Consider the following 99,625-nt stretch of genomic DNA (forward strand, 5'->3'; position numbering starts at 1 on the left):
GCGGATACTTCTGGATATAATCAAAAACCATAACTAATACAGAAAAATGGTAGACACTTACTTAAACGTTTTACCATTTTTCTTTTCCTAAGTTAATATTTCGGACAAGTCTAATAGATTCGTCAAAAGCTTGTGTGATATTTAATTTGGTATTTGGTTACAAAATGCTTTTTTTGGGTAAAAGGTAGGAAATCCTACCTTTTTTATTTTTTAAATTAATGTGAGTTCAATAAACCTCTCCCTGCCTTGAACTAAAGTTCAAGTCTTTCCCTCTCTGAATCGGAGAGGGACGGTTTTACGTAGTAAAACCAGGGAGAGGTTTCTTTGACATCGCCGCAGATGATTAGAAAGTTATTAAAACTTCCAGTTTAAAGCGAGTAAAATGTAAGTACGTGATATACTACGTCTCTCACTTACCCTGGTTTTATGGCACTGCCAATTGTTGCAATTATCGGACGCCCAAATGTGGGCAAATCCACCCTGGTTAATCGACTCGCCGGGGAACAAACGGCGATTGTCCATGATGAACCGGGAGTGACACGCGATCGCACTTATCTACCAGCTTTCTGGAATGGTCGTGAATTTTTGGTGGTAGACACTGGTGGTTTAGTTTTTAATGATGATACCGAATTTTTACCACTGATTCGCCAACAGGCAATGACAGCTCTTGCAGAAGCGTGTGGCGCTATCTTTGTCGTAGATGGTCAAACAGGCCCCACATCGGCAGATTTAGAAATCGCCGAATGGATGCGCCAACAACCCGTACCTGTGCTACTAGCTGTAAATAAATGTGAATCCCCAGACCAAGGCTTAATGCAAGCTGCCGAATTTTGGGAATTGGGATTGGGCGAACCTTACCCTATCTCCGCGATTCATGGAAGTGGCACAGGAGAGTTACTTGACGAGTTAGTTAACCACATCCCTGCAATTGAAGACATTCCAGAAACGAATGAAATCAAAGTAGCAATTGTGGGCCGCCCGAATGTCGGTAAATCGAGCTTACTAAATTCTTTTGTCGGGGAAGAAAGAGCAATTGTCAGCCCCATTTCTGGTACTACCCGCGATGCTATTGATACCGTCATTGAACGGGAAGGACAAACCTACCGTTTGATTGATACCGCCGGTATTCGCAAAAAGAAACACATCGAATACGGCACCGAATTCTTTAGTATTAACCGTGCTTTTAAAGCGATTCGCCGCGCTGATGTGGTTTTATTAGTAATAGATGCTGTTGATGGAGTCACTGAGCAAGACCAAAAATTAGCTGGGCGGATTATCGAAGAAGGTCGAGCTTGCATCATCGTCGTTAATAAGTGGGATGCCGTCGAAAAAGACTCTTACACAATCTACGACTACGAAAAAACTCTGCAATCACGGTTACATTTTACCGAATGGGCAGAAACAATTTTTGTGAGTGCCTTGTCAGGACAACGGGTAGAAAAGATTCTCGAATTGGTGAAAACTGCGGCTGAATCACACAAACGCCGTGTTAGTACATCAGTAATTAACGAAGTCTTAACAGATGCTGTTAGTTGGCATTCACCCCCAGCATCTCGTGGTGGGCGTCAGGGCAAGATTTATTATGGTACACAAGTAAGTAGCCAACCACCAACGATCGCACTATTTGTCAATGATTCCAAACGCTTCAACGACAACTACCGCCGCTACATTGAACGGCAATTTCGGCAACAGCTAGGATTTAAAGGCACGCCAATTATTTTACTGTGGCGGAGCAAAAAAGTCCGTGATGCCGAAAGTGGTAATGTTAATAGAGCAACTCGCGTCAAAATAAGTTAGGAGACGCGATGAATTGTACAAGAGAGATGTGATTAATGGTCTCTCTACAGGAGTTATGAGTTAAAGTCAAGACTTCAGACTCCAAACTCCTCATTCCTAACTCCTAATTTTAAAATGGATTTATTGCGATCGCTGCCACTTGGACTTTATTTAGAACAACCTCAAACTTGGCTGCATAAAATCGATCCGCGAGTTAAGTTCGCCTGGTTAATGAGCTTTTTAACCAGCTATGTTTTAGCTAACAACTTTTGGCGGGTGCTGCTGGTGGTAGTATTGATTCTTGCAACCTTAATTGCAAGAATTCCCCGACGAGTATGGCAGCAGCAAATGGGTTGGCTCTTAATGTTATCGTTTTTTATCTTAGCGATCGCAGCCATAAGTCCTGATGCAATGGGTATAAGTTATCAACCACGCCTGCCAGCTAATGAACAAATATTAACCCAGCCACCAAACTCAAATAATGTTGTTCAAGAGCAAGTAAGTAATAAGAAATACAGCTATGTGGTATTTCACAAAGGCCCAGTCAAAGTAACTCGCCGCTCCTTGGATTTGGCAGTACGCCTGAGTACGATTATATTTACCGTAATTTACAGCACCAACCTATATCTGCTAACAACTGCACCAGAAGAAATTACATCTGGTATAGAAAGTTTAATGCAACCGCTGCGACGCTTTAAGTTACCTGTCACAGAAATTGCTTTAACTTTAACCTTGTCCTTGCGCTTTATTCCCCTAGTTTTAGAAGAAGTGCAAAATTTATTTCGCTCCGTCATGACAAGGGCAATTAATTGGAAAAAGCTGGGATTGAAAGGAGGATTTAAGGTTTGGATGACAGTCGCAGAGAGACTTTTAGAAAATCTGCTTTTACGAGCCGATCAAATGGCAAATGCAATGATGGTGCGGGGTTTTACCAGTCCTAATGAGCATCGAGTGCAGTGGCACGACTTACGATTAAAAGGGCGTGACTGGCTTGCGATCGCAACTTTAATTTTATTCTGGGGAATACGGCTAGCTATAGGAACTCAGGTATAGCTGTTAGCTTATAAATAAGCCTACTCACTTGGGTTCAGTATAACGATAATTTCTGCTAACCTAATTCCCAAAGGTTTCCAGTGGGGATTGCTGGAGGAAAAAGTAGCATCTCCAGACACTGATTGGTAGTCATTAGGGAACTTTTCAGAAGCATTGGGAGCCGTGTCTACTCGTAAAATGAGTTTGCCTTGATAGTGGGATAATTTGCTACTATCTAACAAAATCGTGCCGCCGTAATCCCATGCCAATCCATAGAGTTTAAAATCTCCTAATTTCTTACGTAATTCGCTCAAAGGAGTTCCAACACCGATACCTTCGCGGGTTTTCCAAGCTGAACCCAGGTTACGCACCTCTAAAGGTTTAGTACGAGTATTATCACTCCAAACTACCAAGAGCGTAGATGCGGAGCAGCTTGTCGTTAGACATCGCCCCTGATTTAGATTTACCTGAGTAGCTGCAAAACTACCCATTCCTTCAGCACCAGAGATAGTTTTATCAACGAGATGAGATGCACCAAACAGTTTAATTAAATCTTGCTTGGTAGTTGTGCGTGTTATCGGGCCAACTCTTTGCCCAGGAACAATTAAAGGATCTTCTAAGGATTGCAATTTAGCAACAGTAATTGGATGATTGATTTTCTGGGGTAGTGCAAAAGCTGGGTTGGCTGAATAGTTTAGCAGTAAAGCTAAAGTAGCTGTAGCAATACCTTTCATTGATAAATTCATAGGCTCTATTTTAGGTAGCAGCTTATGAGTGAAAAGTGTAAAATAAACCACGCCTTACTCTTCAATAATTACTACAATTTCCCAATTACAGAATCCCGATTTTCCAAAAATTTTATTTCATCGCTCTAGTTGCGTTTAAAATTGCCAGCATTGCGACTCCGACATCAGCAAATACAGCTTCCCACATTGTCGCTATACCAAAAATACCCAATCCAATAAAGACACCTTTAATTGCTAAAGCAAATCCAATATTTTGCCAAACAATTTTGCGGTTTTTTTTGGCGATTTGTATTGCTTCTGCAACTTTTGATGGTGCACCTGTCATGATTACGATATCGGCAGTTTCTATTGCTGCATCTGAGCCTAAGCCGCCCATTGCTATGCCAACATCCGCTCTAGCAATCACTGGCGCATCATTAATGCCATCCCCTATGAAGGCAACTTTGCCATACTTACCTGCGGTGCTGAGTAACTTCTCAATGGCATTAACTTTTTCTTCTGGTAATAACTCTGCCTCGTAAACATCTATGCCTAGCTGTTGAGCAATACGCGATGCGATCGCTTGATTATCTCCTGTCAACATGACTGTTCTTTCTACACCCATTCTCTTGAGTGCTGGAATAGCCTCTCTAGCATCTTCTTTCAGTTCATCAGCAATGACAATATATCCGGCATAAATCTCATCTACTGCTAGATGAATAACTGTTCCTTCTAACTGGCAATTATCATGAGCAATTTTCTCTTTATGTAATAAGCGATCGCTTCCCGCTATCACTACCCTATTTTCAACCTTGGCTCTAATTCCATAACCTGCTATTTCTTCATAATCTTTTATCTCAAACTCATCGATTTTTCCACTATAAGCTTTGCAGATAGATTGCGCGATGGGATGATTTGAGTGTGATTCTTGTTCATTCCAACCATTTAATGGTACTATTTTTACTACTTTAAATACACCTTTAGTTAAGGTTCCCGTTTTATCAAAAACAACAGTATTAACTGCATTCAAAGTATCTAAAAAAGTAGAACCTTTAACCAAAATCCCTCGTCTAGCTGCACCTCCTACGCCTCCAAAGTAACCTAACGGGATACTATAACGAGTCCGCATGGACAGGATATAACTAGTAAAATTAGGGCACGATAAAGCCATTCTGAAGAAGTTGCACCCGAAATAAATAAAGGAGGTAATATGGCAACGGCTAAAGATGTAAAAACTACTATTGGCGTATAATATCGCGCAAATTTAGTAATAAACTTTTCTGTTTCTGCTTTTTTACTTTTGGCATTTTGCACCAAATCTAAAATCTTGGCAATGGAAGATTCATCAAAGAGTTTTGTCACTCTAATACTGATCACACCCCTTTTATTGATCATCCCAGCCAAAACTGTTTCTCCCAGCCTCACCGTTCGCGGTACAGATTCTCCAGTTAATGCAGATGTATCAACTTGCGAATTACCATCTATAATTTCACCATCTAAGGGAATTTTTTCTCCAGGTTTGACAATAATAATATCCCCAATATTTACTGTTTCTGGCGATACTTTTTTTAGTTCTCCTGCTGTTTGAAGGTTGGCATAATCTGGGCGGACTTCCAATAATGCTTTGATGGAATTACGAGAACGACTGACGGCAATATCCTGAAACAATTCACCAATTTTATAAAATAGCATTACTCCGACAGCTTCGGGTAATTTATGAATTGCGATCACGCCTAGTGCCCCTACCTATTTGTCGTGTTGGGGCAATTGATAAACATTGGTGTCAAATTAACGGACTTCTAACAAAGAAATTACCCAATCTTGTGAGGTGGGCATCTTGCCCGCCTTTAGTTAAGCTAATCGTCATTTAAATTGCACCATTTTTATGGTGATAAAAGCTGCAAACCCTCTCCCCTGCTCCCTGCTCCCTGCCCCCCTGCGATCGATCTCAATGTGCAAATTAAATGCTTAACAGCTTACTGGGCAGGTGAGACACCCACCTCACAAGAAGTAGTTAAGTGTTTTTTATCTGGAAGTCCTTTATTCAACTACCTCATTCACAGGGAATCTATCAATCAACTGCATCGCGCGATAGGCATTACGCTGGAAAGAGTCTGGTAAATGGGGAACATGAGGGATTTGCGATAATAAATCCAACGTCCGGCGTAAAATTCTCACCACATCGCCTTCATCCAAGGTGGTGTTCTCGCAGAGTTCTACCCATTCCATTCCCAGCGCCCATTGTTCCACTATGGCAATTAACTCAAATTCCAACCATATCGGCAGGGCTACGTTATACCGCCGTTGTACTTGGAACATTTGGCGGCGAATTCCCTGCAATTTTTTCAAGGCTTCTGCCACTTCACTACTAAGCTCAAAGTTAACCTTGCTATCTGGACGAGGCGTTTCCATTACCAAAGCGGCTGCTGCAGCTGCTAAATGATGCGGATCTAAGTTGCCTAATTCGCCACTAGCGAATACTAAACCTAGCCACAATTCATTCTCACCTCGAATGGCGGCAGCAATTCGCCCTAATACTGTAGGCACTAAGTTATCTAAACCGTCAAAGTGTTGCAGAATTGCAATTAAATTCAGAAACTCTTCCCAATGGCGTTGTGACTGTTGCTCCACTTGCCCTTGCAACTGTTCGAGTTCGGCTTCTAGTTCGACATAACGGGCGCGACGCTTAAAAAGCGTTGCTGCATTGCCTGATTGATGTAGGGGATGAGCTTCTAATTGTTCTTGGACGGCAGTAGTGCGACTGAGTTGTTCTGCGACTTCTGGTGCTAGATGCAATGATTCTATCGGATCAGGAATACGCACTGCGATCGCAAAGCTTTCTTCGTTACCACGGCGCGACTGTCCTGGCTTCAAGGGCATATCTGGTGGTGGGAGTAAATCAGGTGGTACTTCAATTCGCGGTAGTTCGGCATACAAATCGACTACATCCCCTGTGGTTGCGACATACCAGCGGTTATCGTGCCCTAAGCATACCAAGTAAGGAGCTTGACCAGAACCAGGCGATTTTCCTACTAACACTGCGGTTACGGGTGAAGACACTGTGATATTTTTGCCCTTGAGACTCAATAGAGTTCCTGACACTGCAAAGCCCAACATCATCACCAATTCTTCTTGGCGATCTTCCTGTGCTTGCTCTTGCAAGGTTTTTAATATCTGGCGTTCAACTTTCAGGCGTTGCCGCAATTTTTCATAAAGAGCCAGTTCATTTTCATCAACTGCGGCAATTTGCTCATGAAGTTGAGCTAACTGTGTTTGCAGTTCCGCTATCTCATCGTATTCTGGTCGTAAATGCAAGGTAGCCATGTACTGCCCAAAACTGCGCTCTATTAGCTCCCTAGTTTGCTCTAGGGTGTGGGTTTGCAGTAAGTTGAGTACCATGCCGTAACTGGGCGTAAATTGGCTTACAAGGGGGTCTGGCTTGGATGTTCCCAAATACGCCGCTTCTTTGGCTCCTTCAAAAGGAGTTTGGACTGTCACTACATGACCTTGTTTATCCATCCCCCGCCGGCCTGCTCGTCCCGCCATTTGCAAGAATTCGGAAGCGTTCAATAGGCGGTGTCCGGTATCGGTACGCTTTGAAAGGGTAGAGATTACCGTTGTCCGGGCGGGCATATTAATTCCCGCAGCTAATGTTTCGGTGGCAAATACTACTTTAATTAGACCCTGCTGAAATAGTTCTTCTACCAGTGCTTTCCAAGCAGGCAAAATCCCAGCATGGTGAGCAGCAATTCCTCGGTACAAGGGTGCAATTTGTCCAGAACGCCCTGCTTCGGGATTACGGGCTAAAAAGTCATCAATCTGTTCGCGTAAAATTTGGGACTCTTCACTATTTACCAGCCATAAATCACCCACTTCCGCCACTGCTTTATCACATCCCCGGCGGCTGAAGATAAAGTAAATTGCTGGGAGCATATCCCGTTGCTCTAACTGGCTGAGGGTAAAAATTATGCCAGGAGCTTCCGGCCTACCATTTCTGCCTCTGTCCCTTTCTCCCCCTTTCCCCTTTTTCTTCTGAAGGCGGGGGTTGATTTTGGTTTTACTATCATTTAGTAGGGGAAATAACCCTTTGGGATTACAAAAGTGAAATTCCAAGGGGACTGGGCGAAAATCGGAGTAAATCAGGTCTGTTGGCCCATGAACGCGATTTAGCCAATCGGTTAGTTGATCGCTATTGGCAACCGTTGCTGAGAGGGCTGCCAGTTGCACTTCACGGGGACAATAGATGATTGATTCTTCCCAAACAGTACCGCGCTGGCGATCGTTCATGTAGTGGCACTCATCAAGTATCACTGCTTCAACGTTTACCAATGAGATACCAATTTGCCCAATGGGTGTGCCATAGAGCATATTTCGGAAAATTTCTGTAGTCATCACCAAAATCGGTGCATCCCTGTTAATGGAAGCATCTCCAGTTAACAGTCCGACTTGATCAAACCCGAATTTTTCTCGAAAGTCACGTAATTTTTGATTCGACAGCGCCTTTAAGGGAGTCGTGTAGAATACACGTTTTCCTCGCGCCAAGGCACGATAAATGGCGTATTCCCCGACTAATGTTTTGCCCGAACCTGTGGGCGCACATACGACTACGGAGCGCCCGGCGTTTAGGGACGCGATCGCTTCTTTTTGAAATTGATCCAGATCAAAGGGAAATATAGTCCCTAAGTCAAGTTCTGGAGACGGTGCAGGATAATTCACTCAATCACATTTGCAACCAGATTGTTTACTATACTAACGAGTCTTTTGTCAACTTCGTTAATAGTCATTAGTCATTAGTTTTTCACAGAGGATAAAGGACAAATGACAAAGGACTCTTAATTATTTTCCCAGCTCTTGCGATCGCTCTGTGGCAGCTTTGACTGCTTCAATTAAAGCGGAACGAAATCCTGCTTTTTCTAGCTTGGCAATCCCCGCAATGGTTGTACCGCCGGGGCTGGTAACACGATCTTTGAGTTCTGCTGGGTGCATTTTGGTTTCATGTAACAGTTTCGCTGTTCCTAGTACGGTTTGCAAAGCTAGTTGATTAGCAATTGCTCTAGGTAAACCTGCGGATACTCCACCATCTGCTAGTGCTTCTACCAAGAGTGCCACGTAAGCCGGGCCGCTACCAGATAGCCCTGTGACTGCATCCATCAGCCCTTCTGAGACTTCCACGACTTCACCCACAGCAGAAAAAATCTGCTGTGCTATTTGGTGATGCTTGGGACTAGTATATGCACCTGAACAAATCGCGGTAACTCCTGCTCCCACTGTTGCTGGGGTATTGGGCATTGCTCTAATCACTGGCAATTGCCCAAATGCAGCTTCTAGCTGACTTAAAGGCACACCCGCCAATATGGAAATTATCAGGGGTGAATGTTCTCTATTAAGAATATCAATATTTGCTAATTCTTGAGCGATCGCACTAAATACCTGCGGTTTCACTGCCAAAAATAGAACTTCTTTTGCTTCCGTGAAAACCTGGCTATTATCTGTTGTCACAGCAACACCATATTGCTGTTTTAAAAAATCTAGGCGTGAAGATAGCGGTTCGCTAACTATGACTTCTGATGATTGATAAATTCCACGCGCGATAAGGCGGGATAAGAGTGCTTCTCCCATTACCCCACCACCAATTAAGCCAAATTTTATAGTCATTAGTCATTAGTCATTAGTCATTGGTCATTAATCATTAGTCGTTTGTCATTTGTCACCATGAACAAAACCCAGGACAAATGACAAAGGACAAAGGACAAAGGACTAAATACTAATTTAACTTTATTGTGCCATCCGGTTAGTTTCGTTACCCCAGGTTTGATTTGGAGTACCTGTAGGACGAGAGGGGCGTGCTGGCGGTTGTGGTACTTCATGAAGAACACCACCTTGGGTGCTAACTTGGACACAGCTTGGTGTAAACAAAAAGATGCTCTCACCGATGCGTTCTTGATGTCCATCTAGTGCGTAAGTACCACCTGCAACAAAATCTACTGCTCGTTGAGCTTGGTCGGGATCCATGATTGTCAGATTTAATACCACTGACTTCCGTTCTCGTAGTGCTTGAATTGCCTGGGGCATTTCTTCAAAGGTGCGTGGTTCGAGTACTAAAACTTCTGAAATTCCGTTAATTGCTCCTGGCATACCAATCACATTCCCCATTGGCTTTTGACCTGCTGTCATATCATCTCCCATTGTAGGCACTGGTTCCCGCCAACGTCGATTTTGAGCGGCTGTACTTTCTTGTGGCGCTGGTTGGGGATTTTCTTGCTGATACAGATTCTGGTAATTATTATCTGTTTCTGGTTCTTCTTCGTAATACTCGTATTCCACTTGCTCATTTAGACCCACAAAGTCTCTGAGTTTGGAAAATATATTGTTCATTGTGTGTGTACTCTCCTGCTGCGAATAGCCTGTATTGACTTGGCTTAGGATTGATTGAACTAGGAGCGATGCCTACGGCGGTAAACTACGCTACATCCGTGGATACTTCAGCAACTGTATTGCTATTTGTAGCCTATACTACGGGTTTTGGCGATGAACCGACACTTATTGGAAAGGTCTGTGCATCGCCTAAACATAATAATGAGTCAAGATTATATCCTAAGGTTTATCCGAAGGAAACTTCTTTATACCCCATTTTGCCTTAGCGATTGCTCTTGTCAATACTATATCCTTTGTTTCGGATTGCACCAGTCTGTTACAAATTTCTTGTCATCAATCCTTCGCTTCTATTAATACTGACCTGCAAGGCTGATATTATTCGGCTAAGAGCGATCGCCAAACAATATTGTTCCTAATCGTACCATCGTCGCACCTGCTTGCACTGCTAGTTCGTAGTCGCCTGACATACCCATAGATAGGTGTTGCATTTTAATGTGCGACCAGTTTTGCTCCTGGATTTCTTTGGCCAGCTCACGATTGAGATTAAACACACTGAGAATTTCGGAATCATTTAATCCTGAAGGCGGAATTGTCATCAAACCTTGAATTTGTAAACTTTTGTATTGATTGAGTGTGGGTAAATCAGCCAAAAGCTCTGGCACACTCCAACCAGACTTGTTGGCATCGGGGAGAATTTTCACTTGCAGGCAAACGTGAGGACTCACTCCTAGCTGTTGCGCTAATTGGTCTAAGCGCTGTGCCAGCTTTAAATTATCCACGGAGTGAATCCAAGGGAATTGTTCGATGGCTTTTTTGGCTTTATTGCCTTGCAAATGTCCAATAAAGTGCCAGGTAATATCTGGTAAGTCTTGCAACTCGGCTTGTTTGCTGGCGGCTTCTTGGATACGGCTTTCCCCAAAATCACGAATTCCTGCGGAGTATGCAGACCGAATGACCTGGGCAGAAACTTGCTTGCTAACAGCAATCAATCTGACTGATGTCGGTAGTGAGGAGCGAATGGAAATAATACGTTCGGAAATCGAACTGCTCATTGGAAGGTGCGTTGGAAAACACTCTGAAGCTGATCGTACTCTTGAGGCTGTCCACTACGCCGCAGGGTACGTAAGCGATTTTCTAACATCATTCTAGCCTCAGTACGTCCTAGAGACTGGAATTTAACACCTTTAACGTCATTTGCCACCAAAAAAAATAAGCGCTGGGCATAAAGTGTGGTGAACAAATCCTGGTTCTCATCAACCATACAGATTTTGTAGAGTAAACCCCAAGTTGGATGGTTTATGTAAGTTTCTGCGTTTTCTGGATTCATTTAAGAGTCAAGGTGTAGTCAAGGTGGGAGTATATATATCTATCTTTTCGCAGTAAATTCTAAACATTCAGACGATAATACCAACATTCGTCAGAATATTTTCTTAAAATGCGAAACTGCGGTTACGAAGACCTTGATCTAATTCCTAATTGGCACATGAAGCTAGTGGTAGTGAAGCGAAATGGTGCAACAGAAGCCGCCAAGCATAGTTTTAGAAAGTAGAGGCTGGTCGATAAAGATCACCATCTGCTTTGGTGACTTAAATTTACCAATCTGTAGAGACAGGGCATAAAGTAGTCCTGATCCTCTTGTTGGAGGTTCGATGTGCCAAGGAAAAACACCCTTTGAAATTCCCAACAGCAACAGCGAATTTTTCAACTTCTTTCCATACTGCCACAACTGTCGCTGAATGGCACAAAATTGTAGCTGGCAAGTGAGTATTGAGGAATAATACTATCCTTCTATTGATTGGGTAGCTCTAACTGGGTACTGGAGACTAGGAAAGAGTTTTTTTCCCATGATTGGGTAGCTCCAAGACTGAGAAAGAGTCTTTTTGCCATGATTGGGGTTTGAATCCACATCAAAATTGTCCCAGTTCCCATTACCCATTATCCAGTTCAAGTTTCAACTAGAACAGCAGGTTCTTGATGAAGGGGCAAAACTGGCATCATTTTAGCGTTGAACTGCATAAAATTGAGGATGCACTGCAATCATCAAACTTATATAAATATACAGTTATTTGGCGGATGTAACTCAGGATTTCCCCACTAGAAAAGAAGGAAAATAGAGATATTCATTTAATTGGTGTTTGTTTATACTATTTCAAATTTTTGTAGTCGTTATACTCATGACTTAGGTTCTACCTGGGAATTAGGAAGTGGCTTTGCCACTTCTTTTTATTGATATGCTAGCCCAGTAGTTTTGTTGAACTTTTAACCTTTGTTAATTGTTATACCATTCCCCAAAATACTTGCTATATACACGTTGCTAGGGGCGTACAGCTGTACGCCCATATAGCCGATTTATTTGCTGCAAAGATTGTTGACAATGGGATGACTTCGTGTGTCTTTAATTGACGAAGTAATTTGACGGAATTATGGTCATATAGACATCAAATTAGTCATTACTCATTTTATCTTGCCATCTTTCACGCTTGGGCTTGTTCTCTACATCGCGCGATCGCCCTTCTTGCCAAGTCCCCCACATTAGGGATTGCTGTTTTTCAACATGATTAATAAACTGCATGATTGAGTGATCTGCTTTGATAGGAGTTTTCAAATCAAACTGAATTGTTTGGACAACCTTGATGTCACCCATGAGAAAGAACTTACCTGCAATTTTAGTCAGCCATAGCACAATTCGATTGCATAACCAACCAAAAAATCCTTTACGTTTCTTAGTAATTAACAGAATTTGACCTTCAGCTTTTCCGCCTTCGTGGAGGCGAACTGCAAACATCATGTGAACATGGAAGAAATCGGGGCCAAATGTCACAATGTTAATGCTACCGTACCAATAGCAAACACTGTAAGTTATGGCATTTTTATAAAAAAGACGGATGAGCTTAATGAAAAAGGAATCGTTTTTGATTGGTGTAGTGTTAGTGAAAATAATAGCATTCTCATTAAGTTCTTGTCTTTCAAAAATAATTTCTACTGGCAGTTTGTGGACTGTATTAAGGTGTTGAGCATCAATGGCATTAATCATCACCACGTTGGGGTGACAGTTCATCAAAAAATGAGAATGGATAGCAACATCACACTCTTTATCTTCCAACTCTGGAACAAAAGGTAAGGGTTGTTGTGGTATTTCTCCAGTCCAAACCCAAATCATTCCGTATTTTTCAGCAGTAGGCCAAGTTTGTAACTTTAGGGAAGGTGGTGTATCTAAACATGGGATATTAACACACATTCCTTCAGCATCAAACTTCCAGTGGTGGAAAAAACAACGTAGTGCATTACCTTCAACCTTGCCTTCAGCAAGGTGAGCGCCCATGTGTGGACAGTAGGCATCAAAGGTAACTAATCTTTTGTCTTTACCTCGGTAAATTACTAATTCTCTACCCAAAATCGTGACAGGTTTTACTTCACCCACCCGCAAATTTTGAGAGGGTATTACCCAATACCATCCCTCAGTAAAACGCTCTGGGTTATTGAAAATTTTAGTTTTACGGTTTGAGCTAAAAGTCTGCGAGTTGAGATTCATTTTTATGGTTTCACTTGAAGTGAAGCAGTTGATCTAGAAGTAACATGGGAACTCAAAAAAAACAGTTACTTTCAGTACTATAAGAAACAACTACCTAATAAATGGATAAAATTTAGAAGGTTGGATTTAAAAAAAGTGTTATTAAATATGTTAAAAAATATGCAAATTTATTATCAGCTAAATTTTCAAAAATTCATTTTAAATAGATATTTGAAAATTTAAAATTTAGTAAAGTTTCTAATTAGGTAAAAATCTCAAGTACCGATGCCAATACTTTGCTAAGTAGGTAAGCATTATTAGAGGCTGTTTGAAAAGTAATTGGCTGTGATTTTAAGTACTTCTAGATCCCCCCTAACCCCCCTTTTTTAAGGGGGGAACCGGAATCAAAGTCCCCCTTTTTAAGGGGGATTTAGGGGGATCTATAACGTTTGGCTACCGATAAGAGGACTTTTCAAACATCCTCTTAAATACAAGATGTCATTGCAAGTGAAGCGAAGCAATCGCAAAGTCTCTGGGATTGCTTCGCTTCACTCGCAATGAGAGAACATATTATATTTATTTACGTCCATTAACTTACATTCTCAAATAACTTAAAAATAGAAAAATATGTAATAATAATTACAAGAATTGGGAAAATCTCCTATGTTAACTCAAGATAAAAAACTACTTTTAATTGGTCAGGTAAAAGATTTAAGCGGAATCTCCATTAGGACAATTCGTTATTACGAGAGTTTAGGCTTAATCAATTCATTAAGTCGAACAGAGGGAGGCTTTCGTCAGTTTTCGTTTAATGTGCTAACTCGTCTAGCATTCATTAAAAGGGCACAAAATCTTGGTCTGAGCCTAGAAGAAATTGTCAATATTCTTCAGGTTTATGATCAAGGGCAAATTCCCTGTGGTGACATTAAAGAGAAACTTGAAGAGAAGGTTTTGCAAATTGATCATCAAATTGATCAGTTGTTAACTTTACGCTCTGAAATAAAGGGATTACTTTCAGGCTGGAAGAATGTTAGCGATCAACATGAGAATACAATTTGTCCGATCATTCAAAACACTAGTACTTTGTCAAACTAGTTTTTAGTGTTTGTAATAAGCGCTTTACTACCGCAAGGCAGAATGCAAAATTAAAAAATAAAGCAATTTCTTCGTTCCTTATCTAGGATTCAGGACTTTTATAGAGAAGAAACCACCATAACTCTAGTCCAATTAAGGCGAAACCTGCGATCGCAACTCCAACTTTCAAGCCCAAAGGTTGCTCGATCCGGTGAAATTGACTGTTTTGCTCTGGCGAGTGGGCTGGCATTTCTGCTAAAGCTACGCCTGATGTTCCAGTGAGAAGCACTAAAGCTGTAAGGCTTCCCCAAAGCGTTTTTTTACTGAACATTTCTTAAATTATCCTGAAATTATGAGATAGTTTTTGGTTGAAAGTTACGCAATCTGAGGGCATTGCTAACAACAGAGAGCGAAGAAAGAGCCATTGCACCTCCGGCGATAATTGGATTGAGTAACCAACCGAAGATAGGAAACAAAATTCCTGCCGCAATGGGAATACCAATAACGTTGTAAACAAAGGCAAAGAAGAGATTTTGCCTAATATTGTTGATGGTAGCGCGGCTAAGTTGAATTGCTGTGACGATTCCTTGCAAATCTCCAGAAATTAGGGTAATATCGCTAGCTGCGATCGCTACATCTGTTCCCGTACCAATAGCAATTCCCACATCAGCCTGTGCTAAGGCTGGCGCATCATTTATACCATCGCCTACCATTGCAACAATCTTGGATTTTGAATTTTTGATTTTTGATTTTGGATTGGGAAGTCTCTCTATCTCCCCTTGCAAAGATTGGATAATCGCTGCCTTTTGATCTGGACGCACTTCGGCAAAGATTCGCTGGATGCCAACTTGCTTTGCGATCGCTTCGGCAGTTTTACGATTGTCTCCGGTGAGCATTACTACTTCTAAACCTAGCTTCTGTAAAGCTTTTACTACTGCTGTTGAGGAAGGTTTGAGGGCATCGGCAATTCCCATTATCCCTTGTAGTTCGCCGTCTACAGCAATCAAAATAACTGTCTTACCAGCAGTTTCCCATGTATCTTTATACTGCTGGAGACTGATGGTATTGATTCCAAGTTCTGTTAACCAGCGTTGTGTACCAATTTGCACAAGCTGATTTGCAACAACTGCTTGCACACCACTACCTGCGTTAGCCACAAAGTTGTTTACATCCATTAAACTCACTTCTTGAGACTGGGCGTATTTTACAACCGCTTCTGCTAAAGGATGCTCAGAATTGCGTTCTACTGTTGCTGCTAACTGTAAAAGCTGGATTTCATTACCATTCGCTGTACCGTTTACAGTTACAAAGTCTGTAACCGTAGGTTTTCCCTGAGTCAAAGTGCCAGTTTTATCTAGAACAATGGTTTTAATTTTGTGTGCTAGTTCTAAGCTGTCCGCACTTTTAATTAAAATGCCATTTTCTGCACCTTTGCCTGTCCCCACCATTACAGATGTGGGAGTAGCTAAACCCAAAGCACAGGGACAAGCGATAATTAGTACACCCACCGTTGTCATTGTTGCGAGGGTGAGGTTGCCAGTGAAATTAAACCAAATAACGAAAGTGGCGATCGCAACAGCAATCACAGCTGGTACAAACCATCCTGTGACTTGATCTGCCAAGCGCTGAATTGGTGCTTTAGAACCTTGGGCTTGTTGCACTAGTTTGACAATTTGAGCCAAAAATGTATCATTTCCGACTCGTGTCACCCGAAACTGAAATGCACCCGCACCGTTAATCGTCGCCCCAATCACCTCATCTCCTGGCTGCTTTTTGACTGGCAAACTTTCACCCGTCACCATCGCTTCATCTACCGTCGAAGCGCCTGCAATTACTTCGCCATCTACCGGAATCTTTTCACCGGGACGCACCAAAATCACATCGTTGATTCTGACTTCGGCGATGGGAACATCAATTTCTTTACCATCACGCATAACTCTGGCATCTCTGGCTTGCAATCCAATGAGTTTGCGGATTGCTTCAGAAGTTTGTCCCCTAGCGCGATTTTCTAACAACCGCCCCAGCAAAATTAAGGTAATGACAATAGCGGCAACTTCGTAATAAATATGAGGTATCAAGCCTTGAGCAATAAAAAATTTCGGGAAAACAGTGACAAATAAAGAATATAGATATGCTGCACTTGTGCCCAAAGCAATCAGCGTGTCCATCGTTGCCGTATGGCGCTTGAGGGATTTCCAGCCATTTCGGTAAAAAGATCCACCACACCAGAACACGACAGGGGTTGTCAGCACTAACTGTACCCAAGAATTCTGAAGGAAACTTGGAATTAAGGGTAAGTTCAACCCAGTCATCATAGGCAACGATCCCACAACCAGGAAAATGCTGATTACACCTCCTACTAACACCTTGAAAGAGAGTTTACGTTGTAATGCTTGCTTATCGGCTTTTTCGGCATCATCTTCTTCAAAAAGCAATTCTTCAGAGACTGAGTAAGAAGAGTATCCCGCAGTAGCGATCGCACTTTGGATTTTCTCTAAATTGGCTAAAGAGCGATCATACTTGATGGCGGCTTGTTCTGCTCCAAAGTTAACGTTGCAGCCGCTTACCCCAGGAACAGAGCGAATTGCCTTTTCGATGTTGTTGGCGCAAGCGGCGCAACTCATGCCTCGAAGTTTGAGTGTGAGAGTATCCATAACTAGATGAACCCCTGTGATTGATGTGGGAGGATCTGAAAGTAATTCGTAATTAAATTATTTGGGGATTTAGACCCCAACAGGTAAATACCGCCAAGAAAGACAATTACCCGCGAGTGCTTCGCCAACAATTACGAATTACGAATTACGAATTACGAATTAGTTAGCAACTGGCTGGATAGCCAGCAGCAGCCAATGCTTCCTTAATTGCTGTTTCTGATGCTTGAGTTTCTACACTGACAAGCTTGGTTGTTGGATCAGCCTGAACGCTAGCATTGGCATCGACTGCTTGAAGTGCTTTGGTAATGGTGTTTGCACAAACTGAACAAGCCATGTTGGGAACTGTAAGTTGGAGAGTCATAGATTTACGAGATAGAGTGGAAAAGCTAGCCAAACTAAAGTGGATGACTAAGCGACATCCGTCAACAGTCAGAAATCTCTGGTTGAAAGTCGCCTTAAATTCATCCTAGACTCTCTAGCCGGCTAGAGAGTCTAGAGATTTTTAAAAGTTTTTAGCCAAACTTCAAATTTCTTTATAATCTTGGTTTAGCTGAGTAACCGTTGCCCATCAAAATACAACGTATTAACTTTAAGATTGATACAAATACCTTGGTAGTGGCGCACAGATGTCACTTAACGTGAAAGTCAGTCTAAAACAAGCCTGTAGAGATTATTTCTTACCTTGTTTATCTCGTTGCCGTCCTTGGGGCTGCCGCCTCCCCTGTTGGCAGAGCCGCCAAGAGCAGCATTTCCAGCCTCTGGGCTGGAAACGAGGAAAGGGATTTGGGCTTAAATTGACATCAATGCACAGCTTTGCTCCCTGTCGCCTTGCCTCTTCATTGACGTTTAAGGGATAGCTGCTAAAGAAAAAGCCCCTGGTGTTGACCAGGGGTATCCATCTTTATTCCCTTATTAAGAATCGCATCTGTGAAGCTATGGTCAATTCACAGTTATGCAATTAACGGATAAGATTGATGATTATTTTGCAATTAGCTAATTTAGATAAAAATTTACCCAGTTTAAAGAGGCAGGAGGCAAGAGGCAGAAGGGAATCCCCATAAATAAATTGAGGGGATTTAATAAGGATGCAATATTTCTTGTGCTTCGCATCTCGAAATATATATTTCCATATTTTTCATAAATAAATTTAAAGGCTTGTGACCCTTTTGGCACAGGGGAAATAGATTCATTCCTCCTGCCTGCCCTCTGCCTTTTTTGGTCATGGATAAGAGCAATGTCTATGATGGGCTACGCTAACGCTTTTTTGTCTTCGACTGATCAAAAAAAGGTTTAGCACTTAGCTAAACCTTTATATATTTAGTGTTTAAGCAGACATTCCAGATTAATTTAAACTTACTTTCATAAGAGTTCATCTTCCTATAGACTGTATCTAAATATCCTGAAGATTGATGTGGGATTACTTAATATCACTTGGTAAAAATATTAATTGCTTTATTTAAAAAAACATAAAGTTATACTTGCAAGTTATAGTATAAATTTCTATAAAAAAAGACCCTGGGTATTATTCCAGGGTGCATACACATTTTTCAGGCATTAACAGGCTAAATAATAACTTTAAAAAATAGTTATTTCTACTATCGCTAGAATGATACCAACAGTAATCTGTAAACTTTTTTAAACATAATAAAAAGAGAGTTAAACGTGAGAGAGTGGCGCTGTCTATGCTGCCAGCCAGTGAACGGATGTAATAAAAATACTGTCACGCCAGGGAGTATGTCAATTATGGCCATCTTCCACGAGGATGTGTACAAAATATATAAAACATTATTCTGGTTGATTCAACAAATTTACATTTGTCAAGATTAGCAGTCTAGGAGCAAAATATGAATGTGAAGGAAAATAACTTAAATATTTTTAGGTAGTTGCACCGTGAACAAACTACCTTTACCTAGTTCAGAGGTAACGTGAATAGTTCCTGCGTGCGCTTCTACAATCCGATGGGATAGATGCAGTCCTAAGCCACTACCTGAGCGTTTATTTCTACCTTGGCGAAATCGCTCGAAAATTGTTGCCTGATCTTCTGGCGCAATCCCATACCCTGTATCTTCTACCTCAATTGTTACTGTATCTGGATTTCCTGGATGAGGTGAGGTTTCAAAAATGCGGATTGTTATGCCTCCTGTATCTGTAAATTTAATAGCATTTGCAATCAGGTTGTTTAACACTCGCCGTAGTTCTAAGCGATCGCCCATAATAATCCCAGCGTTTTTACTCTGTGAGTCCAATTTACGGGTGTCTATTTCCAAAATCAACCCTTTTTCACCAGTTAGAGGACTGAGTTCGCTGACTACTTCTTGAGATATCTCACGTAAATCGCATTCCTCCCAATTCAAGGTTTTTTTACCTGCCTCGAAGCGATAGACTTCTAGGAGAGTGTTAACCATTTCCATCAAATTTTGGTTACTGCGAATCATGACTGCGATCGCCTGTTTCATTTCTGGCGAAATTTTGCAGAATGTTTCCATTTCAAACAAATTTAACATCCGATCTGAGGCTACCAAGGGAGTTCGCAAATCATGAGTGAGACGGGAAACAAAGTCTTCCCGTTGGCGGGCCATTTTTTGTTGTTCGTCTAGACTGTGCTTGAGACGTAGCAGCGATCGCACTCTTGCTAGTAGTTCATCAGTATCAAACGGTTTACGAATAAAATCGTCAGCACCAGCATCCAAACCTTCGACAACACTAGATTCATGAAAGGCAGTAATCAGCAGAATTGGAATATAAGAGATTGCAGGGTTATTCCGAATCCTACGTGTGACTTCATAACCATCGATCCCCGGCATCATCACATCTAACAGAATTAGATCGGGTGGAAATTCTTCAACTTGCTGCAAAGCCTTGAATCCATCTGGAACCAAATTAATTTCATACCCTTCACTTTCTAAAATTGCTTGAACCAAAATAAGATTATCTGGAACATCGTCAACTGCGAGAATACGATAGATTTTATTATTTTCATCTAAAGACATAATTTTTCAACGTTTCTCATTTTTTTAAAAGTAATTTATAGGAATCTAGGAGATCCTATTTGTTGTTGCCTAGCTTCAGAAGATGAATGATGGGGATTTTTAGCAGAGTAAAAAACCCCCTCGTCATCTAATCGCAAAGGCGGAGAATTATGTGCTTCGTCAGATAATGTAATTTGACGTGGCAACTCAATTTTAAATATTGAACCGATCCCCAATTTGCTCTCAAGAAAAATTTTGCCGCTCATCATTCGTACTAGCGAATCTATAATTGCTAAACCCAGACCAGTACCTGGATATTTGCGAGTGATAGTTTGATCGACTTGCCGAAATGCTTCAAAAATATTTTTAAAATCTCTAGGGGCTATGCCAATACCTGTATCCCGAACGATAATTACTATTTTATTCGCAGGTAGTTCCTTAACCTCCACCCAAATTTCACCAGACTCAGTGAACTTAATGGCGTTAGAGAGAAGATTAATTAAAATCTGTTTAATACGAACTGGATCATTAAATACCAAAGGATTTTGCAAATCAGTTTGCACTAACAATGAAAGATTTTTAGCCTTAGCAAGAGACCGCATTTCACCTACGGCAAGACTTATTACCTTTGATACATCAAATATTTCCGCCTTTAAGTCTAATCGCCCTGCCTCTAGCTTAGAAAAGTCAAGAACTTCATTGAGTAACATCAGCAAATGCTTGCCATTATTCAAGATGCGCTCAACCATATCTGTTTGCTGATGCGTTAGTTGACCAAACTTAGGACGCAATAATATTTGTGAAAAACCAATAATTGCATTCATTGGCGTTCTCAGTTCGTGGGACATAGTTGCTAAAAAAAGTGATTTTAGCCTTGATGCCTCCAATAACTTAAAGTTTTGCATTTGAATATGTTGCTGTTGTTTCTCCAATTCTTGGTTTTTCTGAATTAGTTGTTCATTACTTTCTCTAAGTTGCTGAGTTGCCAAAGCTGCCTGCATTTCAGCCTGATAAATCCGAATTGCACTCCGCAAAACCTGCACTAAGGTTTCTGGTGATATCCTAGACTTAGAGAGATAGTCTGTAGCGCCAGCTTTCAATAATTGGAGAGTATTTTCTTCATCTCCTCGATCAGTTAATACTACTAAAGGGACTTTAATTTCCGAAGAACGGAGCTGTTGAATCAAGGTTAGTCCCTCATTACCTGGTAAGGGATAGGCTAGGAAAACACAATGATATGCAGTAGTACTTAAGGCAGAAAACGCATCATTTCCATCGCCTACTTCAGACAGTTCTATCTGCACACCAGCTTTAGTTAGGGCAGAACGAATTGCTATCCTGTCTACTTCGTCATTGTCTACAACCAAAACTTTCAGCGTCTCTTCCATCGGTTTTTATTTTTGCCGCTAAACATAGGTTGATGTATAAAATTTCTGTTTTCAGATTATCTATCTAATTAAAGAATATAAGATTTTCGGACATCTAAAATCTGTAACTTTATTAACTAAGACATTTTGTATAATATCTAATATTTGTTGAGCGTTGTTATTATCTCAACAAACTTAAGGAAGGTCAAAGGCTTTAGAATATATTCAGTTAAATTTAAGTTATCAGCTTTCACTCGGTGCTGATCTTGATTTGATGTCGTCATTACGACGGTAGGAGTTGATCTCCAATGTGGGTCGGAATGTAATTTTTGGGGAAATTTGATACCGCCCAGTTTTGGTATATTCAAGTCCAGCAAAATCAAGTCTTGCTCGGCATTAACTTTCGGGATCTGTCGGTAATTTGGGTCTAGCATTGTTAGTGCTTCTAACCCATTACTTGCAAAAGGAGCCGGGTTACTAATATTAATTTTTTTGAATGCCTGCTTGACATTCATTACATAAACTTATTTGTCCTCCATTACCTCCATTAGTAGTATGTTAATCACTCTTTCGGACATTGCTTTGGGTTGAATTGAGTCTGTTGTATCCTCAATTTCGTTAATTTACCAGAGTTTGGGAATAGAACTCTTAGTAAATCACCAATAGCTTTCAAAAAATTAGCAATTAACAAACCGAAAACTATAATAATCTGAAAACAGCAGACAGAACTGAGTGTAAAATAAAATACTTTACCAACCTTAAACCAATTGTAAATGAGTCAATAACCGGCCGTCGTCAGCCATTGGTGAGAGTTACATACCATTCTCGTGTACCGTAAGCTTGAACAATTGTACCCATCAGATTGATGAGGCTAGTACAGCAAGGCGGAAGTCAGAAGTTAAAAGTCAAAAGTCAAAAAGCTTAAAAGACAGGCTTTTTAACGATTTGAAATAGTTGCTTTATTTACGCCGTGCTGTACTAGTTAAATAAAAAATTATTGTCTATACTCATTTTGTGAATCTGAAGTAATCCTACCTCTGAGGATTTCAACAACTTTCTTAGCGATCGCAGATTTCTACGTGTTTAAAAAACTACCAAAACCTAACCTTTGAGCAAGCTTACCTAAAAAGGTTGAATGAAAATTTAGACCAACAAACTCGCCGCAAAAAACGACTAATTGCTTTCCCGTTGGTGATTGCACCAAATTTTAACTTTCAATCCCCTGCCTTCAGGCATGAGGTACTAATTGCAAATTGCTCTGACTCTATGTAATTTTCCCATTTTTATAAGCTTTTTTAAATATTTTATACAAGATTACATTAATTAACTAATAGAACATAGCAACTCAAGGCTGAATTTTAAGCAAGTAAGAGAGCAATTTTGCATTTGTCTCAATATTTCATACTCTTTGTACAAGTATCCATATATCTCCAGCTAGATTTGTTCTCTATCAAAATATGAAAAAATAAAATACTTATTATTTCTATCGGTGGATGCAGAGTGGTTGAAATATCATCTATCTTTGGTTTGGGAAAATAAAATATAGCACGTACAAAAAGTAATACTTTGAAAGATGCAAACAGCATAATAGCGAGTGTAGCGATGAGTGAAATTAGCATTATTTTAATTGAAGATCATGATTTAACGCGAATGGGGCTAAGAGCAGCACTACAGGCTCACAGCGCATTAAAAGTAATTGGCGAAGCAGCAAATGCTACCCAAGGATTAAAACTTTTAGAAACGGCAAAGCCAGATGTAGCTGTTGTGGATATCGGTTTGCCTGACATGGATGGTATTGAACTCACCCGGAAATTTAAACGCCACCAAGCGGAAACTGGGCAGACAGGAACAAAGATTCTCATCCTCACAATGGATCATACAGAGGATGCTGTACTCGCAGCTTTCGCAGCGGGTGCTGATTCTTATTACATGAAAGAAACAAGTATCAGTAAATTAACTGACGCGATCCAAGCGACTCACGGCGGTAACTCTTGGATTGATCCGGCGATCGCCAATGTGGTATTGCGAAAGATGCGCCAAGGTATTCCTGGAGAAAGCCAAGGTTCTGATAAAACGCCGAAGACTGTAAAAATTGAGGCGCTGGCATCAGAATACGAGCAAGTTCTAGAAACATACCCCCTGACTCAACGGGAATTGGAAATCCTAGAGTTGATTGTAGCTGGGTGTAGCAATGGGCAAATTGCCGAGAAACTCTACATTACAGTTGGTACTGTGAAAACCCACGTTCGCAATATTCTAAATAAACTGTGTGCCGATGATCGTACCCAAGCTGCTGTGAGGGCCTTACGTTCTGGGTTGGTAGCATAAGGGAGTAAGGACTAGGGACTAATACCCAATACTTTAAGCCAATCGTTCTAGTAAACATTCTGCAATACGTAGTGCGGCTCCCGGTTTACCCATACGTCGTAGACCATTCTCGGCAATAATTTGCAAAATATCAGGATCTTTGAATAGAGATTGTACAACTTTCGCTACTTCTGCTGGTTGGTCAACTAAAATCAACGATGAGCCTAAATGACGACTTTGAGCTTCGGCAAAGGCAGGATTATATTGCGGCCCATTACCGGGAATTGCGATCGCAGGTTTTCCCAAACCGATAAACTGTTCTGTGGCTGTACCTGCCATTGCGATCGCTAAATCTCCCAAATGCAAGCAATCATTATATGCTTGTTGTGTCAGTAAGAGGTATGCGTTTCTTTGTTTAAATGTCAATATATTTGGGTCAGAAATTTTGATAGGAGATGCTGACTCAGTGCGCCAGCCTTGAGATTGGACACTTTGGGATAGAATATTAGAGTCTAAACCAGGAGCGATCGCACCTAAAAGTACTACTGTTTTAGAAGTATAAAAGATCGAATTTCGCTCTTGGAAACTTGCCATCAATGCAGATACGGCAATCATAATTGTTTCCCAGTTATTATATGCCTCTGGCGGACGAGAACCAGGAAGAAGAGTAAGCACAAAAGGCCGCACAGTCTCTTGCTGTTGAGCATCCTGACTATAAAATTGTTGCCGTGAAAAGGTCGGTTCTAGACCATCCATCATCGGATTACCCAAATTAAAAGCTGGAATTGGCCATTGTTTTAATATTTCAGCCGTTAGCGCATCTCTAGGAAACACCGCTTTACAACGGCGACGGCTCATTAACCAACGTTCCCAAGGATGATAAACTGAACCAGAGAAGTTTTCCCAACGCGCATCTTTGGATTTCCGTGGTAATAATCCAGCTTCATCGCGCACATAATATTCAGATTTTGCCGTACCGACAAAAGCATAGTTAGCGCCACTAAAAGTTGCAAACAACAGTGGCACAATATCTCCCACAGCTAAAATTGCTCTTTTATTACCTAATTTTTTTTGAGAATTCACCCAACGACGGACAGCTTTAATCTGGCTGAGTGTAAGTTGCAATAAACCACCGCGTACATCGCGCACTAATTGGCGGTTATCCATATAAATAAAGCCACCAGAAGGCATTGTGCGGACTGAACCGATAACGGGGATATCCAACTGTTGGTAAGCGCGTCCTTCACCCACCAGAGGTAAAGCAAATATCTCTGGTGGGTTTGATTGTCGTTGGAGTTCTTGCAAAATCCGAACAGCAATCATATCTTCTCCATGACCATTACTTAATACAAGTAACCGCAAAGGAGAAGTTGCACCTTGAAAGTTAGAAGCTTGGGATAACCGCGATACATTACTCATAAGAAACAAAATCTCAAAATTAACTGTCTGTTTGGGTAAGAGGTATAAATAGGGAAATCGGCGAAGAAGCTGGAAGTTAGTATTATCGCTATTCACTAGCCTCTCTACAACTAATTCCCAGTTAATTAGGTTAAATATTATGCGAGTTTCTGCTACTGCAATTTTGACTTTAGCTACTTTAGCTGCTGGCAATGTCACTCAGCAAGCTACGGCTGCATCTGCTAAAACCGTTACTCCAACTGCAAAAGTTGGTAATTTGGTAGTGCCGATAATTGAAGACACTCCCGCACGAGTAGAAACAATTGCTTCTCCAGAAACTATAGTTGCACAACAATTTTCTCAAAATCCCGTCGCCGTGCAAACAGGTACAACAAAAAATTCCCCAGTAGTCTTAAAGTCAGCAAAAGAGTTAATTTCCCAAGTTATCCTCCCTGTTTCCCCTGCTCCCCTTTCGCCATCCCCCAAAACCCCTGCTACTGAAAACGATTTAGTACTCACAGCTACAGATGTACAGATAGTGGGAGCCAATCAAGAATTGCAGCAAATTATTCGCCAGGTAATTAAAACTCAGGCTGGTGGAGAAACCAGCCAAAGCCAGCTACAAAAAGATGTAACTGCAATTTTGGATACAGGTTTATTTAGCAATGTCAGTGTGAATAGCCGCAGCACACCTGCTGGATTGAATGTAGTATACCAAGTGCAACCGACGATTGTGCAATCGCTGCAATTATCTGGTGCTAAAGTACTTACTTACCAGATAGCTCAACAACGTTTACAATCTCAGATTGGAACCACCATCAGTCCGGCTGGACTCCAGCAAGCAGTAGCACAGATTAACAAGTGGTACGCCGACAATGGTTATAACTTGGCGCGGGTGTTATCAATTAAACCCAGTCGTGAAGGCATCCTGACTGTAAATGTCGCTGAAGGTTTGGTGGGTAATATCAAATTTCGCTTTTTCAACGATGAGGGAAAAACTGTTGATAGTCAAGGTAATCCCGTCGGAGGACGCACCAAACCAGATTTCCTACAACAGCAACTTAAACTAAAACCCGGTCAAATCTTCCAAGAAAATGTAGTTAAACAAGATATACAACAGCTATATCGTACTGGTTTATTTGAAAGTGTGAATGTCGCTTTAGAAGGGGATGCGACAAAACTAGATTTAGTCTACCAACTCAAAGAAACTGGGGCGCGTGGTGTTAACGTGGGTGGTAGTTACAATGCCGATCAGGGATTAACAGGCACAATCAGCTATCAAGATCAGAATGTCGGCGGTGTTAATGATACTTTAGGTGTGAATGTCGGTGTAAGTAGCCGAGACTTGCAATTTAATAGCAAATTTATCAGTCCTTATCGGACAACTAACCCCGATCGCTTGGGCTACACTGTAAATGGTTTTCGTAGTCAGGAACTTTCGGAAACCTTTGATGACAAGATTAAGCTAACTAACGGCGACAAAGTGCGAGAAGGTCAAATTGGCGGTGGTGTCAGCTTACAGCGACCAATTGATGACTGGAATACCTCATTAGGATTAAACTATACCCGAATTAGTATTCGCGATCGCCAAGGTAATATTACCTCAACCGATGCTCAGGGCAATCCCCTATCTGCGAGTGGAACTGGCATTGATGACCTAACTACCGTATCCTTCACCGCCACCAAAGACCAACGAGATAATCCCCTCAATCCAACTCAAGGTTCCGTTTTGAGTCTGAGTACAGAACAATCTGTGCCTATCGGTGAAGGTAATATTTCTCTTAATCGCCTGAAAGCCAATTACAGCCAATATTTGCCAGTCCAATTATTTAACACTAAACAGCCACAAGTATTTGCGGTGAATCTGCAAGCTGGTACCGTCCTTGGTAATTTACCGCCCTACGAAACCTTTAACTTGGGTGGTTCCAATTCAGTACGCGGTTACGATTCTGGAGACGTTGGGAGTGGGCGCAGTTATGTGTTGGCTTCGGCAGAATATCGTTTTCCTGTCTTACCAATCGTTGGCGGTGTTTTGTTTGCCGACTTTGCTTCCGACTTAGGTTCTGGTGATACTGTATTAGGAGATCCGGCGGGTGTGCGAGATAAACCAGGTTATGGTTTTGGTTATGGGGCTGGAGTGCGATTAAATTCCCCACTAGGCTTAATTCGGGCTGACTATGGCATTAATGATCAGGGAGAAAGCAAAGTACATCTAGGTAGTGGTCAGCGATTTTAATTTATCCAGAAATTAAATATGCGTTATCCAGAACCCTTGTAGAGACGTAGCAGTGCTACGTCTCTACATTAGCGATCGCCTCTGAAAATGACTTTTATAAGTTGACCGATTTGTTACACCACATTTAATGATATATAGATTTTGACAATCAAAGCAAAAGAATTATGGTCACGTTTTCGTAGACATTAATTTTTTAATAGTGCTAGTCGTGCAAAATATAAAAAATATTATAAGTAATAGTATGGAAAAAAGTGTTATAAATGCCAGTCTTTCTACCCAGAATCTAACCTTTCGTCCAGGTGATACCCCTGTATCATTTGAGGTAACTGTCAATAATGACAGCGATCGCTTTGTCAATTTTCAGATAGAAATTACCGCCGCCGGAGAAACCAGAAACACAGGCTACCACTGGTATAGACTTGAACCAGAGGTTGCAGCAGCCAAGCCTCCAGGCAGTAGTACCATATTCCAAGTTTTTGTATTTAATACACCCATTCCGGGATTTGTCGGTACTGTCAACCTGATAGTAAATATTTTTTCACCGCAATTAGCACAACAGTGCAGACTTGTGCTACGCCTGAAAATCGAGCGAGACAATAGACCAACACATTTAAGTGTAGAATTGCCTGTGCGAGAGTTCCAAGTTTATCCCCGTAATTCTGTGGATATACCAGTACGGGTGCGGAACTTGGGGCAACAACCGACTGATGTGGTGCTACGTTTTACAGGTGTTAATCCTTCTTGGATAACTAGCAGTGCAGAACGCCGATTATCTTTAGATCCGGGTGGTTTAGCAGAAGCCACATTTCAATGCCAACCTCCTTCTGTAGTGCAAGCGCCGAGTCAAAACTACCCTTTTATTATTGAAGCTGTTAGCAATAACGGTTATCCAACTAATGCTGAAGGTAACATTGAAGTTTTACCTGTGGGTTTTATAGACTTTAACACCACCCAAAAACACCTTAAAATTCCCAGTAAATCGGCATGGTTGCCTGACTGGAAATCTGATACAGCTTCCTTTGAATTACTATTTAAAAATGCTAGCAACCTCAATCAGCAAATTAATGTGCAGGTGCAGGGTAGAGACTGGCGAAAATGCAGTTTTAAAAAGCTGCCCGAAACTGCTAATCTCCATTTAGGAGAGACAAGTAAGGTCATCCTTGATGTTAAAACAAAACGCCCTTGGATAGGAATCGGCAAAACTCTATTGCTGGAGGCTAAATCTGAATTATCCGACCAACGTTTAGGGAGTACAGACCCAGCCACGCAGACATTAGAAGTGGAAACTCTGCCAATTATACCTCTATGGCTACAATTGGCTGCGATCGCACTGTTAGCCGCACTCCTAGCATTATTACTGAGGCCAAGCAATGTAATGCATACACGTTCTGTTAAATCAGTACGTTTTAGTGGCATTGGTTTATCTGTGGTTAGTGGCTCAGATGATTGCACCTTAAGGCTTTGGCGAATCGGTACTGATAGCTTAGATCCAGATGACACAGTAAAATATTCTGGGCAGCCTATTGCTTGTGAACAACAGCAACAGCCCAAAGGCTTGATGGCGATTAACGATGACGCTGTAGAAGTCTTACGCTTCATGCCATTACAAAATAATCGTGTTGCTGTTGGTCTAGATAATGGTGTAATTGAACTCAGAGATGTGCCATCAGGTGTAAAAATTAGCGAACTTCAAGACCTTAAAGATCCTAAAGCAAAAGGCGATCGCGTTTTTGATTTAGCTTTCACCTCAAACTCACTTAACTTATTCAGTGGCTATGGCAGTGGTAAAGTGAGATTATGGTCAAGATCGGCGCCTAACAGCGATTTTCTGCCAGAACCGCAAGTTATCGACGTACAAAGTACATTAAAATTATCAGGTTTCCAAGTCCGGGCATTAAATCTCAGCCCAGATGCGAAAACTCTAGTAATTGCTGGAAACTTTAAGCGTTTCATCTTGTGGCAGTGGAATCCAAATCAATCTGATAAACAATTGCCAGGTTTATCAGTGCAAAATCTAGAAAAACTAGACCCATTAGTTGGACGTGAAGACTATATTTGGGGATTAGCTTTTGTTCCTAACTCAACAGGAAAAATCCTCGCAACTTCCGATTCTGCGGGCTTCATTACGATTTGGGATTTAAATCAGTGTCAAACTATCAAAAATTCCAATCCACTCGAAAAAGTAAATGAACTTAATTGTTCACCAATAGACCGTTGGTCAGCATCAAAAACATCTGTGCGAACTCTAGCATTTAGTGACGATGGTAGTCTCTTAGTAAGTGGTGGCGATGATGGACGAGTGGTGGTTTGGTACTTAACTCCCGAACATCAACTCGACAAAACAAAGGCAGCAGAAGGTAAAACAATTTACCAAAGTTCTAAAAAAATCAATAGTATCGACTTGAAAACCAATCAGGGAACCATGATTGTGAGTGGTGGTGAAGATTTTCAGGTCAAACTACACCGCATCAAATAAGGAAGTCGATGATATGCAAGCTAAATTTAATCCACTACAAGTTATTATTAACCCACCTGGAATTCAATTTGGGATGCCAGGAGATACCATTGAACTTTACGTTGTCGTGATCAATCAGGGAGATCAGAGTGCAGTTATTGATTTATATTTTGTTTTTGACGAAGTATTTCAAAACTTAACTGGTTGGTCTAGTTCTCCTAGAGAAAGTTTAGCATTAGCTCCAGGGCAAAATAGTGACGAAGTAAGATTTGAATTTCAAATTGCCGCAAATGCTCTACCCGGAACTTATGACTATACACTAATCGTAGATTCTCCTCTACATTATCCCCAAGACACTCCCATAACCTTTCCCAACCAAATTAAGGTTCTTCTAAAAGAACAGACAGCAATTCGGCTGAACGACCCGACATTTTCCATTAGACCTAACACCAACCCCAACAAACCGCTAATTTTCAATTCTGGTGAACCTCTGCAAGTGGAGGTAATAGTTGATAATCGCTCTTATCTGGTAGATAGGTTCCGCTTGAGTTGCCCAGATTTAGACGATGACTGGTTCACAATTAATTATCCTACAACTGGATTTGAGGGGCTAGGATTGGTGTCTGAAGTGACTGCGCTAGAACTAAATCCTGGTACTCAGGGTCAAATATTGTTGAAATTTCACCCACCTGGAGATACCCTCGCGGGAAGCTATTCTCCGACAATCCGCTTGTATTCGGAAAACTCTCCAGACTTCGTATTATTGGATTTGGTATACATTCAAATTCCGGCAAATTATCACCTAGATATAGAACTTAATACCATTTTGGGACAAGTTAGCCGTAGTCTGGGCAAGTACGAATTATCACTACTTAATCGGGGCAATATTGTCCGCCAACTAATATTAAACTTAAAAAGTCGAGACGAAGAAGAACTATATACTTATAAGTTTGATCCAACTGAAGTCAGATTATTACCTAATAGAGGTGCTGTTAGCAGTTTGACAGTCAAACCTAGACCTTGGTGGCGACGACCGTGGTTTGGTGCAGGGCTAGTGGTAAACTTTCAAACCGATATCAAAGACCAACAAAATTTGCCTTTACCTAACACATTGCCTCAAGGAACTTTGGTATGGAAACCCCGCCCTTGGTGGCAATTTGTTCTGTTAATTTTAGCAATTTTAGGGTTATTGGGAGGAATAGGATTTATCATTTGGCGAATTTTAAACCCCGAACCTTTAAGATTAGAAAATTTTAGCGCAAATAACTCTCAAATAACTGAAGGTGATGAGGTTGCTTTGAAGTGGGACATTCACCACTATAAACAGTTACAAAAGTTGGTTCTAACGGCCAAAGGTTCGCAACCTGTTCAGCCGATTACCTACGAGTTTAACAATGGCATTCCTGAACCACTGGGCAAAGGAAGTGCTAATGAAATACCTCCTTGTCAGGTGCAAGAGAAAGAAGAGTTAATTTGTAGCAATGTTAAAACGGGAGTGAAAACAAAAGGGAATTATACTTTTGAGTTACAAGCCTTTTATAAAAATGGGATACAGTTATTTTCTCGAACTAATCAAGTAGCAAAGCAAATAACCCAAGTAGAAATAGTTGAGAAACAAATTGCCGAAGTTATTAATTTCCAAGCTGATAAACCACAGTATATAAAAGGTCAAAATATTCTTTTAAGTTGGTCAATTGTACGCCCATTATTGCTAGCACAAGTTCAAATTGCTGGTAGTGCAGATGATGGTACATCATACAGTGAACCAATTACTTATAAATTTAACCAAGGTAATATTACTGACCCGAAACTTCAAAAGCTGTGTACACAACAAAATCAACAACTGCAATGTAGAAATATTGCTCTGCTAGCAACTAAAGCCGGAAACTTCGCGTTTGAAATAAAAGCTTTTCCTAACAATGGAAGTAGCAAAATTAGTTCTAAAAAAACTGAATCAAAGATTGGAATATTACCGAAACCATTTAAGATAGTCTCTTTTACAATCAACGGTAGTGAGCAACCAAATCTTGTTCTTAACGAAGGAGAATCTGCTACTTTGAGTTGGAGAGTAGAGGGAGAAAATATTCAGGTGAAACTTCTGCCATACGGCAATGATGTTAAGCCAGTTGACTCAATCAAGCTTCCAGTTAATCAAGCCTTCCCACCTCAAATTGGACTGCAAGTAAATGATATATCTGGTAAACAACAACCCCAGCAAAGAGGATTTGCAATTACAGTCATCAAAAAAGTAGTGCCTACTCCTATACCTAGCGCTAACCCACTTGCACCTACTCTTCCACCTAGCAATAACCCATTTAAAACTCCTTTACCTCAGAGGTAAATTTTTGGGCGAAGTGAAACCCAACAAATGCCCGAAAATGTTGGGTTTCTGTGATTCAAATAAATGAAAACTGCTGTAATAAAATATCAGAATGAAAAAGCTGGAGAACATAGCCTGATATAAATATCTCTTTGATCATCAGCAAAAGACCTTCTACCATGAAGTATCCTTGTATTATCAATCATTAAAATATCGCTTTTTTGCCATGAAATTTCCGTGGTGATTTTTTCAGCAATTTCATTAAGTTCAGAGACAACCTCTTCAGGAATTTCGGAATCATCCTCAAAATTAAGAATCTTTGGACTTAACTGCTTTGTGGGCAATAGGCTATTAATAAATACCTGATATTTTCCACATCTGCTAGGTATAATAGCTGGACAAATATATTCAAGTAGAATCGATTGATCATCATTTACTGTTAAATGTGTGTTATTTTTGCGACACATTTCTTCTAACTGATTCAAATCATCCGTTTGGTATTTTTTCTGCCAGTCTTCTTGAGATATCCGAACAGTAAACTTTAACTTTTTTTTGCTGAATAAATCTTTGGTTGAACTACTAATTTCATTAAAAAATTGTCTGCCATCACATACCGTAGTTTCACCATCTTGTAATGGTGGATTAGCACAGAAAAACCACAGCATAAGGGGGAGATTCTGCTGATAATACATTTCTCCGTGCAACTTAATCTCAGACTTAAAATCATTGACGCTTAAAAGAGTATCATCTCCATTAATTACCCTTCTACTGAATGCACCACCAGCATAATTTATAAAATCGCTACTCAAGAGATTGGTAAATTCTTTAAAAATATCAACATCAACATCAAATCCTCTAAAAAGTAAGATTCCATTAGCCTTAAACAGGCTAATAATTTATTCTTTATTTAATTCTAAAATACTCGTATTATCAAGATTATTAATTTCTTGAACTATGCCATTTGATATAGAGTGTATATTTGTTTTCATATAAATTAATTAATCTTTGCGGAAATTTGAACTGACTGTTGGCGTTAACTATAGCATGTGTTACATCCATCAGCGTAGGCGTAGCCCGTCGTAGACATCGCAAGACTAAATTTTGTAAAATTATAAAATTAAAAGTGTTATTACAGGAATAAAATCTCTTTGAGAAAACTATGTGACAAAGTTAACCCTCATTCATCCTATAACTAACAACTGTAATTTTCTAGCTTATGCCGATAACGGGAACTGAATCACAAATTCAGTTCCTTTGCCAAGTTGAGAATTCACTGCGATCGCTCCGCCATGTTTTTCTACAATAATTGGGAACAAAAGGAAAAACTTATTGAAAGTTCTCACTCGAATCACCTTGCCCCCCTGCCCCTAAAGAGGTCTGTATCGGCAGCAAAGCTGATAAATCCAGAGAGGCGAGGTGTTGATAAGCTTGATCGATAAATCGCTTGCCTCTGAGAAAGCCTGTATTCGCCCCAGGACAAATATACTGAAGAGTTTCTGGTGTAAAACGTTCTAATAATAATCGCAGACTTTGAATTTGCCTTGGCCAGTGAAAAGTTTTAGCTGTCCGTAATGGTACTAGTTTTCCCTGCTGGTTAGGGAGTAAATGGCGACCAGAAAATAATATCCCTCCAAGTTCACTGTAGTAGAGGCAAGATGAGCCGGGAGAATGGCCTGGTGTCCAAATCACTTGCGTTACAGCATCGATACTAAATTCTTGCCTAAAGGTAGTTACGGTTAAGCCTGGTAATAAATAAGCTTCTTGCTCTTGAATCAGCACTTCGCTGTCAAAGGTTTGCTGAAATTCAACAGTCTTGCCAATCGCGCCTCGATGGGTGATAAATAACCAACGCACGCCTCCATGCGTCCCTAAAAAATCTTGATTTGTTTGGTCTAGGGCTGGGCAATCTATGAGGATATTGCCTTCATTTCTTACAATAAGATAAGAGGTTCCCCCTAATGTGTCCCGATTGGGTGGAAAGGCAAAAATTCTCTCTTGTGCGAAGTCCGATTGCAGAGAACCTCCGCGAGAAACTTCGTCAGGAAAGACAGCCCGTGGTGGCTTAGTTGTATGACTTGGCTGTTGAGGTAAACGGTGCATAATCAAAGAACCGAAACTGAGGAGTTGTGGACAATCTGGTTACAGTGGAGAAATTCTCAAGAGTTGAAACTTGAACGTTAACCAGCACTGTTAACCGTTGTGATTCAGGAGGCAGGAGTTACCCACATTTAAAAGTGTGGGGCTTAGACTGTGAAAGGTTGTATCTGGCAGCGCTTGACGCTCAATACAATTTTCCTTTCTTTTTAAACTGGGTTTTATACCGTGAACTAAAGTTTTCATTCATAATTCTTCCCTCCTGTCTCCTGCCTTTTGCCTTTTGCCTTCTCTTATAAAATTGGGATTTGAGGTCTGCCTTGTAGTTAATGCTATGGTGCTGAAGCTACTGGTGCAGCGTTCTGTCAAAATTACTGAAGATAACATGGCATTTTGGTTTCTGTTTATCCTCCTGCTGGGGCTAGCTACTTATCTAATGGTGCAGCGCAGCGTCGCTCACATCACCCGAACACCAGTATGGTTGTTGTGGCTGGTTTTAATGACACCAGCATTTCTGTTGAGTGGATGGACGCTAATCTACGGGGCAAAACAACCTCCGCCACCAGGATTGATTCTCTGGTCGATATTTCTCTGTACACTTTTCTACTGGACATTGTTTCACTGGGGGCGTCAAGTACCAAGAAATATACAGACCGACGAAGCTCAAGCCCAAGCCTCAGAATCACAACCGACTATCCAGCCTACCCCAGAACCAATAGTGCGTCCCATTGAGCCAACAGAAGAAACCCTACTACGAAATTGTTTTCCTTGGTCTGTTTACTACGTTCAAAATATTGAGTATCGACCCCAATCTGTAATTTGCCGTGGTCAGTTGCGAACTCAAGCCAGCAACGCTTACCAGCAGATTAAAACTAATATTGAAGCACAATTTGGCGATCGCTTCCTGCTGATCTTTCAAGAAGGTTTCAATGGCAAACCTTTCTTTGTCCTGGTTCCCAACACTCAAGCTGCTAAACAGACAGATACACCACGACGCAATCAGGAACGCTTGACTCGTCCAGGATTAGCACTTCTGCTGCTAGCAGCTACTTTGCTAACTACTACCTTGGTGGGAGTGGAAATTGCTGGTGTTTCTCTGCCACCTATCTGGAAAATTGGCTCTTTGTTCAAAGTTCTATCTGATCCAGATGTCCTATTCAAGGGATTGCCTTATGCCTTAGGACTGATGACTATTTTGGGAATTCATGAACTTGGGCATTACTTGACAGCAAAGTTTTACCATATTCGCTCGACGTTGCCTTACTTTATTCCTGTGCCTTTCTTTTTGGGAACTTTTGGTGCATTTATTCAGATGCGTAGTCCTATTCCTAACCGCAAAGCTTTATTTGATATTAGTATCGCTGGGCCAATTGCAGGCTTTGTTGTTACCTTGCCATTACTAATATGGGGCTTGGCTCATTCTGATGTGGTTTCCATCACTGAAAAAACCCGAATTTTGAATCCTGATGCCCTCGATCCCAAGTATTCAATTTTATTGGCGTTACTTTCGAAGTTAGCTTTGGGAAGTCAATTAACGGCAAAATCAGCCCTTGATCTGCACCCGTTGGCTGTAGCAGGTTTTCTCGGATTAATTGTTACAGCATTAAATTTAATGCCTGTGGGACAACTAGATGGAGGTCACATTATCCATGCGATGTTTGGACAACGAACTGCGCTTCTAATTGGTCAAATTGCTCGTTTGTTATTGCTATTACTAGCTTTAATTCGGGAAGAATTTTTAGTGTGGGCAATTATTTTATTATTTATGCCGTTGATTGATGAGCCTGCACTGAATGATGTTAGTGAATTAGATAACAAACGTGACGTTTGGGGATTACTGGCAATGGCCTTGTTGATTGTAATTATTTTGCCATTACCGCAAGCGATCGCTAACTTTTTGCAAATTTAAAAAGTATGGTTGAAGAAGAATTCAAAAGTCAGAATTCAAGAGTCAGAATCAAGATGCTCTCTACGAGGCAAGGATATCCGCCAGTCATAAAGAATTCATGGCTTTATTCGCACTCTTGACTCCTGAATTCTGTTTCGGATAAATTTTAATTTCTGCTTATATTTTGCTCGCGATCGCTCTTTGTCTACAGACGAAAACTGAGGTAGCAAACGCAGCCAGTATTGCAGTAAACTGATTGGCAAACCGTAGTATTCGCATTATAGTACTGTACGGATAAGCAACAATCAAGTTTTCGCCAATTCAAGGTAGAGATGATGAAAGAAATAACACGCCGCAAATTTATTGCAACTGCCACCTTGGCAACGGGTTTTGCCCTAGCGGTGCAACCCATTTCTGCCCAAGTCATCGCCACCGATGCTAAGGGGTTAGTAGCTGGTGCGGTGAAAATTCCCGTTAAAGATGGCGAAATTCCTGCCTACAGAGCAGCACCTGCTACTGGTAAAAATTTCCCTATAGTTCTGGTAATTCAGGAAATATTTGGTGTACATGAGCATATTCAGGATGTCGCTCGTCGTTTTGCTCAACTAGGGTATTTAGCGATCGCACCGGAATTATTTGTGCGTCAAGGCGATGTCTCGAAGTTAACCAGTGTAGACGACATTCGTCCAATTGTCGCCAAAGTCCCAGATGCTCAAGTCTTATCTGATCTTGATGCTACGGTAGCCTGGGCGGTGAAATCAGCTAAGGGCAATGCCGACAAATTGGCAATTACAGGCTTCTGCTGGGGCGGGCGCATTACCTGGTTATACGCAGCACACAATCCCCAAGTGAAGGCAGGTGTAGCGTGGTATGGGCGACTCGTAGGCGAGGCTAACGAACTTCAGCCCAAGTATCCCGTCGATATTGCATCATCCTTAAAAGCCCCCGTCCTCGGACTTTATGGCGGGAAGGATACGGGTATTCCCCTTGATACAGTAGAACAGATGCGCGCTCGCCTCAAGGAAAGCAGGAGCAAATCTGAAATCATCGTCTACCCCGATGCTCCCCATGCATTTTTTGCTGATTATCGCCCCTCCTACCGCGAGGAAGATGCTAAGGACGGTTGGAAACGTCTTTTGGCGTGGTTTAAGGAGAATGGCGTGTAAGTCTGCCGAATATAGAAAAGCCTCCTGTACCGGGAGGCTTAAAGGTTAGTGGCGATCGCTATATCTCCCAGGAGTTTTAGTAATCGTGAGTGAATTTTATGAGTTAGGGGATGATGTAGAGTTAGGTCTTAACCAAGATAGAAAGTCATTAACTAGCCAAGTTAAAAGTGAAACAATCACTCCAAGTAGCCCAAGCTTGGGTTTGAAAAAGATAAGGATTTTGTTGAAATGAGCGTCTAACACATCACCAGATAGCACCATGCATTAGGTTAAAGCCGTAATAAACTCTACTTCATCTGTCAAAATTTAAACGCTAGCAACAAATGTTCTTCCATATATAAGAAAGGCTTAAGTATTTCTTGCAAATGTATAATCAGTTGCAGCAATTGCTTAATACTTTGCAACAAATGCTCTTCCATGTATAAGAAAGGCTTAAGTATTTCTTGCAAATGTATAATCAGTTGCAGCAATTGCTTAATGCTTTGCAACTATTACTCTTCCATGTATAAGAAACGTTTAAATCATTGCAACAATTGTTGTAATGAACTTATGAGGGCACAGCATTGCTGTGCCCCTACGAGTGGACTGTATTCCATACAATTACGAATTCAAGTCTCTACAAAAAAGCCTCCCATCGCGGGAGGCTTAAATGTTAGCGGAGAAAACTTGTTAAACTACTGCGTAGCTACAGCAATCACTCCTCCTAATGCAGAGAAAATCGCGGAGACCGTTGCTGTGGCAAACAACCACCAAGCGGCTGTAGCTGCGGCTTTGCGGGTTTCTTCCGCTTGCCGTTGTGCTTGATGCTTCACTTCTTCTAGACGGCGTTGGGCTTCGCGCTGTATGCGTTCTGCACGTTGCAATACTGTGTTGCGGGCCCGTTCAATTTGGTCAATGATCCGGTTGGCATCTTCCTCAGAGATGTCCTCACGGGAACTCATTATTGCCACTAGGGTATCACGGTCAAAAGAGGACAGGCGATCGCGCAGGGCATCAAACCCTGCCTGCGGATCGTCAAAAAATGTGCGAACATCGTGCTTGATATTATCATAGTTAAGTTCCGGGCGATCCAGGGAGTTGAGATAGTTACGAATGCGGGCAAAAACCCCGTCAATCGCATCTTGAATGCCCCTTTGGATGTTCCGGACTTGTTCGACAAATTGATCCCTTACGGATACAATGTTATCGGCAATCCGCGCTGCTTCTTCATCGGACATATCTTCCCGAATTTTCAGCAGGGCGATGATCGTAGAACGGTCAAAATGGGAAAGGCGATCGCTAAAACTTTCTACCCCAACTCGCGGATCGTGCAGAAGTAGTTGTAAGTCGCGCTTGATACCTTCAGGATTAAGTTCTTCTTTGCCAGTTTGCCGCAGATACTCTTCCAGATAAGCTTTGAATGTTTCCACTCTTTGCTGTGTACGGCTAGCTAAACGACGAGGCGCACGCACAAAGTTGCGAATCGAAGTTTGCGTGGAATCAATGATTTCATTGATTTGTTGTTCACTCAAATCTTGGCGTTGACTCAGCAACTTCACTAGTGTATCTCGGTCTATCTGCGACAAACGGTGACGTAGTGCTACGGCTCCCTCTTTAGGATTTTCAAACAATCTGGTCAAATCTCGCCCAATACCTTCTGGGTTCAGTTCTTGTTTACCAGTATTCCGCAAATAATCTGCGATCGTCGAAGTAACAGAGTCGTATTGCTCTTTAGCTTTATCCGCTACAGCTTGGGGTGCATGGCGAATACTATGCCACGACTCCTCAGCAGAATTGATAATTTGATTAACTTGATCTTCACTCAAATCTTGCCGTTGACTTAACAACTGCACCAAGGTATCGCGGTCAAAGCGAGATAACCGCGCCCGAATTGAGCTAATTCCAGCTTGGGGGTCTTCTAGTAATCTTTTGAATTCTGCGCGGATGGCATCAGGATTCAGTTCAGATTTTCCGGTGTTACGCAGATATGATTCTACATTCAGCCACAGGGTTTCTGCTTGATATTGCGCCTGTTCTGCTAATCCTTTGGATTCTACCAAAACGCGATCGCGTTGTTTTTCCAACTCTTCGAGAATGCTGTCTACTTCATATAGCTGCACATCATTACGTTGCAGCAATATCGACCGAATTTCCTGACGATCAAGGTGGGCTAGTCGCAATGTCAGGGTTTCATAGTCTGCATCTGGGTCTTGCAACAGTGGTCTGAAATTCTGCTCAATGCCTTCTGCTGTCAAATCGGCTTTCGGAGTAACTAGCAGATAACTTTCTACTGCTCGTTGCAAGTCTTGGACTATCTCTCTTTCTTCAATACCTGTAACTATCACTAGCACATCTTTGCGGACAAATTCTAACTGATCTGCAATGCGCTGAATTTGGGCTTGCGTAAGCAGTCCCCGTTGTTGCAAGATATTGACGAAATCGTTGCGGGATAGTCGTTCTAGTTCCCTGCGGACTATTCCAGGGTCAGCTGCTGGGTCATAGAGGACATCACGAAATTCCTGGGCAATTCTTTCTGGGCTTAGTTGCCAAGCATAAGTGTTGTGCAGGTAGTTTTCGACATCAGCCCGAATTGGGCTATAGGGTTGTGATGGTGTTGGCAACCCTAGCTTATCTGCTTGTTGAGTGACTTTATCTTTGGCGGTGGTGAGACTACGCAAGATTTTTTCCACATCCAAATCAGGCAAATCTGTGCGCCCCAACACAGTGGCAGTTAAGGCGGATAGTGCTTGCTGGATTGTACTTTGCGTTGCGCTAGGGGCTGCTTTTTGGTCAGCTTCTTTGGAACTACCCTGTTCTGCTAATAACCGATCCAGTTTGGCGTTGAGTTCATCTGTTTTGTTTTGTCCTGCTGGAAGTGATTTCAGATAATCCATCAACTCACCCAGACGGTCTTGGGTGGGTAGTTGTTGACCTACTACTTGCTGCCAAACTTTATATAATGTATCAGCAATCCGGGTAACGTCCTTTTTGGAAAGGTCGGTGCGGCTGCTAACTAACTCGATAAACTTCTGGCGGTCGATGTTGCGAATATCTGGAGTCCCTGCGATCGCTTTTAATTGTGGATCGTTGAGTAAATTTTCAAAGTCACTCCGAATCTTTGACAAATCTAGCTCTGGAGGACGCAGCTTGTCTAAGTAATCTTCTATATTCTCGCGGATACTTCCAGGGTCGATGGCGCTTCCTAATTCTCGGCGGACGGCGGCGGCGGCGGCTTCAGCTGTCGCTACAACTTGGTTATTGACAGCCTTTGCGCCCAGTGCAGCGGTGGCTGTGCCCATAATCGCCTGAAAACCGGAAGTTGCCGTATTGACGACTGAGCCAATTAAGGAACCCACGGTGGTGGAACTTACCCAGACGAGGAGCAAAAAGTAAGCGCCCCAGATCACCAAGCCGAGAATCGCCCCCAATACTGGGTCTAAGATTACCAGGCTCAATTTAACCGCGAGAAAAGAAGCGATTAATAAGGCGATCGTCACAGTGACTAATGTCCAAAGCCCCACTGCGGTGCCAATTTTGCGAATGTTACCGCCCAAACTTTCCGCTTCCCCACTATCTGAATCTGAGTCAGATGAGTGCCCCAGGTAGGAAATACCGGCTGCAAGAGAAAGATTAGTTAGAACTAATTGGAAAGCAAAGGCTAAGATCACGCCGGAGATTAAAGCCACAAAAAAGCGCGGCCCAGAAACTAGACCCGATGCCTGTGGTGGCGTTAGGTTTGAGGGATCTGCTGGAATCTGTGCCACCCACAATAGTGGTTTGTACAGTCCCAGCATGATTTCCGTACTTTGGAACATTGTATTTCCTTCTTCTAAGGTTTAAATTTGGGGAATTAAGATTTTCTTGAGAAGCAACTCTTAGTATTTATGTATGTTTGTACCTATGGCAATACCTAACTCATTAGCTCAGAATCCTGGAATTTGGCTATTTAAAGCATCTCTCTAAAGATTGAAAAGTGTATCCAGCGAAAGATATAACTTTTATTATCCTTCGGTGGGAATCTTAATCAAATTACCACCTGCTCTTAATTATGTATAGCTAATTTTTACTTTTTAATTGCTTATTTGTAGCGATTTATTCTGTTTAAGTTATAGTTCTTTTATAAGTTCTTTACATCTATTTACATATTTGTTTTTAGTCACCCTCTCAAGGTGGATTTGTCTAAAAAAATACGTTTCTAATAATCGTCCAGAAGAAGTGCCTGTGGTTTGTACCCAGAGACATAAATAAGTCTAGTGATAAACAGCTACATTAAAGTTAACAAATGAATCGTTGAGGATAAAAAAATGGTAACTCGCTTTTCCTTATAGAGATTTGCCACCATTTCCAACAGAATGGAATCGCAAATATCGCAATTAAATTTTGTTTGGCTAGACTCCTCAAGCCGAAATTCGGAACGGTCATTTTGCAATAATTGGCTTTTTTGCCTATTTATTTTGGTATTTAGCAGGCTATAGCGTTGTTCGTGACGTTTTGCGCTTAGTTAGCTACTGAAACATCACTTGAAACATTACTAGATATCGGAGAAAAAAATGGCAACTCAAGAGACTCGTCCTTCTACAGATTTACCACCTGTTGCAGCAGAATACAACGGCGTAGATCGCAACGCATTTTTGTTTGGCTGGACTCCTCAAGCGGAAATTTGGAATGGTCGCTTTGCAGCAATTGGTTTTCTAGCTTATTTATTGTGGGATTTAGCAGGCTATAGCGTTGTTCGTGACGTTTTACGCATAGTTGGCTACTAGAACATTAAACACCTGAAAGACTACTAGATAATTGGAGAAAAAAATGGCAACTCAAGAGACTCGTCCTTCTACAGATTTACCACCTGTTGCAGCAGAATACAACGGCGTAGATCGCAACGCATTTTTGTTTGGCTGGACTCCTCAAGCGGAAATTTGGAATGGTCGCTTTGCAGCAATTGGTTTTCTAGCTTATTTATTGTGGGATTTAGCAGGCTATAGCGTTGTTCGTGACGTTTTACGCATAGTTGGCTATTAGAACATTAAACACCTGAAAAATTACTAGATATTGGAGAAAAAAATGGCAACTCAAGAGACTCGTCCTTCTACAGATTTACCACCTGTTGCAGCAGAATACAACGGCGTAGATCGCAACGCATTTTTGTTTGGCTGGACTCCTCAAGCGGAAATTTGGAATGGTCGCTTGGCAGCAATTGGCTTTCTAGCTTATTTATTGTGGGATTTAGCAGGCTATAGCGTTGTTCGTGACGTTTTACGCATAGTTGGCTATTAGAACATTAAACACCTGAAAAATTACTAGATATTGGAGAAAAAAAATGGCTACTCAAGGAACTCGTCCTTCTACAGATTTACCACCTGTTGCAGCAGAATACAACGGCGTAGATCGCAACGCATTTTTGTTTGGCTGGACTCCTCAAGCGGAAATTTGGAATGGTCGCTTGGCAGCAATTGGCTTTCTAGCTTATTTATTGTGGGATTTAGCAGGCTATAGCGTTGTTCGTGACGTTTTACGCATAGTTGGCTACTAGAACATTAAACACCTGAGAAACTACTAGATATTGGAGAAAAAAAATGGCTACTCAAGGAACTCGTCCTTCTACAGATTTACCACCTGTTGCAGCAGAATACAACGGCGTAGATCGCAACGCATTTTTGTTTGGCTGGACTCCTCAAGCGGAAATTTGGAATGGTCGCTTGGCAGCAATTGGATTCCTTGCCTATTTACTTTGGGATTTAGCTGGTTATAGCGTCTTACGGGATGTGCTACACCTAATTGGATATTAAGGGATAGCTCAGGATGGATAAGTATCTGAGTGTAAATAAAGAAATTACTCAGAAACCCGACTTCTCACCAAAAGTCGGGGATTTACCTCCTGAGCATTTTATATTTAATTAGGTTGGGGTTTCCCTACCTAGAGCAAAAAGCGAATTAACACGTACAAAGCCGAAGCTACTAGTTGCAATACCATCACTGGGATACCGTAGTGTAGAAAAGTTTTAAACGAGATGCGGCGTCCATGCTGCTCAGAAATCCCGGCGGCTACAATGTTAGATGATGCTCCTACGAGTGTGCCATTACCTCCCAAAGTTGCACCAAACATCATCGCATAAAACAGTGGTAATACTTCTGGCGGAAACTGCCCTTGAAAGTCTTGTGCTAAAATTTCTGCGGGTGCTAATCCGACAGTAACAATGTATTGTTTGAGTAAGGGCACCATCCCCACCACTAAAGGAATATTAGGCACTACGCTAGATAATATCCCCACAGAAAATAATAAAACTAGGGAACCCAAGGTAATATTTTTCCCTAAAATTGCTGCCAATACTCCTGATAAACCATTAATTACGCCTGTTTTTTCTAACCCTCCAATTAGCACAAAAATACTCATAAAAAATATTAATGTACTCCAGTCTACATCCCGCAAAATGTTGTTAACTGAATCTATTTTGCTATGGTGAGATAAAAGCAAAGCTAAAGCTGCTCCTAACAAAGCTGCGGCAGCAGGCGAGATGGGAACTGGTAGAGATTCTCCGATCACAAAAAATAGCAGGACGAAAAATACAATAACTGCACCGATGCTTAAAACTCGTGGATGATTGATTTGTGGATGTGGCAGTTCTTCAAGATTATCTAGCTGTGTATTCCAAATTTTGCGGAACAAAAATGGTAGTGTTGCAATTACTATGACAATGGCAATTACTCCCCCTAAACTCAACTTGAATAAATAATCTGTAAAGCTGATATTCACAGCGTCACCAACAATAAATGTAGCTGGATCTCCAACTAAAGTTAGCAGTCCAGCACTATTGGCGATTAACACCATTAAAATTAGTAAAGGTACAAAGTTTATTCCTATTTCCTGAGCCATTGGGGGAATTAAAGGTGCTAATAACATTACTGTTGTGGCATTCGGCAATACTGCACAGATAGGCGTAACAATAGCCACAATACCAAGTAATAAACGTTTGCCTTGCCCTTTAGCTATGAGTACTATTTGAGTAGCTAAATAATCAAATATCTTGGTAGGCTCAAAAGCCCGCACTAACACCATAACTCCAAAGAATAAACCGAGTGTTCCATGACTTCTGCCGATGTAACCAACAGCTTCTTGTAAAGACATGACGTTGGTAAAAACTAATAACAATGCTCCCAATAATGCCGCAATGGTGAGATGTACCCATTCCGTCATTACTAAAACAATGACGCTTATAAATGTAACAACGCTGAGGATTGCTTGCCAGTTTTCCACATCATAACTCCCGAAGTGTAGTTGGTTGCATAGTAGCGAAAAAAGCCACCTAGTTATAGGTGACTTATCTATGATTACAATTAGATAAAAATTACTGAAAGTTTTAACAGTGATTATTCATCAATACAACTGGGAATACCCAAAACGGCACAGGGAAAATTAGAATTTAGTGCCTCAATCATCGGATGATTAACAGAGTTGCAACCCAGAAACAGAATATCAGCAGCTTCTGATTCAACAACTTTGGTAATTTCTGTAGAAATACTGCCAAACCGTAAATGAGATTTGAAAGAACCCTGCCATTCTTCAGCTAGACTTCGGGCTTGCCAGAGAATTATATCTGCTTGTTGCAGGGGAGTTACCACTGCCTGTAATTGGGGTTGAATTAATACCTGTGTGCCAGACTTTGATAGTTCACTGATTTGACATTCCAATGGAGGCTGTTGTATTGGTAAGCTCAAGATATTTGGATACTGGCTTTTTGAATTGTCTTCTAACACATAAACAGCTTGAACTGTAACTTCTGCATTGGTGGCTAAACGCGTTTGGTGGGCAATCCAGAAAGCAATATCTAGCGCCGTATGACTATTAGGAGATCCGTCATAAGCAACAATTAAATTAACTGCTTTTGCTTTTTGAGTTTTTTTAGAAAAAGGTTTTTTTGGTTCTGGCAACAGTACCATTTGTTCAATTAAGTCATCTCGACCTGTGGCACTTTGCAGACGTGCTAACATTGGCTTTATTTGCACAGCTTTACTTCTCCCAATGAAATAAATTAACAATGAGAAGCAGGGTGACAAATTTTAGATTTTTGGACTTCGGTTTACCTCGGCTCCGTTCGCACAAGTCGCTCAGTCGAACGATTCTGGATTTTTAGATGGAGTGACGATAACCAAAAGTTCAAATCTTAAATCAGTCAAGGAAACCCCAATAATAACTGTATTACAGCCAAACTGTTGGGGGTTCCTTCCATTGCCTACGGAGTTAGCTGACGGGCTAAGACTGGAAGGTGTCTCTCATAAGATTAGCCCCAAACATTGGTTCCTCCGTTCCAAATTCAGCTTTCATAAATTTGAATTAGGCTACCCACTAAAAAAAATGATAATCTAAATTTACTCGTCTTGGGCAAAATATCGATCAAGGAAATTTAGGGCGTGGTTGCGGAGTTCAAAATATTCTTTTGAGTTTCGCATGGCAGCGCGATCGCGTGGATGCTCAAAAGGAACTTCTAATATCTCTCCTATATTAGCAGCTGGGCCATTGGTCATCAAGACGATGCGATCGGACATATAGATTGCTTCATCTACGTCGTGGGTAATCATCATCACTGCTTGACGATTATTTTCCCAAATATCCAATACCTGCCGCTGCAATTTACCCCGAGTTAGCGCATCTAGTGCCCCAAAAGGTTCATCCATCAGTAACATTTTAGGACGAATTGCTAAAGCTCTGGCAATCCCTACTCGTTGTTTCATACCTCCAGAAATCTCATCAGGATATTTGTCAGCCGCCGCCGTCAAGTTTACCATTGCCAAGTGTTCATTTACAATGCTAATTTTTTCAGCTCGATTAGCATTTTTTAGCACTTCATCCACAGCTAAACGGATATTTTCTCGCACAGTTAACCAAGGTAACAGCGAATAATTCTGAAATACCATCATCCGTTCGGCTCCTGGCTTATAAATTTCTTTTCCATCTAGCCTTACTGAGCCGGAAGTTGCTTTTTCTAAACCAGCTACTATCTTTAGTAGGGTTGATTTTCCACAACCAGAGTGACCAATTACAGAAATATATTCATCTTCACCAATCGTCAGATTAACTCCATCTAAAACGACAAAATTACTTTTATCTGGTGTCGGATAAGACTTGACTAAATTTTCAATTTCTAAAAATCCAGGGTGGGGCAGAACTCCAGTCTGGGTATTAATAGGTAATGAAGTATATTCCATCATCAAATGCTCCCGAAATAATTGAGTCATCAGTCAATACTTGAACTTGGGATTTAAGACATGAAAAAGTTAGTGGGAGCATTAGCCCTGATAGCAAAACTGTTTAGATAGCCCACAGGATCGCTGGGGTCGAAGCCTTTCTTATCTATAAATACTTCTGGTGGTTCGACCTTGTAATCATCCTTGGGACACTCGATGCCCATTTCAGAGGCTATCTCCCGATATAAATCTGTTCTCCAGCCAAGTTCTGCTAGTTTCTCGGCATTTTTGGGGAATTCCTTAATTTGTCCCCACCGTGCTGCTTGCGTCATCATCCAGATACTTCTTGATCTCCATAAGAATGTGGAGTGTTCTGCTGGCTGTTTGGGAAGGTTGTCAGGAATATCGAAGAAAATCGTGGTGTCAGCGGCTTTGATGGTGCGGTCTTTACCGTCAAAGCCGCCATAGTTGTAGTTGCCGAGAATTCCCGGACTTGTAAATTTCGCAATTGGGGCATCTTTCTTTTTAGGTCTAGCACCTGTAAAGGAACGGTCTGTTATCAGTTCGGCGACTTCTTGGCGGTTTTCTACTTTGCTGCAATACTGACAGGCTTCAATCATTGCCTTGACTAAGGAACGATAGGTTTTGGGATATTTGTCGATGAAAGATTCCATCACTCCCAAAAGTCGATCTGGGTGTCCCAACCAGACTTCTTTGCCTTGTGCAAAGCTAAAGCCAATGTTTTCATTACCAGTTATTGCTCGTGTATTCCACGGTTCCGCAACCATGTAAGCTTGCATTGCACCAATCCGCACATTTGTCACCATTTGGGGTGGTGGAACGATGATGACGCGAAACTCTTTAAGCGGATCAACCCCTGCGGCTGCGGATAAATAACGGATAAAGTATTCGTAAATGGCGGAACTTAATACTACTGCCCAGACTTTGCCTTCTGCCGGTTGCTTCTCAAAGTAGTTTCGGAAATCGCGCCCAAAGGCTTCTAAAGCACCATCGCCATGTTGTTCTTGATATTCATACCACGGACGCAGCCCAAAATCCCACATGGCTTTGTTCATCGTCATGGCGTTACCGTGGCGGTGGATGGTCATGGCTGCACACAATGGGGCGTGGCGTGCGCCTTCAGCACCAATTCTGGCGTTGGTGACAGCACCAGATACCACGGGTGAAGCATCCAAGCGACCAAAAATTAAACCGTCGCGGGAGGTGGCCCAACTGGCTTCGCGGTTAAGTGTAACGTTCAAACCATATTTGCGGAAGAAGCCTTTTTTCCAGGCGATCGCAAATGGCGCACAATCATTAACAGGAACGTAACCAACTGTAATATCAGCTTTTTCTAGGTCGCCGCTTTTAACTACTGGCTGCACAGCTAAAGCTTCTTCGGTCAATCCTTTAGCCGATCTATCTGCGGAAACGCCACAGGAAGACAGCGCCATTCCCGCTGTTGTTGCTCCTATTCCCTTGATAATATCTCGTCGAGTCCAGATAATATCACCCATTTTTGTCGCTCCATTGGTGATTAATTGCTCACGCCTCAGGCGCAGAGTCTCGTTATATCTTGCTGTTTTGATAGCAGCCTAATTATTGTTAGTTAGAAGTTTTAGGGCGATGGGTGACTAATTCTTCGATTTTGCCCACGGCATAATCTAAAATTAACCCAGTTACACCAATTATCAACACAGCTAAAAAGACTGAACTCAGGTTTAAGCGACTCCATTCATCCCAGACAAAAAAGCCGATACCAACACCACCTGTAAGCATTTCCACGGCGACGATTACCAGCCAAGCTATGCCTAAACTAATTCGTAGACCTGTAAAAATATACGGCAAACTTGCAGGCCAAATTATCTTTGTAATCCGTCTCCAACGGGGCATTTCTAGCACTCGTGCCACATCTAAATAATCTTTGGGAACGCTAGAAACCCCTAAAGCGGTATTAATAATTGTCGGCCACAAGGAGGTAATAAAGATGACAAAAATTGCTGAAGGATCTGCCAAATTGAAAATTGCTAAGGCGATGGGCAGCCAAGCTAGGGGCGATACGGGTTTAAAAATTTGAATGATGGGATTAAGCGCTAGCATTGCCGGTCTGGACATACCAATTAGAAACCCCAGGGGAATCGCTACTACCGCACCTAACAAAAAGCCTATTAATACCCGACGCAGACTTGCTATTAACAACCAACCAATTCCTAAGTTGCCTGGGCCTCGCTGGTAGAAGGGATTTAAGATGTAGTCTAAATTAGCAATTAAGGCTTCTGGTGGAGTGGGCATCAATTCATGGTTGGCAAGTGCAACAATCCACCACAGCACAATTATTCCCAAGAACCCCAACACAGGTAGAAAAAAGACATCTCTAACGATGACAGGTTTTGTCTTTTTCCAAGCGGCTTGCCCAGCGATCGCTGCGATCGCTGCTAAATTTAATTGAAATATCATTTACGACCTCAACAGATTTAAGTGCAGGTACAAAAATCCGAGCAGTACCAGCCTTGGACACCGATGAGATCGGAACATTATAAAAATAATGCCGTCTCTTCAGTCTCCTCTCAATGCCTACGAAGTTAGCTGACGGGCTAGGGCTGAGAGATGCCCTTCTGAAGAAAGTTATCAGTTATGAGTTGAGTATTTAGTAAACTAACTTCTTACTCCCAACTCTTCACTTTCTATGAGATACGCCCCACAATTTGGTTCCTCCGCTCCAGCGTTATGCACTATGACACGCTGAATTAAGCTGACTTACTCTAATGGATACTAAACTATGCACAATATAACATCAATGCTCAGTAAAAGCTATCTATCTTATGATAAATCTTGTTAATTTTAATACCAATCTTAAGTATTGGTATTAGTTTTAGGTAGCTAATTAAACTTCTGCTTTTACTTGTGTTGTGAGTGAATTCCTTGCATAGACAGCTAAATAATATAGTCTAGCCAAGCATTAAGAATGTTATGTGCTTGATTAATCTTTTTTAATAGAAAACGGAATATACGGATAAAATTTTATATAAGGCTACTTAATTAGCAAACACAATAATATGTATAATATATTCCTTTTGGTAGGTGAACTAAGTTGTTAAGTTTGGTAAAAACCACTGCACTCGCTAAACTAATTGGATATGAAAGTTTCTCATCTATCTCCTAGCTGAATTTAACATAATGGATTTTAGTCAAGTACTGGCTGAAAAAACGCACACTATCCTCGATAAATGGATTTTAGCAGTTCGCAAGGATAGACGGATTGAAAGTGCTGATGACCTATCTTATACAGCGGTAAAGGATCACATCCCTGATGTTTTGAAAGCAATGGTAACGGTGCTTTCAAAAACTCAGGATAATGATATTGAGTCGATAGTTACTGCCAGTTTCCAGCATGGAGCTATTCGAGCCGAACAAGGCTTTGATCCAGCAGAAATAGCCAGAGAATATCATTTGCTGCGAACAGTAATATTTGATGCTCTACAAGTAGATTTATTGGGGGGAACACCTGTAGAGATAATTCGTTCCATACGTTTGATTGACGCTATCATAGACGAAGCGATCGCTCGATGCTTCAAGAGTTATGTTGAGGAACGCTTGCGGGAATTACAGCAGTTACAAGCATCACTAACGCTCCATAATGAGGAACTCACGCGGTTAATTAGTGCTAATCAAGAGTATCTTTCCCAACTAGCTCACGAATTAAAACATCCTCTAACTTCTATTATTGGTTATTCGGATCTGTTTTTACGCCAACAAGGACGAAAGGCTGATATAAAAGAAAAATATACTAATTTAGAACATATTGAGCGGGTACTACGCAATGGTAGACAGTTACTCCATTTAATCAATGATGTATTAGAACTTTCCCGCTATGAGGCAGGACAGATAAAAATCCAATTAGTGCCTACCGATGTGCGGGAACTAATCGATAATGTCTGTCAAATGTTGGAACCTTTAGCTGTGGGAAAAAATTTACAAATCGTAGTCGATTGCGATCGCGCACCCGGAAAGTTAATTACAGATTCTTTTCAATTACAACAAATTATTACAAATCTTATTAGTAATGCAATTCGTTATACAGAGTCGGGGACTATTATTACAATATGTCAAGTGTTAGATAACCAGAGATGGGCGATTGCAGTTTCTGACACTGGAGTTGGCATTGCACTCGAAAACCAAGCCCAGATATTTGAACCTTACTTTCGCGTGAGTTCTAGCGATCGTCCCTATCTTCCTGATAGTACAGGATTGGGGTTAGCGATCGTCTCGCGTTTAGTAAAACTATTACAAGGCCAAATTAACCTAGTATCAGAGGTAGGCGTTGGTTCCACCTTCACCGTTATTTTTCCTTTAGAAGTGAAGTTTTAAAAGTATTGGGCGATTGGAAGTCTCAGCTACACGAGCAAAGTCTACCTTGATGGACTAATACAAAATCAAAGATTTTAAACCCACGGATGTGGGTTTTGTATTTCGACTACGCTCAACACAAGTCTGTATAGCCGCGATTTCCAATCGCCGGGGCTTTACAAATATGCTCTTAGGGATGGTAGATACCATCCCCATTTTTGTCAAGAAAAGCAGTCTTCAACTTTCTATTTCATCTACTGCTTTGGGAACTCCCGCAGTTAACACCTCATGTCCATCAGATGTAACTAAGACATCATCCTCAATACGAATACCAATGCCAACCCATCGAGGATCGGTCTCTGGTTGGTCTTCTGCTAGTTTGGTATCAGGTACTATATATAGTCCTGGTTCTACTGTCAAAATTTGACCTGGTTGCAAAATTTGCGGTTTGTCTTCACCATGCTGGTAAACGCCCACATCATGGACATCTAAACCCAACCAATGACTGGTGCGGTGCATATAATATGGCTTATATTTTTCTTCTTCAATTAACTTATCAATTTCACCTTTGAGAATGCCAAGTTCGACTAAACCTTCTGTGAGAACACGTACTGCTGTATCGTGAACTAATTTGAAGGGATTACCTGGTTGAATTTGAGCGATCGCTTGTTTTTGTGCTTCTAAAACAATCTCATACAGTGTCTTTTGTTCTGGCGTAAATTTACCCCCAACAGGAAATGTCCGGGTAATATCAGAATTGTAATAACCGTAAGCACAACCAGCATCAATTAGCAGTAATTCTCCATCCTGCATTTGACGATTATTTTCAATGTAGTGGAGTACGCAAGCATTCACACCGGAAGCCACAATCGAAGGATAAGCTGGCCCCATTCCACCCCGCACTCGAAAGATGCGTTCCATCTCCGCCTGTATTTCGTACTCATAACGTCCAGGTGCGGCGATTTCTTGGGCATAATTGTGTGCTTCAGTTGCGATCGCAACTGCTTGACGCATCAATTCCAACTCAGCTTCACTTTTGATTAATCTCATGCTGCTGAGGACAGGGCCAGTATCTTCAATAGCGATTGGCCCTGTACCGCGCTTAGGGTAAGTCCGCAGTAAACTTTGGTAATGTCCTAAAATTTGGTTATTAAAAGTGCGATCGCGTCCTAAGTGATAGTAAATCCGGCTGGCTTTTTCCAAATACTGCGGCAATTTTTCATCTAACTCGCTAATGGGGTACGCTTCATCAGCACCATAAATTTCCTTTGCTGCATCTACCCCATTAAGATAACCAGTCCATACTTCCTTTTCACGATCCTTCGGTTGGACAAATAGCACAAACCGATGTTCTGCATGATGCGGTGCTAAAACTGCTACTGCCTGTGGTTCATTAAAACCAGTCAAGTAGAAAAAATCACTGTCTTGCCGATAAACATACTCGACATCGTTGTGCATCACTGCCATTGGCGCACTGCGAAAAATGGCTGTACCATCACCAATTTTTGCCATTAAATGCTCGCGGCGCTGCCGATATTCTGTTTGCATAGTTGATGTATTTATGAAAGTATTGTGTTATTTTACACTTTTGATAACCAGAGGATGCACAGATGGTGCTTCTCGCTAGTTGCTAATCTAAATTATTTTAGCCAATATTTATTTCTACTCAAGTCATCAGAGCTTGAAAAAAGAGAAAAACATAACCTAGTTTATTTTTAAATCATCACGCACATAAAACATTTTCTAATTGTTTAAATGGCACTTGAAATATTTTCATAAATCATTTAAAAGAAATAAAAGTTTGTGTTTAGAAACTGACATTAAGCAAAAAGAAATAGTTATAAAGAAATATTGAAAACCTACTAAATGTTATTTGGTTACAGAAAGAGGGTGCAAAATAAAGTTAAAAAAGGATAACAAACACAGTCATAAAAAATCACCATGTTTGAAAGTAAAAATCCCCAAAAGTCGGCTTTTAATACAAATACATCTGGACAGCCATTAGAACCTTTACAACAACCAAGCAGCTTAGAATTTACTTCTTATAATTCATCTCTTGGGGGTAGAAGTTCCTTACAATTGGAACCATCTGCGGTGGCATCAGCAAATCCCAATCCTAATCCTTACTTAACCAGTGCCGCAATTGTTCCTGACTTCAACGCTGATGGCAAAACAGACAAACTTTGGGTAAATACCCAAACCGGTGAGATTATCGTTCGCCTGATGGATGGGACAAGAGTTGTCGAACAGGGTTCTTTAGGTCAATTTGACTTAGCCGCCTATGATTACAAAATTGGCGAATTCAACAATGATGGCAAAACCGACTTCTTATTACGCAATAAGACAACCGGTGAGAATAGCATTGTCCTCATGGATGGTACAAGAGTTGCTAATGCGGCTTCTCTAACTAGCGTTGACCCAGCCTGGACTTCTCAGATTGGCGATTTCAACGGCGATCGCAAAACCGATATCTTCTGGCATAATGCTACAATCGGTGAAAATGCTATTTGGGAGATGGATGGCACTACAGTTGTAACTGCAACTGTTCTAGACACTACAGACACAGCACTAAATCCTACCATTGTTGATTTCGACGGCAATGGCAAGAGTGACATCTTCTGGCGCAATCAGACAACAGGCGATAACCTTGCTTGGTTTATGGATGGTACGCAAAAGACTGAATTTGCGCTGCAATCACAAGACGCAGCCTGGACTTATACCGTTGGCGATTTCAACGGCGATTTAAGCACTGACTTGCTGTGGAGAAACGCTGCAACAGGTGAGAACAAGATTTGGACAATGAGAGGTATCTTAGTCACAGAAGGTGCTTTGGGAACACTTGACTCATCGTGGACTTCCAAAATTGGTGATTTCAACGGTGATGGCAAGACCGATATATTCTGGCGCAATGGAACCACAGGTGCCAACACCGCTTGGTTGATGGATGGTACAACAGTTGCTACTGAAGCTTTCTTACCAACTAATAACGCGGCCTTGACACCATCTCTTGGCGATTTCAACGGTGATGGTAAGACCGATGTCTACTGGCGCGATCAGACAGCAGGTGCAGACAATATTTGGACTATAAATGAGACGACAGCCGTTGAGACTCCCATTAGCGAAGCAGATAAGCTTGGCCCAGAGTGGTATACGTTCTAAAACCCAATAAGTTCGGTTAAGACAATAGACATCAGGTGAAAAAGAATGTAGAGACGCGTTAGCGCAACAGGACGAAGTGCAATTTCGCGTCTCTACTCTTGTTAAAATTTGTAGCTCAAAACCTGAATTTCTCCATTTTCCGGCAATTTACCAGGATTAATGGAAATGCTGTCTCCGTTGCTACGCTTGACTGTCATACCTTGCATCAAGTTCAAAAAATCATCCACTGGCGCAATATCGCACTTAGCAGCATCAGCCGCCTGTGTGCGGTAATGGGTTGGAATCACCAACTTAGGATTTAACACTTGAATAGCCTGCTTTGCTTCCTCAGCATTGTAGGCTTTTGCACTGCCTCCCACTGGAATAAATGCCACATCAGGCCGTCCCATCAGGATTTTTTGCTCAATGGAAATGGGTGCGGCAGCTCCTCCTAAGTGTAAAATATTAATTCCGCCTTGCTTCCAACTCCAAGCGGTATTTGAGCCAAACTGCTTACCACCTTTGCGATCGTGGTCTATAGCAATTCCTTGGAACTTAATGCCTTTGAACTCGTAAACTCCTGGTTCGTAGATGAGTTTTGCATTTCCTGGTAATACATCTACAGCACCTTCATCCAGCAGTTGACTGCTAATCAGTACTAAATCTGCTGCAACTTTTGGTGGGCGATACCCAGCAGTACAGCCGACCGTCCGAAATGGATTTACAAGAATTTTTGCACCGCCACCAGTAAAAAGAAAGCAAGTATGACCCAACCACTGAACTGATAAACCGCTAGATTGTGCGTCAGCTTGAGATTCGGAACCCAAGGTAGTAAGCAAAGCTGTTACCAACCCCGCCCCAGCATAGCCCATCAACTGTCGTCGTTTCATTAATTACGCTCTCGACTTTAACTGTTCCAGAAAATTTTGCAATAACTGTTTTCCTGAAGATGTCAGGACACTCTCTGGGTGAAACTGGACGCCCTGAATGTGAGGATAGTTCCGGTGTCGCACTCCCATAATAGTGTTATCTTCAACCCAAGCGGTGATTTCTAACACATCTGGGCAAGTCTCACGTTCGATTACCAAACTATGATACCTGGTGGCGGTTAAAGGATTTTCTAATCCCCGAAAAACCCCCACCCCAGTGTGAGACACTTGAGAGGTTTTGCCATGCATCAACTCTGGAGCAGGAATTATTTTACCACCGAACACTTGACCAATGCTTTGATGTCCCAAACAAACACCCAAAATTGGTAACTCTTGTCCTAGCTGTTCAATCAATTCTAAAGAAATGCCAGCATCTTCTGGGCGACCAGGCCCAGGAGAAATAACTACGGCTTCCGGCTTTAATGCCCGAATCTCATCTATGGATATCTTATCGTTACGAAAAACTTTAATATCATCTGCCACTGGGAATTCTGCTGCTAATTCTCCCAGATACTGCACTAAATTATATGTAAAACTGTCGTAATTGTCGATAACTATAATCAAAGCTCATCACTCCTAGTTTTTACCACTCATCAGTTGCAAAAAGCATAGACAAGTATCTCATGCTATTTGTTTGCTAGGTGTAAAAATAACGCTGACGTGAACGCGTAGATATAAAGTAGCTACTTTACGACCAGCCACTTCCTAAAGATTACTAAGTAACTCTTTATCTAAAATGCTTGGCAGGATCGCACTACTTAAATTTTGAATGTGTTTTCCAAAGGGAATCGGACAGACGGTGATCCTCTTGGCGGCTCACTTTGCGATGCCTGCGGTAGACAACGCCTACGCCAATCACCTCTACAAAGCCGATATAATTAACCTTACCAGAGGAGGCAGTAATAGGATACTAGCTACCAGCACTGCTACCAAAGCAGATACAAGCACTGCACCAGCTGCACAATCTTTAGCAATTTTTGCCAAATCGTGGTATGTCTGCTTAACGGTTAAGTCTACAAGAGACTCGATCGCTGTATTGAGTAACTCTAATGCCAAAACTAAACCACTAGTTATCCCAATTACCGCTATTTCCACGGCTTGTAGATGCAAAAAAACGCTTAATGCGATCGCCATTGCACAAACACTTACGTGGATGCGAAAATTACGTTGAGTTTGAAAACTATAGCTGATTCCAGCCCAGGCATATTTAAAACTAACAAATAAATTAGAGGCTACTTTCCAGGAGAATTCCCGTTCGTTAGACACCAGTGTTTGTAACGAGGTAGGCGTTGGTGATGGAGAAATTTTTTGGGACATAGACTTAAAAACACAAGAATAGAGTTGCTACAGTGGGAATATTCGCCGATCTTAATGGCGAAATTAACTTTGAGGCAATCTTTAAGCAATTTTCCACAGAAGTATTATAAAAGTATTACCAAAAATTAACACTATAGGTATACACAAATTCCTGTTATTCTATGTCAATAGAAATACCTATTATGTTCAGCAATCTCACTTGCTGTTCTAACATTCGCCCCAAACTTTCTTCATCAGGATGATCCCAGCCCAACAGGTGCAACAAACCATGACTAGCTAACCAGGCTAGCTCAGTTGGTAAACTATGTTCCTGCTGTTGAGCTTGACGTTGTGCTGTGTCTACAGACACGATGATATCACCTAAGTATAATGGTATAGAAGCAAGCATTTCTTTACTTTGAGGAAAATCCACCTCCAAAGCAGCAAAGGCTAAAACGTCTGTAGGCTTATTCTGTTGACGATACTGGGCATTCAGTTCTTGAATTTGCGCGTCATCTGTCAAACGCAGCCCTATTTCATAACTTGGCGCTGGCGGAATCTGAGGGTGAAGTATTTCCAACCAGCGATTAAACCAATTTTCCCAAGTTTCAGCAGGAATTCGGGGATCAGTGTCCCCAATTTTTACAGACGTTGTCGGGGACAACTCGTAAAAATCATCCTCTACATATAGTTCAACGCTCAGGGGCACACAGTCTCCTAATCTGAGGTTTACGGTTTTTCGCTAAGACTGTCCTTTGTCATTGGTCATCTGTACTTTTAAATATAATTAATGACTAATGACTAATGACTAATGACTAATTTAGTGAGTTAGGTAAGCAAGACCAACAAGGAGAGCTAAAAGCCCTACGGCAGTCAATCCAAAATGCTTCAGCGAAGTTGCACCCTTACGCACCATGTTTCGCATGGCGAGTTTTACGTAGCTAGGTTGAGGTTCTGTTGAAGGGGAGTTGCTCATAGTTATTTATCCACAGACTCTTTTATAACTGTAACAGTTGGTCTGGGATAGAATGGCGATCGCCTGTATATTACTCAGGAATTTATCTAAAAACGCCCCAATAAGAAGGAATGCTATGCAATCGCGCCAATTTGAGATAAATAAATAACAAGTGCTAAGTAATATTAAAAATAATTACTTAGCACTTGTAAATAATTCAAAATTATGCACTAGCGTTTTCTACTAGTTTATTCTCTTGGCGCAGATAAGCTTGGATGAATGTATCAAGTTCGCCATTCATCACATCGCCAATCGCCGTAGTCTCTGTATTTGTACGCAAATCCTTCACCATCTGGTAAGGGTGAAACACATAATTACGGATTTGGTTTCCCCAGGAGGCTTCCACCATATCGCCACGAATTTCGGCAATTTCTTGGGCGCGTTGCTCTTTGGCGATGACCAACAGCTTGGCTTTGAGGCGATTTAGGGCTTTTTCTTTATTTTGCAGCTGCGATCGCTCTTCTGTACAGCGCACGGCAAGACCCGTGGGAAGGTGAACAATCCGCACAGCAGTTTCTACTTTGTTGACGTTTTGCCCGCCTTTACCACCAGAACGAGTTGTGGTGATTTCCAAATCCTTATCTGGAATATCCAATTGCACAGAGTTATCAATCTGTGGCATCACTTCCACCCCTGCAAAACTGGTTTGTCGCTTGCCGTTGGCATTAAAAGGTGAAATCCGCACTAAGCGATGTGTACCCATTTCCGATCGCAAGTAACCATAAGCATAGCGACCAGTAATTTCTAAGGTTGCCGATTTAATTCCGGCTTCATCACCCTCCGACTCTTCAGCTAAAGTTACCTTATAGCCATGAGCTTCGCCCCAACGGGTGTACATCCGCATCAGCATAAATGCCCAGTCTTGAGCATCTGTGCCACCAGCACCAGCACTAATCGTCAGTACAGCACCTTCTGCATCATAGGGGCCGGAAAGTAACTGTTGTAACTCCCACTGATCCAGGTCACGATTCAGTTTAGTGATCGTAGATTCTGCTTCTTGGAGTAGTGCCTCATCAGTTTCTAACTCCAACAATTCAACAACAGCCTTAGTATCTTCTAGATTGGCGTGCCAGCGATCGTATTGCTGGAGGTGGGCTTTCAGGTCGTTGAGTTCTTGTAGGGTTTGTTGGGCCTGGGTTTGGTCATTCCAGAATTCTGGCTGTGCTGATATTTTTTCGAGGTCTTGAATTTTGGCTGTCAGTGCAGGTACGTCAAAGATAGTCCTGGGTTTTACCCAGGCGGCCAGACAACGTTTCGATTTCGCGTTTGAGTTCTAAAACTTCCATAGTGCTTGCTGAATGATAGATAGAGCGCTAGTAGTGGAAAATTGCTCTTTATTCTACTTATGTTTCTTGATTTTAGCTGTAGTTGGGCAAATTTTCTCCGCACTACTTATTATAAGTTACAAAAGTTACTTGAAATTATCAAGCGCTTCTTGGGTCACTGAAGTAGTGTGATTTAGCTGTTGCAGATAGGCTTTGATAAAAAAATCAATTTTACCGTCTAATACCTCTCTGGCAGCAAGTGTTTCTACATTGGTACGTAAATCTTTCACCTTGGTGTAAGGATGCAAGATATATTCACGAATGAGCTTGTTGGATAGAGATTTTATCTGTCGGGGTTGAATTTTGTCAATCTGGACACCTTGGGCTAGTGCGTAGGCGTAGCCAGCCGTAGGCATCGCAAACAACAGTTTACTCTTGAGAATAGCTAAGGCTTTCTCTTTGTTTTGCATCAGACTACGCTGTTGGTTACAAAATACACTAATCCCGGTAGGAATGTGAAACACCCGTACCCATGTTTCTGGGCGGTTGACACTCCCCCGATGGCGATGCCAAGTAATTTCTAAATGCTTCTCTGGAATCTCCCACTCAACGGACTCACCCAATATTGGAATAACTTCTACACTAGCCAAACTCGTCCGCAAGCTGTTAGTAACATCGAAGGGCGATATCTGTTGTAATTGATGTGTGCCTGTTTCTGATTTAAGGTAGCCGTATGCATAACGTGTTGTAATTTCTAAGGTTGCATACTTAATTCCGGCTTCATTTACCTCAGAAATCTCTACTACATCCAACGGATAATTGTGGCTTTTTCCCCAACGACAGTACATTTGCAGCAACATATATGCCCAGTATTGAGCATCTGCATTATCAACCTCAGCAGTAATAGTCAGAAATGCACCTTTTTTGTCTTCGGGGTCAGACAATAATTGTCGTATTTCTGCTGTTTCGAATTCTTGTTGGAGTTGGGTAAGGTTGCTTTGCACCTCTTGCCACAATTGCTCATCGGCTGATGATTCCAACAATTCCAACGCAGCTTTGATATCTTCTAGAATCGAACACCAGCGCTGATATTTCTGATGCTTGTAGAATATCGAGTATTCAATTTCTTGAAGTACTTCATAAGCAGGGGTTGGATTATTCCAAAAGTCCGGTTGAGCAATTACTTGATCTAAATATTGAATTCTTGCAGTCAAATATTGGAGGTCAAAGACAGTCCTCAGCCTTACCCAAGATATTAGACAACTTTTCTACTTCAATTTTTATATTTAAGAGTTCAAGCATAGTTTTGCTCATTTGAGGCTTAACTTAATATTCTACTATTAAAACGATGAAAAAACCGTGGTTGCCAAAAATTTAACCACGGTTTTTACTTTATAAAACTCTACTTGTGTTAGTGCCTACAGACAATTAATCGCGGCCATTGATGGCAATTAACAACCGCAAGATAAAGACAAACAAGTTGATGTAAGTAAGGTACATCGACAAAGCAGCAGGTAAATATTGGTCATCGCTGTAAGTGCGGGGCAAGATGTAGAAATCGACAACAGAAACCCCAACAAACAGGAATACTCCTAAACCGGAGATGGCAATTTCTAACCAATTTGGCGTGTAAACACCAAACATGGCAAAGCCGAATTGGGCAAGGCACACAACCACCAAGGCCATAACGCCGAGATTGATGGTTTTCGTCAAAGCCATGCCATCTTGTTCAGAAAGATTTGAACCAATTTGACGGGCAGCAATAAAGGTGACACCACAACCAAGGGCAGCCAACCCAATGCCTTGAATGCCAACACCTTGGGATCTTAAAGCGACAAATACCAAGCCACTGAGAGTATATCCAGACAAGAGGCTATAGGTTGCCAACAGGGGTAGTGCAAGACCCTTGTTACCCTTTTGGGCAACATTTTGGGCAACAAAGAACAAAATTAACTCTACAATCACCGCACCAATGAAGGTGGGAAAGAATATTTCGGGGTTACTACGGATAACTCCCAAACCGCCGTAGGTTCCTAATGCCGTTAGCACCAAACCACCACCGACGTAGGGGAGGGCGTTGGCAATCACGTTAGGGCCAACGAGGGCGTGAGATTTAGCCTCACGGATAGCTTCACGAAAATTACTGGTATTGCTCATATTGAAAAACTGTTTTTTAGGAAAACGTTGTGCTTATTCCTATTCTTACCAATCTTTGCGATTAACAGCCAACGATTTAAGGCATAGTTTGCAACCAGTGCTGAAGTATTGCTTTCTGACGTGGTTGCATTCCGAGTTATTGACACAACTTTTCTAGGCTTGACCCTTGTTTATGGATGCTAAACCATTGCTGAAGTGCATCGAGAATTTTTTGTCGGTGTTTGGTGATTTTCATTGTTTATCCTCCTGCTTAGCAGAAGTGTGACACCTACCAAACTTGCGTGTCAACAAACTGTTTCTATGTTTCCACTAAGTTTCCGAAGTTTCAATTTTACTATAAATAGAAATTTCCCTCAACACCCAACTAAGTACAAATTCCCGTAAAAATGAGTCGAAATTCTGTTTTTTGTAGCTTGGATTTTGTTTTTCAACCCAACCGCCAATTTGGATTTCCGAGCTTTATTAATAACAGTGCGTACTCAGAGATAAAATTGCCCAGTCTCTTTTGCAATTAATTCAGTGCCGATCCACGTTGTTCTCAGTATGTTAGCTGACTATTAATCCCTTATGTATTGTTCAGCATAAATAGCTAGTTTTTGTTGCAAAAGCTAAAGATTATGTGTCATTGAAGAGTTATGTCAAAAAGAGAAACAACCCGCAACAGAGATGTTAGCAAAATCATGCGTACAAATACTGAATTGTAGAGTTAGACTCCTCACAAGTTCAGTGAAACGACGATGGCTCATTCTGGCTTGACTAAGGAAAATAATGACAGCTTAAAAGAAAATATACGCAACTCCATTTTCTCAGGAATAGGAGTTACAACAAAGGAATGTATATGGCAGCAAGTGAGTCCTCTTTACGAACTGATGGTATAGAATTATTACACTTGTACCACCAGAATCCATCTATTAAACTTCGTAATAAACTTGTACAGTTACATACTGGCTTAGTGCGGAAGATGGCTCATAAGTTCAGCCATCAATGTAATGAACCTTATGAAGATTTAGAACAAATCGGTTATTTTGGTTTGATTAGGGCAATTGAACGCTTCGATCCTAGCCAAGGATATGCTTTCAGTTCCTTTGCAGTGCCATACATTCGCGGTGAGATGCTGCACTTTTTACGCGATCGCAGTACTCTATTAAAAATTCCCCGTCGTTGGCAAGAATTATACAATGAAGGGCAAAAGATTCGCAAGGACTTGGCAATGTCTTTAGGTCGTCAGCCCAAGGATGCTGAAATTGCTAAGGAACTTCGGGTATCAGTGCATGAATGGCAAGAAACCAAGTTAGCTGCTCAAAACCGGATGCCTTTGAGTTTAGATGCAACCGCAGTTAACTATGTTGATTGCCAAATAACCTTGGGTGAAGCACTTCCTTGTCCCCGTTCTCATGTACTCCTGCAACAAGAAGAAGAACGCCAACAACTCCAAGGCGCAATCAATATGCTGGAAGAAAAGCCCCGCATGGCAGTTGAAATGGTATTTTTGAAAGAACTTTCTCGCAAAGATGCTGCTAAAAACATTGGTACTAGTCCAATGACAGTAACGCGGTATCTGCAAAAGGGAATCCAAGATTTGATTTGCTATTTGCAACCACAGGTAATGCCCACTGGATCGTAGTCATTAGTCAATGGTCAGTGGTTAGTAGAAAAGCAACTGACAAATGACAAATGACTAATGACCAATGACAAATGACTAATTATCGAGATTTTAAATCAGCGATCGCACCTTTGGTCATGGCAGCAATAGCTTGATCTGTCGCTTTTGGCAAATGATAATATTTACCGCCTGCTGTTTGCGATAATTCTTTAGCAAAGCCAGTAGACACGAATTTACTTTCCGTATCAATTACTAATAGTTGCATCCCCAAAGCACGGATTCTGGCAGCAATTTCTAATAATTCTCCTTTAATATCTGGCTTTTCTCCTGGTTCTAGCTGTTCACCCAAAGAACGCGCTAAGGGAATATTACCCCGCCCATCGGTGATTGCTACAAGGACAACTTGCCCAATATCTCCACTCATCTGAGCATTTAAGCCGACGCGCACAGCTTGAGTTAAACCATGCGCTAAGGGCGATCCCCCACCACAGGGCAACCTTTCCAAACGGTTACGCGCTAAAGCAATAGAACGTGTTGGAGGCAATAATACCTCTGCCTGTTCTCTCCGGAAGGGAATTAATGCTATTTGGTCACGGTTTTGATAAGCTTCTGTCAACAGTTGCATCACTGCACCTTTAGCCGATTGCATTCGATTCAAGGCCATTGAGCCAGAAGCATCTACTACAAATACTACCAACGCCCCGGCTTTACGTACCAGGCGTTTCGAGCGAATATCAGGCTGTTCGACAATAACTTTTCTATCTGGTTGTCTTTCTCTTCGTGCTTTTTGATAAGGAGCAGCTGCTCTCAATGTTGCATCTACTGCAATGCGTCGCGCTTTACCTTTGGGCAACATCGGCTTAATGTAGCGTCCCCTGTCATCGGAGAATATGACGCTGCGACTACCAGATTTACCTTGCCGCTTCGCCATTTGAGTAAAATACAGCACGTTGTCATCAAGGATTACCCCTTCTGGATCAAAGATAAATTCTTCCGGGATGTCGGGAGGTTCTTGCTCTTGATTTTCTTCCTGTTCTTCTTGTTCTTGTTCCTCTTCTGATTCGTCCTGGGGCTCTTCTTGATTCTGTTGGGGTGGGGGTGGAGGCGGTGGCGGTGCTTGTTCGGGTGGTGGTGTCTGCACAACTGTGGCGCGTGGTACAATCACCAATTCCACAGCACGGCGCAAATCTTCGGCATTAACTGTTGTTCTTCCCTCCAAAGCCGCCGCAGCTTTGGCAACCCGCGTGGCGAATAACTCAGCGCGATGTCCCTGAACTCCTCCACGAATGGCCTCATCGACTAAGTAGGCAATTTGTTCATGGGTGATGATGACTTCTTTCAACCATTCCCGCGCCAAAATGATTTGGGTTTTGAGGGAGTCTAAGTCTTCGTTATACTGCTGAAGAAAGTCTTGGGGAGATTTAGAATAAGCGATCGCTTGTTCAACTGCTTCTACTCTTTGATCTAAGCCGAGTACACCGTCAGCAGAGAGTGCGATCGCAATTCTATCTAATAAATGCTCCCGTAATCCGCCTTCTTCTGGGTTGTAGGTGGCAATAAATAGGGATTTACACGGATGCTGAAAACTAATCCCTTCCCGTTCTATCTGGTTGCGTCCTTCAGATAATACTGTTAGAAGTTGATTTGATATTTGGTCATCTAATAAATTAATTTCATCTACGTATAGTACACCCCGGTTTGCTGTAGCGAGTAATCCAGGTTGAAAAATGGTATCACCTTGCTTTACGGACTTTTCAACATCTACTGAACCTAATAGTCGGTCTTCAGTAATACCTAGAGGAATTTGCAAAAAAGGCGCGGGGATAATTTCGACGGGGACATCTTGAATATCTTTGTCTGCATACTCCGCCAAGAGTTGATCGTCCCATTCTTCTGGGTGGTTGGGGTTGCAATTACTGATTGAGCCTTTGACAACTTCAATGGGCGGTAGTAGAGCGTGGATAGCACGAGCCATTACAGATTTTGCCGTACCGCGACGACCTGCGATCGCTACTCCTCCCAAACCAGGATCAACTGCGGCTAACAGCAAGGCTAATTTAATTGCTTCTTGACCGACTACGGCTGTCAAGGGAAAGGCAGTGATGGTGGGGTTAATAGTAGGCGCAGGCATTGTTTGCTTTTATAACGAGTCTCGGCCTTTAGCATACCAATTTCTGACACATTTAGAATAGGGATTATGGCAATGAGAGAAAGGTAAGGTTATGAGTATTGCTCAGGGTAAACGCTTCACACTGGATGAATACCACAGGCTTGGAGAATTGGGCTTTTTCCATGAAGATGACCATATTGAGTTAATTAATGGGGAAATTATTGAAATGGCATCTAAAGGTACAGCTTATGAAACTTGTTTAAGAAAACTGTGGAAGGAACTCCCCAAAATACTGGGAGACAAGGCTACTTTGCAATCACAAGCGCCGATTGCTTTGCCACCTAATAGTGAACCTGAGCCTGATTTTGCGATTGTTCAAAACCGTGCTGATGATTATCTGTCGGGTCATCCTAAAGCGGCTGATGTGTTTTTAGTAATGGAGGTTTCAGATTCTTCTTTGGGCTATGACCAAGACGTTAAAATACCTCTCTATGCTAAAGGAGGTATTACTGATTATTGGATATTCAATTTATTCGATAATTATTTGGAAGCTTACAGTGAACCATATCAGGATAATCAAGGCAGATATGGTTATTCAAATAAGCGAATTTTCCTGTCAGATGAGATAATAACTTTTCCCTGCTTCCCTGATTTATCTCTTGATTTAGCTAGGGTGTTTCCGCCAAAGCTGAATTTTTAAACTTTGTTATAGAATTCAGTCATAAGACAAAGGATTAAGTTTTATGGCTTATAGTGATTTTAAACTTATTGAAGTTATTGATTCTTTTGGGTTAGTGATCCACGAATCATCTGGACTATTCGCAAATGTGCAGGAGCAAGAATGTAGTGATTTATTATCTACTATTCTTAGGGAAAATGTTGATTTAGCAGTAGCGATAAGTTCAGAAAAAGCTCGAAGTGAAATGATAATAAGTCCAATTTTATTAGAAATTAGACGCAAATTTAATTATGAAATAAGCTTTTTTTCTGGCGTGGATTTTACTGTTGATAGTCAGCGAGGATTAAACGGCTTTTGTGATTTTATTTTGAGTCTTTCTTCGGAGCAGTTGCTTGTCCGCAGTCCGATAATTGTCTTAGTAGAAAGTAAAAATGAGAATTTGAGGTCTGGTTTAGCCCAATGTATTGCCGAAATGGTAGCGGCTCAGTTATTTAACGACAGAGGTGGAAATCAAATCAAAGCTATATATGGTGCTGTTACTATTGGTACTATATGGCAATTTATGAAACTTGAAGGCAATGTAGTTTCGATTGATTTGAGTGAATATTATATTAAGGATATTAAGAAAATTTTAGGTATTTTGTATGGCGCGATCGCGCAAAGTAAACCGTAAATTATTTATTAAATAAAAAAATGCTATTTTCGAGAGAATACCATAAATGATTATTAAATGTCATAGATAATAGACGATGTTTTACAACAAGCTGCTACACGTTTATACTTTTACTAAATCTTCATAAATAACTATATTGACATCCAGCATCAGCTATGACAATGTGTACTTAGGGCAGCAAAATAACCGTACTCTAAAGCGCAAGTTTTTGGTGTTGTCTCAGCAGCAGAATTCCTAGTTTCCTGCCGAGCTTCGTGTCATCCCTTCGGCTGATTATTTAGCCAAATGTCAAGTCAACTGATTGACTTAACTTTCAACGGGAAGACAAGATGTTTGAATGAATATTCAGGGGAAAGGATGACGCGAAACTTGGTAGTAAGCCAGGAATTCTACGGCTGAGACTTAAACCAAACGAAAGCGACGGTAGAGAGCTTTATTGCAGGGTAGTACTTTTTGAGTACAAATTCCTCGTATAAAGCCTTCCTACTGCTAGATGTGTAATTTGTTGAAGCTGTCCAGTTCACCAAAAAATACTGGATACATTACAATGCCACACGCTAATCAATCTTCCAATAGACAAACAAATCAGCAGCAATTAAAAGTTGGCATCTATTGCGATTTTCAAAATGTTTATTTAAGTCAAAATATAGCAAGTTCATTGCTGGCTTTTGCCAAAGCAAGGGGGAGTTTAATTATTAGAAGGGTCTACTATAATTCACTATTTCAAAACCAGGCTTCTGCAAAAGAGAATCTCCAACGTATTGGTTTTCAATGTGAAGATGTTACCTGCTCTTTAAAGAACAGTGCAGACAATCAACTTAAATCTGATTTAATTGATGATGTATATAACAATCAGTCCCCAGATACTTTTATCCTTGTGTCAGGAGATGGCGACTTTGCAAATCCAGTCAAATTCCTGCAAGATAAGGATAAAAATGTCATAATTTTTGCACGACGAGGTAATGTAAAACAAAGTTTGAAAAACCTTGCTGATGAACTTTACTTTGTAGATGAATTGCCTCAATTGGTTGTCAAGAATACTCAGCTTGAAACCACTGAGATTGAGTTTCAAATTAATTACAATGACGCTGTTAAGTACCTAATTGAATCGACTAAAACTTCTTTAAGTCAAGGCAAATCTACCGTATTTGGATACATTGACAATTTGATGCGTCAGCGTTGCCATAAATATCAGGGCTTTTCCTCTATTTCTATGTCTGACGGCAAGAAGTTTAAAAACTTTAGTCAGTTTGTTGATGCTGCTGTAAGAGATGGTAAAGTGCAAAGGCAAGGTCAGGAATTGTTTTTAGTTGAGTTAGACAAACTAGCTGCTTAAAAGAGCTTTTAAAAACCCAGTTAAGTAAAGGCTGGGTTTTAGCAATACCGCTATTTGCGGTTTTTTATGTCTGAAGACAATCACACTTGTACAGTTTCCCAACAGTCAATTTACGCAACAAAACACAAGAGAAAAATGCACAAAATTTTAATATTCCATAATGAAAAACTTCTACGGCGTGCGCTTACTCACCGTTCTTATGTCCATGAAAACCCCGGAGAAGGCGAACATAATGAACGCCTAGAATTCCTTGGTGATGCCTTGCTGAATTTCTTAAGTGGTGAGTATCTATATAGTTGTCACCCAGAAATGGGAGAAGATGAATTAACACGGCGGCGTTCGGCGTTGGTAGATGAGAAACAATTGGCAAAGTTCGCCGAGGAGGTAGGTTTAGACTTTAGGATGCGGTTAGGAAAAGGCGCAATTCGAGACGGAGGCTTCCAAAATCCTAATTTGCTCAGTAGCACCTTTGAAGCTGTACTTGGTGCTTACTATTTAGATAACGATTCCAATATTGAAGCAATTCGCGCAATTATAGAACCGCTATTTGATTCTGTAGATCCTAAGCATATAGTTGTGTCTCGTTCTAATGTAGACTCAAAAAATCGCTTTCAAGAATGGGTGCAACGCAACATTACTCCAAATCCCCCCAAATATTTCACAGAACAAATAGGAGGGTCTTCTCATGCGCCAGAATTCATAGCAAAAGTATTAGTAGATGGAAAAATTTATGGAGAAGGTAAAGGACGCAATAAAAAAGAGGCTGAAAAAGCTGCTGCTGAAGATGCGTTAGCTAAGTTGAAAAAACAAGGTTTGTTGTAGAGTTTATGGGTTCATCAATTTTGAAAACTTTAAATTTATTACGGTTTACTTAGACCTAAGTATTTTTACTCAATGACGACGCAATTTGAAATTTTATTATTTCATAAACTACAAAGTTTCACAAAAAAATGAGGATGGTACATACCATCCTCATTTAATTTTTTAATTTTTTTCTCATTTCCAGGCATTAGCCCAGAAAAGAATTAATGATTACAGCTGCGGTACGTACTGTTGCTTCTCAGGTACTTCAGCGTACTCAGCCACAATCTGGCGGAATTCTTCGCCGTCAATGGTTTCCTTTTCGATGAGCAGATCGACTAAGCGATCAGTGACAGTGCGATGATCACGGATGATCTTCTTAGCATGGTCGTAGCATTGCTCAACAATTTCCCTTACTTGAGCATCAATGCGGGAAGCGATGGATTCAGAATACTCAGATCGGGTTGTCCAGTCACGTCCCAAGAATACTTCTCCCTGTTGGCTTTCTAAGGAAAGTGGGCCTAAGTTTGACATTCCGAACCGCGTCACCATTTGCCGTGCCATTCCCGATAACTGCTGCAAGTCTCCACCCGCGCCAGTTGTGACTTCCGCAGCCCCAAAAATAACCTCTTCAGCGGCGCGACCACCCAAAGCACCAGTAATTCTGGCTTTCAACTGAGAACGAGAAATTAACCCTTGTTCTTCGTTGGGCGTAAACCAAGTTAAACCCTGTGCTTGTCCCCGTGGGATTAAGGTAACTTTCTGCACTGGGTCATGATCTTTTAACAAAGTCCCTACTAAGGCGTGTCCAATTTCATGGTATGCAATTAAGCGCTTGCTCTTGCTATCCACCAAGGGAGTACCTTCCATCCCAGCAACTACCCGATCCACCGCATCATCAATTTCGCGGAGAGTGATAGCTTCTTTGCGTCTTCTAGCAGTCAAAATCGCTGCTTCGTTGAGTAAGTTGGCTAAGTCAGCACCAGTGAATCCAGGAGTGCGGCGAGCGATCGCATCTAAAGATACGCTAGTATCTAATTTCTTATTCCGCGCATGCACTTGCAAGATTTCCAAACGCCCTTTGATATCGGGTGCATCGACTGTTACTTGGCGGTCGAAGCGACCGGGACGCAACAAGGCTGAGTCTAGTACGTCGGGGCGGTTGGTAGCAGCAATAATAATGATGCCTGTGTTACCTTCAAACCCGTCCATTTCGGTGAGCAACTGGTTGAGGGTTTGCTCTCTCTCGTCGTTACCGCCGCCGATACCAGCGCCGCGTTGCCGTCCAACTGCGTCGATTTCATCAATGAAGATGATACAAGGGGCGTTGTCTTTGGCTTTCTTGAACAAATCGCGGACGCGGGATGCGCCGACACCAACGAACATTTCCACGAATTCCGAACCGGAAATACTGAAGAAAGGTACGCCTGCTTCCCCAGCGATCGCTTTTGCTAGTAAAGTTTTACCAGTTCCAGGAGGCCCAACTAACAGCACTCCCTTGGGAATCCGTGCGCCTACTGCGGTAAATCTTTCTGGCTGCTTCAGGAAGGTGACAACTTCTTGCAATTCTTCCTTAGCTTCTTCAATACCAGCTACGTCATCAAATTTGACCCCGGTTTTCGCCTCCATTTGGAAACGCGCCTTAGATTTGCCGAAGTTCATCGCTTGACCTGGCCCGCCGGGGAGGTTGCTAGAACGCCGGAACAAAAAGAACAACCCAGTAATCAATAAAACTGGAAATATGAGATTGCCCAACAATCCCCAAATTGCGCCATCATTCCGCATGGGGTGAGCATCAAAACTAATATCTTTTTCTTTGAGTTTGCTAATTAACTCAGGAGCGTTAACAGGCAAATCCACACGCCACCTTTGGACACGATTTTCAATGTCTGGATCGCGGGCTTCTATAATTGCTGTCCTACCGCCTTCGTACAGATCCACGCTGGTGACGCGATCGCCGTCTAAGTATTCTAGAAAGCGACCATAAGTCATGCGCGTATTGGCTGCATTCTTACTCATATCAGCAGGAGCGCCTGCAAAGGCCCCTTGCCAAAAGAAAAAGCCAATTACCAAAGCCGGCAATGTCCAGAGTACTAAGACTTTCCAAGAGAATTTCATGTTAATTTGCCTCTAGATGCCTATACAATTCATCAACCTTAGTAACCGAATGTTCATCACTCTGCCACTTTTAGCTGTTAAACGGATGTTTATAAATCCATTTTGTGTAATTTGATCTCTTATATGCACTGCCATAAAGCAATTAGGGCATTATGGCGATGCCAACAAGAATCTTAATCAAAGTTAACTTAATTTTAATACAAAATCGCACGAGAAAAGGGAGCGGAACAGGATGCAAAGACACGGAGAATTTTTCCACAATGCTCCTCGTGTCGTTCCAGCCTCTCTCAATCATAATTGTGGGGGAGATCAGGGAGCAAGGAAGAAAGAGTTTTTCCCTAAGTAAGAACAACACCCTACTGTGCCTCTTTTCAATGCCCTACTTAACTTCTGTAATTTTTATAGTGTAAGGAAGATACTTGTCTTTTTCGTAGGAACCAACCCAAATTCGGTAAGTTCCAGCCAACCATTCACCAGTAATGCCAGCATTTTTGCCTTCAAAATCGTCATTACACCAAGTACCACCGGGCCCCTTGATAATCAAGATGGTGTCTTCGGGACTTTGCACTTGCAGCTTCAGGTATTCAAATTTACTTGTTAGCGCTAATGTATGGTCTGGTGTTTCATCAACAAATCCGGTGCAAGGGCCAGTGGCTGTTTCACTTCTCCCACCTACTTGATTCCCAGATATTGAACCACCACTCATCCCGCGAACTGTCAGGGGGTCTGGGGAAAACTGCGGGCCAATGGTGACATCTCCAAATATCGTTGGTGCTTCCTCAGCATTAACTGTCGATGTGATGAACAGCGTAACTATCATGAACGATAATCTCATCCCTCTATTGAGCGCTTTTGTTGGCATTGTAATTACGTTCGCTTCTAAGTGTTTTTGAAGACATGAATTTTACACACCAAGTTCCCAAAGTGAGGAGAATTGACTACCTATTTTAGATTTGAAAGTGGGGATAATTCATTAGTAATTAGTCAATGATTTTTTGTTCTTATAGTTGCTTTATTACTCGATCAACCCAATATTTCTGGGTGAAAGCAGGGAATAGGGAATGGGGAAAATTCTTATAATCCCTCACTCACTACTCCCCATTCCCAGACCTATCTAAAAATTGTTGTAATCCCTAATTAGCTTCTGTTATTGCCCTACTCAAGCGTGGCTTATCTAAACCAATCTGATTTAGTAGTAACCAAGATTGTATGAGATCGGGGCCATGAACATCTCCAGTTAAGGCTGCTCTGAGCGATCGCATTACTAAGCCTTTTTTGACTTTTTGCTCTTTCACCACTTGCTTAATAATGTCCTGGGCAAAGGCTTCTGAGAGTTGAGGCTGATTTTCTAAGGCTGTGACAATCGCCTCAAGGACAGCAGTAGAACCTTCTTGCTTTAATTGTGTACTACCTTCCTCGCTAAATTCAACTGTGTCACTAAAAAACAGTTGGCTTTGAGGTACTGCATCTACTAAACGAGTCAAACTCTGGCTAATTAAAGTTACTACCTGTTCTAACCAAGGGCGTTCTCTTCCACCATCAAATTTATACCCAGCTGCTTGCCAATAGGGTATGAGTAAATCTGTGAGTTTATCTACTGGGGTCTTATGGATATACTGACTGTTCAACCAATCCAGCTTGTCCCAGTCAAACTTTGCACCTGCTTTATTTACACGCTCAAAACCAAATTCTTTTGCTGCTTCTTCTAAGGTAAATATTTCTTGCGTCGAATCTGGTGGCGACCAACCCAACAATGTCATGTAATTTACTAAGCCTTCAGAAGTAAAGCCCATTTGCTGAAAGTCAGAAATGGAAGTAACGCCATCCCGCTTAGAAAGCTTGCGCCCTTCCATGTTCAAAATCAGTGGCGTGTGGGAGAACTCTGGAATTTTTGCACCCATTGCTTCATAGAGTAAAATTTGCTTGGCGGTGTTGGCGATATGATCTTCTCCCCGGATGACATGGGTGATTTGCATATCGATGTCATCCACTACAACTACAAAGTTGTATAAAGGTTGACCGCTACCTTCTTCTGAGGCGCGGGCGATGACCATATCACCACCTAAATCGCTACCTCGCCAAGACATCTTTCCCCTTACTAGGTCGTTCCAGACAATTTCCCGCCCATCTTCGATTTTGAAGCGAATCACAGAGGAGCGACCTTCTGCTTCATAAGCGGCGCGTTGTTCTGGCGTGAGATTGCGGTGACGGTTGTCATAGCGAGGAGCTTCGCCTCTAGCTTTTTGGGTTTCTCTGAGAGTTTCTAGTTCTTCAGAAGTGGTGTAACAGCGATAGGCTAATCCTTGATCTAGCAGTTTTTGGACTGCTTCTTTATAAAGATCCAGACGTTGGGATTGGAAAAATGGCCCTTCATCCCAGTTCAGTCCTAGCCAGCGCAATCCTTCAAGAATATTGTCGGTGTATTGGGGACGCGATCGCTCTAAATCTGTGTCTTCTATTCGCAGTATAAATTTCCCACCGTGGTGGCGGGCAAATAACCAGTTAAATACAGCCGTTCTAGCTGTACCAATATGCAAATTTCCGGTCGGACTCGGCGCAATACGGACTCTAACAGTCACAGTTAATTCTCTCTTTCGCAAAGCATGATAAATGTAGCTTATATTCAAATCTTGAATTCTGAGTCAATCCTTTTGGGGAATTCAAAATCCAAAATCACCGAAGTTCAGGTCGGTGATTCACTACTCATAAATTTAGAACGGGACTGACGGGGCTCGAACCCGCAACTTCCGCCGTGACAGGGCGGTGCTCTAACCAATTGAACTACAGTCCCTTGTTTGGCAACTTTGCTATTATCACTATTTTTTTTCTACTTGTCAAGCGTTTTGGAGTTGGGAATTAGAAATTATTTTTAACCCGTCTCTCCAAGGTGCAAATTTTTCGTTAAAACCTTGATAATACAACCTGTGGCTCTGATTCCAGATGCTGCAATATCCGGGATTGCATTTGTTTATACTGTTGCTTTAATAGCTGTTTGCTCAACTGGGGTTGAGAAGCGGGTGGTAGACTGTGGCTCTGCTGTACCCAGCTTTTCAACATTTGCTGCTGAGTTGGCTCAATGCGACTGCTAAGAACGTTGGTGCAGGAATGTGGTGCTTCTAGAGTAAAGAAAATCAAAGGATAGTGTTCATTTTCAACCAGAAAACTTACCAGCTTAAGATTTTGGGGATTTTGCATATCTAAGTAGCACGGTAGCCACTTAGGAGGTAATTGCCGATTGTAGAGTACAGTCACCCACAACAACATTGGGTGAGGAGATGTTATGAAGATAAATCGGTTGTAACGGGTAGAAACCGCATAATTTTTGATTTCTTGTTTAGACAACATCAACCATAATGCCGTTATAGCTCCTTGTGCGGTGTCTAGAAGCTGAGGAAAAACAATTTCTTGAATTGGTTTGTTTTCAGGCCACGAAAGTTTAAGGCAGCTTTGTTTTAATGTGATTGGTAAACCTGAATCAAAAGGGCGGCTAAGGTTTGAACTAGAGGCTAGAGTTGTAGGTATACTGGAACAATTAGACTCTTCTAAACTGTTTAAGACTTGCAAAATTTGAGCGAGATTTTGGGGGCGATCGCAAGATTTTTTCGCAAGACAAGCCATGATTAAATTATTTAGCTTTTGAGGAATTTTAAGAGTGGGTTTAACATCTGCGATCGCTTTCGGTTGTTCAAATTGATGTGCTTTATACCAAGCACCAAAGTAATCAGTTTCTGGTTGCCAAGGTTTTTTACCTGTAAGCATCTCAAACATCATCACACCCAGACTATAAATATCAGAGCGACTATCTAATTTTTCTCCGTCTAATTGTTCTGGGGAACAGTAGGGTAAAGTACCATTAAATCCACTACTTGTACTAGCTGTTGATGCATAATTTAAAAATCTAGCAATCCCGAAATCGAGAATTTTGACTAACTGACCCAATATCGGATCAGGAATAACTAATATATTAGCGGGCTTGATATCTCTATGAACTAACGGACAAATTTGCCCATCAATATTAATACCTTGATGGACGCACTGTAAGCCCAAACAAATTTGGCGAGAGAGAATCAAAAATATATCCAGGGGTAGCGGAATTAAATCCTTTAAACTTTTGCCGTATAGATATTCCATGACGTAATATGGTTTTCCTTTCTCATTCACGCCATAATCATACGCCCGTACTATATGTATGCTCTTTTGACTCAAAGCCGCACTCATTAAAGCTTCACGAGCAAAGTCTTGTTGCATCTTGTTATTGATAACAGTTTTAGTCAAAAACTTGACAGCAACTGGTATGCCTCCTAACAAAATATCATTTGCTAAAAAAACTTCACCCATACCACCGCTACCAATTAATTGCTTGAGTTGATAACGATTGGCAAGCAACCCTGTAGTATTTGAAGATGTAAATAAGCTCTGATTCACTTTGTTTATCTCTGCTGTTAAGCCTATTTAAAGTTAGCGATATACACATAAAAATATCATTAGGAAATTGGCACAAGCATTTTGATAGAATACTTCTAAGGACATGATAAAAGTTTCAAAAACATCTCAAAAATTTTATCCATCCAATTTTTTAAATTTTCTGTCTCAGCTTTTTTATCTACGACTAACGTTTGTAAGATGTCTAACTTTAGCTTTTCATAATCAGTTTTCAGAAGGTTTTTTGTTTGGCTAGATAGCATTAATTCATTTGAATATTGACTCATATCTAGGCAATCTATGAGTTTTTGGCGTTGGTTAGCCGTAAGGCTTAAAGTTTTTACATGAGAGCAACGAGTTGGATCTTCTATGGCAAAAAATAGTAGATGGTAGTAACCTACTTCCACTAAACTACGTGCTATATTTTGCCCTTTATTATCTTTCAAATCTAAAAAATAAGGTAGCCATTTACTCATAGAAGGTTGGGTACCGTATAATACTGTTACCCACAATAGCATCGGGTACATATTCATTTTGCTAATAAATTCAGTACCATGTATGTTATCTAAAAACTTTATAATATCTTGTTTTGGCAACATTGCCCAAAAAGTCGGTATAGGTCTTTGAGTAGTATGTAGTAAATGGGGAAATCCAATTGGCGCAATTGGTTTATTTTTAGGCCATTTTTTTTGCAAACACTCTTTTTCTGATAATAAAGTTGCTGGTACTAACTGAACTGGAAACGAATCTTTACTAATGTAATCATTATTGCTAGGGATAGAACTATTAAATTGAATATTAACCTTTTGTAAATCTTCTAATATTTGGTTTATATTTTGAGGGCGATCGCTTACTTCCTTCGCTAAACAACTCATTAATATTTTTTCTAATATCTGCGGTATTTTGACTTGCGGATTGACTTCTTCAACTGTTGGCGGTATTTGAAAGCGATGTGCTTGATACCAAGTACCAAAGGAGTTACTTTTTGTGTGAAATGGATGTTTACCTGCCAGCATCTCAAACATTAGTACTCCCAAACTGTAAATATCGGAGCGGACATCTAGCAGTTTGCGTCCTTCCATGTGTTCTGGAGAACAATAAGGTAAACTGCCAATAAAAGAATCTGTGAGGGTCATCCCACTTCGTTCTGTGAGAAATTTGGCAATCCCAAAATCTAGGATTTTAACAATTTCTCCTTCTTTACTATCTTCAGTAATAAATATATTTTCTGGTTTAATATCCCTATGAACAATAGGATAAATTTCTCCTTTAAGACTGATACCTTGGTGGGCACATTGTAAGCCTAAACAAATCTGATTACAAGTTTCCAAAAACTTTGATAATGTTAAAGGCTTAATTTTAAGAATTTGCTTGAGATTTTTCCCTTTGAGGTATTCCATTACATAAAATGGAGTTTTATCCTCAGTAACGCCATAACTTAAGATCCGAACAATATGTTTACTTTTGCGGCCTAATTGAGCGCCAATAAAAATCTCTCTAGCAAAGCGTTGAGACATTTGTTGGTTTGCCAAACTAAGTGATAAGATTTTGATTGCGATCGGCATACCATCTTTAGCAGTATCTTCAGCTAGATAAACTCTACCCATCCCCCCTTTACCAATCAAATGTTTGATTAAATAGCGATTGTTTAAAAATTGCCCTATGTAATCGTCTAATTCTGCTTTTTGCCCTACCATATTCTCAATTTTATTTTCTAGCATAAAAATTATTTATGAAAAATATTGTTGGCAAAACATTTTAATAAGTCTCGCTAATTATTAAACTTAAATCTAAAAAATATCAGGATTTTGAGAAAATTAATCATCTTCTGTAATTATGCTTAATCTCTCTGCAAGAACTTCTAAATATTGTGTAACATCTTTATTAAGGATTACGGCTGAGAAATTCCACGGAAACTACAAACAGACTAGATAAATTTGCCTAGTAGATTCCGTGAATACACAGGAATAATCAGAAAAAAGTAAATAGCAGCGAAGGTATAATCACACCTTTACCTGTTCACTGTTAAAAGTTAAGATTCGGGAGTAAACGACGTAATAATCTAATTAGCGGAGTTTCAATTTTAATTTTAAAGGCTAGTATCTGGGTGCGTTGTAGAGAGTTAAAGTTGTTATCACTGATGATAATTAATGATTGCTGCCCATCGGATAGTTTAGGGCCAAGAGTTAAGCCTTCGATGTTATCTAACAGTACATCTAGTTTTCTCAAATCTAACAGCAGTGTTTTCTGGACTGGTTTAATATTTTTGGAATCAACTGCTAAAAGGCTGTCAATCTTATGAATATCATCGGCTCCTTCTAAAGAAACCTGAAATAGCGAAATAGCAAATCCTAAACCAGTAAAAGAGCGTTCTAAACTTAGAAAATGTCCTTGATTATCAAGAGCAACCAAATCGGGTAATCCACTAGCGAATTTGCCAGTCAGATTCAAAAAGGGGGATACTGGTTCCGTTTGGTAAAGAAATTCTTTTTCTGGCTGGTTATTGAACAAGTTATATTGCAAAATGCGGCAAGGGCTGCCGACATTAGGTTTAGCTGCGACACCATCTTGAATTAGAGCATTTTCGGTAGCTGTAAATAGATGCTTATTATCGGGTGTGATGGTGAGGCTTTCAAAAGCCAAATTGTTGCGGATACCTTGTTGACCAGTTTTATCTGGCAAAAATTTATTTGGTATGGGGAGTGTTACAATTTCTTTGCCAGAAGATAGCGAGAACTCTTTAATAAAAGGATTAATTAATCTTGCGGCATCACCTTCAGATGAAATAAACACAGTTCCTTTATTAGTTAATGCAATACCTTCTGTATCACTTTCACCAGGGCGAAATGTTTGACCATTTTCATTTAATAACGTGGTAACGCTGACAGGAACAACTTTACCTTTTTCTAGAGAACCTTTGCTTAAGTCAATTTTTAAAGTGTATAAACGAGCGGCAGCTTTTTGTCCACGTTCATCGGAAATAGTGTAATAAAGGTTGTTTTTTGCATTATATGTAACTCCAGATAAACCTCCAATTTCAGTTTTTCGCAATATTAAACCTTTTGGTAAGGTTGCTTCCCCGATAAATTCTATGCTACTGACTTCAACGGCATTTGAGGGTAAATTTGTGAATACAAAGCTGATAATTAGAATTGGGAGCAAAAAGTAAATAATCCGTGGAAATACGAATATTTTTTTAATTATGTGCATAGATTTTCTTTGGTAAATCAACACGCGTTAGGAACGCACAGTTAGTTGTACGCCCCTACAAATAATACCAATGAAAAAAATAATGTGACAGCTACAAGTCTGGAAGTTCTTATTAAATTACGCTTTCTCAATTTTTAATTTGAAAACCTGGAAAAAATACTAAATTATTTAAGCTCGTCGCAAACCATATTCATCTTGGAAAAAGTTAACAAGCCAATCTTTGACTCTGTGGGTGGCGCGGCAGTCATCTTCGTTGTAGCGTTGGATAATTTCTAGTAAGGTGCGATCGCCTGTTTCTAGCCATTGCTCATACCAATAAATACACTTAGCACCACTAGCTTCTTTGTCACGCCACTCAAATCCTACCCAACGAGCGATCGCTTTCAAGGCATAGCTTTCTACAGGCAATGCTACACTTCGGGTTAATTGTTCATACACATCCACAAATCGATTCAGTACAGGACGCACTAAGGAGTGTGGAGTTCCGTAAAGTTTTGCTAACCGTTTGACTGTATCAAACTCGTAGACACAAAAATGATAAATTGGTGCTTCAGGATATTGCCAAACCAAATCCAAAAATTGCTGCCAAATTAATTCTTCGTCTTCTGGTTTGTCTGCTAAAAACGAATAAAACTGTTCTGTATTAGCTTGTCTATCAACGACCAAAACCCCTAAGAGATAATCTAAATCTAAGTCTGGCTGCGCCTCAATATCAAAATAAAGCTCTATGGGCGCTGTGAATGTAATATCTTCTTTTGGTAGCGGGTAAGGTAAGATTAAGGGTCGTTCTTCTAATGCAGATTGAGCTTGCAATACCAACTTGGGCGCTATTGCACTATCAAAACCAATCAGATTTTCTAAGTTGCTGGGACTGGTGTTAGCGAGAGATTCCAGGGTAGTAATGGCTAAGGCTTGGAGTTGAGTGTAGCGAATCGGTGTTACACCTGGTACTAGTGAGAGATGTTTTTCAGATTGAGCGATCGCATAACATTCACTATACCAATGGCAAAGATTGCACTTTTGTCGAGAAATAAATACCTCTGGCGGATTTGGTAATTCTAAAACTTGAATAAACTCCTCCAGAATCTGCTGCATTCGTGGCATCCATTTAAACAGATCCACCCCATAATTTGTATTTTTGGTTCGCAATATCAGCGAAGCCGTTTCCGGTGCAACTCCCTGCACTGCTGCCAGCGCTTGGACATGAAATGCAGCGACAACCTGATATTCTTGCTTAGGGCGCTTACCCAGTTCAATATTAGCCGGGACGTAGATCCAATCTCCAAAATCGGATTGTCCTGGTTGTTTTACGAGTAAATCTGGACGACTTAGCAGGGTGTATGCTTCAGAATAATTTGCTAACAGTACTCCTTTATAGATGTACTCAACCCCACGCTGCATCAATTCTAAAGTTTCCTTCTCTGCCCTTTCCCAGTTTCCATAAGAATATTCTGGTTGATGATAAGTCACATTTGCCAAAACACTCAACTGATGAGCGATTTTGTCCTGTTGCAGTTTCCGTAGCAACTCATTGGGAGCATCACGCTGACTTTTGTCACCGTGGATATCTAGAAAAGGCCGACGTTTACAACGTTGGTATTGCAGTAGGAGTTCAGCATTAATTAGCATCCTTTTAAGTTAACAAGAATTAGCACACTCTGGGAGTAACTCAGACAATTAATAATGGAGTGGGGGAGACGAGAGAGACGAATGACTTTTGACTAATCCAAAACCCAAAATCTAAAATCTAAAATTGGTATGACCAGTATTTCTGTCGCACAAACCAGGTTGCATAGCCATCGAGAGCAATTTCCGGCTTTAGCAAATAAGACTTATTTCAATTATGGGGGACAAGGGCCAATGCCCCAAAGAGCAATGGATGCGATCGCCCAAACTCAAGCTTATGTTCAGCAAATAGGCCCCTTTGGTAATGAGGCGTATCGCTGGATAGCACCCCAGACTCAAGCAGCAAGAGAAGCGATCGCTTCGGAGTTATATGCACCAAGTCAAACAATTACTCTCACACAGAATGTTACAGTTGGCTGTAATATCGCCATGTGGGGTATTGAGTGGCGTGCTGGCGACCATCTGCTGCTTTCAGACTGCGAACATCCAGGCGTAATTGCCACAACGCAGGAAATTTCGCGGAGATTCGCTGTGGAAGTTACGATTTGTCCTCTCAAGGCAACTTTAAATGAGGGCGACCCTGTAACTATAATTGCCCAGCATTTACGCCCCAATACCCGTCTCGTGATATTGAGTCATGTTTTCTGGAATACTGGTCAAGTTTTACCTCTTGATAAAATTGCCGAAGTATGCAGGAATAATCGTTCTTTTTTACTGATAGATGCTGCCCAATCTGCCGGTTTGTTGCCTTTAAACTTGACTGAATTGGGAGTAGATTTTTATGCTTTTACTGGTCACAAATGGTTATGTGGCCCTGCGGGTGCGGGTGGTTTGTATGTTCGGCCAGAAGCACGAGAAAGCCTGAAACCTACGTTTATTGGCTTGAATGGCATTACTGTGGATAATCAATCTCAGCCTGTGGATTGGCTTCCAGATGGGCGACGATACGAAGTGTCTACATTGGCTTATCCGTTGTATCTTGGGTTAAAGGAAGCGATCGCTATTCATCAGCAATGGGGAACGCCACAGGAACGTTACGAGCAAATTTGCCATAACAGTGAGTACCTCTGGCGACAATTGACGGCGTTACCCAATATTAAATGTTTGCGAACTTCTCCACCCGAAAGTGGTATTGTCTCCTTTCAACTTGAAAATAATCCACCTCAAGCTCATTTGAAGTTGGTGCAATTTTTAGACTCACAAAGGATATTAACTCGGACAATTGCCGATCCTAGCTGTATACGCGCCACTGTTCATTACTTTACTTTAGAATCCGAAATTGACTTATTGGTTGAGACGATTCAAAGTTTTTGCAAAATTAATTAAAAGTACAGACGCGATTTATCGCGTCTCTTGATCAAATGGAACGCCCAATCTTATATTTAGCCATAACTAACCACGGCTTTGGTCATGCTACTCGCACGGCTTCTGTTGCTGCAACAATTCAAAAGTTATGTCCAGAAGTTCTGCTAATTCTGGTGAGTACTGCCCCACGCTGGTTGCTTGAATGCTATATAGAGGGCGATTTTATCTATCGTCCCCGTGCATTTGATTTGGGTGTGGTGCAAACGGATAGTTTGACAATGGATAAAGTAGCGACTTTAGAAAAGTTGCTGGATATTAAGAAGCATCAAAATTCGCTGATTGCCTCAGAAGTGAATTTTATTCGTCAAAATCGCGTTAATCTTATTTTGGCAGATATACCCTTCCTCGCTCCTGGGTTTGCCAAAGCTGCAAATATTCCCTGCTGGATGATGAGTAACTTTGGCTGGGACTTTATCTACCGCGATTGGGGAGGTGAATTTACCGCAGTGGCAGATTGGATTAGTGATTGTTACTCAAAGTGCGATCGCCTGTTTCGTCTCCCTTTCCACGAACCAATGCAAGCTTTTAACAATATCACAGATGTCGGCTTAACAGGCGGTTCCCCCCGTTACTCTGCTGATGATTTACGTACTCTTTGGGGAATAACTGCACCAGTGGAAAAAACTATTTTGTTAACCTTTGGCGGTTTGGGTATACAGCAAATCCCTTATGATAACCTAGCGCGATTTCCAGATTGGCAATTTATCATCTTTGATCAATCTGCCCCTGATTTACCTAATTTAGTGAAAATTAATGACCGCAAATACCGCCCTGTAGATTTTATGCCTATTTGTGGGCGAGTGGTTTCTAAACCTGGCTACAGTACTTTTTCGGAAGCCACAATACTAGGATTACCAATTGTGACTATTCCGCGTGAAGATTTTGCTGAAGCAACTTTTATACTAGAAGGCATAACTAATTACAACCAGCATCAAATTATCACTCCATCTGAGTTTTTTCAAGGGACTTGGGATTTTCTACATGAGTTACCCCAATTACCAAAGATATCTCAACCAATTGCCAAGGATGGTAATGAAGCGATCGCTAATGCTGTTCTCAATTATTTACAGACAAAATAAACTTATTCAAATAACATCAATTAATAATGAAATCTCTCACAATCATAGATAAAGATACTTTAGAATAAAACATACTCAGTCTAACGAGCAATCAACAGCAGAATAAAAACAAAATCACGCAGATTGAACTGTCATCAATAATTACTGTTTCAAATGACTCACTACCAAAAGTTACTAAAAATTTTTACCACTGGCAAATCTTTTTATAACATTACTGCAAAAATTACAGCCGCAGTTGCAGAATCTGGGGTTGAAACTGGTCTTTGCACTTTATTTTTGCGCCATACTTCAGCCAGTTTAGTAATCCAAGAAAATGCTGATCCTGATGTTCTTGTGGATCTAGCTAATTTTATGGCAAAACTCGTCCCCGAATCAGGTAAATACATCCACGATGCAGAAGGTGCCGATGATATGCCGGCACATATCCGTACCGCACTCACCCATACTTCTGAACATATCCCCATTAATCGCGGCCACTTGGTACTGGGGACTTGGCAAGGAATTTATATTTGGGAACACCGCCAGCGTAGTCATTCCAGAGAATTAGTTGTTCACATTTCTGGATAGCCGATTCTCAAGTTATATTGAAGGTGCAGTTTTGTAGAGTTTAAATACTTTGGTTCTACTATCTACTTCTGGATAGAATATTCTAAAAATCATAGTGATATGCATTAAGTAAATTTTGCTTTGATAAATTCTTAATCACAATTATTGATGCAAAACTAATCAGACTATACATAAAATAATTTGTATATATTTGTGAATTGAAAAGTTAAGTTTATTTGTGATTATTAAGAAATCACTTTACTCTGCTATATACTAATGTTTAGTATAAGCTGTTGGGCTGTTTCAAATCCTATGAATAAAAAACTAACACAAAGCCATACTTTTCAATTTATTGATGAAATCCTTGCCCAGCAGTCTGTTAAATTATTGTCGTTGAGTCCCCAAAAAACATTAATTACCAGCTTTACAGAATTGGAAAATTTGATTGTGGAACAAAACACCGACTTTCAAATTATCACAGCTATTCAAGAAACTCTCGAAAATATAGTCCGTACTCAGTTGCAAAACTTTCCAGAAAACATATTTTGGGATTTTGATTTTCTTGTAAGTAGTATGCTTAGACAGGCTTTAACCGCAGATGAGGGCGCTATTCCTTTCTTAAAAGTTTTTGGTGAAAAAATGATTTGCCTAACGAAGATGTTCGGAAATAAAACGGACATCCGCTTTCGTTATGTCCATGATTTTATCTATGGCTTTGAGTGGGCAAGATGGGTACAAAAAGAGCCGCAAAATCGCGCACACGTAGAACCTTTTAGTCTTGTTTTTTTTGATTATTTGCTCGCTAAAGGTAAGGAGCTTTTACAACGTATTAATCACGGTCAGGTCGTATCTTACAAGCTGTGTGAGACAGGCTACCGCAACCCCTTTACCTTTTCTCGTGAACCAGAAGATGAATACCGTCTGCTAACTTGTCTTGCTGAAGAACAACTTATTCCAGTCGCAGTATGGAACTGGAATGCTAGCCCTGTGTGGAATAAACCTTTCCAAGAAATGCGCCAGCAATTAGCATTAAAATTAAATATTCAACCACAGAGACACTGATATAAGGATTCAGCACTCACAAATCAGAATTTTATCATTCCTGATTCTTTAATTATTCTGGTTCCTAAATTCTTACACAGTGATAATAAATTCAAAATTAAAAAATAGAAACTTTTAAAAGGCTAGTATTTAACTACTTGCTGCATATAAAATAATTTGCTGGAAATTATAGTATGAAAATTGCTGATTTAATTACTTGGTTTGAAGCATGGGCGAATCCCGCTTGGTGTGAAAGTTGGGATAATTGTGGCTGGCAGATTGAACCAGGAGTTTTGCAGGAAAAAGCACGGGTTTTAGTCTGTTTGACACCAACTTTGGCGGTAATGCAGGAAGCGATCGCTCTGAATGCTAATCTAATATTTGCCCATCATCCCTTAATTTTTAATCCTCTCAAATCTTTACGCACTGGTGAAGCGATCGCCGAAATGGTACGGTTAGCTTTTACCCACAATATTGGTATTTACACTGCCCACACGAATTTCGACCAAGTGCAAGATGGGACTGCTGATGTTTTAGCTCAAATTTTAGAACTTAAAGAAGTCACTCCCATAGAATCTACACAAGCAGGATTAGGATATGGTCGTGTTGGCTTGCTAGAGCCATTTCTGACCTTACAGGAATTACTAGCAACCATTCAAACCCGACTTGCTCCCCCTAATTTGATTTTTTCCCCAACTGCTGATTTACAGCAAACAATTTCACGAGTTGCCGTTTTGGGTGGTTCGGGGGCTAGTTACATTTCAGCCGTCGCCAAAACTGGTGCCCAAGCTTATCTCACTTCTGACTGTAAATTTCATCAGTTTCAAGAAAGCCGCGATTGCAATCTCATTTTAATCGATGCTGGACATTACGCTACCGAACGCCCGGCTTGCGATCGCTTGGTGCAAAAATTCCAGTCCTTAAATCTAGACTGGGTGCAATTAAGTCAAAAAGATGAGGATTTCCGCCAGTTTTTTGCTTGATTAGCGATGTTTAAGCATATTTTTTCGCTGCTTCGGGAAAATTTTTTTATTAATATTTTTGAACAAAAATCAACACCCTGCTCCTCGCCCCCTTAACCATTGTTGTGACAAAAATCACTATATATGTGTAATGTTAATCACATAGTATTAATGTTCCATATCAATTAGTAATAGAAAAAAATACTCCACACTAGACCTAATAAATTGCTCACTCTGCCCTAATCAAGATGATTCGCACAATCATTGCATCTGCTTTTCAAACTGGGTATCTTAGTGTTGAATCTGAGGGGTTACTCCAGCAAGTGCTAGCCACTAAATGCTATCAGTCAGAGGATTTGCCAGACCTCGCAGCCTTATACGATGCAGTTCGTGCAGGTCAAATCAAACGAGAAGCTTCCTCGTCAAGCGTGCTAATGGAATTTCCCCTACCGTATAAATCTTGCTGATATCCCTCTAGGATAAGCAGAGGAAAATTTTTCATAATTTTTCTCTTTCCTCTATGCCATTTTCTGAGTCATAATTAGGCAAAAACCTTAAGAACTCAAAACTATTTGGGTGTTATTGTTGAAAAGCACTAAGGTCAGCGAGAGAATGAGTTAAGATCAGATACAAGTGGGTAAAAGTAAAGCCAAGTCCCCAGACTTCTCAGTAATGCCAATGAGTAAAAGTAGGCAAGTTAAACAACCGCAATCAACGATTGTTTTGGAGTATTATTTATTACATAATGGTAAGAATGAGTCACCAACAGATATAAACCTGGGTAGGACAGGTACCGAATCGTTTGACTTCTATGAAGCAAACATTCCCTAAAATGAGCCGGAGGGAGATTTAATGGATTGCTAGAGCAACTATTGACTGATGACCTAACATTTCCTGATATTTTGACAACTACGGGCAAGTTTTGGGATTGGGTCATGAAGCGTACTTGTTCTCAAAAGTGAAATTAATCTCTTAAAGGTGTAATCTAATGGGGTAGAACCCAGATTTTGACAGGTTTAACTACGTTGTTTAAAAAGGCAGAAACAATACATGCTACACCGCAAGATTTATCAACTCTGTTGCGATGGGCGCGAGGTATGTGTTTTCTTGCGGGACCAGCAACGCTGGATTGAACGCGCCCGCATCATAGACATAGAGGGAGACTTAGTGACCCTACGCTATGAAACAGAAGAAGAAGACGAAGTTTGTTCTTGGGAAGAAATGGTTCGCCTCGAGAGCATTGGTGCTGTAACCCAAAAATTGGCTTCAGTACCACGCGGTAATGTGGAACCTCTGATGACTGAAGATTGTCCTGAAGCAGAGCGCATCCCCAACCGTTATACTGACTCGAATCCAGAATAACCAGTGCTGAGTGCTGAGTAATAAATCCTAACTCAGTACTCTGCCTTCAGGACTCAGGATTAGATAAACCCTCAAAAGCAGGGCAGTAGCCTTCGAGAGTTACCTTAAAGTTATACAACGGGGAAGCTGGATTCCAACACCGCTGCCCCCTTTGATGTCGGCACGTACCACAACAGTCTACATCTGTCCATGTATAGCGATCACTATTTTGGTTGAGCAGTTCTCTTTGAGACAATCCCCTTAATACTAGTTCTTCCCCTTGCCAACGAGCTTCAATTAAACCAGTATCGGCAAATTGCCGCCAACGCGGATCAGCAGTAATCATATTGGGTAGGCTGATTGTGATTACTGTTTCCAACTCTGTCAGCTCACCTTCGTAGTTAGTCTCTGGCGCTGCCGGCTGTAAAAATGTATCGCCGATGGGCAGTTCTACTAAGGTTTCAGCCGCCGGAGAATGTATATGGTAGCGATTTTGTAACTCCTCTAAGCTAGTCAGGTCTGCTAAGTAGGAAGGCGAACCGTGGACAAAAATGACGTGCTGGGGTCGCAAATTATGAATTAGCTGCGTAGTACCAGGGCCATCACTATGTTGAGCCAAGAGATAGGTTTCAATAGTGGTAGGTGCTAAATATTCTTTGTTAACTTTTATATCAATTTTTTCTGGTAGGAGAATTAGCCAAGGCCCGGTGTCTAGTTGGCAGTGTTCACCTAAATCAGATGTCGAGTCGGTGAGGACAATACAAGGGGACTTGCCCACGGTGGGACGATGTTCTGCTTGTAAACGACGCACACGGGGACGCACCCGTTCATCCCAAAACAAGGGTTGATGGCGGGCGAAGTTTTGTACGGATGGGGGGAGGTGGGGTAGCAGTTCTAGGTACGCATCGCAGCCAGTAGCGACAGCACCATCTACCCAAATATCTAAATCTCGTCCGGTAAAGTGGTGATGCGATCGCAAGAGCATTAATAATTCTTGACCCAATCCTAAAGCCGGGGTGGGAAGGATCACAGAACAATGGTCAGCGATCGCGCGATTAATTCGCTCGGCTAGTTGATTTTCTTGGTTGCGGCGGTGAGGATGACGGGATGTGCCATAACTACCTTCAATGATTAGCACATCCAAGTCTAAGTTCCGCAATTCCTCTAAACGCAAACCTTCTACTAAGCGGGAATTGGACAGGAAAAAGTCACCTGTATACAGTAATTTGTAAGTACGCTGCTTGGTAGTGTAGGTAAGGAGAATTGCAACTGCCCCTGGTAGATGCCCTGCGGGAAATAATTCTGCCACCAAACCATCTTGCAATTCTATAGGCGATCGCAACGGCAAGGCATGACAAAATTGAGAAATTTCTTCAGGGTTTTGGTCTAGCCAATTTAGCGGCAGTAACTTGCTAGTCACCTCACTACCATAAATAGGTAACTTGGGAAAAGCTTTATGCAGTGGCAGTAAGCCTTTGGCGTGATCTGGGTGAGCGTGACTAATTAAAACCAAATCTGCTGGTAGGGGCGAACTAGCTCCACGTACCGGCTTAGTAAGCCCCTTAGCCAGCGATGAAATATCCTCCAAACCGCAGTCTAACAATATGCGGTGTGGCCCCATCTTCACCAATAAACACACGCCCTCATTGTCATGTTGGACACTATAGGGCAAACATTCTAATTCACTACCCGCTTCCGCAGCATCTACATTAGAGGATGCCGACAGATTATCCCTCATGCTCTCCTCCCCTCAAACCTCATCATCATGGACATATCCCAAAAGCCAAAAGTTACAAAAATTTTGGTTTTGTGACTTAGGGGTAAGTTTTATCGTGCGCCCCTACACCCTGAGAATACAGATTTTTGATTGGGGAGGACGCCTCCACCGAACCCGCACTGGTTCGGAAAGGTGGGCTAACGAAAAGCCATCAAGCTAGTAACTTAAGGAGTCTGGCTCTTGTTTATTTTTTCTTTGCATCTGAGCTATTTTAGTCAACTCACCCTATAGCAAGTCGCCAAAGGGTCTACAGACTTATCTCAATGTGCGGAGCCATTGCCGTGATAGTTATCTGAATCATAGAATCCATTTTTCGTGCCAAAGAATAAGCACGAAAGCGTAAATATAACTGTTAATCCGGCTAGAATCAGCTTTACATCCATTTGTTTGCTGCCCTTTAATCGAGACTTTCCTATATTAATTTAGTGCTTCCGCAATCAAACGGAATCACTAGAAAATCTTTACTATGCTTATATGGATTGGGCAATAGGTAAATTTACCGCAATCAGTTCAGATTGTAGAACCTTTCGGTTCACCTGTCTATCTATCTAGATGTAAAAGAACATGACAGCAGAAGTAATTTTCTACAGCCCGTAAAAATCCTCATCTAGAATCTGCTCAATCGAAAAAGGACAAACGGTAGGATACTCACTTTCTTGGGGTATGCGAATTCCAAACTAGCTAGCTTACGAGCATCTGGGTAGGCTTTTTACACCGCCTCTACCAGAAAACTTTTGAGAGAAGGAGTATCTGTCAAATTATTGATAACTCGCTGACGATGTTCAAGTATGGAGCTATACCAGCTTCCTTTGATGTTATCAGGGATATCATACTGAACGTGTAACTTGAGTAAATGTGCTAACAAAATTGTCAGATTGCTTTTGAGCGCATTTTTTTCTGCTTTACCCAAATCAACTAGTTCCTCAATCAAATGCTCAATTTTGGCTTGCTGGTTATTGAGGACTTCTGTTAAATAGTTGGTGCAGGCTTGGGCGTAATCAGCACCTTGAATTTTGGCATCTTTGGGGAGTCGCGGCTGACGGGAGATGAAAAACTCTTGAATTTGTTGTTGCTCAAGGGGCTGCAAGGAGTAGGGTGAAACAGAAAAGGAAAAAGAGGGAGAGCTTGTTAGTGTGGCGAGGAGTTATGAGCATAAATCAGTGCAGGGTGGCAGATTACACGTGGCTATGGGTATAATATCAAGCTTGCAATTCCTAATTCCTGATTGAGAGTCTTTAATACTTACTCACGAGTATCAAAGACTCATTAACGAAGTTTTGAGGTTCATCGGCGAGGCTTTGAGGTTCATCGGCGAGGCTTTGAGGTTCAGCGACGATGCTTTGAGGTTCAGCGACGAGGCTTTGAGGTTCAGCGACGATGCTTTGAGGTTCAACGACGATGCTCTGAGGTTCAGCGACGATGCTCTGAGGTTCAGCGACAAAGCTTTGAGGTTCATCGGCGAGGCTTTGAGGTTCATCGACAATGCTTTGAGGTTCATCGACGATGCTTTGAGGTTCATTGATTAAAAGATACATCTCGTTTTGCAAATCAGGAGACTCTCAATACGATTCGGTTAAGATGCATAGTTATTGGAGATCCCCCTAAATCCCCCTTAAGAAGGGGGACTTTAAGAAGTTTTCTCAGTTTTTTGAGATTCGCCTAAATCCCTCTTAAGAAGGAGGACTTTAATTCCGGTTCCCCCGTTTTTTAAGGGGGGTTAGGGGGGATCATCTGCTGTATCTGGTTACACACACTATCAAAGTGATTTAAAACTTGACTATTTGTAAACCTAATAATCTTTAAACCATAGCCTTCCAAAATGTTTGTTCTCTCCAGATCGTAATCTTGACCTTCATCTGTAAAATGGCTATCCCCATCAATTTCAATCACTGTTTGTAAAGTAGGACAGTAGAAATCAACTATGAAATGATTAATCGGTCGTTGTCTTAAAACCCGATATTGAAAATTTCTCAAATATTCATCCCATAGCTTTTTTTCTGCTGGGGTCATATTTTTACGAAGTTCTTTCGCTCTTTCTACAAGCTTTGGATTGTAAGGTAAATGGTGATTGCTGCTATTGAGTTTGTTTGTCATATTTTCTAGTGTTTATACCCCCTACCCAATACTGCGTGGGTTTTGGTGCATAGTCATTCGAGATACCCCCTAACCCCCCTTAAAAAAAGGGGGAACCGGAGTTAAAGTCCCCTTTTTTAAGGCAATAAATATGGTTCAGTTAACGTTTAGATCCCCCCTAACCCCCCTTAAAAAAGGGGGGAATCGGAGTCAAAGTCCCCCTTTTTAAGGGGGATTTAGGGGGATCTCAAAGTATTAGCTACATCACTAAAGGCTTTTTTAAAAGCCTTTAAGAATCGACAGCAGCTTTAACCGATTTACTTTTAATAGCTTTAAACCGTTCACCCAACTGTTGAGCAATAGTTTTTAACCCTGGAGTTTTCTTAGCAGCTGTCTTGACGTAATCATAAACTGTCAAACTGCTACCCATTGCTTCGCTACCGACTGCCATTAGGGTATCATCTACCTGTTCTGTCAGTTGTTGCAGTTTAATCAACAGTTCGGTGAGGTTAGCAGCTAGTTGGTAATCCCGCACAAATTCATCTAAATCAAAACTGGCTGGCAAAATATCTCGGTTAGATTGGGCAGCAATCAGGCTATTGTTGACAAAAGCTAGTCTTTTATCACCCATCTTAAATAAGTTGCGTCGTTCTTCTGCACTCAGGGTAACAAGAAAAGGTAACTTTGCTTCAATCGTCGCAAAGGCTGCTTTAATTTCTTGGATATCTGCTGCGGAAAGGAAGGCGGTAATGTTTTGATATGCCATTGGATATTTACTCCGGTGAATGTGTTTGTTATGATTCCCACCGATAAATGCGATCGCACAGTATTTAAGGAAGGGGGAGTAGGGAAATTAACCTCCCTGGTATACACATAAGTCGAAGACACTTCTACTAATCCAGCTAGCGATCGCCTTGCGAACATCATTGGTGGCGCGATCGCTATCTGTACCCAAAATAAAATTGATTGTTGTCTTAGAATTTCCATCGCTGACGGTGGAAATCATGTAATCGATATTCCCAACCCCGCGACGGCATCTTCAATTTTTTCGTGACTTGGGATTCTAGTTCAGCTAGCCCTGCGCCTGGTTGAGTAACTTTGATTAAAACTGTTGGGACATCTATATTATTTAGATTATTTGGATTAATATCAATCCCCAAATTCCCTATTTCCTTCAACTTGCAACTCGTACTTTGTCGCCATCTTTGAGGTATCCTGCACCATCAACGACGACGCGATCGCCTAACTGTAACCCACTCTTGATTTCCACTGTGTCGCCATTACCAGGATCTCCTAACTCTACTTTTTGGCTGCGGACTGTATTTTCAGCCGATAAGGTGAATACAATTACACTTGCATCTGCTTGGGATTGCACTGCTTTTTGTGGCACTACCATCCTCATCTCTGAGTTAGTAGTAATTGCAGCGTTAGCAAACATCCCTGGTTTAAATAAAGTTGTTGGCGGTAAGTCAATTTTGACTGTCGCCTCACGCCTTTGATCGTTGACTTGTGGTTGTATATCTTTGACTCGTCCTTGCGATCGCACACGGCGATCGACATCTGATGTAATTTGCACAGATGCACCAATTTTCACTTGATTGAGTTGAATTTCGGGCACCTTCGCCTGAAGTTCGAGTTTGTTATCTCGGATAATCGAAAATAGCTTTTGTGTGCCACCAATTACAGTACCCATCTGGGTTTGCGGTGGCACACCAGTGACATCACCGACTCTGGCCAGTTTTTCTGCGATCGTTCCAGAAACAGGGGCACGCACTACAGTTTGTCCCAACTGAGTTTGTAGTTGTTGCACCTTCGCAGCACTACTGCGGACATCAGCTTTGGCTTTATTGATGATCGCTTGGGCGTTAACAATATTGGCTTGGGCGTTAACAATATTGGCCTGGGCACTACGCACATTTTCTTGGGATAGGTTGACAACTTCGATGGCAGTTTTCACAGCATAAGAACGAGTATCGAGTTCTTGCTTACTAATAGTTCTAGAGTCGGCGAGTTGTTGATAACGCTGATAATTTTTGGCTGCTTCCTCTAGCCTTGCTTTAGCTTGAGCTAAATCTGCTTGTTTTTGCTGAACTATTGCTTTATTTGATGCTAAATCCGCCTGCCTTAATGCCAAATCCGCTTCTTTGGATTCCACATCTGCCTGTTTAGATTCCACATCTGCTTTTGCTTGGCTAATTTGGTTTTGCAGTATGGAACCATTTAACACCGCCAACACTTGACCTTTTTTGACAAAAGCTCCTTCTTTCACATTTTCGGAGATACTTTTGATTTGTAAGCCGTTTGTCTGTGGTAACACTGGAATTAAATCACGCGCTGCTACAGTTCCAGTAGTTTTAAGAGTACGGACAACAGGGGCAGTCTCTACTGTGGCGATGGTGACTGTCATCACTGGGTTAACTTTTTTATCCGCTACCGCGCTTTGTTGACGGGATGTGAAACGACTTAATACCCCCATGCCACCAACAGTGATCGCAATTCCTAAACCAGCGCCCAAGAATAATGGTTTCAACCATACCCTGGTTGGTTTTTGATCTGATTTGCTCGAAACGCTAGCATCTTCATAGGTTAAAGCTTCTTTCACCTCTACTTCTGAAACACTTTCGTCGTTCACAGTCGCACCTCCACTTTCTGTCTATACATCCCAATCTGGCTATTTTCTTAAAAAAACTTGAAGTTTATTTACTTCATCTCAACTATGACGTATTTCATAGTAAATGCCCTTCAGATACGTTAGTATCTAATGAAACTCTTAAGCAACGAGTAATTACTAAGAAAATTTCTTAAAAATATTTATTATGATAAAAAAAATTATTTTATCTCATCTAGCTGCTTTAGGTCACATATAATCTGTATTTAGATCACTGCCAATCAAGCATTAGATATGAAAAACTGATAAAACTAATCTAGATTTATCTAATTAAAATTTGAAAGCAAGTGTATTTTAATATACAAAAACTTTGTCTCTTTACGCAACATAATAATTCCTCTCAAACCTAACGGCACTAAGTTAAGACACACCCCTTGCCCTGGCTGCTTCCTAGCCTTCAAGCTTTTAACCGATCCTGCGAGATTTCGCCTTAAGTGATTTGATCAGAGGCAGCAGCCCTCTCGGAATATATTCCCAGCCTAAAAAGTGGAAACGAGGCAACACAAGACTTTGGGCTTATCTTAGTGCCATTCCTCTAAAGCTTTTGTCTTGCCTGAGAAAGCCATCCACATTTAATCCAGGTATAGGTCAAGCTAGCGTCTACAGCTACACGTGAGTTACAAAAGAGCAAACTCCATTGCGCTAATTCCAGTCAGAGGTTGTTTAAAAAGTCTAGCGGTGTATCAATATCCTCCAAACAACCCTAAAAAAGGGGGAATAACCTTCTCAAAGTCCTCCTTTTTTAGGAGAATCTAGAGTTTTGAATACCTCCGCCACCACTTTTCAAACATCTTCCAAGGCTAGCCCTGATTATGGAATTTTGAAATTCATCAATCAATAAAATCGATAAATAATTGGTATTTACCAGAGTAAACAGATATGTTCAATGCCACTGAAATCTTAATTGATGCCTTTGTAAATGAAATTCGAGAAGGCTACCGTCGTACTTATGGCTGCTTCAAAAATGATTATCAGGATATTATCGCCTGGGCTGGTAACATGGCCTTGGAAAACATTGCCAATAGTGACGCTCTTTATCACAATGTTGAGCATACCGTCTTAGTCACCCTAGTGGGACAAGAAATCTTACGTGGTAAACACATTAGGGAAGGCGGTGTTTCTAGTGAAGATTGGTTGCATTGTATAATTTCCTTAGTGAGTCATGATATTGGCTACGTTAAGGGAGTTTGCCGACAAGACCGAGAAGGAGCAGGCTTATACTCCACAGGTAAAAATGGGAAAATGATTTCTGTCGCTCCTGGGGCTTCTGATGCCAGCCTAACGCCATATCATGTTGATAGAGCCAAACTTTTTATTGATGAGCGTTTTGGAGGTCACAAGTTAATAGATGCTGAGGCAATTAAAAGCAATATTGAATTGACTCGATTTCCCGTACCTGCGGCAGAAGATCATCAAGATACAAAGTGCTTTGCAGGGTTAGTACGTGCTGCTGATTTGATTGGTCAACTAAGCGACCCACGTTACCTAAAGAAAATTACTTCTTTATTTTACGAGTTTGAAGAAACTGGTGTAAATAAGGTTTTGGGCTATAAAACCCCTGCCGATTTACGCAATAACTACGCTAAGTTTTATTGGAATGGTGTATATCCCTATATCCAAGAAGGACTGCATTATCTATCATTGACACAACAAGGAAAACAAATTCTCGCTAATCTCTACTCAAACGTGTTTGTTGTGGAACACGAAAAACAACAAGAAGAACAGCAACGGTATTTAGAGAAGTTGGGAGTTGCGAATTAGAAGTTATTCAATTTTGGATTTTAGATTGTATCCTTCAGTCTAAAATCCAAAATTGACAGAGCTGGTAATTGAGAATTATTAATGATGGATTATGAATTAAGATAAAAGCTTAATAACTCATAACTCATAACTTATAATCCCTAACTATTATGGATTGGTGGCGACGACTTAAGAAAAATCCTTTGGCACGATTTGGGGCAATTTTGCTGTTAATTTTCTATATAGGAGTAATTGCAGCAGATTTCGTGGCTCCTTATGACCCCTATGCTTCACAGCCTAATGGTTCACTGCTGCCACCAACTAAGATACACTGGGTTTCTCAGTCAGGGCAATTTACCGGGCCGTATATTTACCCGACAACTCAGGGAGATACGAATTTAGAAACAGGCGATCGCCAACTCATTGTAGACTCGACAAAGCCCTCACCCCTGCGTCTATTTGTCTCTGGGCCGGAATACCAATTGTTGCAGATGAGTTTGCCATTACCTCCAAAATGGGATGAAGTCACAATCTTTTCAGGTATTCCCTTAAATTGGCATTTATTTGGCACAACAACTGGGGCAAAATTCAACATTTTAGGTACTGATGACCAAGGCCGCGACCAATTTAGTCGCCTGCTGCATGGTGGTCGCATCAGTATGTTTATTGGCATTTTTGGCATTATTATTACCTATCCCCTCGGTTTGCTCATCGGGGGAATTTCTGGCTATTTCGGCGGTGTAACTGATAGTGTCATTATGCGCTTGGCAGAAGTACTAATGACTTTCCCTAGTATTTATCTTTTAGTGACTTTGGGAGCAGTATTACCACCTGGTTTAAGCAGTACCCAGCGCTTTTTGCTGATAGTGGTGATTACTTCGGTTATTAGCTGGGCTGGTTTAGCACGGGTCATTCGAGGACAGGTACTATCAATTAAAGAACGAGAATTTGTGCAAGCGGCACGCGCGATGGGCGGGAACCCAATTTATATCATCCTCCGCCACGTTTTGCCACAAACGGCTAGTTATGTAATTATCTCTGCTACTCTGGCAATTCCCAGCTTTATTGGCGCAGAAGCGATACTGAGTCTTATCGGCTTGGGTATTCAACAACCAGATCCTTCTTGGGGAAATATGCTTTCTCTAGCTAGCAATGCTTCAATTTTGGTGTTGCAACCTTGGTTAATCTGGCCGCCGGCCGTGTTGATTATCCTCACAGTGCTAGCATTCAATTTACTTGGTGATGGGTTGAGAGATGCACTCGACCCCCGCAGTTTAAGAAGATAAGCAATACGCAGTAAGTTAACACAGTTTTTATCGGTGTTAAAGGTACAACTATATCTACATACTAGAAGCGATCACACCAAGGGGTAAAGAAACCTTGAGCGATCGCTTCTCTTAGGAGCTAAATTTAAGTAAGTAGAGTTTTGGAGTTGATCATGCTTAAGCAACTCATCTTAGAAAACTGGAAAAGCTTTCGTTATGCCGAACTTCCACTTGACCCGTTGACAGTTATAATTGGTACAAATGCAAGTGGTAAATCTAATGTGGTTGAAGCTTTGGAAGTTTTACAAATAGCCTTTACAAGAGAGGATATTAAACCAGCTTTAATAATCGACAAATCAACAACGCTGGTACTTCCTTTAGCTGCTGTTATAGAAACAGGTAATCACATTGCACAGGCTAAAACAGCAAATTCAGAAAGTAAACGTATAGCAGCTCATAAATTTGCTGAAATCATAACTTATGCAGCTGATGAAACTACACCTTGGGCTAAGTTCCGTGAGCAAATTGTTCTTTGGGAGGAAGAAGGATTAAAAGAATTAGCAGCTGAATTCCCCAATCAAGCTGTAGAAACTAGCATTGTCATCTTGGGTTGGCACTATCACCAAAAGGGTTTCCATGTAGAATTTTTGACTGATGATGACAAGCTAAAATCTCAGGAACCACCTCCGCCACAGCCACCTACGCGCCGTAGTAGCCGAACAAAAAGGTAAAATATCCTTGAGCGATCGCTATTCACCTTTCACATCACGTTATCATCGGATATTGTGGAATTTCCGTGCGTAACTCGATAGCATCTATGACCGCCTCTCACTCTGAAACTCCATCTACCAAACCCGACGCGAGTACTTTTATTTCCGACCATCGACAGGTAGACCGCAGCAAGCTAAGTCAAATGTACCTGCACTATGTCGAAACGAAGGATAAATATCCTCACGCGGTATTGCTGTATCGGGTAGGAGATTTCTTTGAATGCTATTTCCAAGATGCCGTAAAACTAGCGCAAGAATTGGAATTAGTTCTCACTAGTAAGCAAGCTGGAGAACAAGGACGGGTGGCGATGTCTGGTGTTCCCCACCATGCTTGGGAACGCTACGCGACGATGCTAGTAGAAAAAGGCTACGCGGTGGTAATTTGCGACCAAGTAGAGGATGCTTCTGAAGCTGCTGGGAGATTGGTGCGGCGAGAAGTAACGCGCATTCTAACACCCGGCACTTTGCTAGAAGAGGGAATGCTCAAATCAAGCCGCAATAATTACTTAGCAGCAGTAGTCATTGCCGCACATCATTGGGGTTTAGCTTATGCAGACATCTCCACAGGGGAATTTCTTACTACTCAAGGTAGTGATTTAGAACATTTGACACAAGAATTAATGCGCTTGCAACCTTCAGAGGTGTTAGTTCCGACAAATGCGCCTGATTTGGGTAGTTTGCTGCGTCCGGGAGAGACTTCGCCACATCTGCCGGAGTGTTTGCCACCATCATTTTGTTATAGTTTGCGATCGCAAGTACCATTTTCCCAAGGTGAAGCTAGACCTAGATTATTGCAGAAATTTAAGGTGCGATCGCTCGAAGGACTCGGTTGCGATCATCTTCCCCTCGCCGTCCGTGCAGCCGGTGGTCTTCTGGAATATCTGGAAGATACTCAAAAAGAAAACCCTGTCACCCTCCAGAGACTCCGCAGCTACACTGTCACCGACTACCTAATAGTTGACAATCAAACCCGCCGTAACTTAGAAATTACCCAAACCGTCCGGGATGGCACTTTTCACGGTTCCCTACTTTGGGCGTTAGATAAAACTAGTACAGCGATGGGTGGGCGTGCTTTGCGGCGGTGGTTGTTGCAACCGCTACTCGATATTAAAGGTATTCGGGCGCGGCAAGATACCATCCAAGAATTGATGGAAAATACGCCCCTGCGTCAAGATTTACGGCAGTTATTACGCCAAATTTATGACCTAGAACGCCTTACAGGAAGGGCGGGTTCTGGTACAGCGAATGCTAGAGATTTAGTGGCTTTAGCAGATTCCCTCTCACGCTTACCAGAATTATCCAACTTAGTAGTTGAGACGCGTTCTCCCTTCCTCAAAGCTTTGCAGAAAGTCCCAAGTGTGTTGGAAGAATTAGCACAGAAGTTACACGCGCATCTTGTAGAGTCGCCACCTATACTAATCAAAGAAGGCGGATTAATTCGTCCTAGTGTAAATCCCCTGTTGGATGAAAGAAAGGCGACCGTAGAAGCGGATCAACAATGGATTGCCAACTTGGAAGTTGATGAAAGAGCTAAGACAGGAATTTCGACACTGAAGGTAGGATTTAACAAAACCTTTGGTTACTATATCAGTATTTCCCGCACCAAAGCTGATCAAGTACCCGCTCATTATATCCGTAAGCAAACCCTGACCAATGAGGAACGTTACATCACCCCAGATTTGAAGGAACGAGAAGCCCGGATTTTGACGGCGCGAGATGATTTAAATCAGTTAGAATATGAAATTTTTACGGCATTGCGGGAAGAAGTAGCACAAGAGGCGGAAGTAATTCGCAATCTGTCTCGTGCAGTGGCGGCGGCGGATGTGTTGTGTGGTTTAGCGGAGTTGGCGGTACATCAAGGTTACTGTCGTCCTGAGATGGCGCCTGGAAGGGAGATAAACATTGTTGATGGTCGTCATCCAGTGGTGGAACAGTCTTTACCTGCGGGGTTCTTTGTGCCGAATTCGACACAATTAGGTCAAGAGTTATTAGCAGATGACCAAAAACAAATAACAAATGACAATCCCGATTTGATTATTCTTACTGGGCCAAACGCCAGTGGCAAAAGTTGTTATTTGCGTCAAGTGGGATTGATTCAGTTAATGGCGCAGATTGGTAGTTTTGTACCAGCTAGATTTGCCAGATTGGGAATATGCGATCGCATTTTCACCCGTGTCGGTGCAGTAGATGATTTAGCAACTGGTCAATCTACATTCATGGTGGAGATGAATGAAACCGCAAATATTCTCAACCATGCTACATCTAGGTCGCTGGTACTATTAGATGAAATTGGTCGTGGAACAGCAACATTTGATGGTCTTTCCATAGCTTGGGCGGTGGCAGAATATATAGCAGTGGATATTCGCTCACGTACAATTTTTGCCACGCATTATCATGAGTTAAATGAACTGGCTACCATCATACCGAATGTAGCTAACTATCAGGTGACAGTAAAAGAATTACCCGACCAAATTATCTTTTTGCACCAAGTTCAACCAGGAGGTGCTGATAAGTCTTATGGAATTGAAGCCGGAAGATTGGCGGGTTTACCAGCCGTAGTTATTCAACGGGCAAAACAAGTGATGGGGCAAATTGAAAAACACAGTAAAATTGCGATGGGGCTGCAAAATCTTGATGGATAAGCAAGTTCGCTTTGTAGTAAGGACTAAAGTCCTTACTACAAAGCGAGGTGTTAATTACTTCCGAAAAATTTCTACTTTTTGTAACACCACTTCTTGATTCGGACGATCTCTAGTTGTAGGCACATTAGCGATCTTGCTCACTATATCTAGACCTTCGACAACTTCACCAAAAACACTGTGTTTGTTGTCAAGGTGAGGCGTTGGTGCTTCTGTAATGAACCATTGCGAACCATTAGTACCGCGTCCGGCATTAGCCATCGACAGGATACCTGCACCTGTGTGTTTCAATTCAGGATGAAACTCATCCTCAAATTGATATCCTGGGCCACCAGTACCCCATCGGTTGGCTGTATCTAGATAACGACTCAGAGGATCGCCACACTGAATCATAAAATCAGGGATGACTCGGTGAAAGCGAACGCCATCGTAAGCTGGAGTTCCCTTACCAGATTGACCAGTTTTAGGGTCTTTCCAGTCGATTGTTCCGGTTGCTAGACCGACAAAATTTTTGACAGTGTTGGGGGTTCGCTCTTCTTCTAAACGAACTACAATTTCACCCAAGGAAGTAATTAAACGAGCGTGTAGCTTGCCATCACCGGGAATATTAATTTCTGGAAAATTCATGAGTTATCCTATGAATGAAAACTAGCCAGTATTTGACCTACGATAAGCTTATCAGCATTCAAGTTACAGGTTTACAGATTACGAAAAAACAGAACTAAGGAAACTTTAGAAAACGAATATTTTACTCTGGCAAATTTATCGCTGGATTCCGGCTAAAGAATCCTCTAGGAATTAGCTGAAATCCAACTCTGTGAACAGGCATCACCGGCCAATCCTCCGATCGCGGAATATGAGTTACGCCCATTGTGTACCACATCACGATATCTTCACCCAGCAAAGACTCATCGTCTGCAATATATTTTGGTAAACCCTGTCCAGGTTGAGTTTGGTTGGGATAATCGCCGCCAGCATAGAGTTCAGCAGGTTTATATTTTGTTACCCAAAGATGATCTGACTTTTCCCGTTAAGTCTTGAAATCCTTACTGGCAAAGGCTTTAAAAAACAGCGCCGCATATACGGTACAGTAATTAAAATTCGGTGCTAAAGGTGACAAGCAATGTT

General features: G+C 41.4%; 79 protein-coding genes, 1 tRNA gene, 3 pseudogenes and 2 riboswitches. Of the genes and pseudogenes, 32 read left to right on the plus strand and 51 right to left on the minus strand.

Translation table 11 applies throughout. The features are described from left to right. The first annotated feature begins 426 nt into the window (after nt 1-426). Entirely contained in the window at nt 427-1,797 is a 1,371-nt protein-coding gene (gene der / locus H6G97_RS12600; RefSeq protein ID WP_190940943.1) for a ribosome biogenesis GTPase Der, read from the plus strand. Nucleotides 1,798-1,911: 114 nt separating this feature from the next. Then, nucleotides 1,912-2,829, plus strand: coding sequence for an energy-coupling factor transporter transmembrane component T family protein (locus H6G97_RS12605; protein WP_190940944.1), 918 nt, complete (start codon nt 1,912-1,914; stop codon nt 2,827-2,829). A gap of 20 nt (nt 2,830-2,849) precedes the next feature. Here the strand turns inward: H6G97_RS12605 and H6G97_RS12610 are convergent, their stop codons facing one another. The 8 genes and pseudogenes from H6G97_RS12610 to H6G97_RS12645 all read right to left on the minus strand — a co-directional run bounded on the left by H6G97_RS12610 (nt 2,850) and on the right by H6G97_RS12645 (nt 13,440). Continuing rightward, nucleotides 2,850-3,554, minus strand: coding sequence for a hypothetical protein (locus tag H6G97_RS12610; protein WP_190940945.1), 705 nt, complete (start codon nt 3,552-3,554; stop codon nt 2,850-2,852). A 112-nt stretch (nt 3,555-3,666) separates the two neighbouring features. Next, a pseudogene (locus H6G97_RS12615) lies at nt 3,667-5,279 on the minus strand (heavy metal translocating P-type ATPase); the annotation flags it as partial. Nucleotides 5,280-5,573: 294 nt separating this feature from the next. Continuing rightward, nucleotides 5,574-8,249 carry a DEAD/DEAH box helicase gene (locus H6G97_RS12620; protein ID WP_190940946.1) on the minus strand — a complete coding sequence of 892 codons (2,676 nt, stop codon included), beginning with the start codon at nt 8,247-8,249 and terminating at the stop codon, nt 5,574-5,576. Nucleotides 8,250-8,369: 120 nt separating this feature from the next. Continuing rightward, nucleotides 8,370-9,188 (minus strand): pyrroline-5-carboxylate reductase, encoded by an 819-nt coding sequence (gene proC / locus H6G97_RS12625; protein WP_190940947.1) that lies wholly within the window; start codon nt 9,186-9,188, stop codon nt 8,370-8,372. A gap of 120 nt (nt 9,189-9,308) precedes the next feature. Next, a complete protein-coding gene (locus H6G97_RS12630) occupies nt 9,309-9,908 on the minus strand; it encodes a cell division protein SepF (protein WP_190940948.1) in 600 nt (199 codons plus the stop codon). Between the two features lie 383 nt (nt 9,909-10,291). Then, on the minus strand, nt 10,292-10,960 hold the full coding sequence (locus H6G97_RS12635; RefSeq protein WP_190940949.1) for a YggS family pyridoxal phosphate-dependent enzyme: 669 nt from the start codon (nt 10,958-10,960) through the stop codon (nt 10,292-10,294). Then, nucleotides 10,957-11,235, minus strand: a complete 279-nt coding sequence (gene pipX / locus H6G97_RS12640) for a transcriptional coactivator PipX (protein ID WP_190940950.1) — start codon at nt 11,233-11,235, stop codon at nt 10,957-10,959. Before pipX ends, H6G97_RS12635 begins: the two co-directional genes overlap by 4 nt. 1,116 nt (nt 11,236-12,351) lie before the next feature. Then, entirely contained in the window at nt 12,352-13,440 is a 1,089-nt protein-coding gene (locus H6G97_RS12645) for an aromatic ring-hydroxylating dioxygenase subunit alpha (protein WP_190940951.1), read from the minus strand. A 642-nt stretch (nt 13,441-14,082) separates the two neighbouring features. On the opposite strand from H6G97_RS12645, the gene H6G97_RS12650 reads away from it, so the two are divergent. Then, complete coding sequence (locus H6G97_RS12650) at nt 14,083-14,514, plus strand: heavy metal-responsive transcriptional regulator (RefSeq protein ID WP_190940952.1); 432 nt, start codon at nt 14,083-14,085, stop codon at nt 14,512-14,514. An 82-nt stretch (nt 14,515-14,596) separates the two neighbouring features. Here the strand turns inward: H6G97_RS12650 and H6G97_RS12655 are convergent, their stop codons facing one another. From H6G97_RS12655 to H6G97_RS12680, 6 genes and pseudogenes are all read right to left on the minus strand, one after another. Continuing rightward, nucleotides 14,597-14,824, minus strand: coding sequence for a hypothetical protein (locus H6G97_RS12655; RefSeq protein WP_190940953.1), 228 nt, complete (start codon nt 14,822-14,824; stop codon nt 14,597-14,599). A 19-nt stretch (nt 14,825-14,843) separates the two neighbouring features. Beyond that, complete coding sequence (locus tag H6G97_RS12660) at nt 14,844-17,147, minus strand: heavy metal translocating P-type ATPase (protein ID WP_190940954.1); 2,304 nt, start codon at nt 17,145-17,147, stop codon at nt 14,844-14,846. A gap of 163 nt (nt 17,148-17,310) precedes the next feature. Then, entirely contained in the window at nt 17,311-17,508 is a 198-nt protein-coding gene (locus tag H6G97_RS12665; RefSeq protein WP_190940955.1) for a heavy-metal-associated domain-containing protein, read from the minus strand. 1,504 nt (nt 17,509-19,012) lie between these two features. After that, nucleotides 19,013-20,137 carry a hybrid sensor histidine kinase/response regulator gene (locus tag H6G97_RS12670; RefSeq protein ID WP_190940956.1) on the minus strand — a complete coding sequence of 375 codons (1,125 nt, stop codon included), beginning with the start codon at nt 20,135-20,137 and terminating at the stop codon, nt 19,013-19,015. A 35-nt stretch (nt 20,138-20,172) separates the two neighbouring features. Beyond that, nucleotides 20,173-21,504 carry an ATP-binding response regulator gene (locus H6G97_RS12675; RefSeq protein WP_190940957.1) on the minus strand — a complete coding sequence of 444 codons (1,332 nt, stop codon included), beginning with the start codon at nt 21,502-21,504 and terminating at the stop codon, nt 20,173-20,175. A gap of 137 nt (nt 21,505-21,641) precedes the next feature. Continuing rightward, nucleotides 21,642-22,061 (minus strand): annotated as a pseudogene (locus H6G97_RS12680) (response regulator). A gap of 1,024 nt (nt 22,062-23,085) precedes the next feature. On the opposite strand from H6G97_RS12680, the gene H6G97_RS12685 reads away from it, so the two are divergent. Then, a complete protein-coding gene (locus H6G97_RS12685) occupies nt 23,086-23,811 on the plus strand; it encodes a response regulator transcription factor (protein WP_100898979.1) in 726 nt (241 codons plus the stop codon). 33 nt (nt 23,812-23,844) lie between these two features. Here H6G97_RS12685 and H6G97_RS12690 read toward each other — a convergent pair whose 3' ends face one another. Beyond that, entirely contained in the window at nt 23,845-25,209 is a 1,365-nt protein-coding gene (locus H6G97_RS12690) for a lipid-A-disaccharide synthase-related protein (RefSeq protein ID WP_190941006.1), read from the minus strand. 139 nt (nt 25,210-25,348) lie between these two features. On the opposite strand from H6G97_RS12690, the gene H6G97_RS12695 reads away from it, so the two are divergent. From H6G97_RS12695 to H6G97_RS12705, 3 genes are all read left to right on the plus strand, one after another. Next, nucleotides 25,349-27,424, plus strand: coding sequence for a BamA/OMP85 family outer membrane protein (locus tag H6G97_RS12695; protein ID WP_190940958.1), 2,076 nt, complete (start codon nt 25,349-25,351; stop codon nt 27,422-27,424). Nucleotides 27,425-27,665: 241 nt separating this feature from the next. Further along, nucleotides 27,666-29,900, plus strand: coding sequence for a hypothetical protein (locus H6G97_RS12700; RefSeq protein ID WP_190940959.1), 2,235 nt, complete (start codon nt 27,666-27,668; stop codon nt 29,898-29,900). 13 nt (nt 29,901-29,913) lie between these two features. After that, a complete protein-coding gene (locus H6G97_RS12705) occupies nt 29,914-32,220 on the plus strand; it encodes a COG1470 family protein (RefSeq protein WP_190940960.1) in 2,307 nt (768 codons plus the stop codon). Between the two features lie 86 nt (nt 32,221-32,306). Here the strand turns inward: H6G97_RS12705 and H6G97_RS12710 are convergent, their stop codons facing one another. The 3 genes from H6G97_RS12710 to H6G97_RS12720 form a co-directional block, all read right to left on the minus strand. Beyond that, nucleotides 32,307-33,095 carry a TauD/TfdA family dioxygenase gene (locus H6G97_RS12710; RefSeq protein ID WP_338421681.1) on the minus strand — a complete coding sequence of 263 codons (789 nt, stop codon included), beginning with the start codon at nt 33,093-33,095 and terminating at the stop codon, nt 32,307-32,309. A 318-nt stretch (nt 33,096-33,413) separates the two neighbouring features. After that, nucleotides 33,414-33,542 carry a HAMP domain-containing histidine kinase gene (locus H6G97_RS54745; RefSeq protein WP_190940961.1) on the minus strand — a complete coding sequence of 43 codons (129 nt, stop codon included), beginning with the start codon at nt 33,540-33,542 and terminating at the stop codon, nt 33,414-33,416. Beyond that, complete coding sequence (locus H6G97_RS12720; RefSeq protein WP_190940962.1) at nt 33,526-34,299, minus strand: MBL fold metallo-hydrolase; 774 nt, start codon at nt 34,297-34,299, stop codon at nt 33,526-33,528. Before H6G97_RS12720 ends, H6G97_RS54745 begins: the two co-directional genes overlap by 17 nt. Nucleotides 34,300-34,678: 379 nt before the next feature. On the opposite strand from H6G97_RS12720, the gene H6G97_RS12725 reads away from it, so the two are divergent. Continuing rightward, nucleotides 34,679-36,202 carry a site-2 protease family protein gene (locus H6G97_RS12725; protein ID WP_190941007.1) on the plus strand — a complete coding sequence of 508 codons (1,524 nt, stop codon included), beginning with the start codon at nt 34,679-34,681 and terminating at the stop codon, nt 36,200-36,202. A gap of 314 nt (nt 36,203-36,516) precedes the next feature. Beyond that, on the plus strand, nt 36,517-37,347 hold the full coding sequence (locus H6G97_RS12730; RefSeq protein ID WP_190941008.1) for a dienelactone hydrolase family protein: 831 nt from the start codon (nt 36,517-36,519) through the stop codon (nt 37,345-37,347). A gap of 674 nt (nt 37,348-38,021) precedes the next feature. Here the strand turns inward: H6G97_RS12730 and H6G97_RS12735 are convergent. After that, nucleotides 38,022-41,141, minus strand: coding sequence for an MFS transporter (locus tag H6G97_RS12735; protein WP_190940963.1), 3,120 nt, complete (start codon nt 41,139-41,141; stop codon nt 38,022-38,024). A gap of 735 nt (nt 41,142-41,876) precedes the next feature. On the opposite strand from H6G97_RS12735, the gene H6G97_RS12740 reads away from it, so the two are divergent. The 5 genes from H6G97_RS12740 to H6G97_RS12760 are packed head-to-tail and all read left to right on the plus strand — an operon-like array spanning nt 41,877 to nt 43,112. Beyond that, a complete protein-coding gene (locus H6G97_RS12740) occupies nt 41,877-42,089 on the plus strand; it encodes a high light inducible protein (protein WP_190940964.1) in 213 nt (70 codons plus the stop codon). A 43-nt stretch (nt 42,090-42,132) separates the two neighbouring features. Beyond that, entirely contained in the window at nt 42,133-42,345 is a 213-nt protein-coding gene (locus H6G97_RS12745; protein ID WP_190940964.1) for a high light inducible protein, read from the plus strand. 42 nt (nt 42,346-42,387) lie between these two features. Further along, a complete protein-coding gene (locus tag H6G97_RS12750) occupies nt 42,388-42,600 on the plus strand; it encodes a high light inducible protein (RefSeq protein WP_190940965.1) in 213 nt (70 codons plus the stop codon). 43 nt (nt 42,601-42,643) lie between these two features. After that, nucleotides 42,644-42,856, plus strand: a complete 213-nt coding sequence (locus tag H6G97_RS12755; RefSeq protein WP_190940966.1) for a high light inducible protein — start codon at nt 42,644-42,646, stop codon at nt 42,854-42,856. A gap of 43 nt (nt 42,857-42,899) precedes the next feature. Next, entirely contained in the window at nt 42,900-43,112 is a 213-nt protein-coding gene (locus H6G97_RS12760) for a high light inducible protein (RefSeq protein ID WP_190940967.1), read from the plus strand. Nucleotides 43,113-43,240: 128 nt separating this feature from the next. Here H6G97_RS12760 and H6G97_RS12765 read toward each other — a convergent pair whose 3' ends face one another. The 5 genes from H6G97_RS12765 to ntrB form a co-directional block, all read right to left on the minus strand. Continuing rightward, nucleotides 43,241-44,578 carry an SLC13 family permease gene (locus H6G97_RS12765; RefSeq protein WP_190940968.1) on the minus strand — a complete coding sequence of 446 codons (1,338 nt, stop codon included), beginning with the start codon at nt 44,576-44,578 and terminating at the stop codon, nt 43,241-43,243. 113 nt (nt 44,579-44,691) lie between these two features. Then, nucleotides 44,692-45,312 carry a universal stress protein gene (locus H6G97_RS12770; protein WP_190941009.1) on the minus strand — a complete coding sequence of 207 codons (621 nt, stop codon included), beginning with the start codon at nt 45,310-45,312 and terminating at the stop codon, nt 44,692-44,694. Nucleotides 45,313-45,536: 224 nt separating this feature from the next. Then, a riboswitch (cyclic di-AMP (ydaO/yuaA leader) is annotated at nt 45,537-45,651 on the minus strand. Nucleotides 45,652-45,690: 39 nt separating this feature from the next. Beyond that, the gene (locus tag H6G97_RS12775; protein ID WP_190941010.1) at nt 45,691-46,527 is read right to left on the minus strand and encodes an ABC transporter ATP-binding protein; all 837 of its coding nucleotides are present in this window, start codon (nt 46,525-46,527) and stop codon (nt 45,691-45,693) included. Between the two features lie 53 nt (nt 46,528-46,580). After that, entirely contained in the window at nt 46,581-48,023 is a 1,443-nt protein-coding gene (locus tag H6G97_RS12780) for an ABC transporter substrate-binding protein (RefSeq protein ID WP_190940969.1), read from the minus strand. Nucleotides 48,024-48,111: 88 nt separating this feature from the next. Then, complete coding sequence (gene ntrB / locus H6G97_RS12785; RefSeq protein ID WP_190940970.1) at nt 48,112-48,963, minus strand: nitrate ABC transporter permease; 852 nt, start codon at nt 48,961-48,963, stop codon at nt 48,112-48,114. Between the two features lie 99 nt (nt 48,964-49,062). Then, nucleotides 49,063-49,270: riboswitch (cyclic di-AMP (ydaO/yuaA leader) on the minus strand. Between the two features lie 413 nt (nt 49,271-49,683). On the opposite strand from ntrB, the gene H6G97_RS12790 reads away from it, so the two are divergent. Then, complete coding sequence (locus H6G97_RS12790) at nt 49,684-50,874, plus strand: sensor histidine kinase (RefSeq protein ID WP_190940971.1); 1,191 nt, start codon at nt 49,684-49,686, stop codon at nt 50,872-50,874. 216 nt (nt 50,875-51,090) lie between these two features. On the opposite strand, the gene H6G97_RS12795 is transcribed toward H6G97_RS12790, so the two are convergent. Next, nucleotides 51,091-52,401 (minus strand): aminopeptidase P N-terminal domain-containing protein, encoded by a 1,311-nt coding sequence (locus H6G97_RS12795; protein ID WP_190940972.1) that lies wholly within the window; start codon nt 52,399-52,401, stop codon nt 51,091-51,093. Between the two features lie 393 nt (nt 52,402-52,794). Here H6G97_RS12795 and H6G97_RS12800 point away from each other — a divergent pair, with 393 nt between their 5' ends. Then, nucleotides 52,795-54,012 carry an FG-GAP repeat domain-containing protein gene (locus tag H6G97_RS12800; protein WP_190940973.1) on the plus strand — a complete coding sequence of 406 codons (1,218 nt, stop codon included), beginning with the start codon at nt 52,795-52,797 and terminating at the stop codon, nt 54,010-54,012. Between the two features lie 101 nt (nt 54,013-54,113). On the opposite strand, the gene H6G97_RS12805 is transcribed toward H6G97_RS12800, so the two are convergent. From H6G97_RS12805 to H6G97_RS12840, 8 genes are all read right to left on the minus strand, one after another. Continuing rightward, entirely contained in the window at nt 54,114-54,881 is a 768-nt protein-coding gene (locus H6G97_RS12805; RefSeq protein WP_190940974.1) for an MBL fold metallo-hydrolase, read from the minus strand. A 3-nt stretch (nt 54,882-54,884) separates the two neighbouring features. After that, the gene (locus tag H6G97_RS12810; protein WP_190940975.1) at nt 54,885-55,484 is read right to left on the minus strand and encodes an anthranilate synthase component II; all 600 of its coding nucleotides are present in this window, start codon (nt 55,482-55,484) and stop codon (nt 54,885-54,887) included. Between the two features lie 297 nt (nt 55,485-55,781). After that, on the minus strand, nt 55,782-56,237 hold the full coding sequence (locus tag H6G97_RS12815) for a diacylglycerol kinase family protein (RefSeq protein WP_190940976.1): 456 nt from the start codon (nt 56,235-56,237) through the stop codon (nt 55,782-55,784). Between the two features lie 154 nt (nt 56,238-56,391). Further along, entirely contained in the window at nt 56,392-56,919 is a 528-nt protein-coding gene (gene ybeY, locus H6G97_RS12820) for an rRNA maturation RNase YbeY (protein ID WP_190941011.1), read from the minus strand. A gap of 117 nt (nt 56,920-57,036) precedes the next feature. Next, entirely contained in the window at nt 57,037-57,192 is a 156-nt protein-coding gene (locus tag H6G97_RS12825) for a DUF3285 domain-containing protein (RefSeq protein WP_094329633.1), read from the minus strand. Nucleotides 57,193-57,394: 202 nt separating this feature from the next. Then, nucleotides 57,395-58,517, minus strand: a protein-coding gene (gene prfB, locus H6G97_RS12830; protein WP_190940977.1) for a peptide chain release factor 2 whose coding sequence is annotated in 2 segments (ribosomal slippage) — nt 57,395-58,444 and nt 58,446-58,517 — 1,122 coding nt in all. Because the reading frame shifts where the segments join, the coding sequence is not laid out codon by codon here. A 125-nt stretch (nt 58,518-58,642) separates the two neighbouring features. Then, nucleotides 58,643-59,798 (minus strand): PCRF domain-containing protein gene (locus tag H6G97_RS12835; protein WP_190940978.1). Its coding sequence is split into 2 segments (ribosomal slippage): nt 58,643-59,722 and nt 59,724-59,798, totalling 1,155 coding nucleotides; the frame shifts between segments, so codons are not numbered across the junction. A gap of 126 nt (nt 59,799-59,924) precedes the next feature. Further along, entirely contained in the window at nt 59,925-60,653 is a 729-nt protein-coding gene (locus H6G97_RS12840) for a Bax inhibitor-1/YccA family protein (protein WP_190940979.1), read from the minus strand. Nucleotides 60,654-61,491: 838 nt separating this feature from the next. Here H6G97_RS12840 and H6G97_RS12845 point away from each other — a divergent pair. Continuing rightward, nucleotides 61,492-62,277, plus strand: coding sequence for an RNA polymerase sigma factor SigF (locus tag H6G97_RS12845; RefSeq protein WP_190940980.1), 786 nt, complete (start codon nt 61,492-61,494; stop codon nt 62,275-62,277). A gap of 79 nt (nt 62,278-62,356) precedes the next feature. On the opposite strand, the gene bchD is transcribed toward H6G97_RS12845, so the two are convergent. Continuing rightward, nucleotides 62,357-64,387 (minus strand): magnesium chelatase ATPase subunit D, encoded by a 2,031-nt coding sequence (gene bchD / locus H6G97_RS12850; protein WP_190940981.1) that lies wholly within the window; start codon nt 64,385-64,387, stop codon nt 62,357-62,359. A gap of 91 nt (nt 64,388-64,478) precedes the next feature. On the opposite strand from bchD, the gene H6G97_RS12855 reads away from it, so the two are divergent. The 4 genes from H6G97_RS12855 to rnc all read left to right on the plus strand — a co-directional run bounded on the left by H6G97_RS12855 (nt 64,479) and on the right by rnc (nt 67,876). Beyond that, entirely contained in the window at nt 64,479-65,066 is a 588-nt protein-coding gene (locus H6G97_RS12855; protein ID WP_190940982.1) for a Uma2 family endonuclease, read from the plus strand. Nucleotides 65,067-65,109: 43 nt separating this feature from the next. Then, nucleotides 65,110-65,718 carry a hypothetical protein gene (locus H6G97_RS12860; RefSeq protein ID WP_190940983.1) on the plus strand — a complete coding sequence of 203 codons (609 nt, stop codon included), beginning with the start codon at nt 65,110-65,112 and terminating at the stop codon, nt 65,716-65,718. 547 nt (nt 65,719-66,265) lie between these two features. Next, complete coding sequence (locus H6G97_RS12865; RefSeq protein WP_190940984.1) at nt 66,266-67,054, plus strand: NYN domain-containing protein; 789 nt, start codon at nt 66,266-66,268, stop codon at nt 67,052-67,054. 135 nt (nt 67,055-67,189) lie between these two features. Further along, nucleotides 67,190-67,876 carry a ribonuclease III gene (gene rnc / locus H6G97_RS12870; protein ID WP_190940985.1) on the plus strand — a complete coding sequence of 229 codons (687 nt, stop codon included), beginning with the start codon at nt 67,190-67,192 and terminating at the stop codon, nt 67,874-67,876. A 210-nt stretch (nt 67,877-68,086) separates the two neighbouring features. Here rnc and ftsH2 read toward each other — a convergent pair whose 3' ends face one another. From ftsH2 to H6G97_RS12910, 8 genes are all read right to left on the minus strand, one after another. Further along, nucleotides 68,087-69,973: an ATP-dependent zinc metalloprotease FtsH2 gene (gene ftsH2 / locus H6G97_RS12875; protein WP_190940986.1), complete on the minus strand. Its 1,887-nt coding sequence runs from the start codon at nt 69,971-69,973 to the stop codon at nt 68,087-68,089. Nucleotides 69,974-70,352: 379 nt separating this feature from the next. Then, the gene (locus H6G97_RS12880) at nt 70,353-70,835 is read right to left on the minus strand and encodes a hypothetical protein (protein ID WP_190940987.1); all 483 of its coding nucleotides are present in this window, start codon (nt 70,833-70,835) and stop codon (nt 70,353-70,355) included. Between the two features lie 271 nt (nt 70,836-71,106). Continuing rightward, nucleotides 71,107-72,552 (minus strand): glutamate--tRNA ligase, encoded by a 1,446-nt coding sequence (gltX, locus tag H6G97_RS12885; RefSeq protein WP_190940988.1) that lies wholly within the window; start codon nt 72,550-72,552, stop codon nt 71,107-71,109. 138 nt (nt 72,553-72,690) lie between these two features. Further along, nucleotides 72,691-72,764, minus strand: a tRNA-Asp gene (locus H6G97_RS12890). Between the two features lie 110 nt (nt 72,765-72,874). Next, complete coding sequence (locus tag H6G97_RS12895; RefSeq protein WP_190940989.1) at nt 72,875-74,398, minus strand: protein kinase domain-containing protein; 1,524 nt, start codon at nt 74,396-74,398, stop codon at nt 72,875-72,877. Nucleotides 74,399-74,493: 95 nt separating this feature from the next. Next, nucleotides 74,494-76,116 (minus strand): serine/threonine protein kinase, encoded by a 1,623-nt coding sequence (locus H6G97_RS12900; protein WP_242054912.1) that lies wholly within the window; start codon nt 76,114-76,116, stop codon nt 74,494-74,496. A gap of 304 nt (nt 76,117-76,420) precedes the next feature. Then, nucleotides 76,421-77,605, minus strand: coding sequence for an esterase-like activity of phytase family protein (locus tag H6G97_RS12905; protein WP_190940990.1), 1,185 nt, complete (start codon nt 77,603-77,605; stop codon nt 76,421-76,423). 168 nt (nt 77,606-77,773) lie between these two features. Next, complete coding sequence (locus H6G97_RS12910) at nt 77,774-79,234, minus strand: TM0106 family RecB-like putative nuclease (RefSeq protein ID WP_190940991.1); 1,461 nt, start codon at nt 79,232-79,234, stop codon at nt 77,774-77,776. A gap of 129 nt (nt 79,235-79,363) precedes the next feature. Between H6G97_RS12910 and H6G97_RS12915 the strand changes: the two genes are divergently transcribed. The 7 genes from H6G97_RS12915 (at nt 79,364) to H6G97_RS12945 (ending at nt 85,586) form a co-directional block, all read left to right on the plus strand. Beyond that, the gene (locus H6G97_RS12915; protein ID WP_190940992.1) at nt 79,364-80,557 is read left to right on the plus strand and encodes an aminotransferase class V-fold PLP-dependent enzyme; all 1,194 of its coding nucleotides are present in this window, start codon (nt 79,364-79,366) and stop codon (nt 80,555-80,557) included. A gap of 35 nt (nt 80,558-80,592) precedes the next feature. Further along, nucleotides 80,593-81,675 (plus strand): glycosyltransferase family protein, encoded by a 1,083-nt coding sequence (locus tag H6G97_RS12920; protein WP_190940993.1) that lies wholly within the window; start codon nt 80,593-80,595, stop codon nt 81,673-81,675. Nucleotides 81,676-81,828: 153 nt separating this feature from the next. Further along, nucleotides 81,829-82,242, plus strand: coding sequence for a secondary thiamine-phosphate synthase enzyme YjbQ (locus H6G97_RS12925; protein WP_190940994.1), 414 nt, complete (start codon nt 81,829-81,831; stop codon nt 82,240-82,242). Between the two features lie 291 nt (nt 82,243-82,533). Further along, on the plus strand, nt 82,534-83,283 hold the full coding sequence (locus H6G97_RS12930) for a hypothetical protein (RefSeq protein WP_190940995.1): 750 nt from the start codon (nt 82,534-82,536) through the stop codon (nt 83,281-83,283). Nucleotides 83,284-83,456: 173 nt separating this feature from the next. Continuing rightward, a complete protein-coding gene (locus H6G97_RS12935; RefSeq protein WP_190940996.1) occupies nt 83,457-84,245 on the plus strand; it encodes a Nif3-like dinuclear metal center hexameric protein in 789 nt (262 codons plus the stop codon). A 227-nt stretch (nt 84,246-84,472) separates the two neighbouring features. Next, nucleotides 84,473-84,691: a hypothetical protein gene (locus tag H6G97_RS12940; protein WP_190940997.1), complete on the plus strand. Its 219-nt coding sequence runs from the start codon at nt 84,473-84,475 to the stop codon at nt 84,689-84,691. A 583-nt stretch (nt 84,692-85,274) separates the two neighbouring features. Beyond that, nucleotides 85,275-85,586, plus strand: a complete 312-nt coding sequence (locus H6G97_RS12945; RefSeq protein ID WP_185580559.1) for a DUF6679 family protein — start codon at nt 85,275-85,277, stop codon at nt 85,584-85,586. A 46-nt stretch (nt 85,587-85,632) separates the two neighbouring features. On the opposite strand, the gene H6G97_RS12950 is transcribed toward H6G97_RS12945, so the two are convergent. The 7 genes from H6G97_RS12950 to H6G97_RS12980 form a co-directional block, all read right to left on the minus strand. Then, a complete protein-coding gene (locus tag H6G97_RS12950) occupies nt 85,633-87,303 on the minus strand; it encodes an MBL fold metallo-hydrolase (RefSeq protein WP_190940998.1) in 1,671 nt (556 codons plus the stop codon). A gap of 748 nt (nt 87,304-88,051) precedes the next feature. Next, on the minus strand, nt 88,052-88,429 hold the full coding sequence (locus tag H6G97_RS55355; RefSeq protein WP_338421680.1) for a DUF29 domain-containing protein: 378 nt from the start codon (nt 88,427-88,429) through the stop codon (nt 88,052-88,054). 148 nt (nt 88,430-88,577) lie between these two features. Further along, nucleotides 88,578-88,877, minus strand: a complete 300-nt coding sequence (locus H6G97_RS12960; protein ID WP_190940999.1) for a hypothetical protein — start codon at nt 88,875-88,877, stop codon at nt 88,578-88,580. A gap of 172 nt (nt 88,878-89,049) precedes the next feature. Next, complete coding sequence (locus H6G97_RS12965; RefSeq protein WP_190941000.1) at nt 89,050-89,436, minus strand: endonuclease domain-containing protein; 387 nt, start codon at nt 89,434-89,436, stop codon at nt 89,050-89,052. A 268-nt stretch (nt 89,437-89,704) separates the two neighbouring features. Next, the gene (locus H6G97_RS12970) at nt 89,705-90,181 is read right to left on the minus strand and encodes a hypothetical protein (RefSeq protein ID WP_190941001.1); all 477 of its coding nucleotides are present in this window, start codon (nt 90,179-90,181) and stop codon (nt 89,705-89,707) included. An 87-nt stretch (nt 90,182-90,268) separates the two neighbouring features. Beyond that, the gene (locus tag H6G97_RS55915; protein WP_422394181.1) at nt 90,269-90,421 is read right to left on the minus strand and encodes a hypothetical protein; all 153 of its coding nucleotides are present in this window, start codon (nt 90,419-90,421) and stop codon (nt 90,269-90,271) included. Between the two features lie 168 nt (nt 90,422-90,589). Further along, nucleotides 90,590-92,047: an efflux RND transporter periplasmic adaptor subunit gene (locus H6G97_RS12980; protein ID WP_190941002.1), complete on the minus strand. Its 1,458-nt coding sequence runs from the start codon at nt 92,045-92,047 to the stop codon at nt 90,590-90,592. Nucleotides 92,048-92,962: 915 nt separating this feature from the next. Here H6G97_RS12980 and H6G97_RS12985 point away from each other — a divergent pair. The 4 genes from H6G97_RS12985 to mutS all read left to right on the plus strand — a co-directional run bounded on the left by H6G97_RS12985 (nt 92,963) and on the right by mutS (nt 98,500). Next, nucleotides 92,963-93,844, plus strand: coding sequence for an Npun_R2479 family HD domain-containing metalloprotein (locus tag H6G97_RS12985; RefSeq protein WP_190941003.1), 882 nt, complete (start codon nt 92,963-92,965; stop codon nt 93,842-93,844). 149 nt (nt 93,845-93,993) lie between these two features. Beyond that, nucleotides 93,994-95,109 (plus strand): ABC transporter permease, encoded by a 1,116-nt coding sequence (locus H6G97_RS12990; RefSeq protein ID WP_190941004.1) that lies wholly within the window; start codon nt 93,994-93,996, stop codon nt 95,107-95,109. Between the two features lie 152 nt (nt 95,110-95,261). Continuing rightward, nucleotides 95,262-95,819: an AAA family ATPase gene (locus H6G97_RS56455; RefSeq protein ID WP_242054913.1), complete on the plus strand. Its 558-nt coding sequence runs from the start codon at nt 95,262-95,264 to the stop codon at nt 95,817-95,819. A gap of 86 nt (nt 95,820-95,905) precedes the next feature. Then, nucleotides 95,906-98,500 carry a DNA mismatch repair protein MutS gene (gene mutS / locus H6G97_RS13005; RefSeq protein ID WP_190941013.1) on the plus strand — a complete coding sequence of 865 codons (2,595 nt, stop codon included), beginning with the start codon at nt 95,906-95,908 and terminating at the stop codon, nt 98,498-98,500. Nucleotides 98,501-98,554: 54 nt separating this feature from the next. Here the strand turns inward: mutS and H6G97_RS13010 are convergent, their stop codons facing one another. Both H6G97_RS13010 and H6G97_RS13015 read right to left on the minus strand, forming a co-directional pair. Then, nucleotides 98,555-99,124, minus strand: a complete 570-nt coding sequence (locus tag H6G97_RS13010; RefSeq protein ID WP_190941005.1) for a peptidylprolyl isomerase — start codon at nt 99,122-99,124, stop codon at nt 98,555-98,557. Nucleotides 99,125-99,245: 121 nt separating this feature from the next. Beyond that, nucleotides 99,246-99,512 (minus strand): annotated as a pseudogene (locus tag H6G97_RS13015) (copper amine oxidase); the annotation flags it as partial. Between the last annotated feature and the right edge of the window lie 113 nt (nt 99,513-99,625).

The organism is Nostoc flagelliforme FACHB-838 (assembly GCF_014698065.1).
In the GTDB taxonomy this organism is placed as follows: Bacteria; Cyanobacteriota; Cyanobacteriia; order Cyanobacteriales; family Nostocaceae; genus Nostoc; species Nostoc flagelliforme_B.

Bases quoted from the DNA above. Each gene is read 5' to 3' on its own strand.
- der (WP_190940943.1), top strand. From the start codon at position 427: ATGGCACTGCCAATTGTTGCAATTATCGGACGCCCAAATGTGGGCAAA.
- H6G97_RS12605 (WP_190940944.1), top strand. From the start codon at position 1,912: ATGGATTTATTGCGATCGCTGCCACTTGGACTTTATTTAGAACAACCT.
- H6G97_RS12610 (WP_190940945.1), bottom strand. From the start codon at position 3,554: ATGAATTTATCAATGAAAGGTATTGCTACAGCTACTTTAGCTTTACTG.
- proC (WP_190940947.1), bottom strand. From the start codon at position 9,188: ATGACTATAAAATTTGGCTTAATTGGTGGTGGGGTAATGGGAGAAGCA.
- H6G97_RS12630 (WP_190940948.1), bottom strand. From the start codon at position 9,908: ATGAACAATATATTTTCCAAACTCAGAGACTTTGTGGGTCTAAATGAG.
- H6G97_RS12635 (WP_190940949.1), bottom strand. From the start codon at position 10,960: ATGAGCAGTTCGATTTCCGAACGTATTATTTCCATTCGCTCCTCACTA.
- pipX (WP_190940950.1), bottom strand. From the start codon at position 11,235: ATGAATCCAGAAAACGCAGAAACTTACATAAACCATCCAACTTGGGGT.
- H6G97_RS12645 (WP_190940951.1), bottom strand. From the start codon at position 13,440: ATGAATCTCAACTCGCAGACTTTTAGCTCAAACCGTAAAACTAAAATT.
- H6G97_RS12650 (WP_190940952.1), top strand. From the start codon at position 14,083: ATGTTAACTCAAGATAAAAAACTACTTTTAATTGGTCAGGTAAAAGAT.
- H6G97_RS12655 (WP_190940953.1), bottom strand. From the start codon at position 14,824: ATGTTCAGTAAAAAAACGCTTTGGGGAAGCCTTACAGCTTTAGTGCTT.
- H6G97_RS12660 (WP_190940954.1), bottom strand. From the start codon at position 17,147: ATGGATACTCTCACACTCAAACTTCGAGGCATGAGTTGCGCCGCTTGC.
- H6G97_RS12665 (WP_190940955.1), bottom strand. From the start codon at position 17,508: ATGACTCTCCAACTTACAGTTCCCAACATGGCTTGTTCAGTTTGTGCA.
- H6G97_RS12670 (WP_190940956.1), bottom strand. From the start codon at position 20,137: ATGTCTTTAGATGAAAATAATAAAATCTATCGTATTCTCGCAGTTGAC.
- H6G97_RS12675 (WP_190940957.1), bottom strand. From the start codon at position 21,504: ATGGAAGAGACGCTGAAAGTTTTGGTTGTAGACAATGACGAAGTAGAC.
- H6G97_RS12685 (WP_100898979.1), top strand. From the start codon at position 23,086: ATGAGTGAAATTAGCATTATTTTAATTGAAGATCATGATTTAACGCGA.
- H6G97_RS12690 (WP_190941006.1), bottom strand. From the start codon at position 25,209: ATGAGTAATGTATCGCGGTTATCCCAAGCTTCTAACTTTCAAGGTGCA.
- H6G97_RS12695 (WP_190940958.1), top strand. From the start codon at position 25,349: ATGCGAGTTTCTGCTACTGCAATTTTGACTTTAGCTACTTTAGCTGCT.
- H6G97_RS12700 (WP_190940959.1), top strand. From the start codon at position 27,666: ATGGAAAAAAGTGTTATAAATGCCAGTCTTTCTACCCAGAATCTAACC.
- H6G97_RS12705 (WP_190940960.1), top strand. From the start codon at position 29,914: ATGCAAGCTAAATTTAATCCACTACAAGTTATTATTAACCCACCTGGA.
- H6G97_RS12720 (WP_190940962.1), bottom strand. From the start codon at position 34,299: ATGCACCGTTTACCTCAACAGCCAAGTCATACAACTAAGCCACCACGG.
- H6G97_RS12725 (WP_190941007.1), top strand. From the start codon at position 34,679: ATGGCATTTTGGTTTCTGTTTATCCTCCTGCTGGGGCTAGCTACTTAT.
- H6G97_RS12730 (WP_190941008.1), top strand. From the start codon at position 36,517: ATGAAAGAAATAACACGCCGCAAATTTATTGCAACTGCCACCTTGGCA.
- H6G97_RS12735 (WP_190940963.1), bottom strand. From the start codon at position 41,141: ATGTTCCAAAGTACGGAAATCATGCTGGGACTGTACAAACCACTATTG.
- H6G97_RS12740 (WP_190940964.1), top strand. From the start codon at position 41,877: ATGGCAACTCAAGAGACTCGTCCTTCTACAGATTTACCACCTGTTGCA.
- H6G97_RS12745 (WP_190940964.1), top strand. From the start codon at position 42,133: ATGGCAACTCAAGAGACTCGTCCTTCTACAGATTTACCACCTGTTGCA.
- H6G97_RS12750 (WP_190940965.1), top strand. From the start codon at position 42,388: ATGGCAACTCAAGAGACTCGTCCTTCTACAGATTTACCACCTGTTGCA.
- H6G97_RS12755 (WP_190940966.1), top strand. From the start codon at position 42,644: ATGGCTACTCAAGGAACTCGTCCTTCTACAGATTTACCACCTGTTGCA.
- H6G97_RS12760 (WP_190940967.1), top strand. From the start codon at position 42,900: ATGGCTACTCAAGGAACTCGTCCTTCTACAGATTTACCACCTGTTGCA.
- H6G97_RS12770 (WP_190941009.1), bottom strand. From the start codon at position 45,312: ATGTTAGCACGTCTGCAAAGTGCCACAGGTCGAGATGACTTAATTGAA.
- H6G97_RS12775 (WP_190941010.1), bottom strand. From the start codon at position 46,527: ATGGAATATACTTCATTACCTATTAATACCCAGACTGGAGTTCTGCCC.
- H6G97_RS12780 (WP_190940969.1), bottom strand. From the start codon at position 48,023: ATGGGTGATATTATCTGGACTCGACGAGATATTATCAAGGGAATAGGA.
- ntrB (WP_190940970.1), bottom strand. From the start codon at position 48,963: ATGATATTTCAATTAAATTTAGCAGCGATCGCAGCGATCGCTGGGCAA.
- H6G97_RS12790 (WP_190940971.1), top strand. From the start codon at position 49,684: ATGGATTTTAGTCAAGTACTGGCTGAAAAAACGCACACTATCCTCGAT.
- H6G97_RS12795 (WP_190940972.1), bottom strand. From the start codon at position 52,401: ATGCAAACAGAATATCGGCAGCGCCGCGAGCATTTAATGGCAAAAATT.
- H6G97_RS12800 (WP_190940973.1), top strand. From the start codon at position 52,795: ATGTTTGAAAGTAAAAATCCCCAAAAGTCGGCTTTTAATACAAATACA.
- H6G97_RS12805 (WP_190940974.1), bottom strand. From the start codon at position 54,881: ATGAAACGACGACAGTTGATGGGCTATGCTGGGGCGGGGTTGGTAACA.
- H6G97_RS12815 (WP_190940976.1), bottom strand. From the start codon at position 56,237: ATGTCCCAAAAAATTTCTCCATCACCAACGCCTACCTCGTTACAAACA.
- H6G97_RS12825 (WP_094329633.1), bottom strand. From the start codon at position 57,192: ATGAGCAACTCCCCTTCAACAGAACCTCAACCTAGCTACGTAAAACTC.
- H6G97_RS12840 (WP_190940979.1), bottom strand. From the start codon at position 60,653: ATGAGCAATACCAGTAATTTTCGTGAAGCTATCCGTGAGGCTAAATCT.
- H6G97_RS12845 (WP_190940980.1), top strand. From the start codon at position 61,492: ATGGCAGCAAGTGAGTCCTCTTTACGAACTGATGGTATAGAATTATTA.
- bchD (WP_190940981.1), bottom strand. From the start codon at position 64,387: ATGCCTGCGCCTACTATTAACCCCACCATCACTGCCTTTCCCTTGACA.
- H6G97_RS12855 (WP_190940982.1), top strand. From the start codon at position 64,479: ATGAGTATTGCTCAGGGTAAACGCTTCACACTGGATGAATACCACAGG.
- H6G97_RS12860 (WP_190940983.1), top strand. From the start codon at position 65,110: ATGGCTTATAGTGATTTTAAACTTATTGAAGTTATTGATTCTTTTGGG.
- H6G97_RS12865 (WP_190940984.1), top strand. From the start codon at position 66,266: ATGCCACACGCTAATCAATCTTCCAATAGACAAACAAATCAGCAGCAA.
- rnc (WP_190940985.1), top strand. From the start codon at position 67,190: ATGCACAAAATTTTAATATTCCATAATGAAAAACTTCTACGGCGTGCG.
- ftsH2 (WP_190940986.1), bottom strand. From the start codon at position 69,973: ATGAAATTCTCTTGGAAAGTCTTAGTACTCTGGACATTGCCGGCTTTG.
- H6G97_RS12880 (WP_190940987.1), bottom strand. From the start codon at position 70,835: ATGCCAACAAAAGCGCTCAATAGAGGGATGAGATTATCGTTCATGATA.
- H6G97_RS12900 (WP_242054912.1), bottom strand. From the start codon at position 76,116: ATGCTAGAAAATAAAATTGAGAATATGGTAGGGCAAAAAGCAGAATTA.
- H6G97_RS12905 (WP_190940990.1), bottom strand. From the start codon at position 77,605: ATGCACATAATTAAAAAAATATTCGTATTTCCACGGATTATTTACTTT.
- H6G97_RS12910 (WP_190940991.1), bottom strand. From the start codon at position 79,234: ATGCTAATTAATGCTGAACTCCTACTGCAATACCAACGTTGTAAACGT.
- H6G97_RS12915 (WP_190940992.1), top strand. From the start codon at position 79,364: ATGACCAGTATTTCTGTCGCACAAACCAGGTTGCATAGCCATCGAGAG.
- H6G97_RS12920 (WP_190940993.1), top strand. From the start codon at position 80,593: ATGGAACGCCCAATCTTATATTTAGCCATAACTAACCACGGCTTTGGT.
- H6G97_RS12925 (WP_190940994.1), top strand. From the start codon at position 81,829: ATGACTCACTACCAAAAGTTACTAAAAATTTTTACCACTGGCAAATCT.
- H6G97_RS12930 (WP_190940995.1), top strand. From the start codon at position 82,534: ATGAATAAAAAACTAACACAAAGCCATACTTTTCAATTTATTGATGAA.
- H6G97_RS12935 (WP_190940996.1), top strand. From the start codon at position 83,457: ATGAAAATTGCTGATTTAATTACTTGGTTTGAAGCATGGGCGAATCCC.
- H6G97_RS12940 (WP_190940997.1), top strand. From the start codon at position 84,473: ATGATTCGCACAATCATTGCATCTGCTTTTCAAACTGGGTATCTTAGT.
- H6G97_RS12945 (WP_185580559.1), top strand. From the start codon at position 85,275: ATGCTACACCGCAAGATTTATCAACTCTGTTGCGATGGGCGCGAGGTA.
- H6G97_RS12950 (WP_190940998.1), bottom strand. From the start codon at position 87,303: ATGAGGGATAATCTGTCGGCATCCTCTAATGTAGATGCTGCGGAAGCG.
- H6G97_RS12960 (WP_190940999.1), bottom strand. From the start codon at position 88,877: ATGTATCTTTTAATCAATGAACCTCAAAGCATCGTCGATGAACCTCAA.
- H6G97_RS12965 (WP_190941000.1), bottom strand. From the start codon at position 89,436: ATGACAAACAAACTCAATAGCAGCAATCACCATTTACCTTACAATCCA.
- H6G97_RS12970 (WP_190941001.1), bottom strand. From the start codon at position 90,181: ATGGCATATCAAAACATTACCGCCTTCCTTTCCGCAGCAGATATCCAA.
- H6G97_RS55915 (WP_422394181.1), bottom strand. From the start codon at position 90,421: ATGATTTCCACCGTCAGCGATGGAAATTCTAAGACAACAATCAATTTT.
- H6G97_RS12985 (WP_190941003.1), top strand. From the start codon at position 92,963: ATGTTCAATGCCACTGAAATCTTAATTGATGCCTTTGTAAATGAAATT.
- H6G97_RS12990 (WP_190941004.1), top strand. From the start codon at position 93,994: ATGGATTGGTGGCGACGACTTAAGAAAAATCCTTTGGCACGATTTGGG.
- H6G97_RS56455 (WP_242054913.1), top strand. From the start codon at position 95,262: ATGCTTAAGCAACTCATCTTAGAAAACTGGAAAAGCTTTCGTTATGCC.
- mutS (WP_190941013.1), top strand. From the start codon at position 95,906: ATGACCGCCTCTCACTCTGAAACTCCATCTACCAAACCCGACGCGAGT.
- H6G97_RS13010 (WP_190941005.1), bottom strand. From the start codon at position 99,124: ATGAATTTTCCAGAAATTAATATTCCCGGTGATGGCAAGCTACACGCT.